The sequence below is a fragment of the Acinetobacter gyllenbergii CIP 110306 = MTCC 11365 genome, assembly GCF_000413855.1.
Lineage (GTDB): Bacteria > Pseudomonadota > Gammaproteobacteria > Pseudomonadales > Moraxellaceae > Acinetobacter > Acinetobacter gyllenbergii.
The window spans coordinates 57,672-165,854 of sequence record NZ_ATGG01000016.1; the positions used below are offsets into that span (position 1 = coordinate 57,672).

Here is a 108,183-nt window from a genome sequence, read left to right on the forward strand (position 1 = left end):
TTGCCATTGTTGGTTTTTCAGGAATCTTCCAAAAACTATTGGCCCATATTCCACAAAGTCTGACCTGTGCCATGCTGGCAGGGATCTTATTAAAATTTGGTATTCAAATTTTTAGCAGCTTAGAAAGCCATCTTGGCTTTATTCTCAGTATGCTTGTGATCTATTTGGTTTCAAAACGCTTATTTCCACGTTATAGCATTGTACTGACGGTGATTTTAGGCGCAGCAATCTGCCCACTATTTATCGACTTTAAACTTCAATCAATCACGTGGTCACTGACCCAACCGGTATGGATGCAACCTTCATTTTCGTGGTCTGCCATCTTAGGCTTAGCTTTACCACTGTTTGTCATCAATATGACTTCACAAAACTTGCCAGGGATTGCCATGATTAAAAGCTATGGCTACCACCCGCATGTGAATCAGTTGGTGGGTTGGACAGGTGTCGCACATACTATTTTTGCGCCTTTCGGCTGTTTCTCAATCAATTTAGCAGCAATTAGTGCAGCGGTAAGCCTAGATGATCAAGTACATCCCGATCCAAGTAAACGCTATATTGCCGGAATCAGCTGTGGTCTGTTCTATATCTTAATGGGGCTCTTTGCAGCGACATTGGTCAGCCTACTGATGTCATTCCCGCAAATCTTTATTGTGGCGCTTGCAGGAATTGCGCTATTTGCAACGATCAGCCACAACATTGCCGTTGCTTTTTCAAATGTAGAAGAACGTGAAGCTGCGCTACTCACCTTTTTATGTAGTGCCTCAGGTGTCCAATTCTGGGGTATTGGCTCAGCGTTTTGGGGTTTGTTATTAGGTATCTTCGTACTAGTGTTATTTAGATTTAAAGCAAAAAATAAGCCCTAGTTGGGCTTATTCAAATCATGCACGGAAAGCATTGCGGATTACTTTTCCTCTAAATCTTTCTGTGCTTCTTCATCATTTAAAATACGTGCTGCTTTTTTAGGACGAATTAATGGCGCTGTTGGACGCGGATGCGTATGGGTATATTGTAAACCTACACCTGCATAGACATCATCCGCAGCGATCTCTGTTTCAAAACGCTCATCATCACGATCACGAATTTCATCCGTAATGCGTTGTACTTCATCTTCATCAACGCCTAATTCTTGCAAGATCACGCCACCAAATTTGATTGCAGATTCGAAGGTTTCGCGAATCATATAATCCACTTTATGCTTCACTAAGTAAAGCGAATGTTCACGGTCATAAGAACGAACCAGCAGCTTAGCCAATGGAAATTCATGCGTGACCAACTCAACAATTCGATTGGTGGTTTCTTTACTGTCGACACAAACCACAATGGCTTGGGCTGAAGATGCACCCGATGCATGCAAAATATCTAAACGGCAGCCATCGCCATAATAGATTTTAAAACCAAACTTTTCCGCGTTTTGAATCATGTCGATGTCATTATCAATAATGGTGACATCTACTCCTCTTGCCAATAACAGTTGACTGGTCACCTGACCGAAACGACCAAAGCCAATCATCAGTACACTGCCACTCAAGCCTTCAGCAATATTGACATTGTCTAAATTGATCTGATCTTTGGTTTCGGTAAAACGTTTAAATACAATGCCTAAAATCGGGGTTAACACCATTGATAACACCACAATCGCAGTCAAATTCGACTTGACTGAATTATCAATGACTTGCGCACTCAATGCAGCGGCAAACAGAACAAAGGCAAATTCACCACCTTGTGCCATCAGCAAAGCTCGGTCAAGCGCCTCGGTATGAGAGCTTTTGGTGACACGTGCAACGATATAAATCATCAAGGCCTTAGCAAACATCATCGCTAAAACACCGCTGACAATCAGTTGCCAATTCTGAGCAACCACCGATAAATCCAGTGACATCCCGACACCGAGGAAGAACAAGCCCAGTAATAAGCCACGGAAAGGTTCAATATCTGCTTCAATCTGATGTCTAAAAGTCGATTCAGATAACAATACCCCTGCCAAAAAAGCCCCCATCGCCATGGATAAACCACTGACTTGCATTAACAAGGCTGCACCCAAAACCACCAGCAGTGCTGCCGCCGTCATCACCTCTCGGGCTTTTGCCGCGGCAAGCAATCTAAATAACGGATTCAGCAACCAATAGCCTGCTGCAATAAGACCTGCAATCGCAATCAAGCCAATTCCGATACTTTCCAAGCGTGTCGAAGTACTTTCCACCACATGGTTTGGCGCCATAAAAGCAACAATTGCCAATAAAGGCACAATCAGCAAATCTTCAAATAATAAAATGGCAACAATCTTTTGCCCTTGAGGTTGAGCGATATCACCGCGATCTCCCAACAACTGCATCACAATGGCCGTGGAAGTCAGGACAAAACCAGCAGCACCGATAAAGGCAACTTGCCAACTAAAACCAAACAATAAACCTACGCCAGTCAATGCCAAAGCACAGGCAACAATTTGCAAGGTACCTAGCCCAAAGATTTCACGCCTTAAACTCCATAAATGTGAGGGCTGCATCTCCAGACCAATCACAAACAGGTACATCACAATCCCAAGTTCTGCAATGTGTAAGATCGAAGCCGAATCATGAAAAAATGCAAAACCAAATGGGCCAATAATCAGGCCTGCAATTAAATAACCAAGGACGGAACCCAAGCCAATACGTTTAAAAATTGGAACGGCAATTACAGCAGCGGCAAGCAAGACCACTGGCGCAATTAAACTGATTGAATGTGCTTCTGAACTCATACTGTTCTCATTGTTATCAAGCTGGCGTCATTTTATGTGAAACAATAGACATTTTATATATCATTTTTGGGACAATCTATCTCAACCACATGATATAGAAACTATTTCTAAGGCTTAATTGATGGTATTTTTATCCCAAAATGCCTGTCGAATTTGCGGCATGGCATTCAGATGATTGGTAATATGCTGTGCTTCTTCTGCATCAATTGAAGTAGCAATTAAAGTGACTTCAATCTCGACCTCTTTTTCACCAAACGGTGTGACTTCAATATCTTTGGCCGGATAATTATGGTGTTGCAAGGTTAAATTCAACTCATCCATCACCACCTTACTCTGACTACGGTCACAAATAATATAGATGACATGTAAAACCTCGGTATCGTCATCAATTGGACGACGATCAATGGCATGAACAATCGGTCTTAACAGCGTATTGGCTGCCAAGATAAAAGCCGTTGCCAGTATTGCTTCAATAATAAGATCTGAACCCGCAGAAGCACCCACGGCGGCTGAGCACCAGAGAGTCGCTGCCGTGTTTAAACCATGAATATTGCCTTCTTGGCGCATAATCACACCCGCACCCAAGAAACCGATCCCTGAAACCACATAGGCAATCACGCGGACTGCACCTTCTGCACCCGTTAAATTGGTCGCAATATCGACAAAAATTGCAGCACCAACAGCCACCAGTACATTGGTTCTCAACCCTGCCGTGCGTTGTCGATACTGACGTTCAAAGCCAATTAATGCACCAAGAATAAAAGCAACGGACAGGCTGACTAAGGTGTCAGCAATATTTGATAAATCAATATTTTGTAAAAACTTTAATTGCATCTTACACCTATATTCTTATCAATGTTTTTAATGACAGATTAACTAGATTTGAAACAATTAGGATGAAGGCGTATAACTTAAACCGAGTCCAAACCAATGTTGTTTTAAACGATGTAGACGATCGCCGAAAGAAGCTTCCAAAGTAAGGACATTGGGAATCAAACTATATTGCAACGCTGTCTGGAAAAATGGCGCTTGGCGATCTTGATTATATGTTTCAAGTGTTACACCGACATGCTCGGTCAGCGTATAAGTTGAAGCAATTCCCCAGCGAACGAGGCGCTCATCAGTCTGTTGATAACCGAGATTGGTATCCAATGCTAAACGTTGATCTAAAAGTTGAAAACTGACAGGAACATTCAAAAACCAGTTTAAATCCCCATGATGAGCAACATCATCACGGGATAGCTGTAAACTACTGGCAACGCCCCAGTCATTCTTCATTGGCTTTAAAATGCTTTTCGCTTGAACCGAAAAGCCATGCATCTGATCTTGATCTTTACTTGAGTGATAGCCCAAAGATACTTCTAAATTTTGATTGAGATTACAGGCAGGTACGACTTGATAAGACCAAGTGCCGTCTTTGTTATAGCTATAAGTACTTTCTAGCTGACACTGCTGTGCCGCTGTAATAGATACATCATCGGTGTTGATGAGTGGACCTGCCTTACTCTTTTGAGTCAGCAACAATCCACATAAAATAAATACGTTAACAATAGCAAGCCATTGAATGGAAGCGTGAAAAAACATAGGCTTCTCCCCATTTTAGGTGAGAAACTAAACAGGATGCAGTCAATACAATAAATTTTGTGGATACAGCAAAATTTTATAGGAGGGTTTAGATAATTTTTAGCAAAGCTATCTCATTGCAAGATAGCCGACCTAAATAGCTCACTTGCTCAGTATTCGCTTTGGCTTAATCCCTTATTAAACCCGAACCTCGAACAACTTCCCATTTAGGATCTCCGTGAATAAACTCAACGGCATTATAGGACATGCGAATTGATTCACAAGCCCTATCGTATGAATTTTTTATTACGTGATAAAATTTCGCGCTAAATTAAAGCTCTCTTACCACTACAGTTTTTGCCATTTTGTCGTGCCAGCCTTGCTTCTTCGCATCAAATGCCACCCAGATTAAACCAATAAAAAATACTAATGTTGCTGGGATATAACCAATATAACGAATGATAGCCTGTCCAACAGTCACATTTTCACCTGTTTTTTCATCCAGCACTTTTAATCGAAGCAGACGCTTACCTGGTGTACCAGCAAATTTAATCCAACAGAAAATATAAAAGACTGCGGCGAGAATTTGCCAAATCCAATCTGCCGTAGACATAAATTGGAATGATGAAAAACCATCAGAGGCAACTGTGGTATTGCCACCACCAAAAATCATGGTTAATGGAATCATGGCAACAATCACAATAATGGAATCAATAATGGCGGCACCCACACGTATCCAGAAGCCTGCATATTCATATTTATGAGACATATTTCCCTCATTTTTTAATTGTAGAAATTTAGTTCAATTGAATAATACGCTGTTTTTCCAATGATTTATATTGTGTTTTGTTTTAATTCTCGCTCAAAAAAATCAAGCGTCCGCTGCCACACGACTTGGGCTTCAGGCAATCCTCGGCTCACGCTACGGAAGCCATGTGGCATATTATAAGTATAGGCTTCCACCCGATCACCCAATTGCTGGATTAATTTATTACGCTTGGTCGCTGGGCAAAATGGATCAACCGTAGACCAATGCCCTTGTAAAATACGAACCTCATCCAGAGATTCTTTTTTCGGTACACCAGCACCTTGAATACCTAAAGAATGATGATAAACCACAGGTGCCAACATATCTTCGCGCTTGGCCATCTGGATTACATAGCCCCCTGTTAAGCACTGCCCTAACATGCCTAAGCGACCATTGGATCGAGGATCTGCCTTTAAAGCATCCAGTAATACATGAATTTCTTGATTAACTTCACTATCCGCAGCATTGATGCGGCCAGCTTTGCTCACCATGGCACGAATACAATATTTAACTGCACCGCCACTAAATAGATTAGGTACATAAACCAAATAGCCCCGATCCGCCAAGTCTTGGGCATCTTCACGATAGACATCGAGAATACCGAATAACTCATGTAACAATAAAATAGCAGGCGTTTTTTCAGAGCTTTGTGTGGGTGCATACACTTCAACTTCAATTTGACGTGTTGGTAATGTGATTGTTTTTATTTCCATTGCAGTCATCCGTTACATTCGAATGATTTCCATACTATTTCTGACAATACTAATTGTCAAATAAAAAAGGATGTCTGACGACATCCTTTTCCTATTGATTCAATCAATCAATTAAATACTGAGTAAACTGTTCAATGTCTCAGCTACATTTTTCGATTTTACTTTAGGTTGCAATGCCTTAAGGGCTTGTTGCACCTGACTACGTTGTGGTTCAGCCAAGGTGTACCAGCGTGACAGCACTTGTAATAAACGCGAACCTAAGATTGGGTTTTTCTCATCCAGATAAGCAGCCAACCCAATGAAATGATCGACACCAAAGCTCCACGTATTGACTGGATTTGCCGCCAAACCGCCACTTACGGCACGGATACGGTTCGGTGTTCCCAAATCATAATCGGCGTGCTTGGTCAGATATTCAATGGTTTCTGCTGTTGCACACGGGTTCGATGCTTGAATACTAAACCATTGATCTAAAGATAAAGCTTCATCTTTAAAACGGTTATAGAAATCTGCAAGTGCCGCTTGTGCTTGGGGCGCGTCATTCCAGACCAAAACACGTAATGCACCTAAACGCTCAGACATATTGCCCGTTTGTTGGTATTGTGCATAAGCCAACTCAAATACAGATTCATCGCCTTGACGCGCCAACATATTCAGAGTGATATTCTTTAATGAACGTACGCCCATCGCCAAAGAAAACTCTTTTTGCTGGTCTGGATCTAAAGCCAAATAAGTCTCTTTCCAGAATGAACCTAAATCACGTGCTAAACGATCCAGCACAGCTTCACGCTTCTCACGAATCAATTCAGGCTCATAGTCTTGATCAATACGACTGCCTAAATAGTTTTCACTTGGTACATCAAATAAGCGCGATGCCAATAACGGATCTTTATTCACTAAGTCTGGCAAGGTATTTTTAATTGCCTGAATATAGGTATCCACTTTATTGTCTTCTAAAAGAATACGTTCCAATAAGGTTTGTGTCGCTTGCCATTGGTTAAAGCCATTGGTTTCGTGCTGAATCAAGAAGGCAAGATCATCATTAGAATAATCAAAGACTAAATTCACAGGTGCCGAGAAATTACGTAATAACGAAGCTACAGGTTGCTCAGTCACCCCTGTAAATTCAATTGTTACTTCATCTTGATCAAATAAATACACGCCATCTTTGACCTCATTCACAAACAGGTCTGTGCCGTGCAAGGTATATTGTTCACCTGTATTGGCATTAAATAATGCCAGAGCCACAGGAATTGGTACTGCTTTAAGGTTTGGATATTTTGGATGTGCTTTCAAGCTTTGTTTGAAGCTTAAACGATACGTCTGTGCAGCAGCATCATATTCACCTTTAGCTTCTAACTTTGGTGTACCAGGTTGGTTATACCACGTCAGGAAATTAGAGAGATCAACACCCGAACCTGCACTTAATGCAGCCACCCAGTCTTCCACTGTGACCGCTTGCCCATCATGGCGTAGGAAATATTCATCTGTGCCTTGACGGTATTTTTCTTTACCTAATAGAGTTGCCATCATGCGGTTGATTTCAGCACCCTTCTCATACACTGTCGCGGTATAGAAGTTGTTGATTTCGACAAAGTGGTCTGGACGAGGTGGATGTGATAATGGACCTGCATCTTCAGGGAATTGATGCGATTTCAATACCGCCACATCATCAATCCGTTGTACGGCTGCTGATTGTAAATCTTCAGAGAAAGACTGATCACGGAAAACCGTTAAGCCTTCTTTTAAACACAACTGGAACCAGTCTCGACAGGTAATTCGGTTGCCGGTCCAGTTATGGAAATATTCATGTGCAATGACAGACTGGACTCGCATAATCGCAGCATCAGTGGTGTATTCCTCATCGGCAAGCACACAAGACGTATTAAAGATATTTAAACCTTTATTTTCCATCGCACCCATGTTGAATTGACTGACAGCGACAATCATGTAGTTATCGAGATCATACGGGCGACCATAGTGTTCTTCGTCCCAACGCATTGAGTGCTTTAGAGCCTCCATCGCGATATGACATTTCGGAATATCTTTTTCAATTGCATAAATTTCTAAGGCAACATCACGACCTTCCGAAGTGGTGTAACGATCCTTCAATACCGCCAAATCACCAATCACACAGGCAAATAAATAGCTTGGCTTTTTGGTTGGGTCTTGCCAAATTGCAAAATGACGGCCTTCCCCAGCCTCTCCAGTTTCCAATAAATTGCCGTTTGCAAGCAGTACTGGATATTTCTTATCCGCTTCTACACGTGTGGTAAATTCGGCCAATACATCAGGACGGTCAGGATAAAAAGTAATTTTACGGAAACCTTCAGGTTCATTTTGAGTGACAAATAAATCACCTGCCTTGTATAAACCTTCTAATTGCGTATTCGATTCAGGATGAATGATCACTTGAGTTTGTAGAATGACCTGATCTGGTGCATCAGCGATCAGCAATTGTTCACTATCTAACAGATATTGCTCTGCACTCAGGAGTTGCCCATTGAGTTGGATCGATTTTAATTCCAGATCACGCCCCAAAAGCACCAAAGCACCAGTCGTTTGGCGTTTCATCACCAGCGTAGAATCAACAAGCGTATGATCATCATAAACTTGGATGTCCAGATTGATCGATTCAACCAAGAAAGAAGGCTTTTGATAGTCTTTTAAATAAATGGTTTGATCTGCTTGTACTGGAGGTTGCGCCGCAATATTCATCAGTATTCCTTATCTTTCATCATGTCGGATGGTCTTGTTGGCAAGACTCTTGATGAGTCGATCATACGCCAACTTACAAAAGCTGTCTTTAGGGTCACACACCCGTTTTAAGAATTTTATTGGGTTTAGTTTTCAGGTTTTCAAATTTATTGAGCAAATCACATGCCGTTTAGACAAAATTACAACATCGTTTTCCATTCTTAAATAAATGCTACACAACCAAATGGGTTTTATCACTCAACTTACATTTTTTTGCTGCGTTTTACATTTTGTGCACGGTTATTGCTTAACCTAATATGCCAATGTAGGTCATACAATAAAACACATGAGGGTAAAGACGATGGAATTAAAAGCACACTTATATCGTTTAGAAAATATCAAGGCGATCCACGATCTTGCTAAAGCTGGCGTGGATCATCATGTAATTTCCGTTTTTTTAACAGCAGAGGGAATTGAACTGACAACTTTAGAAGTGACCAATATCGTGAACACCTATGACGCACTTGGTAAAGAAAAGCTACCAAGTAAAAAAGTACAAGCGCTTATTGCAGCTAAAAAAATCGGTCAGGAGGACGAAAACTTACCATGCCCTGTTTAATCACTTACTTTAACCATAAAAAAAACCTCGAAGCCAATTCGAGGTTTTTTATAAACATCTAATTATGGTGTTGCGTTATCAGTACGTAGCCAAACGACCGTACGGCCCAGTGCTGAAACGCCCATATAACCACGCATACGTAAACGTTTGCCTTCTCCAGTCACTACACCTTTACCTTTATAGACACGGCCTGAAGTCGGTTCCAAAACCCGACCATCAATATATGAATCAGGTTTGTTTGGGTCTTCTTTAAAGCCCGATAAAATCTCTAAGCCTAAAATCGGTTTATTGGTATTCGGTGCTGCACATTTGGTGCAATTGGTAAGGGCAATGCCATGTGAGTTTGGATAACGATAAACAATCTTCCCATGATAACGGCCGTCATTTCCTTTACGGATTTCTACGATTGAGAGTTGTTCACCTGTACGTTCTTCAATGCTTTTCCAGTAGCCTTCAATCGAAGCAGCGAAAGTTGTTGCGCTTGCACAAGCAAGAGTGAGCCCCATGATTCCGTTCATGAGCATACGATTTAGCATATTAACCCCGTCTTAAAAAGTAACCTATTCATCTTTATAGGTTTAATGCACGGAAATTATCACACTTTTACCCAAGTTACACTGTACGCTAGCGTTCATTTGTATAAGAAATAACTGATCTAATGGCTGAATCTGACATCTATATATGCATTCTTTAGTACAAATAAAAAAAGCCTAAACGGGTCGTTTAGGCTGACTAACAAGCAGTTTATAGCGTTAAGGATTCGCACTATCAGTACGAATCCAGACTTGGGTACGACCAAGAGCTGAAATTCCCATATAACCACGCATACGTAAGCGCTTTCCATCTGCACTCAGTTGTGCTTTACCTTTATAAATATTGCCCGTTTTAGGCTCAAGTACCCGACCATCGATATACTGATTTGGATTCTTCGGATCTTCTTTCAATCCCCATGCAATCTGTAATCCCTGAATCGGCTTATTTTTAAAAGGTTCAGGACATTTCACACAATGTGTCAAGACATTGCCACCCCCTGGAACAGGATAACGATACACAATCGTTCCCGTATAGGTATTATCTGGTTTTTTCTTAATTTCTACGATTGAAAGCTGCTCGCCGGTACGATCATCAATACTTTTCCAAAATCCTTCAGGTGTAGAAGCAAAACCGAATGTCGCGAATACAGTCAAAGAAATGCCCATGATTCCTTTCATGAGTGTGTGTTTTTGCATAATAAGCTCCGTAATGCAAAATAAATCCGTCTATCACTTCATTTTTATGCAAATGTACAGAAACAGTCAACACAAGCAAGGGATATTTAATTACTTAAAATCAAACAAAATTTTAAGTAATTCACACAATTAAAAATAAATGATCATGGATTGGCACTGTCGGTTCGAATCCACACTACAGTACGACCTAAAGCCGAAATTCCAACATAGTCTCGCATATGTAATTGTTTAGCATCCGCGGTTAAACGCGCTTTGCTTTTATACACCTTGCCTGTTTTGCTTTTAATAATGCCGCGCCAAGAGCCTTCAATTAGGCTTGCATAGGTTAAAATACTGCTCAAACAAGCCATTAGGCCGAGCATACATTGCATCCATATCTGGTTATTTATGTTTTCCCCTCTGCTTTTGCTTTGTCCAATTGATTTGACGTTATGATTCTCATTGGCGCAGGAATTTAGCATAGTTTAAAAAACTACAAAGCTATAGGCTTATCTTTTATATAAAATTCAGTAGATTAGGTCTCATTTTAGTCATAATTTTTATCTATCTATAAACTTTGCATCACTCTACTGATACAGCATGTATAATCCCCTATTTAATGGTCATAGGTTTAATCTCAATGGATTTACAGATTCTACAAAAACAGTTAGATGAAAGTAGCCATTGCCCGCTGTGCCACGCTTCAATGTTCTGGGTCGAGGCAGAACAATACAGCCAAGAATTTCAATTTCACGAATGCAGCCATTGCCAGCACCGCGTTTTTAGAAGTGACAGCAAACTAAATTGTCACTGTGCTCAGTGTACGGCGCAACGAAAAAAACAAACCCAGCAGACCATTTTACAAGAACAACGTAAATACAAAGTCAAAGATGAAGTGATTTACAGCCTGAATCAACTGAGCTTTTTGCATAAACTATTCTTGCTTAGCCTGCTGGACAGCTATGCGCGGGAAGATGTACAACATGATGAGTTGATTCATTGGCAGAATATTAAATATCGAGAATTTACACCCAACTATTTATTTCAGAATCATTTAGTTCAAGAGTTATTGAAATTAGGGATACTTAAATCACAAGATACAGGCTTAGAAACGGAGCATTATTATCTCAATGTCCGTCTGGATGGTTACTCAGATCCAAGCTTGTTTAGTGTGGCCCAACAATTACGCCATTGGTTTTATGAAAATCTAAGCCAAGGAATTCCGTTTAAAAGTACAGACGAAGTCAAAGACGCATTGTATCTGGTGCTCTATCAGGAAATTGTGCAGTTCATGCAGTTCTATTGTCGAACTTGGGGTATCCAAATTGCAGGTAATCGACCATTCCAAGCTTTTTGCTACCGTTTAATGGAAGGTTTGGCTGTGGGGCAGATTTTTTACCTGATCCAAACCGCTTTAGAATATCTGCATAAGCAGAACGCATTGCAGCAAAAAAATGATAAATTTATCAACACCAGCTTGCTCAAAAAGACTTTAGAACAATATCGCGAACGCGCTTTGACCGAACGTTGGGAAACCACGACATTACCAAGACCTTACATGATTCCATTTAGCAAAATGAGTGAAATCCTGCTGTTTAAATTTTTAGGTTATGACGAGAGTATTTTTATTCAGCCGGTCTGGAAGTCTTGGCGAAAAATAGAACCGCGTTTAAGTTTTTACTCAGTTAAACGTTGCATGTATTGCGGTTCAAATGACTTAATCGTGGATTATGATGCCACAGATTATGTGTCATTAATTTGTCGTCAATGTAAGCATCAAGATCATTATTTCACCCGTTAATAAAGACTTTATTCAGGATATGTCATGTCACACAAACAACAATTGATTGATCAAGTCATTGATGCTTGGCGCGCCTTACAACAACAAACACCTTTAGTGCAATGTATGACCAATAGTGTTGCCAATAATTATGTGGCAAATATTTTACTTGCAGCAGGTGCCTCACCTGCCATGATTGATAATCCCTTCGAAGCCGAAGAGTTCACCAAAATTAGTGCTGCCTTGAGTATTAATATTGGAACACCAACCAGCGAACAAACCGAAGCGATGTTAATTTCGGCCCAAACAGCCCAACAACATCAGGTGCCGTGGGTACTTGATCCAGTTGGTTATGGGGCAGTGTTAAAGTGGCGCAGTGAGATAGTTGATCAACTGTTAAGGTTCCAGCCGAGTATCATTCGTGGTAATGCCTCTGAGATCAGTACTTTAGCAGGCAGCCAGATTCAGTCTAAAGGCGTGGATAGCACTTTAAATAGTCATGAGGTTTATGCACAGGCGAAGAGCCTGTTACAACATACTGAATGTATTGCGATTTCAGGTGAATCTGACTTCATTGTCTCGAAACAGCTTGATGCTGTGATTCAAGTCAATGGTGGTTGTTTTTTACAACCTAAAATTACCGCAACAGGTTGCGCCTTAGGTGCATTAACTGCAGCCTATCATGCTGTCAGCAGTCCAACCATTGCTGCACTTGCCTCACATATTCATTTTGCCATTGCTGGAAAATTGGCTTATGACCATGCACAAACAGTGGGCAGTTTTAATGTGGCCTTTTTGGACTATGTGCATATGTTGGATGACAATTTAATCCAGCAATATGTCGACATTAAAATCGTTTAGGTCGCTTATTAATCAATAAAAGACTTTCCTGCTTGAGTATTACACCTTACTTAGCGGTGCTAAAAACGCAACCTTCAGTTGCGTTTTATCGATTCAATTTTAACTGAACCCATTAACTAACGCCCTAACAATGGACTAAATTGAGCTTTTTTCGCTGAGTAACATTTCCGATCTATTCAAAGCTGTTGCGATCAATCTGATATTGTTTAAAGTACAACAAACGTTCGGCCTCACTCAAACTTTCATCATATTGAATAATTAAATAAATATCTTTCTTGGTTAAGGGTACAGATTTTAATAGGTCTGCCAATTCAGTCACTCTAATCGCTGCGACTTCACTGGGCTGCTTGAGAATATCAGCATCTTGTTCAATAAACTTAAAATCAACGCCTTGTAAATTGAAATACACCATCACTCTTCTATTCAATGCGTCACTATCATCATATAACACGGTCCCTGCAGGTAAAATGGTGTAGTCTGAATAGTTATCAAAACTTGATGCGATGCTTAAAGGTCTTTCCAAAACATGAATTTTAGGTGTCGCAAGGTATTTCCATAAATACAAAATGACGAGAAATTGAATCAACGTTAAAAGAATTAAAAAAGTAATCGCTATATTTTTTTTCATAAATCATCTTCTATGCTCAGCTTAGAGCATCAACATCTCGCCTTGAAAATAAAGTATTTAATCATGGCTTACATTGATCAAGATTTAGCATGATCATCAGTTCAACAATATCGGCCTGTGCTTTAGGTTCTCTTTTCTTTTTGAAATGATAGTCCTTCCAAACGTTCTCCCAATTCTGGTCAATAAAGTTCACCATGCATGCTTTATATGGAACGGGTGTAAGTGTTTCGACCTGCTCTAAAAACCTGTGCTTATACGACATCTTGGCTTGAGAACAGCCCAATATAAAAAGCATTACAATCAAAATAAGACTTCGATTTCTCATGTTTTCTCAAATCACGAAGCTTCTTCTTGCTATACTTTAAGCTACGGATTTCATTCATAACAGGCCTTAAAAGTAATTTTAATCAATGTTCATGGATTTATTTTTGATTAAACGCTTAGGCCATCACTTTATCATAATGTTTTGGATTGAGTCGAAGCATCAATACCGCAACAATCACGACCATCGTTAAATGCCAGATCCATCCTGCAGCATAAGTCCCAGTCATATCATGTAATACCGCAACCCACCAAGGTGCAATTGCAGCCAATAAAAATCCACCACCTTGCATCAAGGCTGAAAGTTGTCCCGCATGTGCAGGATCAGGTAAATGGTCAAGCACCACAATCATCAACAAAGCAAAGCATCCCCCTAAACCTGCTCCTACGGTGATTGCCCAGAAATAAGGCAAAGCATCTGCCCAAAAAGCCAAGCCTGTGAAGCCAATCAGTTGCAAAATTAAAGTTAATCCTACCCAGATTCGACGATCTCGCTGTTTTCGAGATAAATAAGGTAACAGCAATGCTGCCCCTGCTTGACTCAGTGTCAACACAGCCATCAGATTTCCACTGGCCGTTGCGGCCCAACCGTGTGCTTGAAAAGCAGGTGCAAGCCAAGCCACAATCGAACTATAGCCGCCATTGATTAAACCAAAACAGCAGATCAGCAACCATGTTCTTGGCTGCTTGAACAACCGCATCACCGAAGGCATTTGTTTATGCTGCTGTGCTGTCTGAGTCACAACACACGTTGCAAAGATCAACGCCAGCAATGCAGGCAATACAAAAACAGCCAGCCCGATTTTCCAGTCACCACTGCTGTTTGTCGCTACTGGGGCAAGCAATGCCCCAAGCGCCCCCCCCCCCATTAGCGTGGCTGAATAAAGCCCCATCATCGGACTCAAATGTTCATGGAACTCTCTTTTAATCAGACTTGGGAAAGCTGCTTGGATCATAGCAACGCCAAAACCTATTACGGCAGCGGTGAAGATCAAAGCCCAGCCATGTACAGTAAAAAAGCGTAAACCGCAGCCCACGCAAATCATGACCAATGCGCCAACAATCGCGCGACGTTCACCAAACAGGTTTTGCAGAACTGGACCAACGAAGGCGATCAGTCCCATCAATAACATTGGTACCAGGGTTAATAGCGCAATCCCTTGCAGACTCAAACCCGTAGTCGCACGAATCTGATTGGCAACAGGTCCGACACTGGTCATAAATGGCCGAAGATTTAATCCAACCAAAGCAACGGTGATGATCAACAATGATCGATGTTTGATCGCACTCATGGTTTTAACCGTATATCAATCATGAGATAGATTTCCAATAGCCATACAAATTTGGCTTGGCTTCGATTCTTAGAGGAACATAACCAATCATCATAGACTGCTCTGCAAAAGGTTTTGCTAAATCCGCATAAATTGCTGCTGTCGATAAGCCATATGCCTCAGCATCATCATTGGAGTGTGCATAAATCACACGATTAATTCCCGCCATGCGCATGGCTGCCAAACACATGGGGCAAGGCTGCCCACTGGCGAATACAGAACAACCATCCAAACTAGCTGTTCCTAATCGTTGGCTTGCCGCGCGTATCGCCAAAAGTTCTGCGTGTGCTGTTGGATCATTGCTTTTCAGTATTTCATTTACACCTGATGCAATCACTTGGCCATCTTTCACCAAGACTGCAGCAAATGGTCGCCCACCTTGCTCGCAATTTTGATACGCCAGTTCAATCGCCTGACGCAGAAAATCATGATCCTGCTGCATTTTAACGCTCCAATAACGTTGCTTTTGCGCCTGCACGCAATAAAGCTTTTTCGATAGTGCTATAACCACGTGCATGGGCATGCTCAAGCGCTGTAATCCCATCAGCATCAGGAATGTTGACGTTAGCACCAGCAGCAATCAACACATCAACGATCTGTTGATAAGCTTGACTACCATTACCTAAAATGATCGCCTCTAATAAAGCGGTCCAGCCCAAGTTATTGATGTGATCGACATCAACACCTGCCTCAATTAAAGTGCGTACGGTATCGACATGACCTCGTTCAGCCGCAGGAATCAAGGCAGTGCCTCCATAGCGATTGGTACTTTTTAAATCGGCTCCATGCTGTAAGGTCAGCTTTAATATTTTTAAATAGCCACGTGCCCCTGCATAAAGATAAGGGCTGTCCTGAATTTGATCTTTGGCATTGACATCCGCACCTGCATTAATCAAGGCTTGTGCGGCATCGAGATTATTGGCACGTGTTGCAAGCATTAAAGCGGTCGAACCTGACGCATCACGTGCATCAATCTGAATATTTTGAGCGAGCAATTGCTGGATTTGTACCACATTATTCTGTGCAGCCGCCGTATGTAAGGCCTCTTCTTGCATAGCATCTCCCGAAGTTGCGTGGCTACATGCAGTCAATGCAATTGCAAATACAACAGACAAAAATGATTTGTGCATAGAACCCTCCATGGATCAGCCTTGTTTGACAGGTGAGAAATAGAATCTGTGTTTAGCATAATCAGCTTTATTGCTATTTAAAAATTAAATTATTTAATGAAATGCATTAAGATTATGAATACAAAGTTCAATCTCATTTCAAACTTCGGTTTTCTGAGTATTTCGATATGTTTGATCCACGTTTACTCCGCGCCTTTGTCAGTATCTTTGACGCAGGCAGCTTTACCTTAGCTGCCGAGCGCTTGCATATGACCCAATCCACAATCAGCCAACAACTCGCTAGATTGGAAGAGTCTGTGGGTAAGAGCTTGATTGACCGTAATTCGCGCCCCTTACAACTGACCAATTCAGGTGAATATCTGATTAGCTATGCACGGCGGATTTTGGCCTTGCAACACGAAGCACTAACCGTTTTGGGTGATCCTTCAGGTACGATTCCCATTCGGATTGGTTTACCAGAAGATATTATGAATACAGATATGGCTTTGGCTTTAAGTGCTTTTAGCAAACAACACCGTACTGTTCGACTGGATGTGACCGCTGGACTCAGCCGTGATTTGATGGAACGTTATCGCAATGCACAACTTGATATTGTGATCGTTAAAGAAACAGCGGCCAGTTCAGACCATCATGCCAGTTTCCCCGAAGAAATGGCTTGGTTTGAAAGTATCGATCATGGCGGGGATTGGTCTGATCCACTACCCTTGGTGACCTTCCCACAAGGTGGGCTCTATCGTGATGAAATGTTTGAAGCGATTGAACGTAACCGCCTACATGGCTATATCGCCTTTACCAGCAACAGTTTAGCCAGCGTATTGGTCGGGGTTGAAACAGGTCTCGGTTTATCACTTTTGCCCGTTGCCACCACCACAGGTCATCGGGTACGGGAATATTTACCTTTGGGTAAGGCACAAGCCATGACCGTTTCCATCTATGCGTGGGATAAAGAAGGACTGGTCGCAATTCTATTGCAGCAGATGACCACGGTGCTGCAACATCGCTTTGAACAAAGCAAAGCCGAATGATTAAACAGAAATACCCGCTCAATCTTGCAATCAACCGTCTTTAAGTGCCAAGTCATATGCTGCATGTGCCAAAAATATATGCCATGGCACAACAAGTTAAATTCCATCCTCTACTGTCAAGACTATGCCTATAGCGCTGATTACTATCAATTGAAATAGACATCTTTGATAAGTAGGTCAGCATGGCAAAACAGACAGAAAAACGATACAGCCAGTATTGTCGTAATAACCTGATTTTTAATGTGATTGATTCGGGGCCAATCGATGGTAAACCTGTCATTCTATTACATGGTTTTCCTGAAACCGCACACAGTTGGCAAGCCACCAGTACCATTCTCAATCAGCAGAACTTTCGAACCTTTGCCATTGAACAACGTGGCTACAGCTTAGCAGCCTCTCCCAAGGGTCGTTTTCAGTATGCAATTGCGGAACTGGTTGCCGATGTCAAAACTTTCATCGATTTATTAGGGCAACCCGTCTATGTGATAGGTCATGATTGGGGTTCAATTGTGGCCTGTGAATTGGCCCAACAATATCCCAATCTAGTCAAACATTTGACTTTGGTTTCAGTACCACATACAGGTGCGTTTTTAAAATCCATGCTCAGCAGTACGCAAATTTTCACCTCCTACTATATTGGCTTTTTCCAGCTGCCCTTGATTCCTGAATTGCTGTTTAAAAGAGCCAAATCACTGAGCCAGTTATTGCTGAAAAATTCAGGGATGAATACGGAACAAATCAGAGATTTTCAGCAGCATTTCATTCAAGAAAACCGTATCGGCACAGCCATTAACTGGTATCGCAGTATGCCTTTGGCGCCTATTGGCTCCAGCTTTAAAAAGGTAAAAGTCCCCACCCTATTTATTTGGGGCAATAAAGATATTGCGGTTGGCAAAAAAAGTGCACAGCTGAATAAACAGTTTTTTACGGGTCAATATCAAGAAATCTATCTAGATGCCACGCATTGGATTCCTGCCCAGAATGCCGAGCAACTCAGCCATTATTTTATCAATGCCGTGAATGAGGGAGAACACCATGCATCCTAAACAACGACTGGAAAATCACTATCTTGAGCAACGCCGTGTGCAATTCGATTTTAGCCATACGCCCGAGCATTGGATCTATGACAATCCTTTTGCCACTCATTTAATTAATGCAGTTCATTTAATTTTACCTGTGGGTGAACTTTGGATGTGCCGTTCTTTTAATGAAGCCTTGCCTTATGTCCGCGATGAAAAGCTACGTGCCGATGTAAAAGGTTTTGTCCATCAAGAAGCGCACCATGCCTCCGCTCATAAAGTCGCTCAAGACTATTTACGCCACTATGATTATGAGATTGATGAATTTCTTCTCTCTCTAGACAGCATGTTTAAACAAATCAATACAGCACCATTTGGCTTAACCCTTTCCAAAAATCTAGAATATCGTTGGCTAACCATTCGCGTAGGTATTGCTGCTGCGGTTGAGCACTTCACCACCATGTTAGGCACGTGGTGTCTCGATGACCAACCATGGCAAAATAAAACTGCTGATGAAATGATGGCGGATTTAATGACTTGGCATCTGGCTGAAGAAGTTGAACACCGCAGCGTGGCGTTCGATCTATATATGCATTTATGCGGCGAAAATAACAAAGCCTTTGCCTATCTGCAACGCCAAACGATTATGTTGGCTATTGCTCCACTATTCACCTTTGCCATTTATCATTGCTTTAAGAAACTGGCGCAACAAGACCAGCATGCCCATCCTTATCAAAACTACGGACTGATTCGGGCGTTAAGGCACACAGCGATTGAAAACGCCCGTAGCAAACAAGTACCCAGTTTTTTCGCGATGATTTCTAGCTTAAGACATTGGGTTAAACCCAGCTATCACCCATTTTATGAAGGTGATACCAACAAAGCCTTACAGGTGTTAAACCACTCTCCTGCCGTTAAAGCCTTAACCAAACTTCGCGCTAGTTAATATCTAAAATCTTCCTCTTTTAGGCACATGATGTGCCTTTTTTTTATTTTCGAGAAAAACAGACATAAAAAAGCCTTATTTATATAAGGCTTTTAATTACGGTTTTAGCGATAAAAGCGATAACTATAGCTATCGAATTCTGTCATATCTTTTTTCATGTACTGCATCGTCCACGGATAATTCGCCACATTCACTTGCTGAGCATCCAAATAATAACTGGCACAGCCACCTTGATTAAACACAGTTCCATTCAACTTATTTTGCAGTTTTTGATTATATTGATCATCCGCAAAAGTAGAGATTTCAAAACTGCTTAAGTGATTGTCCAAGACAAACCGTATGGCTTTCACTGCATAATCAATCTGGTTTTCAGCTGCACTAATTAAGGAGTTATAACTAATACTATTGGGACCAAGCAACATAAAGGCATTGGGTAGATCTTTCACCACACAGCCTTTATAGGCCTGTACTGTATTTTTTTGCCAGACATCATCTAACAACACACCTGTTTTGGTTAGAATCCGTTTGGCAATCGGCGGTTTTGCCACCTCAAAACCGGTACTCCAAACAATGATGTCCAAAGGAATTTCTTGACCATCTACTAGAATACCTTTTGCGGTGATTTCCTTCACGCCTTGATCGATCAGCTCCACATTTTGGGCAGCGAGTGCAGGATAATAGGTATTTGAAAATAAAATCCGCTTACATCCCAAAGTAAATTTTGGTCTGACTTTCTCTCGTAATGCTGGATCTTGAATCTGATAGTGCATCCAGTGAATCAGCCCCTTACCTAAAGCCTCCAAGGTTTTTGGTTGATTGACACTGGAACTGAACATATCCATAGACACGCTGGTCAATTTGCGTAGAGAGTGCATGGTAAATGGCACTTTTTGCTGAACGTTTTTAGATGCATCATGCAGCACCAGATTCGGTTTTGGAATCACCCATGGCGCGGTGCGTTGAAACACATAAAGTTGTTTCACAATTGGTTGAATCGCAGGAATAATCTGTATCGCCGATGCCCCCGTTCCAATCACGGCGACACGTTTATTACTTAAATCAACCGCATGATTCCATTGCGCGGAATGGAAGACCTCACCTTTAAAACGATTTAACCCTTTTACAGTCGGCATGGTCGGCTCACTCAACGGACCAACCGCAAAAAAGACAAAGCGTGCCTGATAGATGCCTTGATTGGTCTCAATTTGCCAACACTGTTGCTCATGCGACCATGAGGCTTGCTGTAATTCGGTATTAAACAGAATATGCTGATCCAGCTTAAAGCGCTTGCTGACATCTTGAATATACTGCTGGATCTCTTTTTGTTTCGCGAAAATATGACTCCAGTTTGGATTCGGTGCGAATGAATAGGAATAAATCGAAGATGGCACATCACACTCGCAACCTGGATAGGTATTTTCCCGCCAAACACCACCCACTTCATGTGATTTTTCGACCATAATAAAGTTATTGATATTTTGCTGTTTCAGTTTAATCCCAGCGGCAATTCCAGAAAAACCAGCCCCGATAATCACTACATCAAATTGATGATTATTTACTACCACATCCTGCTTTAAATCTGACATTTTCCACTCCAAAATATAAAAATCTTGTCAGTTCAACCCATTCATAAATCAACAAATTTATAAACAGACCTATCTGTGGAAAATAATTTGATTGTCCAATAAAGACTTGACCGTCAATGCCAGATTAAAATAATCAAAGTCAAATGAATGAACTACACTCAAATCATGTCTTATTCTATTGATTATTAATGAGAGATTTTGAGATCAAAGCTCATGATTCTGTCCCTTGATGATACAAAAACTTTGAATTGAATCGGCTAAGATAAAGCGGTAGATCGACAACGTTATCGCCACGATGATTTATCTATAATTGGGTTAAAGGATTTGACTTGAAAACTAGTAGAGCAATTATGACTGAAATTCCAAGTATTCCATCGGTGCTGTTAGAACTCATCGACAAATATCTACAACAACAAAATATTTCGAATCATCAGCTCAATGAACTTGCGCAGCAGTATGCCAATCAGCCAAGAATGCCATTACACAAATGGTGGAATCTGCTCGAAGAAATCTACCAGCAACACCCAACACCTGTTTTGGGACATTATATTGGTGAACTATCGGAACCTCACCATATTCATATTTTAGGTTACTTGGCCTTATCCAGCCCTAATCTACTCAGCTTTTTGAATTGTTTTAAGAATTTCCAACCCCTTTTGCAAAACTCTGCTTCATTTTCGATTGTGCAGAAAGAAGATCGTTTTTGTATGTGCTGGACGCCCGTGGTACATAAAAATTCTCAGCTTTCCAATGAGGTTCTACTTTCAGGCGTATTGAGTACCATCCGAAAAATTTTACATCGACCAAGTATTCAGCCCTTAAAGATTGAGTTCTCGGCTATTGCGCCTGCGGATACTACACCTTACCCACAGGTCTATGGCTGCCCCGTCAGTTTTGATGCTGATGTGTTAAAATTATGGCTACCACTCGAAATTCTTTATCTTCCTGTTCCAAGTCATGATCCGCATCTTAAAAAACTGTTGGATCAACAGGCAGAAGCACTCCTCAAAAGCATTCCAAATCCTGATACTTTCTTAAAAGATTTACAGCGAATGATTGTGAATATGCTCAAGATTGGTGAACCCTCGGCGGAGCATATTGCCAAACAGATGAATCTGTCGTTAAGAAGCTTTTATCGTAAGCTGAGCGGTTATAACCTGCAGTATAGTGATCTCGTAAAAAGCATTCGTTTAGAACTGGCAAAAAGCTATTTGGTCAAATCCGAATTGTCACTCACTGAAATTGCACTGTTACTCGGCTATGCTGAACAAAGTGCCTTTAGCCGTGCCTTTAAACAGTGGGAAAATCAGACCCCGTCAGAATATCGGAAAAACCATCTCAACTAAAAGCCGCTTAAAAGCAAAAGGAGCGAATCATCGACATGACTCCCCCCTTCAAAAAGTCTTGATTTAAAATTTAGAAACTAAAGCCAATATTGAGATTGATACGATATAGCCATTGATCACTATAGGGAGAAACCGTTGAGGTGAACCCCGTTGCATTGGATGCGCCACCAATAATGTTGGCGTTTTTACCCCAGGTATAATCTGCCCAGACCATAAACGGCGAAGCAATAAACATCATCCCTGTCGTGTTCATTTGTGAATCTGACCAATCATCACGTTTCTTGTCCATATAACTATAATCATTATAGAAACGAATGGCTTTAAGTTTGCCCATATCCTGTACAGGTAAGGTATAAGCCAAGTTTAAGCTGGCCACTGTTGCTTCGGAAGCAATGAAATAGGCAGGGGTAAAGCCATTATTGCCCATCAAGATCATGTCATTATTGACCCCATCTGGATTTTTGGCATCATATTGGTAATGAATCACAGAGCTTTGTAAATTAAAACGTTTGTAATTATTGTCGGTGTGCAAACCGACCGCATAATACTGACCATTTTTATCAGTCGTTTTATTATGCAATTGCGCGATTGCCCCTGATAGACCAAATTCTTGCTTGCCAAACTCGGTTTCTAACTTACGTACAATACGCGTATTCAATTGATGGCGTTTTTCATTTTGATAGGCTTTCTGAGTGGGAAATGCATTGTCCGTTAGGTCATCATAGGTGGCACTTTCAGGCGAGTAACGTAGGCTGGTCTCCAACATTTGCGGATAATAGCCAAGTTTTACATCCCAATCCTTGTTGTGAAAATTCCAGTTCAAACCGGGTGCAATGTTATTGCCATAGCCCAAGAAAAATGGAATATGATAAGTCCAGCCATTTTGCGGATAAGGATAGATGGTGAATGGCTTATAGACAAAACCAGCTTCTATACTATTATTTTCATTGAGATTATAGCCAACATAAGCTTTCTCAATCGAGCGTTTCTCTTGATCTTGAAATAAATAACTGGCATTAAAATAGGCATCGTCAAATTTGCCTTTCAGATCGACCCTGAAAATATCAAAATAAAGTTTACCAAAACCACCATTAGGTCCCTCCCAATTTTCATAGCGTTGGTTCAAACGCACCACGCCACCCAATTTTACCGAATCCGTTCCATCTTCACTTTTCCATTCGAGGGCTGAGCTTTGCGCAAAAGCATGGGATGTCATACCCAAATACATTGCAGCAAGCATCGCGACCATTGATGTCTTTTTCATATCTACTTCCTTTGCTTTCATCCCAACGATCCTGTTGGCCTTGTTTTTGTTTTACTTGTAAAACATAGTTTTTATTGTTTTATGGGCAAAAAAATTTGCCCATAAAACGGTCTTCACATCAGCACGAACTGCCAATGCTCAGCGGGATTAATACAATTTTTTCTGTGGTGGGCCGGCAAAGTTCAATGGCCCAATTGAATGCATATCTAGTTCAATCACACTTGGCCCTTGGAAAGCAACGGCTTCTTGAATCACCGTCTTGAATTCCTCAGCACTGCCCACTTTCCAGCTCTTCACGCCCATTGCTTCACCTAGAACCTTATAGTCTGGTGTATGCAACTCATTGAAATACTGGCGACCACCGAAGTAATTCTTCTGGATACCACGCATCACACCATAACCACCATCATTCATGATCATCAGCACCATGTTGGTATTTTCTTGCGCCATGGTTGCAATTTCGCCGATGCCTAGCATCAAACCGCCATCACCGACCAAACCAATCACTTTCTTGTCAGGATTGGCAATCGACGCACCAATCGCAGTGGCCAGCCCCAAACCAATAGCCCCTGCTAAAGAGTGAATGTTCTGATTCGGTGCTTGCACTGGGAATAAACGACTGCCCCAAGTACTGCCTGACATGGTGATGTCTCGTACAAAAATACCGTCTTGTGGTAATGCAGCACGTAAGTGATCACAGATTAACGCGTACTGATCCAGTTGCGTACGTAATGCCTCGATTGCGGTCAGTTTTGCCTTCACCACCGCTGCATCATATTCCACATCGACTTTTGAGATACCTTGCAAGCCCGTCAATACGCGTTGCAACACATCTTTGGCATCGCCACAGATGAAGTTACGAACCTTGTAATTACGCTGTTGTGCGACGGGATTGGCATCAATCTGGATAATATTGTCAGGGAACTGCACGGAATAGGTTTTGGTTTCATTACTACGTAAGCGTGAACCCACCACCACCAATAGATCAGCCTCTTTAAGTAATTGTTCAACCCCAGCCGAGTTATGGAATGCGCCTAAACTACGTGGATGATCATCAGCCAATACGCCACGCGCATGTGTTGATGACACCACAGGAATACCGAGATCAGCGATGGCTTTAACTTCCGCAACACTGTTCAGCGTTCCACCACCAATCCAGAACACGGGGCGTTGGGCTTTTTTCAGTTCTTCAACAATTAAGTCGACTTCAATCTGTTCAGCTTGTGGCAATTCAAGGGCTTTTACTGGCCCTAAGTTCAGCGGCAAATCAATTTCTGTTGCTTGCACATCAATCGGTAACTCAACACTGACTGGCCCCATTGGTACTGTCGTTGCTACACGAATCGCTTCACGAATCACACCCACCGCATTGTCAGGGCTGGTAATACGAAATGCAGCTTTGCTCGATGCACGTAAGAAGGTCAGCTGATCTTTGGTTTCATGAATAAAGCTGGCATCACGATCCAAATATTCACGCTCAACTTGCCCTGTTAAATGCAATACAGGACTGCCTGCATTCATCGCTTCAATCAGTGAACCGACTGCATTACCTGCACCCGCACCCGTACTGGTTAAAGCGACACCGAGTCCTTTAAAGCGTGAGTGACCATCTGCCATCGTGACCGCACCCGCTTCACCACGTGCCGCCACAAAACGAATTTTTTCACGGCGACCGACTGCATCGGCAATCGGTAAGTTATGGATCGAGATCACCCCATAGATACTGTCTACTTGGTGTGCTTCTAAAACACGGGCGATGGCTTCGCCGACATTTACACGTTCTGTCATTGCTATATTCCTCAAAAACTGTTCATTCCATGAATGTATTAATTCGCCCAAGGATTTGGCTGCTCGCTTAATCCCATATAGATGCTTTTTTGTTGCATGTAAGACAAAATGCCTAAACGACCTTTTTCACGCCCGATACCACTTTCTTTAAAGCCGCCAAATGGCGCAGAAATCGAGAATTTCTTATAGGTATTGATCCAGACCGTACCGACTTCTAATGCACGCGCAATTTGCCATGCCTTGCGATAGTTTTCAGTCCAGATGCCTGCGGCAAGACCAAAACAACTGTCATTGGCTTGTGCAAGCAAATCTTGTTCATCGTCATATTTCATCACCACCAGCACAGGGCCAAAAATCTCTTCCTGACAGGTTTGTGCTGAATTACTTAAACCTGTAATGATGGTTGGCAAGTAATAACTACCTTTGGCCAACTCACCTTCGGTTAAGGCATGACCACCCACAAGGACTTCCCCACCTTCTTGTTTCGCGAGCTGTACATAGTCATCGACAGAAGCCAAATGTTTCGGATTAATCAAAGAACCGAGATGTACACCTGCGGTTTCAGGATGCCCAACGCGCAAGCCTTTGGTGATTTCAACCAGACGGCTTAGGAATTGATCATAGATACTGCTGTGTACAAACAAACGTGAACCGGCAATACAGGCTTGTCCTGCTGAACTGAAAATACCGTAAGCCACACCTTTGGCTGCTAGTTCAATATCTGCATCTGGCAGAACAATCGTTGGAGACTTTCCACCAAGCTCCAAAGATGTTGTGATCAGTTTATCGGCTGCTAAATGTGCCAAATGACGACCCGTGGTGGTTCCACCCGTAAATGAAATCTTACGCACCAAAGGATGCTTTACGATTGCATCACCAATCACCGAACCGCGTCCAACCAAGACACTAAGCAAACCTTTCGGTAAACCCGCTTCTTCAAAGATTTTGGCGAGTTCCAATGCGATCAAAGAAGTGACTTCCGCAGGTTTTAGAATCACGGCATTGCCGCCAGCAAGCGCTGGTGCCAATTTCTGTACTTCACTGGCAATCGGTGAATTCCACGGGGTAATTGCAGCGACTACCCCCACGGGTTCATGCACGCTCATGGTCATGAAATCTGCGGCACGTTGCGTGGTCAACTCATCATTCAAGGTTTCGCAGGCTGCTGCTACATAACGCGCTGTTGCTGCCGCACTCATGGTCAAGGCACGGGTTTCAGCCAAGGGCTTGCCATTATCACGAGTTTGCAACTTTGAAAGCTCATCGACACGCGCTTCAATAATGTCTGCCACTTTATATAAAATACGGGCACGTTCATGCGGCATGCTGTTGCGCCACTCGGCTTTACGCCAAGCCGCATCTGCCTTTTCAATCGCTTCATTGACATCTTCCAGACTCGCCGTTGAAATTTCAGCATTCACCGATTGATCTGCTGGAAATAAACTTTGAATCATCCCGCCTTTACCTAATCGCCATTCACCAGCGATATAAATTTCCTTTACCATGATCAAATCCTTTTAAATCTGAATTGCTTCAACACTATTGCGGCAAGCGCGAATCACACTTAATGCAGCCAAGGTTGAGGTTTTTGGATTACTCGCCAATGGCACACCGACCAGTTCAATGGTCATTTCACCGAATACACCTTCTGCCACAATGGTGTGCTTGTTTTTGTTGATGCTCGGATCAACCGTCAGTTCCACCATGGTGTCATCCATGCCCAGCCCAGCCAGTGCAATCGTGGCTGCCACATTGGCATTGGCTGGAAACTTCAAGGCTGCTTCTCTGGCTGTACCACGGAAAAAAACTGTTGCTTCGCTGACCTGATCGAGGTCAACCAATTGTTCCGCATAGCTACCACGCCAGCTTTTTGGACTCTTACAGCCCTTATAGGTGACCTTTTCTAAACCACCTTCTTTGGCCGCAGAGATCCCATCGATCCCAGCAATGGCACCTGCCAATAAATGCAGATGCGCATCGTTTTGTTCTGCCGTTTTTTTCAGTTGAATTAAAAATTCGTTATCCGCCAAAGTCCCCACTGAAATCAGGCCAATGGTCCAGCCTTTTTCCAAGACTTTTTGCGCGTGTTCTTTCACCGCAGCCTGTCCTGCCACTTCAATCACATAATCAGGTGTTCCCTGACATTGTTCGATTGAACTAATCACTTGCACATCAGCCGCAACCTGCGCCTGTACTTTTTCTACACTGCGTGCAGGGACCACAATCCATTTAAGTTGCAGGTCTTGTGGCATGTGGGCATACACTTCTGCCGCCATCGCGCCAAAACCAATCATCATCAACTGTTTCATGTGAACACCTTATAAATGTTTGTTAAATCCACCAGAGACATCGAGTGTCGAACCTGTGGTATACGATGCCAAAGGCGATGCTAAAAACACCAAGGCTCGCGCGGGTTCTTCTGGCTTACCTAAACGTTGCATTGGAATGCCACGGTTTTTGGCAATATTGCCTGTCCACTGTTCCCATGTTGCATTTGGGTCTGAACGGGTTTCAAAACGGCGTTTCCACTGTGCTGATTCCACCATGCCCAACAGGATCGAATTGACCCGAACACCGTATTGGGTAAATTCATGTGCCAGTGAATGGGTTAGATTCAGCAATGCTGCACGTGCAGATGACGTTGCAATCATGTGCGGTTCAGGTTGCAGTGCCAGCAAAGAGTTCACATTGGTAATCGAGCCACAGGCCGAATGTTTTAAATCATTTAAAAAGGCACGTACTGGATGTAATACACTGAAATACTTCAGTTCAATTTCTTTCATCCAGTCTTCATCTTGGGTGTTTTCAAAATTAGATACACGCCCCTGACCTGCGTTGTTGATCAGCATGTCGACATTGCCCAGATTATGATTGACCTGTTGTGCAAAACGTTTTACATCTTCTTTATCCAAAACATTGCAAATACTGGTGAAGATATTGGCATGCGGATATTTGTCTAAAATATACAGTTTTGATGAAGCTAGACGCTGCTCATCTCGACCACACCACGCCACCTTGGCACCCTCTGCAACTAAAATTTCGACGGCAGCCAAACCAATACCTGACGAGCCACCTGTGACAACTGCTACTTTTCCTTCAACTTGGAAGCTCATATCCATATCTCTCGTTTAAGTCTTAATGTGCCGATAAAACAATGTCGTTAAACTGTTCAGCTTGATCGACATAACTTAGATGACCGGCATCTGTAATGAGATGACATCGGCTCAATTGCATTTCTACCGCTAATTCCTCGATTGCTTGCGCAGGCGTAATGCCATCCTTGTCACCTGCAATCACCACACAAGGAACACTAAGTTCTGTTAAATAATTTCGAATTTCGTCATAGGCCAACAAATAAGATGCTCGGGTAAAACCGTCTAATGTCAGTTGCCCCATCACCTCACTGACCAAAGCCAGTGCCTGAGCGTCTTGTTTATAAATCAAATGCGGTCCACGGCTGGCAGCCATGCCAGCATTGCCTAAGCTTTTCAACATATTCGGGCGCTTTTGATAGACCTGTGCTTTGGTTTCTTCATCTGATCGTTGATAGCCTTGTGCTGCATTGGCAATGATTAAGGTCTGTACCCGTTCAGGATAAAGATGAGCAAACGCACTGGCTTTTAAGGCACCCAATGAATGACCAATCAATATGGCTTTTGAAATGTTCAACGCATCCATCAAGCCCAATACACGTTCTGCATAATCAGTTGCATTCGGCTGTTCGGTATCTAGGTTGCCAGATAAGCCATAGCCGGGTGCATCCCAAGCAATGACATGAAAGTGCTGACTGAGTGTCTCTAGCTGATTGATCCAAGAAGCTGAACCCGAACTAATCCCATGCAATAAAATCAACGGCTGACCTTGGCCTGCCTCACGATAGGCTTGCACCTGTCCATGCACTGCAATGGTTTTCACTGGATATTTGACTAAAGATTCGATCAGCGTCATCATGTCCTTCCTTGTATTTGCTCTAATCTGTCGAATTAACGTTTGATTTGCGACAACGGATGCTCAGGTGGATAGTTCGGAATAGTCGGTTTACCTGCACCTAACATCACACACATCAAGGCATCTTCCTGACCCGGATTGAACAGACCGCGATAAATACCTGGTGGAATTGAAATCAGATCACGCTCTTTCAGTCGGGTCTCGAACTTTTCACCGTTATGTTCAATAAACAGATCAATCTCACCACGCAACATGAAAAATACTTCTTCAACATCGTGATGAATATGCAAAGGCCCTTCGCACTGCGCAGGTAATACCATGGTTGAGAAGGTAAAGTTTTCAGCTGGAACTGTATTGCCATCATTGACCACACCTGTTGCACCAGTCCCCATATAACGCATTTGTGCACGGCGATATTTCGGGTCGTAGTCCGCTTGGAATTTCAAAGCATCAAAATCATATTTACGTGTTTCGAAACGTGCGATTCGGGTATTCAACCAATCTTGTAAATTTGTCCCTTCAGGTTGTGTCCATGATTCGAATTGTTGAGTAGTCATGTTTTAACTCCTAGGTTTTCGATAAATCTTTTGATTAATAACGTTTTAATAAAGGAACTAAGAAGAACGATCCAATCACAGCGACGGCTGCCAAGAAGGTAATTCCTAAATTAAAACTGTGGGTTTGCATCACGATGTAACCGATCAGAACAGGCGCAATTGCGCTGGCAAAATTACCCATTCCATTGAAAATTCCACCCGCAGTTGCACCTACATCGGCAGTTGTGACACGGGCAAGTAAAGCGAATACTGCGGCGACCCCAAAGCCCCAAGCCATGGCGCTTAAAGACATTGCTGCAATCACCAGAATTGGATCAGTCATAATCACCATGACATACATAAAGATGCCTGCCACCAACAGACCACTGAAGACCTGAACAGCGCGGCGGCCTAACTTGTCCGAAAGGAATGCACCAATCACTTCGCCAATCAGCATGGCAATGAATGGAAAGCTTGAATAAACCCCAAACTCTTTCAGGTTAAAGCCCTTGTCCTGAATCAGATAAGAAGGCACCCAGCTGTTTAAACCCCAGAGATAGGTCATGAGTGCAATATTGAAAATACACACCAACCAAAACGCACGGTTCTGTAAGAGCACTTTGGTGTTATGAATATGGCCTTTGAAATTGACACGTTTGCTGGTCGATTCCAGTTCAATGGTTTTCTTGAGTTGTAAATTACGCAAGCCGAATGCAATCGCAAGCAATGCGATCACCGTTAAACCCGCCATTACAAAGAAGGTGGTGTGCCAATCATGCTTTGCTAAGACCGCAGCGGTAATTGGAAAACCGAGGAATGCACCAATCGGGGTTCCTAATAAGAACATGGTCGAAGCACGTGCTTGCTGGCGATCTGTATAGGTTTGCTTCACAATGGCGTAGGCCAGTGCAAACAAGGGTCCTTCAGCCAGACCAAGTAATACTCGTAAAATCAACATGCCTGTATAGTTGGTGGTAAAACCCATACAAAACATGAGCAAACCCCATGATGCGACGCTCCAAAACAGCATTTTCTTCGGATTGAAAATATCACCAAGGAAACTCAAAAACACCGAAGAGAAGCCATAAGCCAGCAAGAAGCTGGTCATCAACCATCCGAGTTTTGCCTTGTCTTCTGCAATCCCCATCGCACCCTGAAAGTGCGGGTCAGCAAATAACACTGCGATACTAATTTTGTCGAAGAATGCCAGTACGACACATACCATCAGGACAAAAGCAGGAACCCAATGCTTTAATCCACTTTTCTCTTCATTACTCATACTTCATTCCTTCGATTGAGTCATGAACCGGATCAAGGAGCTGTTGGTCTTTCACAGATAGTTGAAATATCAACAGCTCCTATGGTTTACGGTTTTAATTTCATCACATTAAATTCTGGGTCTGCTAATAAGTTTGGGTCTAACACGGTATTCGACTGCATCCAGCGCTTTGCCAGTTTGACCAGTTTAGAATCATTGATGGCGATCATATTGAGAAAATGGTTTTGATTATCCAGATACAAATAACTGCATTGATCATCCGCGCTTTTCCGAACCACGATCTGGGCAGTTTTTTCAGCTTGATAGGTGCCTAAGATCTGAATATTGAAGTGATATTGGTCTGACCATAACCATGGAATATCGCTATATTCGGTTTCAATACCCAACATCGATTTTGCAGCAGCAATCGCCTGATTCTGCGCATTGGCCCAAGACTGAATGCAATAGCCCAAGCTTGGATGAATCGCAACATCACCTGCGGCATAAATGTCCTGATCTGAGGTTTGACCAAAACCATTCACCACAATGCCATCTTTAACGTCCAAACCCGCATTGACGCCCAATTCTTTGGCAATATCCGCACCAGCTCCTACAACCACACAATCAAACAGCTCACTTGCATTCGGATGATTCACCACTTCAACTTTTTGCTGACCGGCTTCAATCAAATGCAAATTTTTACTGTCTAAATGAATCTGAGTACCCTGCTGCTCATGCATTTGTTTTAAGAAATCTGAAACATCAGGACTGACACTACGTGCACACAGACGATCGCCATATTCAAAAATATGTACCTCTTTACCTTGTTTACGTGCCGTCGCCGCAATTTCCAGCCCGATCCAGCCACCGCCAATCACCGCTAACTTTTGCGAATGCTGCAAGATTTCAGATAAACGCTCACAATCCTGAACATTACGTAAAGTCACCACATTGGGAATAAACTGCCACGTATTCACAGGAACACGGGCTCGACTACCCGTTGCGATCAACAATTTGTCATAGGCTAAAACCTGACCACTTTCCAGAACCACCTGCTTGCGCTGGCGATCCACTTGGGTTGCTAGCTCAGGTTTATGCCACTGAATATTGAAGTCCTGCACTTGCTCTGAAGAAAACAGATGCAAACTTTCATAGCTAGCCTCTTTGGACAATACTTGTTTGGATAAAGGTGGACGTTCGTAAAATACTCGATCCTCATTGGAGACCACATGAATTTCACCCGAATATCCATTTTGGCGTAAGGTACTCACCGCCCAACCCGCGGCTTGCCCAGCACCCACAATTACGATTCTTTCCATAGCGTGTTCTCCCTGCTCTCTATTGCGTTACGCAGGTTTGACTTGACGACGGGTATGATCATCCAGACCACCTTCAATCGCCCACTCTGTAAAGAGTTCCAGACGATGTTCTTCGATACGTGGCTGCCATTCTTCGGTCAGGTAATCATCATTGGTGTAATACTCAAACGCACCACCGAGCGGTGAATTGACATACCAGAAATAAGCCGAAGAAATCGGATGACGTCCAGGACCAATAAAGGTTGACCAATCAGAACGGTTCATGTGCAATCCACCACCAATCACCTCGTGAATATCACGCACAACGAATGCCACATGATTGAGTCCTGCAGGTTTATTTGGCACTGAAAGCAAGAACAGGTCGTGGTGGAAACCTTTACCGCGACAGCGTAAGAATGCACCACGATTGCGATAAGCATCTGATAAGAAGAAACCAAGTTTCTCACGATAGAAATTTTCAGTCTTTGCTAAATCTGGGGTGAAAAACACCACATGCCCAATCGCAACCGGTTGCCCTTTTTCATACACAGGACTTGCTGCATTGACACGTTGTACATTGCCGTATTGGTTAATGCCTTCTGTCTGTAAAGCAGGTAACTCTTGGGTAAAGCTCTTTTGAAAACGAATGGTCATCCCATTCGGATCAATGCATTGCACTAAATCAACACTGGCTTGATAGCCATCAACATCATTTAGTGTTAATGCTAAATTTGCCAAATCCTGTGCTGCATCATCTAAACCCCAAGTCACTTCACGTAACGTTGAGCCTGACTCAATGGCTTTAGGTAAACGCTGATCATCGCAATCAAATAAATAGATCTTGCTGCCATTTTGGGTTTGATAAAGATCCGCCCCTTCGATATCTGACTGACTTTGCTTAAGACCGAAATCTGCCAAAAACTTATTCGAAGCAGCTCTGTCTTCAACGCCAAACTTTAAAATCTCAATCCCTGTAATCATGAGATGACTCCTTAATTAAAGACAAAACCGCCATTTACTGGAATATTTTGTCCAGTCACGAATGAGGACAACTCTGACAGTAAATAAAGGGCTGTTCCGTTCAAATCCTGCGGTAATTGCTGACGTTGAATCGCACGCCCATTCACGTATAAATCATGACGTTCCTGCGGCACATATTCTGTTGCTTCAACGAGGGTTAAACCCGGTGATAGCGTGTTAATACAGATATTGAATGGCCCAAGCTCTCTGGCCATGGAACGCGTCATCGCAGTCAATGCCCCTTTACTCGCCACATAAGCCATCAAATTCGGTGCGCCCCATAAAGCGGTATCCGAAGCGACATTAATGATCTTGCCAGCCTGAGACAGCTTTAGATAAGGCACACATGCCTTGGTCACCAACCACGTGCCTTTGACATTGATGTTCATGACCCGATCCCAAAGGTCAGCGTCATAATCCATCATGCTTTTACCGCCAACATTGGTTGCCAGTGCCGCACAATTCACCAAACCATCCATGCCGCCCATGCGTTCAGCTGCTTGCTGTACTGCCTGCTGGATTGATTCTGCATTGGCCAGATCAATGCTTACCGCATTAACCTTTAAGCCTTGTGCTTGCAAAGCAACAGCTTCTTGTTGCACCAGATCAGTCAAGATATCAGCCATCACCACATGCGCACCTGCTTCCGCAATCGCCTGTGCAAAGTCTCGACCCAAGCCTCTTGCCGCACCTGTGACAAGGACTTTTTTGTCCTGCAACAATGCGACATTAACCATGAACTTGTTCCTGCATTTCAATACGATTTGAGGTATTCAATGCTGCAATTTTCTTTAACTGTTTTTCCGCTTCTTTTTTCATTAAACGGCGTAAACGAGAAAGACCAACATCATGCTGATAAAGAAATTCATGTTGACGGGCATTCGGTGCAAGATTTTCTAAAATAATGCGATCTTGCTCCAACACATCCCAGTGCAATTTTTCTAAATGGTTACGGTAAAGGAAACGCCAAACATTGCGTTGCCAGCCGCTGACTTTACGGCAGCGCCAGAAAAATACACGGGTATTGTTAGCATCAATTGGCGTTGCATAACCCACAATCCAGAACTCACCACCTGGGCCAAAATCCTTACGATACGGAATTGAGAGACGTAACCAGCTTGCACCGGTATTGGCATATTCAACCCAGTCAAAATTCACACCGACCTGGCCTTCTTTTTCAAAAATAAAACCATTTGACGTCGAACGGTGTTTCATTTCTGCAGTACGGTCACCTTCCGCCATTGAGTGTGAGGTGCAATGCAAATAGCTGCCATGCATTGGATCCATCACATTATCAATCGCGTACTGATGGTTTACTTTCCAGTCCGCCTGACACAAGAACGAACTCCACTCTTCACTTGCCAGTTGTTCAGGAAAATCCAGTGACTTCGGTGCTTCATTGGCATCAATGCCGAACCACATAAAAATGGCACCATGCTGCTCAATCACTGGATAGCTTTTGACACATGAAGTGCCTTTCATTGGACAATCATGCACCGCAGGCACATCTTCTACCACGCCATCATGGCGAACTTCGACACCGTGATACCAACACGCCACACGATTACCCAGATTCCAACCCAAAGAGAGACGTGCGCCACGATGCGGACAGCGATCTTCTAAGGCATGAACCTGACCTTCTGCATCACGCCAAACCACAATATTTTCGCCTAAACGAGTAATCCCGACAGGATTGGCTGCCACTTCCCAACTTGCCAGCACGGGATGCCATTGGTCACGTAAACCCAAATCCAAATATTCTTCTACACTCGGTGTCACTGATACTGCTGCGTTCATCACTATTCTTCCTTGAATTAATAACCTAAACGTTGCATTTCTTCTGAGAAGGTTTCAGAAGTCCACAGCTCACCCGATTCGCAACGAAAACCTTGCTGATTTAAAGACTGCACTAAATCTGTAAGTTCTGTGATGCCTGTAGAAAAGGCTTTGATGAGATATTGAACAAAATCCTGTTCATAGGCCGTTGGCACTTTATAACGTGTTTGCCAGACCAGAAGCTCTGCTTGACCTGGTATCTGAATATTGTTCATCCCTGCTTCAGTCGCTGGCGTGGCATGAATCCAGTTCGCTAGCTTCTTATTAAATGTTTCCATGAGATTCCATCCTTATAAATAAGACTTATAGTTGAATTTGAACGTCCTGCCCTTCAACACGTACTGGATAAGTACATAGATCACGGCATCCTGGTCCACTTTTCAACGCACCGGTTTGAATATCAAAAATGGCCTCATGTAATGGGCATTCCACGGTCTGATCTTCAATAAAGCCCTCTGTAAGTAAGGCAAAAGCATGTGGGCAAACGTTCTCAATGGCAAAATAATTGTCATCAATGAAAAATACGCCAATTTTCTTACCGTCGACTTCGATAGCTTTCGGCTCATCTTCGGTAACGTCGTCTTGCTGACAAACTGAGATCCAACTCATCCTTGCATCCTCATTTGTTTTATATATAAAACAATATTTGATATAACAAACTTTAATAAAGAATACTCCTATGCTGTTTTTTATGTCAAACAATATAAATCGTTAAAAATCATAAATTTGATATTTATTACACATTATCTTACGTTTTGCTTGAGAAATTTTGTTTTATATATAAAACTATCTTTTCTTTATGCTTTGCAGTTAGAATAGGAATCCTAAGAAAATTAAATTTTTATGATTTGCGTTTTTTGTAGGAAAATTAAACTGATGAATTCAAGCATTGAAACAGACTCTCAAGAATCTGAACTCACAAAAAATGATGATCGCTATTTAGTCCCTGGCTTAGTGCGTGGCTTGGCAATTCTGCAAGCCTTTAATCAACAAACCCAAGAAATGACCATTACTGAAATTGCCGAAGTTCTGGATGTCAACCGTTCCAGTGCCTTTCGACTGATCTATACACTGGAATCATGCGGCTTTTTACGCAAAGCCTCACAAAAAACCTATGCACTCGATTCAAAGGTGATGGAACTTGGCTTTAATAGTTTGGCCAAACAATCCTTATTGGATTTAGCCACACCCTTGATGAAAGAGCTGCGTGATCAAACTCAACTGGCTGTGCATTTATCCATTTTGGAAGGCACCCATATTGTTTTCATTAACAACATTCAATCCAATGGTACCTTTACCAGTAACATTGGTCTTGGTACGCGTTGGCCTGCGCATGCCACCGTGATTGGGCAAATGATGCTGGCAGATCTTAGTGAAACAGAAATACGTGATCGCTATAAAAACTTTAATCAATGGGAGACATTCTCAGAACTCACACCCAAAAATCTTAAAGAACTGTTACAACGCCTCAGTTTTGTCAAAACTCAACGCTCTATGGTCAGTTGGGGGCATTACAATCACGATATGGCGGCTTGTGCTGCACCAATTTTCAAACAGTCCACCCAAAAAATGGCGGCAGTGTTATCAGTGAGTTGCCCTTTAGGCAGTTATGATGAACATTATTTTAGAAATGAAATTGCCGAAACGGTGATTCAGAGTGCAGATAAAATCTCAAAATTTATTTATTAAATCTAGAGCATAAAAAAGCAGCCAAAGCTGCTTTTTTATAGCCAGCATTCATTTTAATCTGACTTCATGAAGATGGCTGATCGGTCTTTAATTTATTCTTTAAGCGCTTATCCATCGCATCAAATAAAGGACGTGACAGATTCATCATCCATGTCGGTGCTGTATTTAATAACGCATTGGCAACCAGACCTGATTTACTGCTAACACGATAGGATTTTTCTTGAATCGCTTTCACAATCCAGCCTGCAGCGGCAGGTGTATCCAACATTTTCATATGTTTGTAAATTGCTGTCTTAGATGACATCGGTGTTCTGACCATTGGAAAATATACAATACTGACATCAATGCCTTTGCCTTTCAGTTCCATCGACAAGGAACGCGAGAAAGATTCTAATGCAGATTTACTGGCCAAATAAGCCGAGAATAAGGGAATCGGCACTTGTGTAGACATGGTCGAAATATTGACAATATGCCCAGAACCGTTAGCCAAGAAATGAGGTAATAGGTGTAGTGTCATATTCACTGCGGCAAAATAATTAATCTGCATGGTACGGGTATAGTCATGCAGACGATCAAGTGATTCAAGAATCGGGCGTCGAATCGAACGCGCTGCGTTATTGACTAAAACATCAATTTTTTGATGTTCAGCTAAAATCTGAGCAATACAGCTTTGCGCTTGTTCTACATCCGTCAGATCTGCTGGGTAAATGGAGACTTGTCCACCTTGTGCCTGAATATTGCTTTGAATGCGTTGCAACTCATCTAAACGACGTGCAATCAGGCAAACCGTTGCTCCCGCTTGCGCCAGTTGCATTGCAGCCTCTTCTCCGATTCCACTTGAAGCCCCCGTAATAATGATCGTCTTACCCATTACATCCATTGCTTTCTCCTTGAACACAATAGCACTCCACATCTGTTGATTTTCTGATCCTACCGTGACTGTAGCCTATCCTGATCAAACTTATGTTGTATTCTATTTTTATTAGATGCTCACTTCACTATAAGGCTTTAATTTGAAACTGGTTAATTTTAGCTGCAATTTTCTTTAGCCCATGGTTTGCCGATGTCTTCAACTTCATCAAGGTTATTTCTGTAAGCAATGGGACTTTGCTCTCTAACCAGATGGTATAGGTCAAATGTGTACGCCCATCTAATTCTTCAAACTCCAACCGACCCAAATGATAACTGAATAAGCAATTTTTTAGCATTTGATATTCAATCATCTGATTGGGCAAACTTTTCATGATTTGTTCTTGAATCGGTTTAAATACACCGAAGCCCATCTTTCGTATTGAACCCACACCATCTGTATTATGATCATCCGTAGCGGTTTTAATCACAACTGATTGCAAGGGCCATAAAACCGTATTAAAGGTTTGGTGTTTAGAAAAAAGATGAAAAATAAGATCTACTGGTGCATTAAAGCTTTGTTTCATTACAACAAATTTTGGCATTCACATCATCCTTCTCATCGTCTCACCCGAAAACTAGGTGATATAAAAGCCAACTTCGCTCAGATTTAAATCAAAACCTGAATAGCACGCTATGAGCAGCTTATTCATATAATTTTCGGGACCGCTTTCCTGATCATTATATAGATGACCTATGATTTATCTTGACGTTGCATCTTTATTTTGACTTTTTGTGCCAATTTCTATCAATATAAACAGCATAATTTTAACTAAAATAAAGCAAATAACCTGCTTAACATTCGCAAGTGCCAAACATGTTATAAACAAAATATACAGGTGCATCTTCCGGATAGACATCGCTGTCTTTAATCATGAATAAAACGCCTTCACTCAGTATGATCAAAACATCTTGATTACGGCTAACAACTGTCCCTTTACTTATTATTTTATTTGGCTTACCGATATTATCAGCGTCATGTATAAAAAAAACTTTTCGTCCTGACTTAATACTACTTGGAATAACTTTCTTATATAAACCACAGTTCTTACATACCCATTTCTTCACTATCAATTCTCTAGAGCAAAAGGAAGATCATATTAAAAATTACCCCAAGGAAGTGGACATAAAAAACCTAATAAATTAACAAAACAGTCTTTTCTTTATATAATAAAACCCTCTAAGTGCCGATCTAACAAATTAAACGCAAAATAAAAACAGATTAGGACAAAATTATAAATTTATTTTAAGATTGAATATAAAACTCAAAATCCATTCAATAAAACATAAATAGACCACATATACATATTGATCATAATGCTAGAATATCCAATCCAAACTGCTATTCAGTTCACAATCAGATTGTGATAACCGATAAATCGTTTTTGTACACATTATGAATGTATACAATCCGCCGTCATTGTTTCTGCTCTGTCAGTAAATGCATTCTCCCCCTCCATATGGGTGAGAGGGAAATAGTTCTATTTTCTTTATTTTTTATACAGTTTAGGCCATTTATTTATAATTTTTTTTCGCTATTTATAGAATAAATGCTGTTTTTATGCGCGCCCAAACTCCCAGCAACTCATTCATATCTTTATTCATTTTATTTATTATTGCACTTTAAATATGTAATCTAAGCAGCATTTAAACCTTGAGATTTCAAATAAACTGATAGCTCCTTTATTTAACATTCAAAATATCTGAACTAATATCAGATCAATGAAATCTGATATGACGTTTAAGCAAATGAAAAATCATATATATAAAATGCCCGCTGAATGGATGCCACAACAATGTGTTTGGATGATTTGGCCTTATCGTACTGATAACTGGAGACTAGGTGCATTACCTGCACAGCAAGCTTTTGCCAAAGTTGCTGAAGCTATATCTCAAAGCACACCTGTGTTTATGGCTGTTCCCCATGCTGAAATGGATAAAGCAAAAGCGACGATTCCCGCACATGTCACCTTAGTTGAAATGGAGAGTGATGATGCATGGATGCGTGATACAGGCCCAACCATTGTTCAAGATCACACAGGAAACAATGTCGCTGTCGATTGGGTTTTTAATGCATGGGGGGGCGAAAATGGCGGCTTATATTCCAATTGGGATAAAGATCTTGAGGTCACCAACCAAGTTGCTCAATTTCATTCCATCCCATTACATCAATCAGGCATGGTTTTAGAAGGTGGTGCGATTCATGTAGATGGTGAAGGGACATTACTAACAACAGCCGAGTGTTTGCTCCATCCCAATCGGAATCCAGAAATGACGCAGGCTCAGATTGAATATGAACTCTCCACCTTGCTCGGCGTTGAAAAATTTATTTGGTTACCATTGGGCGTGTATAACGATGAAACCGATGGGCATATCGACAACATGTGTTGTTTCGTCCGTCCAGGCGAAGTCGCCTTACATTGGACAGATGATCCTAATGATCCACAATATGAAAGTTCAAGGCAAGCATTAGACATCCTTGAGTCCGTTACCGATGCAAAAGACAGAAAACTGAAAGTGTGGAAATTACCCGCGCCAGGGCCTTTGTATGCCAGTGAAAATGAAACCATTGACGTTGAAAAAGGCAATGCCATTGAGCGCTTTGAGGGCAATCGTTTAGCGGGCTCCTATGTGAATTATCTGATCAGCAATCAACAGATTATCTTTCCTTTATTAGATGAAAGAACCGATGATCAAGCCTATATTTTGTTCCACAAGATGTATCCCGATTATCAAATTACTGGCGTACCTGCGAGAGAAATCTTATTAGGTGGCGGAAATATTCATTGTATTACCCAACAAATTCCCAAATAGCATCTATCTAGATTGCTTATTTGTTCATTAATCTACTTACGGTGAGTTTTTATGGCTTGGTTATATTTATTCATTGCGAGTTCATTCGAAATACTTTGGGCCATTGGTCTGAAGTATTCTCGAAACTTATTTGAATGGTCATTTACGATTTTCTTTATTGTCGGAAGTTTCCTGTTTTTACTGTTAGCAGCAAAAAGAATGAAGCCCTCTTATGCTTATGTTTTTTTTGTGGTGCTCGGCACCTTAGGCACCTTTGTTTTTGACACCTATGTTATAGAAAACCCAGTGAATTTTATTTCAGTGCTGGCAATTGTGATGATCATCATTGGCGTTGTTAAATTAAAGCAAATTGGAGACTAGTTCATGGGTTGGTTGCTGTTAATTGCTGCAGGGCTGTTAGAGATTTTTGTAGTCAAAAGTATTCGTGATCTGATTCATAAAAAATACAGAACGGCGATCCCACTCTATCTTCTGTCTCTTTCTTCTTCGCTTTTTTTATTACATCTCGCAATGGAAACTATTGATGTCTCGATTTCCTATGCTGTTTATACAGGTATCGGTGTGATCGGCACCATTTTAATGGGTATTTTCTTTTGGGGTGAACGGAAAAGCATTGAAAAGTTTTTTTATGTCGGTGTCATTGTCACGGGTGTGATTACCTTAAAACTTGCCAGTTAAGCCCAATTGAATAGAGACTTAGATTGTTCTAGACAGCTATACAAATAGATAGCTGTCTAGAATGCATTTATGCTGGGATCTGCTGGGTAATACAGTGAATATTACCACCGCCTAATAAAATCTCACGTGCAGGAACACCCGTAATTAAATAATCAGGATACATTTGCTGGAACCATGCTTTAGCTTCCTCATCCGTTCTTTCATCTAATAAAGGAAAGATGATCTGTCGATTACTGATCAGATAATTCACATAGGAGCCCGCTAAACGATTACCTTCAAAACGTTCAATCGCATTGCCCTTTTCAACATCAATCGTTTCATTTTCACTGGCATATAAAGGCCCCGGTGAAGGCAACTTCCACACTTTTAAATTTCGCCCTTGTGCATCTGGGGTACTTTCAAGCACCTTTAATGCAGCAACAGATCGCTTATATTGTGGGTCATTAGGATCATCGGTCCAATGCAGTGCCACTTCACCCGGACGGACGAAACAGCACATATTATCGACATGTCCATCGGTTTCATCATTAAATACACCTTCCGGTAACCAGATAAAATGGCTTACACCCAGACATTCTTTAAGGGTATTTTCAATTTCAGTCTGAGTCAGATCTGGATTTCGGTTTGGATTAAGCAAACACTCTGAGGTCGTCAACAACGTCCCTTCGCCATCGACATGAATGGCACCACCTTCCAAAATGAGAGAAGTCGAATAGGTTTCAAGCTCATGTCGTGCTGAAATCTTTTGGGCAATTAATTGATCTTGATCCCATGGAAAATACAGACCACCGTTCTCTCCACCCCACGCATTAAACACCCAATTAATCCCTTTTCGCTCTCCTGCAGCATTTTTGACAATACTTGGCCCCGTATCACGTGTCCACGCATCATCACTTTCCATTTCAACCAATGTCACCTGTTCTGGCATCGTTTGACGTGCTTTATCCATTTCAGCGGATGGAACTGCCATAAATACAGGTGTGGTTTGAGCAATTGCCGCAGCAACTTGAGCGAAAGCCTGTTGAGCAGGTTGAGCATTGGCGCGCCAGTTATCAGTACGGTAAGGCCAAATCATCCATACAGCTTCTTGAGGTGACCATTCACCCGGCATTTGAAAACCATCTTGGTTCGGTGTGTTCATTTTCTGTTGCATATCCTGTTTTTCCACAACTTTTAAATCCTTAGCAATAAATTTTTAACTCAGCAAATCTTCGATTTGATTAGGTGGTTGCACCAAAGGAGATCGGCTGCTTTCTCATTTTTTTATAGAGTAGTAGCAAGATACCTGTGACGAGCCATATTCCACCAAACTGCAATGCTGATTTTTCGAGGTGTAACCACAACCCTAACAAACACAGCACTGAGGCCAGTGGCAGCAATAAATTAAAGAAAATATTTTTAAATCCAGTTCGTTCTTTGCGGATCACGAAAAATTTCATAAAGACCGAAAAGTTCACCATGGTAAAGGCGATCAAGGCACCAAAACTCACCAAACTCACCACTGTTGCTAAATCTACGACAATCGCCAACAAAGAAATCATGCCGACAAAAAAGATCGAATATAAAGGTGTACCTAATCTAGCATTCACAGAACCAAAAACTTTTTGGTTGAATACCCCATCGCGTCCCATGATATAAAGCAGCCGAGATGCACTGGCATGTGAGGCCAAACCTGATGCAAATGCATTCATAATTTGTACCGTCAACAATGCAGATTGGAAGAATACCCCACCGACATACAATGCAATTTCAGGTAAAGCTTCATCTGGATTTTTAAACTGTTCCAGAGATGGGAAAGACAATTGCACAAACCAAGAGACGGTAATAAAAATAATCCCGCCCAATACCGTGGTGAGTATGATTGCGCGCGGAATGGTCTTGGTTGGATTCTTGCTTTCATGGGCCAAGGTAGAAACAGCATCAAAGCCTAAATATGAGAAACAAACCAGTGAGACGCCTGTGAGTAAAGTCAGATATTCAGGATTACCATTAAACAGTGGTGTGAGCGTCATCACGCTGCCATAGCCGTGAGAATTACCAATGCCCGTGACCACCAAAAAGATAAACACCAACATCATTGCAATCGTGGCAGCAATAAATACGAAACTAAAATTGGCGAGAATATTGATGCGGAAACTGTTAATCAGGGTTAGCAGCCCCACCATGATAAGCACCCATCCGGTATAGGAAATATCTGGCATTAATGCATTCAGGTAAAACGATGCCAATAGCACATTGACCAATGGAATCAGCAGATAATCAATCAGAGAACACCAGCCCACAAAAAAGCCAGCGGTCTTGCCACAGGTCTCCGTGGTATAGGTATAGGCAGAACCTGATTTTGGCGATAATTTACTAAAACGAGCATAACTGAAAGCCGTTAACAGCATGGCGATTAACGCCAAAACATAGGCCAGTGGGACACGTCCTTCTGTCACTCTGGAAATAATACCAAAGGTATCAAATACCGTTGCGGGTGCCATATAGGCCACACCAATGACAACGACTTGCCAAAGTGAAAGTCCTTTCCGATTATTCTCGCTTTCCATGCATATTTCTCCTACATCAATGCAAACTCTTATTTAGTGCATTGTTTTTCACCGAATCGGCGTTGTATTGAAAAGAGAAGTCCCTTTCTCGATCCAATAACCTGTTTAAAATGGGTTAAATCGTAATGACGTTTTCCTCTAAATAACTTTGAATGCCAGACTCACCGAGTTCACGACCAATGCCACTCTTTTTGAAACCACCCCATAATGAACCGGGGTGAATCATTTGATGTGAATTGATCCAGATATGACCAGAACGCAAGCGTTTAGCAATTTTTTTACCGTGCTCCACAGAACCCGTGATGATGGTTGCAGCCAAGCCAAACTCAGAATCATTGGCGAGACGCACTGCTTCATCTTCGGTTGCAAAACTACGGCAACACATCACAGGACCAAAAATTTCTTCTTTCCACAATCGACTGTCAGTAGGCACATCAATAAAGACATGCGGCTTGATAAAGAAACCTTTGTTTGGAAGAGCAATTTGATTCAAATCAATCAAGGATTGAAGTTTCTCTTGTTGTGCAATATTTAAATATTCATGCACTTTCTTGAATTGCTTTTCTGTGGTCATCGGCCCCATCGCCAAGGGTCCTATAAGGTCCGTGCCAAGCTGCATCGACTCCACAGCTAATTTCAATTTTTGATAGAAAGCCTTAGCAATAGATTGATGCACGAATAAGCGTGAGGTCGCAGAACACATTTGACCGCTGTTATAGAACATTCCACCTAAAGCTTTATCGACTGCTTCATCTAAATCGGCATCTTCGAGAATTAAAATCGGTGATTTTCCACCCAGTTCCAAAGTCACACGTTTGACAGAAGGCGCGGCAGCCTGCATCACATGAATTCCAACTTCAGTGCTGCCCGTAAATGAGACTTTTTGTACATCCGCATGCACCACTAAATGTTGCGCTGCAACAGCATCCCCAAGAATCAGGTTAAACACCCCTGGAGGAAACTGAATTTGATCTAAAATTTCAGTAAAGGCATATTCAGGTAATGGCACCAGTTCAGACGGTTTAAAAACAATGCTACAACCCGCTGCTAGCGCAGGTGCAATTTTCCATGCACTGGTGATTAACGGAAAATTCCACGGCGTAATCAGTGCAACCACACCCACAGGGTTCTGTTGATGGGTCAGTTCAGTCCCATCTTCACATTGTGTGGTTTGACTAAACGCCATGTTTTGTACTAAATCTGCATAATAGCGATAGCATTTGATACTATTTTCAACATCCACCCGCGCCTGCTCAGATGACTTGCCATTGTTTTGATGCGAAAGTTCAATCAGTCGAGTTTTCTCAGTTTCTAGCTGGTCAGCGATTTTGTTTAGCCATGCTGCTCGTTGTTGAGGCGTGGTCGTACTCCACGCATCGAGCGCCTGATTGGCAGCATTGACCGCCGCATCAACATCGTGTGTAGAAGCAGCAGTATAATGAAGGATCTGCTCTTCATTATTCGGGTTGATCAGCACAATCTGCGCTGTACCTGTGGTTGCCAGCCACTGTCCATTGATATAATTCTTCATCTGCTTGCTCGCCTTCAGCTCATCCATCCATTTAAAGTGCTCTGACAGCAATTACTTCAGAACGACTCCACAACGGTCTAAACCTTTATGACTTAGTCATCTCGGTCCATGTCTTTTATTTCACCTCACCCTATTTTTAGGTTGAGACTTTCAACTCACCCCTAAGGGCAAGTTGAAGCGATAGGAAATAAACAATGATCTTTCAGTTTATAAATGCCCTTCGGCTTTAAGCTCTTGAATGGTGTTTTGAATTGCATGACGTAAAGTCTTCACGGCAAAATCAACTTGCTCACGGGTCAAGATCAGTGGTGGAGACAATACATTCATGTGACCAACCGGACGCACGATCAGTCCTAATTTTTGACAATGATTGGCAATACGTTTTCCAACACCCACTGAGCGATCAAATAGCTCTTTGGTTTGTTTATTACGTAAGTTTTCAATACACATCATGAATTTTTTGCCGCGCACTTCACCGACAATTTCAAGATCAGCCAAGGTTTTTAACTGTTCTTCGAAATAAGCGCCCATGTCTTGCACATGCTCGCAAATATTTTCTTTTTCAATGATTTCAATATTTTTAAGTGCTGCAACACAGCTCACAGGATGACCTGAATAAGTAAAACCATGGGTTAACAGACCACCTTCGTGGTGTGGCTTACTAATCGCATCATAAATTTCATCAGAAATAATGGTTGCACCTAATGGCAAGTAACCTGAAGAGAGACCTTTGGCACAGGTAATGATGTCTGGAACGATGCCAAATACCGCCTCTGAAGCAAACATATGCCCCAAACGACCAAATGCAGTCACCACTTCATCAGACACATACAACACGTTGTACTTCTTACACACGGCTAAGGTCTTTGCATGGTAACCTTCAGGTGGAACAATCACACCGCCTGCACCCATAATCGGCTCAGCAAAGAATGCTGCAACGTTATCTGGGCCTAACTCCAAAATCGTATCTTCCAGTTCCTGCACTTTTTCATTACAGAAATCTTCCATCGATTGAGATTCAGGCTTACGGTATGGGTTCGGGCATGACACATGATGAACCAGTTGATTGTGGATTTCGAACCCCACATGATCCGCTTCAATCCCAGTCAACGTCATACTGATATAAGTACTGCCGTGATACGCATCTTTACGTGCAATCAGCTTTTTCTTAGATGGCTTGCCAATTTGATAAAAATAATGATGAATCAAACGCACAGCGGTATCATTGGCAACCGAACCACCACAACCATAGAACACATGGTTTAAGTTACCCGGTGCTAACTCTGCCAGTTTGGCCGCCAACTTTGCTGCTGGTGCAGTGGTTTGATGTCCAAATGGAGAGTAATAAGGCAATTGCATAATTTGCTCAGCAACCGCATCTGCAATTTCTTTACGTCCATAGCCGACATTGACACACCATAAGCCGCCGATACCATCTAGGTATTTATTGCCATGTGCATCATAAACATAGACATTTTCACCTTTAGACATAATTAAAGAACCTTCGTCTTTAAATGTCGAAAAATCGGTCCATGGGTGAATTACATGGTCTTTATCTTTTTGCCAGATATCTTGAATATCAATTTCTACTGGTAATTTAGAGTTCATTGTTGTCCGTCCTCAATATTCGCAGTACTTCTGTTAGAAGTCTGCATTTCCTACATTTTGCTCTTGGCTATAATCGTTAAATAGTTGCTGCATGCGCTGATGAATCTTGCGCAGCATGTTGTTTGTCGTAATTTAGAATGGCATTCAGCAATACATCGGCACCTTGTGCAGCGTCATTCGCATAAATGTCTTCTGCTTCGTTATGGCTCAGCCCATTGATACATGGAATAAAAATCATGGTGGTTGGGCAGTGTTTAGCAATGTTGATTGCATCATGGCCTGCACCGCTGACGATGGTCTGATTGCTATATCCCAAGCTGTCCACCGCATCTTGTACGGTTGCAACACAAGTGCGATCAAAATAAGTCGCTGGGCTTAACCAATGTTGTGAAATGTTAATCTCTAAATCTCGTTGTGCTGCGAGTGAATGCAATAGTTTGTGCGTTGCTTGTTCCATCGCTTTGAGCTGGGCATCATCAGGATTGCGTAAGTCAATGGTCCACTGAATCTGACCAGGAATGGTATTACGTGATGAATTCGCCACTTGCATTTCACCAAAAGTCACCAGACCTTCATGGAATTGCTCCAAAATACATTGCTCTAAAGCCACAATCATTTCAGCCGTACCGACCATGGTGTCTTTACGCAGATTCATTGGCGTGGTGCCTGCGTGTGCTGCTCGACCTTTGGTTTCAACATCTAACCAGAGAATCGCTTGTCCACCCGTCACCACACCAATCGAAATCTCATTTTTTTCCAGTACTGGGCCTTGCTCGATATGGGCTTCGTAATAGGCTTGGAATGGACGAGCCAGTGGGTAATTACCAAGTTGACCTGTACGCACCAATTCCGCAAAAACTGAAACGCCTTGCTTATCTGTGCTGTCATAAATGTGTTGTTTAGGAATGACTCCTGCAAAAGCCGCAGAACCCATCATCGCTGGGGTAAAACGAGCACCTTCTTCATTCATCCAAACCACAAGTTCGAGTGGATGAGTGGTGGTGATTTTCTCTTCGGCTAAACGTTGTAAAACTTCCATACCCGCCAGCACGCCATAAATTCCATCAAAGCGACCACCCTTAGGTTGAGTATCTAAATGACTTCCCATCACAATCGGCAAGGCAGTATCATTTAGGCCAGAACGACGTAAGATTAAATTTCCGACTTCATCGTAATGTACAGAAAGATCAATTTTGTCCGCCCACTCCAACAATAAAGCTCGACCCGCAATATCCTCATCGCTGAGTGCTAAGCGGGTATTGCCACCCTGATCCGTCGCACCAATTTTTGCCATTTCCATGAGCATTTGCCATAATCGCTCTGCATTCACTCTCATTGTCTTGCACATCCCTTTTTAAATATCTTTAGAGTCGCCTTAGCATCCACTTTGATAAATAATTCAAAAAAAGACGAGTACCAATTTCACCACTCTTTTAGGAACCAATTTCAAAGACTTCGTATAGACCCCAAAAAAACTTTAATTTTCAATAAAATAAGCAATGAAATAATGAAGCAATTTATGTTTTTCAAAGTGTTTAAATGCTTATTATTAAGCCACTTCAAGTCGTGCAAAACGAGGATTGGTTTATACAATTATTGTTCTGTTTTATAGGTAAAACATGTTGGTCTTATTGGGCGAAAATATGATCAGCTTTTTTAAACAATTAAAACCGTATCAAATGTTTAATTACACAATAAAACAATTCTTTTAAAAGCCTATTTTTATACAAACATCAAAAACTTGAATAAAATTATGATAAACAATCTAAATATCGAAGATTAGAATCAGATAAAATCATATGCTAGTTTCAAATTTCAAAATAATTATAGTGAGATAACAATGAGATTTAAGTACAAGGAATTGAGATTTAATAAACGATTAAGCAGCCTCTTGATTATCTTTATGTCCACCCATACACTTGCAGCAGATAATATTGCAAAACCAGTAATGAATGTCGCAGAGACCTTAGCGTTTGATGCAAAACATTATGCAGCCTCTTATGGCGTCACCTTAGATGAGGCGATGCGAAGATTATTAATTATGCATGATACAAATAATCAAGTCGCCAGTTTAAATGATCAATATAAAAATGTTCTTTCAGGCATCTATTTTGATAATGGTTCAGACTTTGGTTTAAAAATAAATGTTGTAGGTAACAACCATCCTCAACAGATTTTTAAATTAGAAAAAAGCCTGATAGCAGCATCAAACTTTTAAAAAATGAAAATGTTCAAGAGCGTATCCAAGTTAGGAAACTCGCCAATTTAACTGAAACTGAAGTTGAGTCGGCATATAGAGCCATTGAACGTGGTGTAAGTGCACCGATTAGCTTGATTCAAGGAGCTACAAATACCAAGCAACAACGCGTCAATCAACTTAAACAATCATTTTCAGCCATTAAACAAGCCTATCCAACCGTCGAAATGATTGTGGATGATGAGCAAAATGCAAAAGCCTTAATCTATGTAAAATCCTTAAAACAAATCGGTCAACTGGCCCTAGAAAAATTACTTAATATGCAAGTGGAATTATCTGAAATTCCAACAGGGATTCAACCGACTAAAACCCGTGGTGGTTCTTGGTTAGTCAATAATTCTGGCAGCAATCATTGTATGACAGGCTTTACAGCAAAAAGAAACTCAACAGGTAAACTCGGTGTAATTACAGCTGGTCACTGTATTAATTCATCAACTCCTTTAAATTATAAAGACAAAGATGGAACTCAATATGCAATTTCACCAGTTACAGGTATGTATCGTAATGATACAGCAATGGATCTTGCCTTTATGAAAGCAGGTTCAACCACAGCCCAACAGGCTGTACCAGAATTTTACGCCGATACAACATCCCCTGCCCGTGCTTTAACAGGCAAACGCAATAGAACCAGTACAGTAGTAAAAAGTGGAACAGTAAAGGGATCTTATGTTTGTCACCTTGGACAAACTTCACCAACAAATTCAGCATTGATACAAAGGTGAGGTAATATCAATTACAGGAGCAAATCATAACGGTGGTAACACCTATATAGTCGTTAGCAATACTCAAAGTGGAGCAGGCACTAACCATACCTCAGGCTTAGGTACTTTGCGTTGCGTACGTGGAGATAGTGGTGGTCCATGGTTTGCATTAAATACAGCTTTTGGTATTCAGTCCTAATGCTCATGGAAAGATAGCGGTGAAACCATCACAAATACCGTTGTTTATACCAGTGTGGATTATCTGAACGATCTAGGAGCACAACTTGTCTATCAATAAAACACTGTTCATACTTGCCACTGTCGGGCTACTTGTCGCATGTCAACGGCAACTACCCTCTGAGCAGGAAAAAAATGAATCCTTAAATGCTGTAAAAATACCGAGTTATTCATCCAATGGACTCTCTGCCTCTGCACGGTTAAAAGGACCTTTACAACTCAAAGGTAACTGTCTCTATGTGAATGATACGCTCATTATATTTCCCGATCAGTCTGCACAGTGGGATGATCAAAATCACACTTTAACTTATAAAGGTAAAAAAATTACCTTAGGTGAAGAGTTAGATATTGCTGGTGGCTTTGGCCAACTTGGAGCAGAGACCCGACCAGTTAAAAACTTGAGCTCTTTATGTGATCAACAATCTCTTTGGTTTGCTGGTTAATATGATCCAGAACTAGAAATTTAAACTATCTTACTAAGTTAGATTCTACTTCCTTGTTCCAAATTCAAAAAAGCCCTCATCGAAATGATGGGGGCTTTTTCTTTGCCATAAGTTCATTATATAAAATAAACATGCAATATTTGGCTTTCAACAAGCTCAATCAATTGCAGACTGTGCATGTCTTAACCATTTTTATAAAATGGCTAGCTTGGAATCAATGATAAGACTGATTGCAATAATTAGAATATTCTGGTCAAGCTAAACACCACAGTTGAATCGGCATTTTTCAAGGCCTTATTCACATTGGCATCGGCATAATACAGATCAAAAATAAAATCTTGATAATTAAAATCGACACCTACTTTATAATCATAAAAATGTTTCTTTTCATCAGTCGCCCACAGCAGCTCATAGGCCTGATTACTTGCAAATCGGTTATAGGCGGCTTGTGCATAAGCATTCCATTTGTCAGCAACAGGATAGCGGTAGCCGACTTCATAACGCAGCATCTTCCCTGTTTCAAAGGTATAGTCTGGCGAATAATAAAAGGAAAGATTCAGTTCATCTTGTTGATTTAACAGCCCTGATGTAAATAGCCCAATTGAATATTCTTCAAAATCGACCTGTGGCAAAGCTTTGTCTGCACCAGGGTAATTGACATCCAAATATTGTAGATTCAACTTTAACTGCTCATTGAGTTGGTAATCATAGCCAAGGTAATAGTCGAACTCGATGCTACTCCCGATATCAAGTTGTATATTTGAAGCAAAAAGTTGTGCGTATAAACCTGAATCATGATCTGCTCTTAAGGTCCCCTGAACGGCAGGCTTACCCTGCGTCTGAGTTGTGCCACGCCAGTAGTATTCCGTTAAAAATGCCATTGAACCACTGACCGCAAATTGATCTTTAAATGCCTTCTGTTCTGCGGCTTGCAGATTGATTGTTGAGAATATTGCCGATGTCGAAATCGCTAACATCACTGTATTTTTTATCATTCACTTATTCCATTAGTACATGATTATTCTTGAATTTTTATTGTCTTTAATTTTGAAATAAAACCGAGAACCAATTTAAATAAAAATATAGGAACCATTTACTTTTTAAGCAAAATGCATTTAGCCATGATTTAAAATCAAGTCGCTAAAAATAAAAAAAAGCCCACAGGCTTTTTTTTATTTCACTCAATTTATTATTTACTGTTCAGCTTACCGTCATAAACTTTTTCACCTGCAAACCAAGTCTGAGACACTTTCCAGTCCTTAATGTCTTTATTTAATGGCGTTTGCAAAGCCCCCTGTAAAACCACAAAATCAGCCCATTTCCCTACGCTAATACTACCGATTTCATTGCCCCAGCCTGCGACATTGGCGGGTGCTTGGGTATAGGCATATAAGGCTTCATCCAGACTCAAGGCATTATCGCTATAACGGGTTTTGCCGTTATATTCGCGGAACACGACATCACTTAACTGTAGCATTGGATTTTCAGGGGCAGTTGGCCAGTCGCTGCCCAACACCATCGATGCACCACTACTCAATAAAGACTGCCACGCATAGCTATACGGCATTCGTGCTTCACCGAGACGTGACTCTTGATAATTGCCAGCAATGGCATGATCTGGCTGCATAGAAGCAACAACGCCTAATTGAGCAAAGCGAGGGATTGCCGTTTTAGTGGTAACTTCAATATGTTCAATCCGATTGAGCAGTTGACGGTGTTTAGGACTATGTTCAATCGCATTCAACGCCATATCGACACTTTTATCCCCAATGGCATGGATCGCCACAGGAAAGCCCACGTCATTGGCATTTTTCACGATGTCATTCAATTTTGGCTGTGAAGTAATTGGCTCGATGTTGAAATGGTGTCGATCTGCATAAGGTTCATTCAGTGCAGCGGTATAGCTCATCAGCGTACCGTCAACAAAATACTTCATATAACCAAAACGGAACTGCGGTCCTTTCTGCCACTGCTGCTCTTTTTGGATAAAACGTTGATTCAACTGATCGCGTTGTTTGGCATAGCTTTGCAGTTGTGCCAGCGTTGCCTGATCTTCCCCAGCCATTAATCCAAAACGAATCCGCATCGGCAACTGTTTCGGTGACTCAAGCAAAGCTGGATATACTGTAGCGAGTTCAGCCCACATATCATGCACGGAGGTGATTCCCAAGCTGTTAAAATGGGCAACGATTTTTTCAACCACTGGAAGTGCCGCTTTGCCTGAGAGTAATGCTTTTGTATATTGCGGGCTTGCTAAGATCAGTTGATTGGCTGCCGTTTCCTTAAAAATTCCTGTCGGCTCACCTGTTTGGGAATCTTTGACAATTTCACCACCTTCTGGTGCTTTGGTATTTTTATCAATCCCCAGCAATTGCATCGCCTTTGTATTGACCCACACAGTATGATAATCAATATCTTGCAACACCACAGGTCGATCAGGAACAATAGCATCCAGCTCCTGACGTGTTGGCATGCGATTGTCCTTCATCGCGCTGACATCCCAACGTCCACCGACCAACCACGCATCTTTGGCCAGTTCTTTATCTCGTTTGGCAATCAATTTAAACCATTCTTGTCGATCCGTGATCCCAAACAAATCCACACCTTCCCACAGTTCTAAACCACCCAGTAGATGGGTATGTGCATCGGTCAAACCAGGAAGGACTGTTTTACCCTGTGCATCAATCACCTGCGTCTTTGGGCTTGCCAAATTTTGGATAAATGCATTATTGCCAACGGCCAAAAACTTACCATCTTTTACGGCAAAGGCCTGTGCTGTAGGCTTTGCTGGGTTTGAAGTGCGAATATCTGCATTCACCACAATCACATCTGCTTGCGGCATTTGTGCATGCACACTGAAAGCAATCATCGAAGCACTCACACACAACAACAGTTTCTTTTTCATAAGTCCTTTATTCCATTATCCATGATCATTTTTGTATTTTTATTGTCCGTACTTTTGCAATAAAACCGAGAACCAATTTGGTTGAAAACATAGGTACCATTTAAATCAGCGTAAAGATCGAGATGCAATGGATCTTTCCCGAATTAGTTAAAATTTTCCATGTAAAAAGCACCTCATCTCTGAAGTGCTTTATGGATAAAAAGGTCTGAAGAAAGGAGTACGCTCGTTCAGACCATCAACCGTTGATGTTAAGAAATATCGACACACATATATTTCAGTTCCAGATATTCCTCAATCCCAAATTGTGAACCTTCACGACCTAAGCCGGACTGTTTAATTCCACCAAAAGGTGCGACTTCATTAGAAATCAGTCCTGTATTTACACCGACCATTCCATATTGCAGTGCTTCGCCTACGCGCCATTGGCGTGCCATGTCTTTGGTAAAAATATAACTCGCCAAGCCAAATTCGGTGTCATTGGCCATCGCAACGGCTTCAGCTTCATCATTGAAACGGAACAACGGTGCTAATGGGCCAAAAGTTTCTTCTTTGGCAACTTTCATCTGCTGAGTGACGTCTCTCAAGATGGTCGGTTCAAAGAAGGTTTTCCCCAATGCATGCAGTTGCCCCCCGACTACAATCGAAGCACCTTGACTCACCGCATCAGCAATATGTGATTGCACTTTCTCAACTGCATCTTGGTCAATCAATGGGCCTTGGGTTACACCTTCTTCACGCCCGTCACCAACACGGAGTTGCTGTTCAACTGCTATTTTTAAGCGCTCACAAATCGCATCATAAATCCCAGCCTGAACATAGATCCGATTGGCACAGACACAGGTTTGTCCGCTGTTACGGAACTTGCTGACCATAATGCCCTGCACTGCGCGCTCAACATCGGCATCATCAAAAATAATCACAGGTGCATTGCCACCCAGCTCTAAAGAAAGCTTTTTGATGGTAGGCGCACATTGTTTCATCAGAATACGACCGACATCGGTTGAACCTGTAAAGCTGAGTTTACGCACCGTATCACTTGCACATAAAGTTTGCCCAACAGCCACCGCATCACCACTGATCAAAATAAATAAATCAGCGGGTAAGCCTGCCTGCTCTGCCAGTACCGCCAAAGCATAGGCAGTTAACGGAGTCTGTTCCGCAGGTTTGACCAACATCGAACACCCCGCAGCCAAAGCAGGTGCAATTTTTCGGGTGATCATCGCGGCTGGGAAATTCCACGGCGTAATCGCTGCGGTCACTCCAATCGCTTGCTTAAGCACAATTAAACGCTGCTGTGATTGAACAGGCGTCAACACGGAACCGTCGACACGACGCGCCTGCTCTGCAAACCAACGAATGAACGAGGCTGCATAAGCAATTTCTCCACGTGCTTCTGTCAGTGATTTTCCTTGTTCTGCGGTTAAGATTTGTGCCAAAGCTTCACGCTGTTGCAAAATCAGCTGATACCACGCCAGTAGAATATCGGCACGTACCAAAGCAGTCTGCTGCTGCCATTGAGCTTGAGCGATGGCTGAACGCGTAATCGCTGCTTCAACGTCGGCTTGGTCAGAGGCTTTGACCCAAGCCAAAGCTTGTCCTGTCGCCGCATCATCCACTACAAAATAATCTTCAGTTGGCGCCGCATCAAAACGAATATCTGGATGCTTTAATAGAGCCTGCAAGTTGAGATCAATCATGCTTCAGCTCCTGCGAGCTTTTGTAATGCAGGTTGTTGCGCTGCAATTGCATCCTGGATAATCACCAGCGCTTGATTGAACTGAACCACAGGAATCGTCAATGGATACAAGAAACGAATCACATTGCCATGCTTGCCACAGGTTAAAAGCAATAAGCCCTGATCCATCGCATATTGCTGAATGGCTTTCGCCACTTCTGGTTTCGGTTGACCCGTGACATGATCACCAAACTCAACCGCCACCATCGAACCCAATGCACGAATATCAATAATATCGTTTGAATATTTTTGTGCCGCTTTTAGCATGGTCACGAGTTCTTCACCCAAGCTATTGGCGCGCTGACACAATTGTTCCTCTTCAATCACATCAATCACGGCATTGGCTGCGGCAATGGCAAGCGGGTTACCTGCATAAGTACCGCCTAAACCACCTGGATTCGGTGCATCCATTACTTCGGCACGACCAACCACACCTGAAAGTGGGAAACCACCGCCTAAGCTCTTCGCCATGGTAATTAAATCGGCTTTAACTGGGTAATGTTGCATAGCAAACAATTGGCCAGTCCGGGCAAAACCGGTTTGCACTTCATCCGCAATTAAAAGAATACCGTGTTCATCACAAATCTTGCGCAGTTGTTGCATAAATTCAACTGGTGCAACGTTGAATCCGCCCTCACCTTGGACAGGCTCGAGCACAATAGCTGCCACATCATGCGCCGCAATATCTTCACTAAAAATTTCTTCTAAGCTAATCAGTGCATCTTCAACGCTGATTCCTTTAGACGCAACTGGATAACGCGCATGGAATACACCTGCTGTCATGACACCAAAGTCACGTTTATAAGGAGCTGTTTTGCCTGTCATGGCCATAGTCATAAACGTACGGCCGTGGAAACCGCCACCAAAAGTGATAATGCCATGACGGCCTGTTGCTGCTCGTGCAATCTTCACAGCATTTTCAACCGCTTCTGCGCCTGTGGTAAAGAATGCTGTTTTCGCAGGACCTTCAATCGGTGCACGGGCATTGATTCGCTCAGCCAAAGACACATAACTTTCATACGGTACAATTTGATACGCCGTATGGGTAAATTTATTCAGTTGTTCAGCCACCGCTGCGATGACTTTTGGATGGCGATGCCCCGTATTTAAAACGGCAATTCCACCGGCAAAATCAATATATTCGTTTCCTTCCGTATCCCACAAAGTCGCATTGCTCGCACGTTCAGCATACCATTGGCACATCACGCCAACACCACGTGGCGTTGCTTGCTGTTTACGAGCATTTATTGCAATATGCTTTGCATCCATTTTGTTACCTCTATACGACAAAACAATCATCTTTTTGGGCATTTAAATTGCTTCATGGCAATGTATTGCTGAAACAAGGCTAAAATGCGCTATGGGTACTTAATGTGTACCTTTTATAAGGAATAGACGAGAGCCACTTTTGGACTAAAGGAGAGAGCCAATTGCGTACCCTGTTAGGAGACTACCTGTTGCAGCATTTACAACAGGCCAGTGAAGGGACTTTACCCGCTCGGGTTTTTCATTGTTTAAGAGCTGCCATTTTGGAAGGCATTCTTGCGCCGAATACTCGTCTTCCTGCATCACGTGATTTGGCCAATGAGCTGCATGTTTCACGGAATACCGTACTCAATGCCTATGAACAATTACGTGCCGAAGGTTATATTCAAGCACATACGGGTCGAGGTACTTGGGTATCCGAAACACTCCCTGAGAGCTATATTCAGGTCAGCACAACACCCACTTATGCTGCTGCAGCCAAAGAGGAGACTACACGGACACTTTCTCATCGTGGCGCAAGTTTGCTTCAGCACGCAGCCGCATCCCCTTATCAGTGGGGTGCCTTTGTACCCGGTGCGCCTGATGTAACTGAGTTTCCACATGCCGAATTTAATCGGATCAAATCACGCTTAAGTCGCCAGCCTGAAATTGCCAATTTGATCTACAGCAATGCGGGAGGATGTGCGGAATTACGTCATGCTTTGGCCGATTATTTACGAATTGCGCGTTCCGTCAATTGTGAAACCGACCAGATTATTATTACAGAAGGCATCCATCAGGCAGTTGATCTGGTGTCACGGGCTTTATGTGATTTAAATGATCATGTCTGGATTGAAAATCCGGGCTATTGGGGTGCCAAGAATATTCTGCGTATTAATGGTTTAAATATTATTCCGATGCCTGTCGATGCCGAAGGCATTATTCCAGAAGAACATCCGTCTACCCCACCTCGCCTGATTTTCGTCACCCCCTCTCATCAATATCCTTTAGGTTCACATCTCAGTTTACCGCGACGGAGAAAATTGCTGGATTTGGCTAAACAGCATGGCAGCTGGATTATTGAAGATGACTATGACAGTGAGTTCCGTTTTTCAGGTCAGCCTTATCCGTCCTTACAAGGTTTGGAAGAAAATCCACCCGTCATTTATATTGGAACCTTTAGTAAAACCATTTACCCCGCCTTGCGCATTGGCTATATGGTGGTTCCAAAACAATTGGTACAGCCCTTACGAACGATTTCGGCTGAACTGTATCGAGGCGGTCACTTACTTACTCAACGCGCCTTAGCCGAATTTATTCGTGAAGGACATTATGCAGCGCATATCCGACGGATGCGCCTACTGTATAGTAAAAGACGTAAATTTCTGATTGAACTGATTCACCGTTATCTGGGCGATGTGTTTGTCCATGAATTTAATCATGATGCGGGGCTGCATCTGGTACTCAAATTACCTGATCACGCCAATGATGTTGAAATATCTGCACTCGCACTTTCGCGCGGGGTCAATGTTCGCCCATTGTCACAATATTATTCAGGGGTCGATACCCCAATTCAATCGGGCCTATTGCTTGGATTTGCCTGTGTTCAGGAACAGGATATGACTTTTGCTTTTAGTATTTTACGTCAATGTCTGATTGAAAATGGTCTTGAGCTGTTCCCCCAGAGCCGTTGATTAGAGCAGAATAACACTTGGTTTAGGGCGTACGTCTTTTCTTGACCCATCGCTAAACCAAGTGAAGCTTATTCATTGATATATTCCAAACTAAAAGCAAAGATCTAAACTGACTTTGACCCGATCTAAAACGATTAAAGTCCGATAGGTTTTGACATCTTGATTATCTGCAAAATGCTTTCTCACCAAAGCTTCAAAATGCGATAAATTATTTGAAATCATAATGATGATAAAAGATACCCCACCATTGACGAAATAACATTGCTGAACTTCATCCACCGATGCAAAGTATTGTTTGGCTCGATCCATCACCACAGAGCGATCTTCAGCAAGACGCACTTCAATAATCGAAGTCACCTTTTCTCCAAATCGCTTTGGATTTAGTACTGCACAATTTTTTTCAATGATTGCTTCCTGTTCCATTCGAACAATACGCCGTTGTATCGATGCTTGAGACAGCCCGATCTGCTCCGAAATCTGCCGATGTGAGCTTTTATTGTCCTGCTGTAACAATCGTAAAATTGCATAATCAAAATGATCAAGTGATAGCTCAGCCATGAATTAATTCCTCATATTTTTCCAATAATAGAGTGAATCACTCCTTCAGCTCAATCAATTAGCACGATTTAATCATCGTTCTAGAATTAAAATCTCATGATCACTCTATGGATCATCGATATGCATGCTTCTGCTCAAAATAAACAAGAACTGGCCTTGGCTGCAGCATGTCTATCACTTGCATCAGTACAAATTGGGGCTGCGATTGCGAAAACCCTATTTCCGATCTTTGGTGCTGAAGGGGTTGCCCTGATTCGTTTAAGTTTTTCAGCGCTGTTGCTTTGGATGATCTTCAAACCTTGGCGTACCTTTCCTCACCAAATGGAATGGAAGAATCTGATCATTTATGGACTGATTCTGAGTCTCATGAATCTTTTGATCTATAAGGCTTTTTCACATCTATCGATTGGCATTGCCATTTCAATTGAAGTCTTGGGCCCACTCACTGTTGCCATTGTCATGTCAAAACAGAAACAGGATTTGCTCTGGGGTATCTTGTCATTTATCGGTCTGATGTTATTACCTTTGGGCAGTGGCAATCAGCATTTTAGTTATATCGGCATGTTTTATGCGCTTGCCGCAGCATTATGTTGGGGCTTATATATCATTTTCGGTACGAAAGTCGCAAAAGGCGGCAGCAATACAGTAGCGATTGGCATGTTGGTGGCAACTCTATTTGCACTACCCTTTGGTATTTCTGATCTGAATCGGCTGTTTCATTCTTATTGGATTTTACTGCTCTGTGTTTTGGTATCGCTACTTTCCAGTACTATTCCGTTCTTGCTGGATATCTTTGCCATGAAAAAACTCGAACCGAAAGTATTTGGAATTTTACTGAGCGCCTCTCCTGCGGTCAGTGCCCTTGCAGGTTGGTTGATCTTAAAAGAACACCTCAATCTATATCAAATCACGGGCATTGCCATCATCATGCTCTCATGCGCGGGCTGCTCCTATTTTTCCTATAAAAGTAATAAGGCCTAAACTTCAACGCATAGGCCTTATGATGTTGTTTGATCAGTCTAGATGTAGTGCGACTGTTCGATTACTTTTCTTCTTTCGGGTCACGATCAGTCCACAGATCACGACAATGAAGGTGACACTTAAAGATAAAGTGGTTTCATAGCTATATTGAGGTGACAGGAACATATAACCCAGCACGCTCATGATCACCACAATCACAAACCAAGTCAGCCACGGAAATAACCACATTTTAAAAGGCACAGCAGCCCCCACTTTGTCTAATTGGGTGCGCAAACGGAGTTGTGATACTGCAATCACCAAGTAAACCACCAATGCAATCGAACCTGTAGTCGAGAGTAGAAATCCAAATACTTGTCCAGGAAATAAGTAATTCACTGCACAACAAATTGATCCAATCAATGTCGATGCAAATACTGCGATGGTTGGCACACCTGCGGCATTAATTTTCGTGACCATTTTTGGTGCTTCTTGACGGGCACCTAAAGCAAATAGCATGCGTGAAGAGGTATAAACAGCCGCATTCATACAACTCGCCACTGCAATAAATACCACAGTGTCCATAATTAACTTGGTTTGAGGAATATTCAGACTGACCAAGACATACTGAAATGTCCCTAATTTTTGTAAATCGGGTGAACGCCAATCCACCAAGGCAACCGCCAGAAAAATTGAAACTACGAAAAATAGAATGATTCGATACAGGACTAAATTGGTCGCGCGTTTGATTTTCTCTTCAGGATTTTTAGACTCTGCCGCAGCAATCGAAAGAATTTCAATACCAAAGAAGGAAAATGCAGAGATTAAAATCGCAGATAGAACACCGCCCATGCCATAAGGCATAAAGCCGCCATTGGAAAAGAGATGACCCACACCGCTGACATCTTTGGCTAAAGGCCACAGTCCAAACACGGCGGATGCACCAATCACAATAAATACGAGAATGGCAATCACTTTAATCAGTGCAAACCAAAACTCAAACTCGCCAAAACTTTTGGTGCTAAAGAAGTTGGCCAAACTGAGTAAGATAATAAATGCGAAAGCGTAAATGGCACTGGATACCTGTGGAAACCAAGCATGTAAAATTTCGGCGCCTGCAATGGCTTCAATTGGAATCACCAACACCCAAAACCACCAATACAGCCAACCCACACTAAACCCTGCCCAAGGACCGATCGCTTTACGCGCATAAGTCGAAAATGAACCTGTGTCAGGCTGTGCAACGGCCATTTCACCGAGCATACGCATGACTAAAAAAACCAGAATACTGGTAATAATATAAGCCAATACCGCAGCGGGACCTGCTTTGGCAATTGCAGCAGATGAACCGACAAATAAACCTGCACCAATAACACCACCAATACTAATCATCGTGACATGGCGGTTAGAAAGTCCTTCACCTAATTTTGTTGTTTTATCACTATTCATATTTTATTCCTTAAAAATACTTATAAAACCGTTGATTACATGTTTCAATTCCTACAAAAATAAAAAGGGAAAACCAACGGTCTTCCCTGCAACAAAAATTAATTTAAAGTTGGCATAGCAAATTGTTTCGCCTCACGAATCTGTGCAGATGGCCAACGTTGCGTGATGGTTTTACGGCGGGTATAAAAACGCACGCCATCTGGCCCATAGGCATACAGATCACCAAACAGTGAACGTTTCCAGCCACCAAAACTGTGATAAGCAACAGGCACGGGTAATGGTACATTCACCCCAACCATGCCCACTTGAATATTATTGCTAAAATAACGCGCCGCCTCACCATCTCGGGTATAAATACAGGTGCCATTGCCATATTCATGATCATTAATCAACTGCATGGCTTCTTGCATGGTTTCGACACGAATCATCTGTAATACAGGCCCAAAAATTTCTTGTTGATAGCTGGTCATCTCTGCTGAAATTTGATCAATCAAGGTCGGCCCGACAAAGAATCCATGTTCATAACCGACGGCTTTGGCGTCACGTCCATCCACCACAATTTTAGCACCTTGTTGCTCGGCACTTTGGATATAAGCTTGTACCTTCTGTTTATGTGCTTGCGAAATGAGCGGTCCGAAGTCATTACTGGCATCGGCATAATGTCCAAACTTCAATTGCTGCATCTCTTGTTTAAGCTTGGCAATCACCACATCGGCCACTTCATCACCAATGGCCACCGCAACGGACAAGGCCATACAACGTTCACCCGATGAACCAAAGGCGGCACCCAGTAAAGAGGTCACCACATTATCAATATCGGCATCGGGCATAATGATGGCATGGTTTTTTGCACCGCCTAAGGCCTGACAGCGTTTTCCTGTCGAGGTCGCTGTTCGATAAATATAATCCGCAATTGGGGTTGAACCGACGAAACTGATGGCTTGGATCTTAGGATGATGTAGTAAGGCATCGACGGCTTCTTTGTCGCCATTGACCACATTAAACACCCCATCGGGCAAACCCGCCTGTTTAAGTAATTCAGCCAAATAGAGTGCGGCTGAAGGCGCCTTCTCAGAGGGTTTTAAAATAAAGCAATTACCACACACAATCGCCATTGGGAACATCCACAACGGCACCATTGCAGGGAAATTAAAAGGGGTAATCCCTGCAACCACACCTAAAGGTTGAAACTCACTCCAAGAATCAATATCTGGGCCAACATTTTTAGAATACTCGCCTTTTAAAAACTCAGGTGCGCCACAGGCATATTCCACATTTTCAATGCCACGTTGTAATTCACCTTTGGCATCATGGCAAATCTTGCCATGCTCCTGCCCAATCAATTCACATAATGTTTCAGCATTCTCTTCAAGCAATTGTTTGAACTTAAACATCACCCGCGCACGTTTGATCACCGGCGTATCCCGCCATGCAGGGAATGCCTGCTCTGCAATCTCCACTACCTGATTGACCAACTGTGTATCCGCCAAGGCTACTTCTTTACTAATCTCACCCGTTGCTGGATTATAAACCGCTTGTTTTCGGTTGGATTTGGTGACCAAACCACCTTGGATAAAATGCCCAATCAAATGAGTGGCTGGTGTTTGAGCTGAATCGGTATCGCTGAACGTATTGGCATTAAAATGTTCTAAATTATTCATTTGTATTCCTTGTCTCTGTGTCTTATTTTCCATTTGCTTTTGGCAAGTCCCCACCCAAGCTTTATTTCACTTGATAAAGGGTTTCACCCACAGCATTGATCAAGCGTGATAATTGCGCTTCGGTGCTGTTGAACATTGGGCCAAACTGAATGGTGTCTCCGCCAAAACGCACATAGAAACCGGCTTTCCACAACTTCATCCCCATTTCAAATCCACGAATGGTGGCATCGCCATCTCGTGGTGCCAGTTGTAACGCACCAATCAAACCGCAATTGCGAATATCAATCACATTCGGCGCACCTTTTAATTCATGTATCAGTTTTTCAAGACTTGGGGCTAAGGCCGCAGATTGAGTGATCAAGTTCTGTTGTTCCAGTACATCTAATGTGGCTAAAGCAGCGGCACAGGCAACGGGATGCCCTGAATAGGTATAACCGTGAGTAAACTCAACCGCATGTTCAGGCAAGTCTTGTTGCATAAAGGCATCATAGATTTCGTGGCTTGCGACAACGCCCCCTAATGGAATGGCACCATTGGTAATTTGTTTGGCAAAGGTCAGAAGATCAGGCGTTACATCGAAATATTCAGCTGCGGTCCATGCACCCATTCGGCCAAAGCCCGTAATTACTTCATCAAAAATCAGCAGGATATTGTGTTGATCACAGATTTCTCTGAGACGTTTTAAATAACCTGTCGGTGGTACAATACAACCTGCCGAACCCGAAACAGGTTCAACGATCACGGCGGCAATATTGGATGCATCATGTAGCTCAATCAGTTTGAGCATTTCATCAGCCAGCTCAACTCCACCCGTTTCGGCACAGCCTTTGCTAAAGCTCAGATGTGCTTGCAAGGTATGCGGTAAATGATCGACATCCATCAATTGACCAAACATTTTACGATTGCCACCAATCCCGCCTAGGCTTGTGCCAGCCACGTTGACACCATGGTAGCCACGTGCCCGCCCAATCAGCTTGGTTTTGCTTGGTTGGCCTTTAATCCGCCAATACGCCCGCGCCATTTTGATCGCAGTATCTGCTGACTCAGAACCCGAATCGGTAAAGAAAACATGCTGGAGTTTTTCAGGCATGTGCTGCACAATTTTTTCAGCCAATTGAAAAGATAATGGATGTCCGAATTGGAAGGCTGGTGAATAATCCAGTTTTGCCAATTGGCGCGTTACCGCTTGCTGGATTTCAGGCAGGCTATGCCCTGCACCGCAGGTCCATAAACCTGAGAGAGAGTCATAAATCTCACGTCCTGTACTATCAATTAAAGATGAGCCTTTGGCCGCCACGATGATGCGTGGATCTTGATGAAAATTACGGTTGGCAGTAAACGGCATCCAATGTGCTTGGTAATTTAAGCGCATTGAAACTTTTGACGGACTGGTTTCCAATGCATCATCACGGTCATTTGTGGTGTCGATATCAAACATAATCACTCTTCTTGTTTTGGGGTTATGGTTGGAGTGTACAGCGCGATATAGTTTTGATAAATTCAAATGATCTTGAGTTTAGATATAAAAAAGCAAAACTAAATGAAACCGAAAAAATTAAATCAAGTGACTGATTTTGATATAAAACTTCTTAAAATTTTTAAAACGGTGTGTGACTGCCACAGCTTTAGCGCTGCGGAAAGTCTACTTGGCATCAGTCGTTCAGCAATTAGTCTGCACATGAGTGATCTGGAAAATCGGCTCGGAATTCGGTTATGCCAACGAGGTCGAGCTGGCTTTGCTCTGACCGATGAAGGCCGAGAAATTCTGGAATATATTGAAGTGTTGAATGCTTCGATTGAAGACTTTCGTGCCAAGATCAATCAAATGCATAATCAACTCAAAGGTGAGTTTAATATTGGGATTATTAATAACTTGGTCACCATGCCCAGTGCCTATATCACCAATACGCTTGCTGTGCTGGCCGAAGAAAATAGCGAAGTGCTGATCAATATCAGTATGAGCACCTTGTCGGATATTGAATGTCGTGTCTTAGATAATCGCTTACATGCAGGTGCCATTCCCCTCGTCACCCCATTGTCTGGCTTAGATTATTTTGATTTATATCGCGAAAAGTCTTTGCTCTACTGCGGTAAAAATCACCCGCTGTTTCAACATTTAGGTGATATTCGCACTGCGGATTTAAAAAACTGGCAAGCAGTATTGCCCAATTATGCAACACCTGCAGAAGCGGCGAAATTGCACCAACTGCTTGATTGTTCGGCCACCGCCAGTGACCGTGAAGGCATCGCCTTTCTGATCTTAACAGGAAAGTTTCTGGGTTTTTTACCCGATCATTATGCGAGAAAATGGGTGGAAGATGGTTTTATGCAGCCTATTTTGCAGGACGTGATGCATTACAGTACCCCGATCTGCCTGATCACCCATAAAGGCAAAAACTACAATATGATTTTGAAAACCTTTATGGAGATCCTAAAAACCCGAATCATGCCGTTGACTTAACTCAGACTAGAATACAAAAGTCGATGCGTTGGGCTCATCGACTTTGTTTTATCAAAAATGATGCACTGCTATGCTTCACCAGTTTCAGCAATATTTGTCGCAGGATTGACCGTACTTTTACTCCCACTGTCTGACTCATGCCGTTTCAGCACCAACACCGCAAAAATCGCAATAATCGCTGGAATAGCAATCATCACAAAGTTCAGCTTATGTGGTAGACCTAAGGTCAGCAGCATTCCTGTTAGAATCGGCCCAACGATGGCACCGATTCGACCAACCGCAGATGCACAGCCAATTCCTGTCGAGCGTACACTCAATGGATAGTATTGTGCTACATAACTATACAGCAGGATTGAAGTCCCAATGGTTGCAGCTCCTGCAATCGTCACCAAACCATATAAAATATAGGCTGGCGAGTTATAGCCCAAACCAACCAGTGCAAATACCCCTGCTACAAACATAGTTAAAATTACGGGTTTTAAATGGAATTTATCTGAGAGGATTCCACCCAAAATTGCTCCGATCATGGCACCCACATTCAGTGCTAACAGGAATAAAATACTTTTGCCCAATGAATAACCTGCTGCCAGCATCAGTTTCGGCAACCAACTACTTAATGCATAGACCATCAGCAAACACATAAAGAATAACAGCCAGAACATCAAAGTACTTAAAGCACGACCCTGTTGAAATAAGGCTTTGGCAGAACTGCCTGTCCCTAAATTATCGTCATTCAAACATAAGCGTGTCTCAGGGCTTAGTGCCTGCTCTGGTGCAATTTTTTGGATAATGGCATGGGCTTGCGCGGTCTTGCCACTTTTTACTAAGAAGGTCAGTGACTCAGGTAAGAACTTCCATAAAATCGGTAATAACAACAATGGAATGCCTGCAATCAAGAACATGATTTGCCAACCTTGGTTTTCCACCAGATAGCTTCCTAATAACGCGGAAATAATCCCGCCAATGGCATAGCCACTAAACATACTCCCCACCAAGGTACTGCGCATCCGCTTTGGGGCATATTCAGAGGTTAACGCCACCAGATTTGGCATCACACCACCAATCCCCAAACCTGCTAAAAAGCGTAACACCCCAAATTCAAACGGAGTCGATGCAAAAGCTCCCCAGAAAGTAAAACCACTGAAAAAGGTCACACAAATCAAGATAACATTTTTGCGACCAATTTTATCTGCCAAAGCCCCAAATAACATGGCACCAAACATCATGCCACATAAGGCGGTGCTGGCCAGCATACCCGCCTGTACTGCTGTGAGTGACCACTCTTGCATCAATACAGGCAAAACCACGCCGTAAATAACCAGATCATAACCGTCAAAAATAATAATCAGTAAGCACCAAAGCAAAATGCTCCAGTGAAAAGGGGTAAATTTTGCTTGGTCAATAATTGCATTGACATTCAACGTCGATGTTGCCATTTAATCATCTCCTCTATGAGATAAATTCTTGTTCATTTTTAAAACGACATACTGCACCCTAAAGAAAAAACTGATGATTCAAGCTCTTGATTAAAAATCGTAACTCGCCATCATATTGAAGCGGTTATCAATCCCTTTCCGCCCCTCAAAAGTTTCACGCTCGCCATAGACATACTCCACCCCTAAAGTAATTGGTTTATAGGGGTTGTACATGGCATTGATCCAGCCCTGCCAAAGTTCTTTGTTTTGAGTCAGGTTGGTTTTCTGGATTTGGGCAAAGGTGTTGTCATCCTTGGCTTTCATATAGCCGTATCCCAAGGTAGAACGAAGCTGTGAATTAAATTGATGAGTTAAACCTGCTGAAATAGTATCGAATTCATTGCTCTGAATATGATTTTTGTCATCAATCACATAGCTGTTATTGGTCCAAAGCAGGAAACGGCCATCACCTTTGACATGGTAATAATCGGCTTTTAAGAAGGTTTGTGGCGTTAACTGGTATTTGCCCCCGAGCCCCACACCCCATGCCCATTCCTCATCATTACTGGTTTTTTTCTCAGCCATAAAAGTTCGGCCAGACAACAAGGAACCATTCTCAAATTTATGATTCAATCGCCCCACCAAAGCAGGCAAACGCATTTCATTATCAGGGTCAGAAGTTGCCGTGTATTTGGGATCTTCAATCGCAACAGCAAAACTGGTATTGGCTGATAAGTTATCGCTATAGCGTACCAAAGGTGAGCGTTGTAATGCCCCACCGACATAGGTTCCTGCATCAATGGTTTCTGGATAATATTCAGGTGCAATAAAGGTGGACCAAGTCTGACCAATCAACCATTTATCAAAGGTTAAATAGGCATGGCGAATACGAAATTGATCACGTGTGCTGCCACCAAAGAAATCCATTTCCAGCTTGCCACCAACATCGCCAGCGGCTGTCGGTGTTTTAAAATTCAAACCTAAACGGGTGACGTTGACGGTCGAATGCAAACGATCTTTTTGTTGAGCTTCCTCGGCAGTATGTTCTAGTGGTACGCCACTGATATTGTTATACATGGTGGATGCACCTTTGGCCTGATAAGAAGCATCGGCACGGAGATAACCATATAAATTGACTTCAGCCCCACCTTTGCTGATATTCAGTTTTGGTACCTGTGTTTCAGTCGCCTGTGGTGCAGCTGCAACCGCGACTTGAGGCGTCGACTGGGTCGGAACAGGCTGTTTTACATACTGTTGCAGCATGGCGCGCAACTCTTGAACTTCTTGTCTGAGTTGTGCAATTTCGGCACTCTCAGTTCCCGAATAAGCAGAGTTCATGGCCGTTAAAACACCCACTGCTAACATGCTTTTTTGTACCGTTAAAATAAACTTTTTCATTAAAATCAATTTCCTTTTCGACTGATCTTAAATACCCTTTTAAGATCATTCTTTGTTTGTGTTTTATCCTTTGTCGTACAGATGTACCACACCACATTTTTTATTTTTAAAACTTCAAACCATTGATTTATTTAATTTTCACCTCCTATTTAAATAAATAGCCACTTTTTTAAAAGACAGCAGAACCGAGCAGTGGCAATTGCAGCCACTGTTAAAAACTTCCGTTAAAAGCTAAAAATTAAGTTGCTGTTTTAATGTTGAATTGCTTGTTGAGTGAAAACAGCTTTGCCAGAATGTTCCAAGGTCAAGATATCCTCCTGTTTTTTCTGGGCAATCAGTCCCTGATACGTTAAAACTTGGCTAAAGCAATGCACCTGTTCAAAACCTGTCCGCTGAAGCAGTTGCTGATAATCCTCATAAGAAACAGTAAAAAAGTCTTGTTCCAAACGTTCCATCATTGCCTCACTCTGCTCAATACTCAGACCATTACTCTGACATAACAAAGGCAAGGCTTTAAATTGTTGAGGATTGTCACAAGCCATCAGGTCGTAGGTCATGAGCAATCCATCCGCTTTTAAGCGCTGTGATATTTCAGCAAAAAAATCTGATTTCAGCGCATGCGGTACAAAATGCGCAACTAGAATAGACAGTGCTGCATCAAATTTTGGCTGTGTAGGCAATGCTGCTGTTTCGCCATGAATGAATTGCACACGCTCTGACTGTCCAAGCTGCTGAATCAGTGCTTGGGCTTTCTGCAACATAGTTAAAGAAGGATCAACTGCCGTAAATCTCCAAGTTGGATGCCTATTCAGTAAATATTCAAGCTCATAGCCTGTGCCACAACCGACAATTAAAATCTCTGCGTCTGCACTTAAAGCGGACTGTAAAATCGCATCGACTTGTTGATGCATCAGCGCATAACCTGGAATCAGACGACGGATATGATCATCATAGCGTTCCACCACTTTCTGACTGTTAAAATCTTTTGCCATTTGATCCTCTACTTTTAAAAAGCTTTAAATGGTTAGCATCGCATCAACTGATAACTGCTTTATAGAAGGTTTGCTTGCTTCTATTTTTAAGCCTAGTTTTTGAAATAAAGCTTGGTCACGACTTTCACCGGCATTGGCAGTGGTTAACAGTTTTTCACCGGAGAAGATAGAATTAGCACCGGCCATAAATGCCAAGGCTTGATCGGAATCGGTTAATGCTTCGCGCCCAGCCGAAAGTCGAATGTAACTTTGTGGCATAAGCAATCGTGCTACAGCAACCGTCCGAATCCATTCAGTTACATCCAGTTTTTCTACTTGAGCCAATGGTGTCCCTTCGATCGGGACCAGCATATTAATCGGTACAGACTCTGGATGTAGCGGCAAAGTCGCTAACTCATGTAAAAGACCAATCCGATCTTCTCGACTTTCACCTAAACCGACAATACCACCGCTACAGACTTTCAACCCTGCCTGAAGAACATGGTCTAGTGTATCCAGCCGATCATCAAAAGTTCTAGTGCTGATAATGTGGGAATAATATTCCCGCGAAGTATCCAGATTATGGTTGTAATAATCCAGACCAGCCTCTTTTAAACGCTCCGCCTGAGAAGCATTCAGCATGCCCAAGGTCATACAGGTTTCCAGTCCTAAAGCTTTGACCTCACGTACCATGTCCAATACATAAGGCATATCGCGCTCATGCGGATTGCGCCATGCGGCACCCATACAAAAACGAGATGCGCCTGAAGCCTTGGATTTTTGTGCCTCTTGAATGACTTTCTCCACTGCAACGCGTTTTTCTGCTTCCAGTTTTGAATCATAACGCGCTGATTGCGAACAATACTTGCAATCTTCGGGGCATTTGCCTGTTTTAATTGAGAGCAAAGTACTGACCTGAATCGTATTCGCAGCAAAATATTGTCGGTGTAACTGTTGCGCCTGAAACAGCAAATCTAAAAAAGGCTGCTCATACACAGCCTGTATTTCCGCACGTGACCAATCATTTCTAATCTTCATTTCTTGATCCTGACATCCTATGTTTAGATAACAACCACGACATCAAAGCTCCTCCTCAATCTCAATGTACAAAGGAGGAATACGTTTTTAATCAAAAATTTCAGCAGTCAAATTTAGCTCTGCCCGCATGATTTCCTGCAATTTAAATTTCTGTGCTTTGCCTGATGCGGTCATCGGGAACTCAGCAAAAAATTTAACGTAACGTGGCACTTTATTATGTGAAATATGCTCTTTGCAGAAACTGCGGATACTGTCTTCATTGCTTTGATGATGCTCGTGTAAAATGATGCAGGCACAGAGCTCCTCCCCATAACGCATATCGGGCAAACCAATCACTTGCACATCGCAGACATCGGGATGGGTATATAAAAAGTCTTCGATTTCTTTTGGAAATAGATTTTCTCCGCCGCGAATGACCACATCTTTAATTCGGCCTTTGATTTTGACAAAGCCTTCAGCGTCCATTTCAGCAATATCACCCGTGTGCATCCAGCCTGCTGCGTCGATGACTTCTTTGGTTTTTTCAGGCTCATCCCAATACCCCGCCATGACCGAATAACCACGGACACAAAGTTCACCGAGTGTCCCTAGCGGAACGATTTCACCCTCTAAATCAACAATTTTAACTTCCAAATGTGGATGAACATGCCCCACCGTGCTGACTCGTTTATCAATTGAATCATCAATATAACTTTGCACACTAACTGGAGAGGTTTCTGTCATGCCATAACAGATGGTAATTTCTGACATATGCATGCGGTCAATCACACGCTGCATGATTTCTCTCGGACATGGACTGCCTGCCATGATACCGGTACGCAAACTGCTCAAATCAAATTCGGCAAATTGCTCATGTTCCAAAATGGCAATAAACATGGTCGGCACACCATAAGCCGCCGTACATTTTTCCTGCTCAATGGTTTTTAAGCTTTCCAACGGATTAAACACGGACGCAGGATAAACCATGGTAGCACCATGGGTAATACAGGCCAGATTGCCCATTACCATACCGAAACAATGGAATAAAGGCACTGAGATACAGACGCGATCTTGGGGCGTTAAGCCAATCCCTTCACCTACAAAATAACCATTATTCAAAATATTATGGTGGGTCAACATGGTTCCTTTCGGATTGCCTGTTGTGCCTGAGGTAAATTGGATATTGATGGTTTCATCAAACTGCAACTGTTTGGCTAAGCGCTGTAACTCATCGAGCTGAGATTGATTCGGCGTTTCAAGCAAATCACGAAAACGATGGATGCCGGTATACTGCTGCTCATCAATTTTGATCACATATTTTAAATGTGGTAAACGAGCTGAATGAAGCACTTTATCGGAGCTAGATGTCAGCTCAGGTGCAATCTTAGTGAGTAATTCTTGATAATCTGTAGTCTTGAACTGTGAGGCAATAATCAAGCCTTTGCAGGAGACTTTATTGAGTACATATTCCAGTTCATGACTTTTATAGGCGGTATTCAGATTCACCAAAATAATGCCAGCTTTAAACGCGGCAAATTGGGTCACGGTCCATTCCACACAATTCGGCGACCAGATCGCCAAGCGATCCCCTTTTTTCAAACCCAGCTTGAGCAGACTACAGGCAAATGCATTCACTTCATGCTGTAGTTCTTTGTAGCTTAAGCGTCGGTTCTGATGTGAACTGACAATCGCCTCTTGCTCAGCATATTGCTGGCAGACTTGATCAAATTTATCTCCAATCGTCATCCCCAACAGGGGCTGCGAGCTGGTTCCAGAGGCATAGCTTAACCGTACATGTTGCATTGAATCATTCTCCTTGATTCTTTTTTAATTCTGTTCTTACCTGATCTAATTGTTGTGACTGCAACTACTCTTCAAACTGCCTATTGATGTGATGTTAAACCGTTCTGTCTGCCCTACTTTTTCTGTACTGCATCCACACAAAAGTCAGCAATCTGTTTAGAAAAATAGTCTTTGTGCGTCTGATCAAACTTGGTATTTTGAGCAGGGTCTAGAGGTTCAACCACCACATAGGTCATCGCTCCGACCACACACATGGCGGTTGTGTTTAAGTCATCCAAAACAAACTCGCCACTTGCATTTCCATCTGCAAGGATTTTTTTAATACTTTGTTTCATCAGCTGCTTTACCCGAAAACGCTCATGTTCCACACTTGAATCCACAGGTTCAAACATCAGTGAATAGGCCAACTGCGGGCTGTTGAGTGCCCGTTTGACAAAGGTTGCAACTGCTTTATGCAACTTCTGTTGCGCGGTCAGATCACTTTCTGTAATGGCATCAATCACCAACAACTCGGTGTTGATGGCTTCTGACAAGACTTCAATCAGTACCTGACTTTTATTGTCAAAGTAGCGATAAACCAAACCACTTGAGACTCCTGCTTGCTCAGCAATGGTTTGTATCTGTGCGTCTTTGAATCCTCCTTCTGAAATTAATTTTCTGGCTGAACTCAAAATCGATTTGCGATTTTGTTCCATCCGCTCCTGCATTAAAGTTGATCGTTTATAGCTCATAAATTTTATTCTCTAACAAATAAAGTGAATTGTAAATCATTTTATGAATCTCTATTCACTTTTTTAAAAATTCATTGTAAGGTAGTTCCTAAGCACACACAACAACGCTTAATGGAACAACAAATATAATCACTGGGATGACAACATAATGAACCTACGTAGCTTGAACTTTGGACTAGATGAAACACTGATTGCCTTACAAGATTCGGTTGCTGCATTTTGTGCCAAGGAAATTGCACCAATTGCCCAACAAGTCGACCAAGACAATGTCTTCCCTGCCCATCTTTGGAAGAAATTTGGCGATATGGGATTGATGGGCTTAACCGTTTCTGAAGAATATGGCGGCACCAATCTAGGCTATCTAGCACATATCATCGTGTTGCAAGAAATTTCGCGCGCATCTGCCTCTATTGGTCTTTCTTACGGCGCACATTCTAACTTGTGTATTAACCAGATTAACCGCAATGGTAGCGAGCAACAAAAGCAAAAGTATTTACCCAAGCTGATTTCAGGTGACTTTGTTGGTGCTTTAGCCATGTCTGAACCGAATGCAGGTTCGGATGTGGTCAGTATGAAACTGCGTGCTGAACAAAAAGGCGATCACTTTGTTCTCAATGGTTCAAAAATGTGGATCACCAATGGCGGTGATGCGGATGTATTGGTGGTGTATGCCAAAACGGATCCGCATGCAGGTGCCAAAGGCATGACTGCCTTCCTGATCGAAAAAAACATGCCTGGCTTTAGCCATGGTAAGCACCTAGATAAGCTGGGTATGCGCGGTTCTAATACCTATCCACTATTTTTTGACAATGTTGAAGTCCCTGCTGAAAACGTACTCGGTGGTGTTGGCAACGGGGCCAAAGTACTGATGAGTGGTCTGGACTATGAACGTGCGGTTTTAAGTGCTGGCCCGTTAGGCATTATGGACGCCTGTTTGGATGTAGTGATTCCCTACCTACATGAACGTGAACAATTTGGTCAGGCCTTGGGTGAATTTCAATTGATGCAAGGCAAACTGGCCGATATGTATTCCACTTGGCTGGCTTGTAAAGCCTTGGTTTATGCGGTTGGTGCAGCCTGTGACAAAGCCGACCATGACCGTAGCTTACGTAAAGATGCTGCCAGTGCAATCCTATATGCAGCAGAAAAAGCCACATGGATGGCAGGTGAAACCATTCAAACCCTCGGTGGGAATGGTTATATCAATGAATTCTCAGCAGGTCGCTTATGGCGTGATGCCAAACTTTATGAAATTGGTGCAGGAACTTCAGAAATTCGCCGCATGCTGATTGGCCGCGAACTGTTTAATGAAACCAAATAATAACCATAAATCAGGATACAGCTTATGAACCAATTACACAGCAAAATTAATGTTCGAAGTGAAGACTTCAAAACCAATCAACATGCCATGCAAACATTGGTCAGCGATCTGAAACAAGTGGCACAAAAAGTCGCACTTGGTGGTGGCGAAAATGCCCGTCAAAAACATTTGGCCAGAGGCAAACTTTTACCACGTGACCGTATTGACCAACTGATTGATGTCGGCACGGCTTTTTTAGAAATTGGTCAGTTGGCTGCTTATAAGGTGTATGAAGATGACATTCCTGCTGCGGGTGTGATTGCAGGTATTGGCCAGATCAATGGTGTGACCTGCATGATCGTTGCCAACGATGCAACCGTCAAAGGTGGTACCTATTATCCATTGACAGTAAAAAAGCATTTACGTGCACAGGAAATTGCCGAACAGAACCACTTGCCGTGTATTTATCTGGTGGATTCAGGGGGGGCTTTTTTACCGATGCAAGATGAGGTATTCCCTGATCGAGATCATTTCGGACGTATTTTCTATAATCAAGCACGTATGTCGAGCCAAGGTATCGCCCAAATTGCGGTAGTGATGGGCAGTTGTACCGCTGGTGGTGCTTATGTGCCAGCCATGTCGGATGAAACCATTATTGTGCGTAATCAGGGTACGATTTTCCTCGGTGGGCCCCCTTTGGTGAAAGCCGCGACAGGTGAAGTGGTCAGCAGTGAAGATTTGGGTGGTGGTGATGTACATACCCGCCTGTCAGGGGTTGCCGATCATTTGGCGGAAAATGATGAACACGCGCTTGCGATTGCCCGTAACATCGTCGCCAATCTAAATAAAAAGCCCAATGAATTAAACAAACAGATAGATGAACCCCTGTTTGATGCCAACGAACTCTATGGTGTTGTACCCAGTGATGCACGTAAACCTTTTGATGTCCGTGAAGTGATTGCGCGCATCGTTGATGGTTCACGTTTTGATGAATTTAAAGCTCGCTTTGGTTCCACTTTAATTACAGGTTTTGCCTCTTTGTACGGTATGCCAGTTGGCATCATTGCCAATAACGGTATTCTCTTTTCCGAGTCTGCGCAAAAAGGCGCACACTTTATCGAGCTGTGTACTCAACGTAATATCCCATTGTTATTTATCCAAAACATCACTGGCTTTATGGTCGGTCGCCAATATGAAAATGAAGGCATTGCCAAAAATGGTGCCAAGTTGGTGATGGCCGTTGCCACAGCCAATGTACCAAAGTTGACCCTGATTATTGGAGGTTCGTTTGGTGCAGGTAACTATGGTATGTGTGGACGTGCCTATTCTCCACGCTTTTTATGGACATGGCCAAACTCGCGTATTTCTGTGATGGGTGGTGAACAGGCTGCCAGTGTACTCTCAACCTTGAAACGTGATCAGATTGAGCAAAAAGGTGCACAGTGGTCAGCACAGGAAGAAGATGAGTTTAAACAACCGATTCGTGAACAATATGAACACCAAGGCCATCCGTATTATGCCTCTTCCCGTCTTTGGGATGACGGCGTGATTGATCCTGCTCAAACCCGTCATGTACTGGGTCTAAGCCTTGCTGCCGCATTAAATGCACCAATTCAGCCAACCAAATTTGGCGTGTTCCGCATGTAAGAGGTGTCTATGAGCTATCAATTTTTACAACTGGAACAACACGGTCAAGTGGCCTATGTTTGGCTGAACCGCCCTGAATTGCACAATGCTTTTAATACTACGGTGATTGAAGAATTACATGACTGCTTTAACAGTCTCAACACCCGAGATGATGTGCGTGTGGTGGTCTTGGCAGGACGGGGTAAAAGCTTTTCAGCAGGTGCTGACTTAAACTGGATGAAACAGGCAGGTCAAGCTTCGTCAGCAGAAAATGAAGCCGATGCTTTAAAACTTGCACAAATGCTGAATGCACTCGCGACCTTAAAGCAACCGACACTTGCGCGTGTGCATGGCATTGCCTTTGGTGGTGGCATGGGGTTAGCCTCGGCTTGTGATATTTGTATTGCCAGCACTGACGCCAAATTTGCCACCTCAGAAGTTCGACTTGGCCTTGCGCCCTCTACCATTAGTCCCTATGTAATTCGTGCGATTGGAGCACGACAGGCTTCGCGTTATTTCTTAACTGCGGAACGCATTTCAGCACGGGAAGCTAAACAGATTGGCTTGGCTCATGAAGTCGCTGATGCAGAAGACTTAGACCAGAAAGTTCAAGAAATTATTGATGCACTGTTACTCGGTGGCCCGCAGGCTCAGTCTGCATCAAAACAACTGATTCAAATGGTGAGCAACCAGACCATGAACAATGACTTGCTGCAAAAGACTGCACAACATATTGCTCAAGTTCGTCAAGGCAGCGAAGCCAAAGAAGGTTTGAATGCCTTTTTAAATAAACAACAGCCTGCATGGGTTTCACACTCGAATAACAACAATTAAGGACGATCATCATGTTTGAAAAGATTTTAATTGCGAACCGTGGCGAGATTGCCTGCCGTGTGATTCGTACCGCAAAAAAACTTGGTATTGCAACGGTTGCGGTCTATTCAGATGCAGATGCCAATGCACAACATGTCAAAATGGCGGATGAAGCGATTTATATTGGGCAATCCCCTGCCACACAAAGTTATTTACAGGTAGATCGTATTATTCAGGCGGCGATTGATACAGGCAGCCAAGCAATTCACCCAGGTTATGGTTTCCTGTCTGAAAATGACCAGTTTGCACTCGCTTGCCAGCAACATAATATTTGCTTTATTGGCCCACCTGTCGATGCGATTTTAGCCATGGGTCTCAAAGCCACTTCCAAAGCCTTAATGGAAAAAGCAGGTGTGCCATTAACCCCCGGCTATCACGGTAGCAATCAAGAGGCCGAGTTTTTAAAACAGCAAGCCGATGCAATTGGCTATCCTGTGCTGATCAAAGCCAGTGCTGGCGGTGGTGGCAAAGGCATGAGCTTGGTTGAGCGTAGTGAAGATTTCTTGCAGTCCTTAGCCTCGTGTAAACGTGAAGCCAAATCCAGCTTTGGCAATGACGATGTGCTGATTGAACGCTATGTGATTCAACCACGCCATATTGAAGTACAAGTGTTTGGCGATACGCACGGGAACTATGTACATTTATTTGAACGTGATTGTTCGGTACAACGTCGTCATCAAAAAGTACTTGAAGAAGCTCCTGCACCGCAAATGCCAGCTGAAAAACTGGATGCCATGCGTCAGGCTGCGATTGATGCTGCCCGTGCAGTGGATTACGTCGGTGCGGGTACAGTCGAGTTTATTGTGGAACAGGATGGTACCGCCTATTTCATGGAAATGAACACTCGCCTGCAAGTCGAACATCCTGTCACCGAAATGATTACCGGTGAAGATCTGGTGGAGTGGCAACTGCGTGTCGCTCATGGTGAACCGCTACCAAAACTGCAACATCAATTACAGATTCATGGTCATGCACTTGAAGCGCGTATTTATGCCGAAGAACCCGAAAAAGGCTTCTTACCTGCCATTGGCAAAATTGACTATTTACATTACCCAACGCAAAACCAGTTTGTGCGGGTCGACAGTGGCATTGTAGAAGGTGATGAAATCACCACCTATTACGATCCAATGATTGCCAAATTGATCGTTTGGGGTAAAAACCGTGAAGCAGCTTTGATCCAAATGCAACATGCACTCAGTCAATTCCACGTTGATGGTCTAGGGAACAACATTGCCTTTCTGCAAAAGATTGTTCGTTCTGATTCATTTAAACAGGCCAAACTGGATACCAATCTGATTCAGCGTGAACATGATTTCTTGTTCCATCCAGAGCAAATTAAGCCTGAGTTGGTGGTCAGCACCGTCTTTATCGAATTCCTGAGTAAACTCGACAACAATCGCGCTAGCCAAAAACAATTATGGCAAGCACAAGCGTTATGGCGTTTAAATATTGCGTTCCAGCAAAAAATTAAACTGAACTATTTAGACCAAAACATTCACATCAAGCTGAGTTCGGCTGAGCATGGTTTTAATGCTGAATATAACGGCGAAAGTTATCAGATTTCTGGACAATTGCTCGATGCACATACAGCAGTAATTCATCTGAATGGTACCCAACAGAAATTGTCTTTTAACCAGAGTCCGCAAGGCATCACCCTCTTCCATAACGGACAAAGCCATAAATTTGGCTATATTCACCAAAATTATCATCAGGACGATAGCCAAGCAGACCAAGGACACCTCAAAGCACCCATGCCAGGTGTGGTGACTCAGGTTCTGGTTGGTGCCAATCATAACGTGAAAAAAGACGATATTTTAATGACGCTTGAAGCCATGAAAATGGAATACACCATTCGCGCACCGCAAGATGGCGTAATTGTGGATGCCTATTTTCAAGTGGGTGATCAGGTCAAAGCTGGCGATGAACTGGTGGAATTTCAGCCTGTACAGGAGGAAGTTGCATGAGTGAATTTGTCAAAATCGTGGAGGTCGGCCCGCGTGATGGCCTGCAAAACGAAAAACAGACGTTAAGCGTCGAACAACGCCTAAACTTCATTCATGATCTGATCAATGCTGGACTAAAATCAATTGAAGTAGGTTCCTGTGTGTCAGCCAAATGGGTGCCGCAAATGGCGCAGAGTGATGAGCTATTTAAGCAATTACCCCAAACAACCGATGTGCAATTTAGTCTGCTCACACCAAACATCAAAGGTTTTGAAACTGCTCAAGCGGTAGGATGCAAAGAAGTTGCGGTGTTTACCGCAGCTTCTGAAAGCTTTACCCGTAAAAATATTAATTGCTCGATTGATGAAAGCTTTGAAAAGTTTGCCGATGTCATGCGTGCAGCCAAAGCACAAAATATTCGTGTCCGTGGATATGTCTCTTGTATCGTTGATTGTCCCTATGAAGGTGCGATTGCGCCTGAGCAAGTGGCGAATGTGGTGAAACGACTATATGACATGGGCTGCTATGAAGTCTCATTGGGCGAAACCATTGGGACCGCCACACCAGATCGTGTCGCAAAAGTCTGGCAAGCTTGTCTGGCTGAACTCGACAGCCAAGTTTTGGCAGGACATTTTCATAATACTTATGGCATGGCGATTGCCAATATTTATCAGTCCTTACAACAAGGCATTCGTGTGTTTGATTCTTCACTGGCTGGGCTGGGTGGTTGCCCTTATGCCAAAGGTGCTTCAGGCAATGTCGCCACCGAAGATCTGTTCTATTTACTCTCGCATATGGGCTTTGAAACAGGTATTGATTTAGAAAAGCTGATGCAAGCCAGCCAGAATATTAGTCATGTACTCAACCGAAAAAGCTTATCGAATTATGCCAATGCCTATTGGCAGACAAAATGTGCTTAGCAATATATAGATTAGTATTTTCTCATCAACTAGCAACACGCTTAATCAATTAAGCTTGCTCAGCTCATCAGGTCGCAGCTTTATCTCGTTCTATTTAGGAATTGAGATTAAACTCCTCATGCGATTGATTTAAAAATATATTATTCATCTCTGTAGAAAATGCCTCTTTATAAAGAAGCATTTTTTTAATTTTAATCCTTATTATTCTTTTTCTAACGCTCTCTCAAATTACTTATAAAAAATAATCCGTATCTTGCTGTATTTTTGGTGAAATATGCTGCTCGACCCACTCCAGCCATGCCCGTGTTTTTGCATCTACAAAATGACGAGATGGCAATAAGGTATACACCCCGATATCAGGTGATCGCCAAGCAGGTAAAATACGACGGAGTCGCCCTGCCCGAATCGCATCAATGGATGAAAAGGTTGGCAATAAAGCAATCCCCATATCCTGCTGTACCACATCCAGCAGCAATTCAGGTGTATCCGCAATTAACGGCCCAGTGATATCAATCTGATAAGAACAGCTGTTTTCACTGACCAAATGCCATTGTGGGGTAATTGACGGATTGACCAAACGTAAACAGGCATGCTTTTGCAAATCATCCAAGGATTGAGGTTCACCATACTTTTCCAGATAAGCAGGTGATGCACATAACACCGAAAAGATGGTACCAATTCGACGCGCGACAAATCTTGAATCAGCTAATGACTCGGTGAGATACAAACTGACATCAATCCCTTTGCCTAATAGATCAGGTACATTTTGCGAAGTGCGATATTCAACGGTCAGTTCAGGATAACTTTGACAAAATTCCGCCATCATCGGTGCTAAATAATGATGCCCAAAACTGGCCATACTCAGTACACGTAACCGCCCTTGTGGTCTGGCGGCCATGCCCATGGCTTGGGCTTCAGATTCCTCCACCATTGCCAATACCTGACGGCACTGTTCGGCATAGTTTGCACCAATTTCGGTCAAGGCATGCTGGCGGGTCGAGCGTTGTAGGAGTTTTGTACCTAAACGCCCTTCTAATTCACTAATTAATCGAGAAACCTGCGCTGTTGTGAGATCCATCTGCTCCGCGGCAGCCGTAAAACTCCCGCTATCAATCACTTTCAGGAAGGCATGCATGGCATGTAGCAATCCACCATCAAGATTTTTGCGCATAACGTAAATATCTTTTTCTAAATTACGCATTGTTGCACCAGTCTGGATCAACCACAATGACAAATATGTACATTGATTGAGCAGCTTTTTTTAATTACGCAGCCACTTAATCTTTTGCTTCAGATGTACTTACTCCAAATATTCAACCGGATGTTGAAAAAAGAAAGTAGTCAAAACTACACACAATTCTAAGGAGACATAAATGAATATAGCGACAAAAGTTACTCCAAAAATGATCGCTACCAAAGATGTATCACTGGATGATAAATATATCAGTGATCACGGTTCAGCCTATATGACAGGCATACAAGCACTGGTTCGGTTACCTCTGGCACAGACTCGCCGTGATGAATTGAACGGCTTACACACTGCCGGCTTCATTTCAGGTTATCGCGGTTCACCTGTCGGGAATTATGATAATTTCCTTTGGCAAATTGGAGGCTTACTTAAAGATCACCATGTCGTCTTTCAACCCGGTATCAATGAAGACCTCGCGGCGACTGCCATTTGGGGCACACAACAAGCCAACCTCGCAGGTCAGGGCAAATATGATGGTGTTACTGCATGGTGGTATGGCAAAGGCCCAGGTGTAGACCGTTCAGGCGATGTACTTCGCCATGCCAACCTCGCAGGAACCGCCGAACATAGTGGCGTGGTTGCCCTGTTTGGGGATGATCATTCCTGTAAATCGTCGACCGTTCCTCATCAATCCGAACATGTGATGATGGGATGTGGTATTCCAATTTTCTATCCAACTTCGGTGCAACATATTCTCGATTTGGGCGTCCACGCGGTGGCCATGTCACGTTTTGCTGGGGTCTGGACCTCAATGAAACTGGTCAGTGAAATTGTTGAAACCTCGGCTTCGGTCATTGTCGACCTCGATCGTGTCACCCCTGTTTTACCTGAAATCGAGCTGCCTGCCGACGGCATCCATATTCGCTGGCCAGATCATGGCATCCAACAAGAACAACGGCTTTATCAATATCGCTTACCCGCGGTATTGGATTATGCGCGCGCCAATCAACTCAATCAGATCACATGGCCATGTGAGCATGCCCGTATCGGCATTGCTGCCAGTGGTAAGGGTTATCTCGATACCATTGAAGCCTTGCGCATCCTCGGCATTGAAAATGAAACCGCGCAACAACTGGGATTACGGGTTTATCAGGTTGCACTGATTTGGCCATTAGAACCCCAAGGTCTGCGTCAGTTTGCCGAAGGTTTACAAGAACTGATTGTAGTCGAAGAAAAACGTCCGATTCTGGAAGTACAAATTAAAGACGAATTGTATTCCCTACCTGATGAACAGCGTCCGCATGTGATTGGCAAAGCACCTCATGGTAAAGGTGAATGGAGTACCTCATTTGAGGAAGCACCGCTAATTGGTCATTACGAGTTCCAACCAGAGCCGATTGCCAAAATGTTGGCAGCACGGTTTTTAAAATTAGATTTGCCTGAAAGTTTAAGACAGCAAATCCAGAGTCGTGTCGATTTACTGCATAAAGCTGAGCAAGAATCACGCCGTGTACTAGATTTGGCCGAGCGTAAACCCTATTTCTGCAGCGGTTGTCCACATAATACCTCGACAGTCGTACCAGAAGGTAGCCGTGCACTGGGTGGCATCGGTTGTCACTATATTGCGGTGTCACTAGATCGCGGCACTGAAACCTTTTCGCAAATGGGTGGCGAAGGTGTCAGTTGGGCGGGTGCATCACATTTCACCAATGAAAAGCATATTTTTGCCAATCTCGGTGATGGTACCTACTTCCATTCAGGCTATCTCGCGATTCGACAAGCCATCGCTGCAAACATTAATATTACTTATAAAATTCTCTATAACGATGCGGTTGCCATGACGGGCGGTCAGCATGTTGATGGACATCTCAGTGTCGCGCAATTGACTCGCCAGCTCGATGCAGAAGGTATTAAAAAACAAGTCATTGTCACGGATGAACCTGAGCTGATCCATGCTGAAGAGCACCTTGCGCCACATGTCGAAATCCGCCATCGCAATGATCTTGATGCAGTACAACGTGAGTTACGTGATATTTCGGGGGTCACCGCTTTAATCTATGTGCAAACCTGCGCCAGTGAAAAGCGTCGTCGCCGTAAACGTGATGCTTACCCAGACCCAGCTGAACGCCTTTATATCAATAGTGACATTTGTGAAGGCTGCGGTGATTGTTCTAAAAAATCCAATTGCTTGTCGATTGAACCTGTCGAAACCACTTTAGGCACCAAACGTCAGATTAATCAAAGCAGCTGTAATAAAGATTTCACCTGTGTAGAAGGTTTCTGCCCAAGCTTTGTGACCGTGCATACACGAGATATGAAACGCCCCGCCAAGTTTGAAGGTTTTGCGACAGGTTGGCCTGAACGCCCCATCATTCCTCAACTTGTTGATACGCCGAATCGTATTATGGTCGGTGGTGTTGGCGGTACAGGTGTGGTCACCGTTGGAGCTTTACTGGGTATGGCAGCCCATCTGGAAGGCAAAGCCACCCGTGTCATGGACATGGCTGGGCTGGCGCAAAAAGGCGGTACGGTGTATTCCTATATCCAAATTGCCGCAGATGATGCGCAAATATCATCGACTAAAATTCCAGAACATCAATGTGATCTATTGATTGGTGCAGATGCTATTGTCGCAGGCAGTAATGCCGCGCTATCCCGTTTAAAACAAGATGCGATGGTAATCGTCAATGAAGATGGTTCACCGACCTCTGACTTTATTAACAAACGTGACTGGTATGCACCGATTAACGATTTAATTGATCGTCTGCGTGGCCGTGTCCACAAAGAAAATCTGCTCTCCTTACCTGCTGCACGAATCGCAACACAAGTTTTAGGCGATGCGATCTATGCCAATCAACTGCTCTTGGGGATAGCTTGGCAATCAGGACAAATTCCTCTGTTACGTGAAAGTATTGAAAAAGCCATCCAACTGAATGGCACGGCGATTGACAAAAATCTTGAAGCCTTCCGTATTGGTTGCCATCTCGCCAGCGATCCAGACTTAGTCACTGCTTTACTCGCCAGCCTGCCAAGAACCAATGCGCCACAAACACTCACAGAACTCATCAACGATCGCACGATACGTCTGCAAGACTATTGGAATGAGGCTTATGCAGATCGCTACAGAATGCTGTTAGAAGAAGTGGCTAAATTGCTTCCTGAAGCATTGGCAAGCACCATCGCAACCCAACTGTATCGTGTCATGGCCTATAAAGATGAATACGAGGTTGCCCGCTTGTTAACAGGTGCAAGCTTTAAAAAATCAATCGAATCACAATTCGGAAGTGGTGTCCGTCTTTCCTATCATCTTGCACCACCGACCTTGGGTACCGATCAAAATATCCGTAAACGTATCTTTGGCTATTGGATGCGCTTTCCAATGATGTTGCTGGCACGTTTACAATGGCTGCGCGAAAGCTTCTTTGATCCATTTACTCGTCAGCAAGAGCGCCAACATGAACAGGCATGGCGAGAACGTTATATCGCCTTTGTTGAAACCCTGATTTCATCACCAAACAGCTATAATCTAGTTGTTGCAGAACAGATTGCCGAACTACCTGCTGAAGTGCGTGGCTTTGGGCATATCAAGATGCAGGCTATGCAAGTCGCAAACCAACGCTGGGATGAGCTATCAAAAGAACTCAGCAATAAAGGCTAATGCCTTAAAATAAATCACTGACTGGGCATGTCAAATAACAAATGATAGGCTCCGTCAGTCGATTCACAATTAAAAGTTGGTAGGACTGACTGATGATTTGAACTGAGAATATTTATCCATTAATACCCCTTCAAAGTGTCCACCTGATTTAATAATGCTTGCCCTTGAATAACACGCTGATCATTTTCTAAAATTTGATTCACCACAACCGACCAAGGTGCATGTGAAGCAACATGTGGCGTGATCACCACTTTTTCATGTTGCCAAAGTGGATGATTTTCAACTAAGGGTTCTTTTGCAAAGACATCCAAAATTGCACCACGTAAACGTCCAGAATCCAGATAATTTAATAAATCCTGCTCAACCAGATGCTGACCACGACCACAATTGATGATACAGGCCTGTTCAGGAAGCAAATCAAATAAATATTTTGATAAAATACCCTGATTATTTTCCGTAAGTGGTAATAAATTAATCAGAATTTCAGCCTGTCCCAAGAACGTGTCAAAATCTTCATCACCTGCATAACAGCTCACATGTGCAATATTTTTCGGGCTACGAGACCAACCAGACACTTGATAACCGAGCGCAGCAAATTGCTTGGCCATATATCCGCCCATTTGCCCCAAGCCCATAATTCCAATTTTCAATTCAGCATGTTCTCGTTGTGGATACTGCCGCCATTGTTGTTGTTTCTTCTGTCTAAAAGCCTGATCAAAAAATCGTTGATAATATAAAATGCCCCACTGCAAATAATCGAACATACCTTTTTGATGTAACTGATCGACCACCCGACAGACTTTATACTGCGTGCCAATTCGCTGCAGATTCAGATGCTCAACACCAGCAGCCATTGAATGAATCAGTTTTAATTCAGGCAATTTTTCTAAATGATCCAGATTCGGAAACCACGAAACTGCTGTGGTCGCAGATTGAGCCTGTTCACTGTCCGCTAAACAATAGGAATCATGAGGTGCGTATTGCCGAAATGCATCTTCAAGCCATTTTTGAACTTTGGGTACAGTCGTGGCAATCACAATCATGTGCAGTATTCCTCACGTTGCAGTTCAATTAAAGACAAGGCTGCATTCCAGGCATTTAGAATAATTTTTTCAACACCTGCGGATTCGAATTGCTGGGTGGTATGTTCACACACCGCTTCTAAGGGAAAATGGAGTTCTGTTCCCCCTGCCAGTGCCTTGATTTGTGCCTGACATGCACGCTCTAGAAAGTAAATTTCATGAAATGCACGCTGCACACTATCGCCAGTTGCCAACAATCCATGATTTCTTAAAATCATCACACGATTGTCTCCTAAATCATCGACCAATCGCGCTCTTTCTTCCGTCAGTAAAGCAACTCCTTCATACTCGTGATAACTGACTTTTTTATAAAATTTCAGTGCGTGTTGCGAGATGGGTAACAAGCCATGCTTCTGTGCTGAAACTGCAATTCCATCTGCGGTATGGGTATGGATTACACAGTGAATATCTTCACGCGCTGTATGCAAGGCTGAATGAATGACAAAACCAGCCACATTCACCGTTTTACCAGCATCATAATGTTCTACGATATTGCCTTCATTATCTATTTTAACCAAATCAGAGGCTTTCATTCTTTCAAATGGAATACCATAATGATTAATCAGAAAATGCCCTTTCTCATCTGCTACACGTAGGCTGATATGGGTATCAATAAGATCTGTCATACGATAATAGGCAATCAATCGATATAGAGCAGCTAACTGACAACGTGCTTCCCATTCGGTTGTCGAAACCATTTCTTTTAGACTCATGTTATCTCCTTATTTAAGTGCTTACGATATCAAGTACTATTTTTCATTTTTTGGATGTAAATGTCATGCACAGTCAATGTATCTAGCTAAAGTCAGGTTTCCTCTTTTGCATAAATGCTGCCACACCCTCTTTATAGTTATCTGATTGTCCTGCAATACGTTGAAATTCACGCTCCAGCTGCAATTGCTCAGCAAGGGTGTTGTGTGTAGCACGGTTTAAAGCTTGTTTAATCAATGCAATCGAACTACTGGGTTGCTCCGCTAACTGTTCAGCCAATGCGGTGACATTTGCATCGAAAAGCTCATCTTCATAAACCTCCCAGATCAACCCCCAAATCAAGGCTTTCTGGGCAGAAAGCTTGTCTCCCAACATGGTCAGCCCTTTTGCTCGCGCCAAACCGATCAACTGCGGTAAATTCCATGTGCCGCCTGCATCAGGAATTAAACCGACTTTGCAAAAAGACTGTATGAATGAAGCAGACTGTTTGGCCACCACCAGATCACAGGTCAAAGCCAGATTGGCACCTGCACCAGCAGCTACACCATTCACTGCAGCGATTACAGGTTTGGTCATGTCTGTAATTTTAAGCACTAGAGGATTATAGAATTTTTCTAAAGCAGCTCCTGCATCATAATCTGGGGCAGCAATGACAGTATGACTTCTTGATCTTAAATCCTGTCCAGCACAAAAACCTTTACCTGCGCCAGAGATCACAATCACTTTTATTTCCCTCGAAACTGCCCAAAGGTCTAAAACTGCTGCAATTTCACAGTGCATGTGTTCATTGAAACTATTCAGTACTTCTGGGCGATTAAGCGTTAAATAACCAACACGGTTGTGTTGACGAATCAAAATATGTTCAAAATCCATTTGTCACTACTCTCTGAAAAAATTTACAACCCGTGGATCGGACTCAGAATGAAAAAGCGTCCTCATCAAGTTCCATCACGGACTCTGCTCCAGACGCAATAGAAGCTGCATGTGCTTGTGTACGATGTAATAGCTTCTGAAAGAAGAACTTCGCTGTACTGAGTTTAGCCTGATAGAATTTTTGCTCTTGCGTGCCTTCGTCCAGTTTTTCATGGGCAACTTGTGCCATACGTGCCCAGAGGTAAGCGAATACCACATAGCTGGAAAAATAGAGATAATCGACTGAAGCAGCACCAATTTCTTCAGGATTTTGCTTGGCTTTCTCTGCAATCGTCTTAGTCAGTGTCAACCACTGTTGTTTAAGCTCAGCTAATCTTTCTAAATAAGGTTTCAAGACTTCATTGGATTGCTGTTCACTAACAAACTGCTCAATTAAATCCGTCATGTTTTTTAACAGTTTTCCTTCAGACTTCAGTACTTTTCGCGCCAGTAAATCTAAAGACTGGATTTCAGTGGTACCTTCATACAAGGTGGATATTCTTGCATCGCGTACAATTTGCTCCATTCCATGCTCAACAATAAAGCCATGACCGCCAAATACTTGAACACCATGCTTGGCAGACTCATTGCCTGATTCTGTTAAAAATGCTTTGGCTATCGGAGTTAAAAAGGCCAGTAATTCATCCGACATTTTGCGTTGCTCGGGATCATCTGAAGTTTCAACAATATCGACATGCTGAGCTAGAAAATAGGCCAAGGCACGCCCACCCTCTGAAAATGCTTTTTGCGTCATTAACATGGCGCGTACAGCAGGATGAACAATAATGGGGTCCGCATTTTTATCAGGGCACTTTGCTCCAGTTAAAGAGCGCATCGCCAAGCGATCTTTGGCATAAGCTAAAGCTCCTTGAAATGAAATCTCAGAGGCAGCCAGACCTTGTACAGCAGTGCCAATCCGGGCGGTATTCATAAAGGTGAACATACAATTGAGCCCACGGTTTTCAGGACCAATTAGATAACCTTTTGCAGCATCAAAATTTAAAACACAGGTTGCGTTACCATGAATCCCCATCTTATGTTCAATCGCACTACACAGCACATTGTTTCGATCTTGCACATTGCCCTGAGTATCGACATTAAATTTCGGCACAATAAACAGAGAAATCCCTTTAGTGCCTGTCGGCGCATCTGGTAAACGAGCCAACACAATGTGGATAATATTTTCTGAAAGATCATGTTCCCCTGCGGAAATAAAAATCTTTTCTCCTGTGATGGCATAACTTCCATCTGAATTCAGCTCAGCCTTAGTACGAATCAAACCTAAGTCTGAACCTGCATGAGATTCCGTTAAACACATGGTTCCTGTCCAAACACCACGGATCAGCTTGCTTAAAAATACCTGTTTTTGCTGTTCAGTGCCGTGATGCTCAATGGTTCGCATCGCACCGTGCGATAGACCAGGATACATTGCCCATGCCCAATTAGAACCACATAACATCTCAGAAATGGCAATTCGCAATAAGGTCGGTAAGCCTTGCCCACCATGTTCCGGATCGGCAGTGAGAGAGGTAAATCCAAGCTCCACATATTTATCATAAGCTTCTTTAAACCCCTTCGGGGTGGTCACAATACCTTGATCTAAATGGCAACCTTCTTGATCACCATTTTGATTGATTGGAGCCAGTTCATTTTCACAAAAATCTGCTGCTGCTTCCAAATATTGATCTACTAGTTCACGACTGACGATATCCTGATATTTAGATAATTTTTGGTAGTTTTGTTCGGTTTGAAGCAATTCATGTAGTACAAATTGCATATCGCGTTGAGGAGCTTTGTATAAAGGCATGATTTTTTCCCTTGTCTTTCTTCCCTGAAGAGACAGCACTGCTCCTGAGGGAACTTTTATTTTTCCTAACCTCAAAAATATCAAATAAATTTCTTATTGCAAAATTTATTTTCATTTTAATAATGTTTATTTTGTGAAAAACACCAACAGACTTCTATCACAAAACATAATTTATTGTATATTAACAGCTATTTTAATTAATCATGATTGATAGCAAAAATTAAAGAGAATTTAAAAATTCTGTTTTGCGAAATAATATTCCGTAAAAATTTAATTTATAGTATTGTGATGAGATTGCTTAAACATCCAAGGACGATTTATGGATAACCCGAAATATACTGGTCTTGAATTTTTAACGGCTTTAAAAAATGGTGAGGTGTCTCCTTCTCCTATGGCCCACACGCTACCTATGGAACTCATTGAGGTTTCAAAAGGAAAAGCAACCTATAAAGTTACTCCTGGACAGGAACATCGAAATATACAAGGCGGTGTACATGGCGGTTTTTGTGCAACAGCTCTGGATACCGTTACAGGGAGTGCAGCGCATACCTTACTGGAACATGGGGTTGGTTATGGCACCATCGACCTAAATGTAAAAATGATTCGCCCCATGCAGATTGATACGTCTTACTATGCGACAGCCGAGTTAATTAATGCGGGCCGAAATATTATTAGTACCGAAGGTAAAATCGTAGATGAAAACGGTAAAGTGTATGCCTTTGCCTCGGCAACCTTAATGATCATTCGCAAAACATAGCAAGAGCAATATCAAACTCCTCTTTATAGTGCTTTTTTCTGCGCCTCTGCGTTATTCATTGCATGAAAATCTAGGCGATCAATCATAAAACTGATGATTGCCATCATTACTCCAAGTATCACACATGCCGTCCACCCCCAATGTTTCCAAGCATATACGGCAATAAAGGAACCTAGAGCCGCTCCGCCAAAATATAAGGTCATATAAATCGAATTAATACGAGAACGCGCTTCTGCCGAAATTCGATAGACTAGATTTTGATTTAAAACATGAAATGCCGACAAACCGAAATAAGCCATAACAACCCCAACAGCGTAAGCAACTAGAGACTGCTGTGCAAAAAATAGCGGTATCCATGCACTTATTAATAGCCCCATACAAATCATCGCAATTTTATTTTCAAGCCCTGCCGCAATTTTCTTACCTGCCCAAGGGGTCGCAAATACGCCAGCCAAACCAACAATTCCAAATAAACCAATCTGAAAATCGTTAAAGTGATAAGGCTCATTCGCCAAAATAAAAGTCATCGTGGTAAAAATCAGAGCCAAAATTCCAAAGCCAATTCCTCCGGCAAAACCACGGCGCAGTAAATGAGGCTGATGAGCTGCTAATGAAAATAATGAACCATAAATCTGTAGAATATTGAGTTGGTGAGACTTACGTGCAACTGGCAACTTCATCCACATCACCCAAGCAAACCCCAAAATGACAATTCCGCTAATCAAATAAACCGCGTGCCAAGACCAAATTGTAGAAAGTAAGCCTGCAATAGAACGTGCCAATAATATTCCCAAAAACAAACCACTCATGAGAGTGCCTACAACTTGAGGACTTTTTTGTGGGCTGGCTAAACCTGCGGCGAAAGGAACTAAAACTTGAGTTGCAATAGAAAAGAATGTCGCTAAAAAGGTAAAGCCATATAAAACTGGCAAGGTTTGACTCAAGGATAGCCCTACTTGTGCAAGGCCTGTACAGCACATAAGCAAGCAAATATAACTTCGCTTTTCAAAAAAGTCACCTAAGGGAACCAGAATAAAAAGGCCAACTGCATATGACAGTTGGCTAATTACAATGGTTAAAGCAACTTGATCGGCATTGACTTTTAATGCATCTGCTATTGAATAAATCAACGGCTGGTTATAATAGTTTGAACCCGCACAAATTCCACATGTCATCGCCATGATAAAAATAAAGCTTTTTGACAATATCGCGTCTGTATCGAGCCGAGCTATTTTATCCATGTTCCCTTGCCTTATTTTTAAAACTTATACATCGACACAAAGTTAAGGCGTGACACATCCGCCGTTCTGCCATCAAATACCTCACGTTTTCCTTGATGATATTCCATCCCAATATCAATTTGCTCGGCAGGTGAATAGAAGACATTGACGGCGTAATCGGTTAAGCGTTTATTGGCATCCTGATTCAGTTTGGCATATTCAGTGTTGTCATCATATTCAAATAGCGAAGCCGATACATTGGTACGCCATTGATCATTGAATTTATACGAATAACCGAGATTAAAACTGTTTAGCTTATTCATCATTAAATCGGTTTTATCCTGATCTAAAGAGAAATCCCCTGCTGCATTCAATGCCGTAGCATTCACCAACCCACTTTGCGTGGTATAAGGCATGAACTTTTGATCACCTACAATATATTGATAGTTCGCCTGAACAGATTGCTGTGGATCAAGTTGATATTTGAGTCCCGCACCCGCCCCCCAACTGACTTTCTTAACCGTCTCTTTTGCCACGTCCACAGATTTCTCATTCACAAAGCCTTGAGCCAATGCCATTAACGGTCCTTGCTTGACGGTATATCGCCCCGTCAATGTTGGAAAAGCTGATACACGTGAACCCGTATATTCAAATGCCACTTTCAAATCATGATTCTGATCAATTTTCCAGTCATAACGCACCTGAGGTGTGCGTGTATAAGATGTACCGATAAACTGGGTGTAATCGACCGATTCCGTTCGGGTTTCCATATTAGACATTAATGACCATGTTTGGCCAAAGGTCCAGTCTTTATAGGTAAAAAATGCATGGCGAATACGGAATTTACCATCACCAGTTCCCATATTGGAACTATCAAAGAAATCAGCCTCCACATTTCCTTTGATCGCCTTGTCTGGACTGTTGAAATAGACACCGAGTCGGCTGGCATTTATGCTTGCATCCGAACGGGAATGGTTTGAGCGTTGCGCGCTTTCAAATGGAGTTCGATAGATACTGCTTGTGGTTCTGCCGCCTGAATCTGGAGAAGACTTAAAATCAACTGCTGCATCTAGTCGGGCAATACCGTAAACCTTCACATTATCCGTCCAAGTGACCCATGAAGGAGCAACGGGCTTCTCTGTTACCGTTGCTTTAGTTTTTTCGATGTTCTCTTCGATCTTTACTTGTTTGACCTGTAAATTATTTTGAGTTTGTTTTTGAGCAGCAAGTTCTGCTTTTAATTTTTGCAGCTCGGTTTCTAGCAAATTAATTCTTTGTTCTGTGGTGTCAGAAGAATTTGCAAAAATAGTCCCTGAAGCCGCAGCGCAAGCTGCAGCTAAAATTAATTTTTTCATCTTTTAGTCCTTTAAGAAGCCTTTCCCGTGGGTGTAAGGCTAAACCACTGTCGCGTCAATCAATGGACAGGCTGTCAGCGCCTGTAATTCATCAAAACTTAAACCCGCTACCATTTCCGTGACATAGGCTTGTTGATCTTTGAGCTCAATAATGCATAAATCGGTATAAATACGATCTACGCACTGTTCCCCAGTTATTGGATATGTGAGTGCATCAACAATTTTTGCTTCACCTTTTTTAGTCACGTGTTCCATATAGACATAAATACTTTTTGCACCCACAGCCAGATCCATTGCACCACCGACAGCAGGTACATCATCGGGCTTACCTGTATGCCAGTTGGCTAAATCTCCATTGACAGCCACCTGAAAAGCGCCAATAACACAAATGTCCAAGTGCCCACCACGCATGATGTCAAAAGAATCACCATGATGCATAAAGCAGCCACCGTCCAGCAAAGTCACCAACTCCTTGCCTGCATTGACCAAATCTTCGTCTTCTTGGCCAGGTTTTGGAGGTGGTCCAAAAGCCAAAACACCATTTTCAGAATGCAGAAATATCTCTTTATCCTTAGGTAGATACTTGGCCACATTGGTCGGCAAGCCAATTCCTAAATTCACATAAGAACCTTCAGGAATATCTTGTGCAATCAACATGGCAATCTCTTCTCGAGAACGTTTTTGAACTGACATTAAATATCTCCTACTTTCACAACATGCTGCACAAAAATTCCAGGCGTAATAATGCATTCAGGATCAAGTGTTCCAATTTCAACGGTATCGTTGACCTGAACAATGGTTGTTTTTGCTGCTTTGGCCATAATCGGACCAAAGTTTCGTGCAGCCTTCCGATAGGTCAAATTTCCCCAGCGATCAGCTTTATCAGCATAAATCAGGGCAAAATCAGCATCAATCGGATATTCAAGTACATAGTTTTTACCGTTAATGGTGCGGGTTTCTTTGCCTTCAGCAATTTTGGTTCCATAACCTGTCGGGGTAAAAACTGCCCCTAAACCAGCGCCTGTGGCTTGAATGCGACAGGCTAGGTTGCCTTGCGGCACGAGTTCTAACTCAATTTTTCCTGCACGGTACAAGTCTTGAAATACAGTTGAGCCTGCCGACTTTGGAAATGAGCTAATCATTTTTTTCACACAACCTGCGATGATCAATTTTGTTAATCCCCGATCACCGGAAGCGGCATTGTTATTCACAATGGTCAGCTCTTTTTTCCCCAGATCAATTAAAGCTTCAATGAGCTCAGCAGGTTGGCCTGTGACCCCAAAGCCACTTGTCATGATAGTTGCACCATCTGGAATTGCTTTTAAAATCGGTTCAATATTCTGGGTGATTTTATTTATCATCTCACGTATCCCTTTTCATCATTCAATTGAAGTAACAGCTCAAGCCATCACTCTGCTTTTTGCGGGTTAAATAGTCGGTCTTTAATAAATAACAATGGAATTACACCGCAGATAAAATAAGCACCCGCCATCACTAATAGACCTAAACCAATCGAGCCATTTTGAGATAGAAAACCAATTGTTAATGGAGAGAAAATAGAAAGTACTTTACCAATGTTATAAGCGCCACCCACTGCCGAACCCCGAATAGAAGTCGGGAAACTTTCTGTCATATAGGTGGCATTAATGGCGTAAGGAATACCGTAAAGGAAACCGAAGAACAGCATCATCCATAAAATATTCGTTGGTGTATTTAAGTAGACAATGACTGGAATAAATAAGGCTGTACCAATGGTTCCGAAAGCAAATACAGCGCGACGTCCTAATTTATCGGCAATAATTCCTGCAATCACTTTGGCGAACATCATAATCAGGAAAGTACCGACCATATACATAGCCATTTCTTTAAATTTGATGCCAAGATCAGACTCTAAATAAGCTGGTAACCAGTTACTCACCCCGTAATAACCAAACTGCAATGCACCTGTACTAATAATCCAAAGTACAAACATGGTGCCGTGTTTCTTATCTCTTAAAATTTCAATATATGGGTTTTGACGTTTTTTAGGTTGGTTACTTTGAGCGACTTCTAGCGCTTTTAATTGACGTGCTTTTTTCCAAGACTCAGGTTCAGGTACACAAAAGTGCATTAAAATTGACAACACCACAGGCGTGATTGCAATCCAATAAAGGAAACGCCAGCCATGTTCAGGAATAATATGACCTGCTAATAAAGTCGCTAACAAAGAACCTAAGGTATAACCCGTCATAAGAGTAGCCAAAACAGTCGAGCGATGTTTTGTTGGCACCATTTCTGACATTAAAATATTACAAGCAATATAGAGCGCACCTAAGCCCATCGCTCCAAAAGTTCTTAAAACTGCAAATTGCATATAAGAATCAGTAAAACCCAGCGCACTGGTTAAAACTGAAGAATAAGCAATAAAAAACACAATAATGCGCACCCGTCCAAAACGGTCACAAGCCCAACCACCAATCAGGCCACCAATTGCTGAACCTAAAAGTGTTAAACTGCCTAATGTTCCAGCTTGTACACCCGTTAAATGAAATTCTGTTTTAAGACTGGTCAGGCTCAATGCCAAAAAACCTAAATCTGCCCCATCACACAACAATGTTAAAAAAGCGAATATAAATGCGGTAATCCAAATCTTTTTAGGTGTTTGAATCGCTTCCCCGCGATCCCTTTCTTGTATAGCTGTTTCTGTCGTCATGTCCATATCCTCAGCAAGAATATGAGGCATCCCCTGCCTCATGGCACTTGATTTTTTATTAGGCTGTTGCTTCCCGAATCATATTTTTTGCAATAATAATTTGTTGAACTTGCGTAGTGCCTTCATATAAACGGAACAAACGCACATCGCGATAAAAACGCTCAATGGCATATTCACTGATATAGCCTGCACCACCGTGAATCTGTACACAGCGATCAGCAACACGGCCACACATTTCAGTTGCAAACATTTTTGCGCAAGATGCTTCTGTACTGATGTTTTCGCCATTATCTCTGCGGCGAGCTGCATCTAGGACCATACATTTAGCCGCATAAATCTCGGCTTTTGAGTCAGCAAGCATGGCTTGAATCAACTGGAAGTTCGCAATAGGCTGACCAAACTGTTTGCGCTCAATTGCATAGTGCAGTGCGTCATTTAACATACGCTCAGAAACGCCCACACTATATGCACCAATATGCAAACGCCCTTTATCAAGCACTTTCATTGCTGTTTTAAAACCGACACCTTCTACCCCACCAATCAATGCAGAAGCAGGTACACGGCAATTTTCAAAAATGACATCACAGGTATGAGAGCCTTTCTGCCCCATTTTTTGGTCAATTTTGCCCAATGTAATGCCTGGTGTGTTGGCCTCAACTAAAAAAGCTGAAATACCAGCTGACCCTTTAATTTCAGGATTGGTTCGTGCCATTACCGTGAAAGTTGCAGCGTGGGGTGCATTGGTAATAAATCGTTTGGTGCCATTTAGAATATAAAAGTCACCGTCTTTGACTGCACTGGTTTTTAAAGATGCCGCATCAGAACCAGATTCAGGTTCAGTTAAACAAAATGAACCAATAATTTCGCCGCTTGCGTAACGCGGTAAATATTTTTGCTTTTGCTCTTCTGTACCATCAATCAAAATCGCACTAGAACCAATACCGTTATTAGTACCAATTAAAGAGCGAAAAGCTGGTGAAGTTTGTCCAAGTTCAAATGCTACTCTGACTTCTTCTTCCATGGTGATGCCTAGGCCCCCATATTCTTCGGGAATTGTGAGGCCGAACAAACCAAGCTCACGCATTTGCTGCACTATGTCATCTGGAATTTTGTCTTTCTCTACCACTTCGTTTTCACGAGGGATCAATTCATTTTTTACAAAATCTCGAATAGTTGAAAGTAATTGTTCCAACATCCCTTCATCACGGATCATCTGTGATCTCCCTTTTTATGTATTTCCATCGTACCCACCAGCTATCTCCAGCTTGTCTGGATACCATGTTTTAAATCTTGTTTACTGCGGATGTGTTTCATAGTACGAGAACAAAAACACAAATTTCAAGCTTTTTTTGAAAATTAATTTCGTTAAACGAAATTTAAAAAATTACCAATACACAATATCAATCACTTATCTTATTTGACCAATCATAATTACTCTAAGAGACTAAATAAAACTTGAAATAAATTCCAAAATAAGCATCATAAAAGGAATATAGTTTTGATATGCGAAACAAGGAATTCAAAATGAGTGTATTAACAGGGAATAATTTCGTAGAAGTTGACTTTTCTATTCAAAAAATAGCGATTGTAAAAATAAACCGACCTGAAGCAAAAAATGCACTGAATACAGAGCTTCGCAAACAACTAGCACAAGCTTTTACCGAATTGACTTTTAATGATGAGATCAATGCGGTTGTACTCACAGGTGGTGAAGAAGTTTTTGCTGCAGGTGCAGATTTAAAGGAAATGGCAACCGCAACTTCCACAGAAATGTTATTACGTCATACCGAACGTTATTGGAACGCAATTGCCCAGTGCCCTAAACCTGTGATTGCTGCTGTCAATGGTTATGCATTAGGAGGTGGCTGTGAACTTGCAATGCATGCTGACATTATTATTGCTGGTAAAGGCGCAATCTTTGGTCAGCCGGAAATTAAAGTCGGGTTAATGCCGGGTGCTGGTGGTACACAACGTTTGTTCCGTGCTGTGGGTAAATTCCATGCCATGCGCATGATTATGACGGGTGCTATGGTGAAAGCCGAAGAAGCTTATATGATTGGTCTTGTTTCACAAGTCACAGAAGACGACCAGACGATCCCAACTGCGATTCAAATGGCACAGAGCCTCGCAAAAATGCCTCCTATTGCCTTGCAACAAATTAAAGAAGTTGCGCTGATGAGCGAAGACGTTCCATTAAATGCTGGCTTAACCCTAGAGCGAAAATCATTCCAGTTACTATTTTCTACCGAAGATAAAAATGAAGGCGTTCAAGCTTTTATTGAAAAGCGTAAACCGTTTTATCAAGGTAAGTAATTCAAAACGATAATAACTAAGGACTGAACATGAGCAGAAAAGTATTGATTAGTGCAGGTGGTTCTGGGATTGGTCGATGCATTGCCGAGGCATTTTTAACCAGCCATGATGAAGTTTTTGTTTGTGATATTAGCGCTAAAAGCCTTGAACAGTTTCAGAAAGACTATCCAAAGCTGCATATACATACCTGTAATTTGGCTGATCATGAGCAAATTAAACTCATGTTTAATGAAGCAGTTCAGAAACTTGGCGGTATCGATATTTTAGTTAATAACACAGGCATCTCAGGCCCGACCGTTGCAGCAAATGAACTAAGTTTTGATGATTGGAACACGGTGATTAATTTAAACCTGAATAGCACTTTTTTAATGACCCAGTTAGCCATTCCCTATTTAAAGCAAGCAAAAGCAGGCGTAATTATTAATATGTCATCTATTGCCGGACGCTTAGGCTATCCATACCGTTTAGCCTATTCCACTTCCAAATGGGGCCTGATTGGTTTTACCAAAACGCTTTCTATGGAACTTGGTGCAGACAATATTCGAGTTAACGCGATCCTTCCAGGTGCGGTAGATGGTGATCGAGTTCAACGTGTATTACAGGCCCGTGCCAATGTAGCCCATACCTCACTTGAAGAAGTCACTCAAAACGCACTAAAAAATCAGTCGCTCAAATATTTTGTCAATCCAAAGCATATTGCAGATTTATGCCTATTTATAGCTTCAGACAGCGGACGCTCTATTTCTGGTCAAATCTTACCGATTGATGGTGATAAACAATGCTTAAGCTAAATCAAAAAACCCTATTTTTCCGTTTAATTTCAAATATAGATTAATCATCAGGATGATCGACATGACTTATGATATTAAAAGCATGGCTGTGATTGGTGTCGGTATTATGGGCAGTGGTATTGCTCAAATTGCTGCACAGTCAGGTCATACCACTTATTTATATGATGCCAAAGCAGGTGCAGCAGAACAGGCCAAAGAAAAACTAGCTGCCACATTTCAAAAGTTAGTCGACAAAAATAAAATTACACTTGAGCAAGCAGCTCAGGCAAATAGCCATTTAGTTGTTGCTCAGCAAATTGAAGATTTAAAAAATTGCGATCTGATTGTAGAAGCAATTGTTGAACGCCTCGATATCAAACAGAGCTTGATGCAGCAGCTTGAAGATATTGTTTCCGACAATACCATTTTAGCCTCAAACACTTCTTCTCTGTCTATTACAGCGATTGCTGCAAATTGTAAAAAACCTGAACGTGTTGTGGGTTATCACTTTTTTAACCCAGTTCCACTCATGAAAGTGGTCGAAGTCATTCGTGGTTTAAAAACTGACCCTCTTATTATTAATGCCTTAAATGATCTGTCTCGTGCCTTTGGCCATCGCCCTGTTGTTGCGAAGGATACCCCTGGATTTATTATTAATCATGCAGGTCGCGCTTATGGAACTGAAGCACTTAAAATTTTAAACGAGAATGTCTGTGACATCAGTGAAATTGACCGAATTTTACGTGACGGCGTAGGATTTAGAATGGGTCCTTTTGAATTAATGGATTTAACTGGCCTTGATGTTTCTCACCCTGTGATGGAGTCGATTTATCATCAGTATTATGAAGAAGCCCGTTACAAACCAAGCCCGCTCACCAAGCAAATGCTAGATGCCAAGCAACTTGGACGTAAAGTCAATCAAGGTTTTTATAACTATGAGACGGGTTCAAAAACTGGGGAACAACCTGCCAAGTTTGTAGAGCGTTTAGCCCGATATCCAAAAGTTTGGATTGCGACAGATTTCCCTGAAGATAAAAAACAGATCGAAGATTATTTAACTCAGCAAAATATTGCTCTAGACACCAACACCGAGCCACAAACAGATAGCTTATGTTTACTCGCTTGTTATGGTGAAGACACAACTCAAGCAGCTACTCGCCTAGGCGTTAACCCAGAACAAACTGTTGCGATAGACATGCTTTATGGCATTGCAAAGCATCGAACCTTAATGCCATCACTTATTATCAAACCTGAATACCGTCAGGCAGCTCACTCTATTTTCAATCTAGATGGAAATCTGGTGAGTATGATTAATGAAAGTATTGGCTTTGTTGCACAGCGTGTTTTAGCCATGGTGATTAATTTAGGCTGTGATATTGCACAGCAAAATGTTGCAACTGTAGATGATATCAATGCCGCTGTCCGCTTAGGCCTGGGTTATCCATTTGGCCCAATTGAATGGGGCGATCATGTCGGTAGCCAAAAAATCTTACTCATTCTGAACCGTATAACAGCGCTTACGCATGACCCACGTTACCGCCCTAGCCCGTGGTTACAACGTCGTGTCGCACTACATTTACCTCTTACTTTTACTCATGAGTCTTGAAAAGGAATTTCTCAATGTTAAATGCATATATTTATGATGGTTTACGTAGCCCATTTGGCCGTCATGCAGGTGAACTTGCCTCAATTCGCCCTGATGATTTAGCTGCAACTGTCATTCAAAAACTATTAGAAAAAACTGGTGTTCCAGGTGCTGATATTGAAGATGTAATTTTAGGCGATACCAACCAAGCAGGTGAAGACAGTCGTAATGTGGCTCGCAACGCGCTGTTACTAGCTGGATTACCAGTCACTGTGCCGGGCCAGACAGTAAACCGTCTATGCGCTAGTGGTTTAGGTGCTGTGATTGACTCTGCCCGAGCCATCACCTGTGGCGAAGGTGATTTGTATATCGCAGGTGGTGTAGAAAGTATGTCACGTGCACCTTTTGTCATGGGTAAAGCAGAAAGTGCTTATAGCCGTGATGCAAAAATTTATGACACCACAATTGGCTCTCGTTTTCCAAATAAAAAAATTATTGCTCAGTACGGCGGTCATTCAATGCCTGAAACAGGTGATAACGTCGCAGCCGATTTTGGTATTAGCCGTGAGCAAGCCGATTTATTTGCAGCTCAATCACAAGCCAAATATCAAAAAGCCAAAGAAGAAGGTTTCTTTGCTGGTGAAATCACCCCAATTGAAGTATTTCAAGGCAAAAAATTACCACCTAAATCAGTGAGCGAAGATGAACACCCTCGCCCAAGCTCAACTGTTGAAGCACTCACCAAATTAAAACCGCTGTTTGAAGGTGGTGTGGTCACTGCTGGTAATGCCTCAGGTATTAATGATGGTGCAGCGGCGCTCTTAATTGGTTCAGAAGCAGCAGGTCAAAAATATGGCTTAAGACCCATGGCAAAAATCTTATCAGCGGCAGCAGCTGGTATTGAACCACGTATTATGGGTGCAGGCCCTATTGAAGCCATTAAGAAAGCAGTTGCGCGGGCAGGCCTTACTTTAGATGACATGGATATTATTGAAATTAATGAAGCCTTTGCTTCACAGGTCTTATCGTGTTTAAAAGGCTTGAACGTTGATTTTAATGACCCACGTGTAAACCCGAACGGTGGTGCGATTGCAGTGGGTCATCCACTTGGCGCATCTGGCGCTCGTCTTAGCTTAACAGTGGCACGCGAACTTATACGCCGTAAAAAGAAATATGCAGTGGTGAGCCTCTGTATTGGTGTAGGCCAAGGTCTTGCGATGGTGATTGAAAACGTTTCATAACCATTGATTCTGATATCCATTCATCACAACAGCGCAGTGATGAATGGATTTATTTTGCAGAGCGAAATATAATAGCAAAACTATTGCTTTAATTATATTTGAGGATCGAATGTCTCAAAACATGGAAACTGAAAAACCAATAAATTTTGATGAGATACGTTTAGATCCTATTTCGCATATACATCGAGAAAATAATCCGCAGTTTATTGCTTCTTTAGCACGCGGTTTAGAACTTTTAAGGTGTTTTTCTGCAAATAATCAGGTGCTTGGCAACCAAGAATTAGCAAAAATGATAGGTTTACCTAAACCGACCATTGCACGTATTACCAATACCCTTGTGTCATTAGGTTATTTAAAACAATTGCCTAACTCAACCAAATACACATTAGACATTGGTGTTTTATCTTTAGGATATGCAGCATTATCTAATATCTCGATTCGTAATATTGCTCATCAATATATGGAAGAGTTGAGTCAGTATGTTCAGGCCCCTGTGGCGATGGCAACGCGTGACCGATTAAATATGGTGTATATCGATGTTGTACAAATTGAAACTGCATTAAATATGCGTCGTCCAATTGGTTCTACTTTGCCAATTCATAGTAGTTCAATGGGCCGAGCATGCTTAGCTGCGACCCCTGAACGTGAACGTAACTTTCTACTTGATGCGTTGAAACAAAAGAATCCCGAAAACTGGCCAGCCATAAAACGTTCTTTAGAACGAGCTTTCCGTGATTACCAAGATTATGGATATTGTTTGTCTTTAGGCGAGTGGCATAAAGAAGTGAACTCGGTGGCTGTACCTTTGGTCAGCTCCAAACATGGTCTTTATGTTTTTAACTGTGGTGCGCCAAGTTTTCATTTAAATCCGGAAAAACTTGAAGGTGAAATTGGACCACGTTTAATCCATATGGTGCACAACATTCAAGATGCCTTGAATGAAACGCACTAACAATCGTGCTTAAAACAATCATGGTTGAGTTGATTAAAGTTCCACTTTCATTATGACTAAGGCATGATGAAAAACGCACTCTATACCCCAACCATTATTTTAATGGCGATTGCCGCAGGCATTTGTACAGGTGGAAATTATTTTAGTCAGCCACTCATTCATTCAATTAGTGTAAGCCTAAATTTAACCGAAACAACTACAGCGTGGGTGCCGACTCTAGCCCAAATCACCTACGCATGTGGCTTGCTTTTCTTAATGCCATTAGGGGACATAATAGAAAAGCGCAAGCTACTCTTTATCTTTATGCTATTGGCTTCAAGTGGATTAATTATTAGCGGTTTTTCGCACAACATCTATCTTTTACTGCTTGGTACCGTCATTACTGGTCTTTTTTCCAGTTCAGCCCAATTGTTATTACCCCTTGCTGCAAGTCTGGTTCCGATTCAACAAAGCGGCCGTGTGGTTGGCTTTTTACTGAGCGGACTAATGATGGGGGTTTTACTCGCTCGTTCGCTTTCTGGACTGATGTCTACGCTTTTCGCTTGGAATATTATTTATTTGGTCAGTGGTTTTCTATTACTTGTTATTGCCTTTATTTTGCATCGTAATATCGGGTTATTTCCACCCACCAAATCTGAAAACTATGTAAAAACCATTCGTTCTTTACCACAGATTTTTATTCAAAATCGACGTTTAAGGACTAGAACTTATATTGGTGGTTTTACATTTGCTTGTGTTAGCCTAACCTTTACCACCATGTCGTTGCTACTGGCTCCAGCGCCCTACTTTTTTAGTGACTTTACCATTGGTCTTTTTGGTTTTGTTGGCGTGTTAGGGACTTTCATTGCTAATTTCTCAGGCAAATTTATTGATCAAGGCTATATTCATAAAATTTCGATCTATTGCGGCATTGGGCTAATTTTAAGTTGGATACTTTTTTCACTTTTACCCTATCATTTTACCTTTTACATTATTGCTTTACTCATTCTCTACGCCTCTCTTTCTGCGGTACATGTCACCAACCAAAGTATTGTATTTAAACTTAATCAAGAATTACGCTCACGGTTTAACGCGATTTATATGACAGGTTACTTTGCTGGCGGTGCATTAGGTACAACAGCGGGAAGCTATGCTTGGAAACACTTCGGATGGGTAGGTGTCTGTATGCTAGGCTTAATTTTTGCCGTTTTATGTCTTTATTATTGTGTGCGTGATATAAAAAACCAGCATAAATATGATGCTGGTTTTTTAAAATGAAGAACGCGCTTAACTAATTTCGGTACGAATATTATTCACCATATGTAAAAGACGTGGAGCAATATCCTCTTCAAGTTTTTCTCGATTCATAATAAAGCTCGGCCCACCACAGTTAAACACCAGTAAACCATGCTGTTCATGAATTAATGGAACCGCAACCGAGTTGACATCTTTATGCCATTCACCAATCGAAAAACAATAGCCAAAATCCTGATAGTCTTTAAAGGCTTTATCCAGATCACGGTTAATCTTGATCCAGTCTTCTTTATGCTTACTGCGAATCGCATCAAGTAAAAATTCTCGTTCATCTTCAGGCATGGCAGCTAAACATGCACGCCCCATCGAACTTAAATGAATCGGTAAATAGGTTCCAACTTGACGGCGCATGGTCATATTGCCTTTACCTTGTACCACATCCAGATAAATCATATTCAGTCGATCACGTGTTGCCATTGCAACAGCAGCGCCCGCATAGTCAGCTAAATTCTTCATATAGGGATGCGCAATAGAACGAATCGATACATTTGAAAGCATGGAGTAGCCAAAAGCCAAGACACCCACAGAGAGCTGGAATTTGCTCGAATTCGGGACTTGCTTGATATATCCCAAACGAGACAAAGTATGCGTGAGACGAGTAATCGTTGGCTTCGGCAAACCTGTCATTTGCGCTAATTCCTGATTTCCCAAATGCTGATGTTTTGGAGTGAAGCAGCGTAGCAGCTCTAAACCACGAGCTAAAGCCGTAATAAATTGGCGGTCATTTTCATCTTGCATGTCTTCAATCGGATGTAACAACTCATGCCTTAAAGGCGCTAGTAATTTTTCTGTTTGTTCTGCATCTACGGCATCATTCATGATTTTACCAATCTAAATATTAGTTTCGCACTGCGAAAATTATAATCTATTTTTTCTATAATAAACAGTTAAAGCTCATCCATGAATATCTAAACAACCTAGTTAAGTACAATCAAAAAGCAAAGTCAAAATACAGATGCATTTTGACTTTGGTACATTTGTTATCCAACAATCCCTTTCAGCTTTAATTCATCCAGTTTTTCCTGAGAAAGAACCCGAGTTAAAATCTTATCAGTATGCTCACCCAATAAAGGTGGCGCAGTTTTATACTCAACTGGCGTTCTTGAAAGTTTGATCGGCGACCCAATCACGGTTAGCTTCTCGCGTTGCGGATGCGGCATATCAACCAGCATTTTTCTTGCAATCACTTGCGGCTCTTGAAAAGCCTGTGCCAGATTATTGATCACTCCAACAGGAACTTTAGCTGCATAAATAGCAACAACCCATTCATCTGCTGTCTTTGTTAAAAAATGCGCTGATAGAATCCCAATAATTTCATCTCGATGCTGAATACGGTCTGCGTTGCGACTAAATCGAGAATCATTCGGTAAATCAGGTAAGCCAATACTTCTGCACAACTGAATAAACTGAGTATCATTGCCACATGCAATAATAAACTCCCGATCAGTAGCTTTAAACACCTGATATGGCACAATATTGGCGTGTGCATTGCCATACCGTTCAGGCACTTTTCCAGAAGACAGATAATTCATTCCCTGATTGGCCATTGTTGCAATTTGCACATCTAATAAAGCCATATCGATATATTGGCCCAAACCCGTCACATGACGATTGAGTAGCGCGGCTTGAATTGCAATCGTAGAATATAATCCTGTCGCCAAATCAGAAAATGCCACGCCTACTTTTTGTGGACCTCCTCCAGGCAAATCATCCTTTTCTCCTGTGACGGACATTAGCCCACCCATTCCCTGAATAATAAAATCATAGCCAGGCTCTTCTGCACGTGGACCATCTTGTCCAAAACCCGTGATCGAACAATAGACCAGACCCGGATTGATTGCGGACAATGCAGCATAATCCAGCCCATATTTTTTCAGCGAACCAGCCTTATAATTTTCAATGACAACATCTGTATCCTGAATTAAAGCTTTGATCAGTTCCTGTCCTTCAGGAGTGGCAATATCAATTGCAACCGAGAGCTTATTACGATTTGTCGACTGATAGTAAGCTGCTTCTCGCGTGTCTGATCCAGCATCATCCTTCATCCAAGGTGGCCCCCAAGATCGGGTATCATCTCCGACCTTTGGTCGTTCCACCTTAATCACTTCTGCACCCAGATCAGCAAGTATCTGTCCACACCACGGTCCAGCTAGTACCCGACTCAAATCAAGTACACGAATTCCATTTAAAGCGCCCATGTTTATCCTACTCACTTGTGCTTAATTTCCTATAGGAAAACTTACCTCACATAAGTTTCGCATAGCGATATATATTTTTAATATACAAACAAGATTTTAAAAAATCAAACCTTAATTTCCCATCAAAAAATATGATTTTTATTCAATAAATATAGATTAATTAAATCAACAGATTAGAAACCACTAACAACAAACATTATACCGCATTGCGAAATTTATTTTCAAAATATATTGTTTTGTGAGATTCCTTTGATTACTATCGCATCAATATTGATGATTTTACGAACATCGTATTTTTGTTTTTAGCTGCTTGTACAAAGGATATGACTATGATTCGAGATCAGGAAACACTGAACCAACTGGTCGATATGATTCGACAATTTGTTGAAGGTGTATTAATTCCTCATGAGAATGAAGTCGCTGAAACAGATGAAATTCCAAAAGATATTATTGAGCAAATGAAATCACTTGGCCTGTTTGGACTCACCATTCCAGAACAGTACGATGGTCTTGGGCTGACGATGGAAGAAGAGGTTTATATTGCTTTCGAGCTTGGCCGTACTTCCCCAGCCTTTCGCTCTCTGATCGGTACCAACAATGGGATCGGCTCTAGCGGTCTAATTATTGATGGGACAGAAGCACAAAAATCTTTTTTCCTGCCTCTTTTAGCCCGTGGTGAAATAATTAGTTCGTTCTGTCTTACTGAACCAGATGCAGGTTCTGACGCTGCTGCGCTCAAAACCAGTGCGGTAAAAGATGGTGATTTTTATGTATTAAACGGGACCAAGCGTTTTATTACCAATGCCCCACATGCTGGTGTATTTACAGTGATGGCACGTACCAACCCTGAAATTAAAGGGGCTGCTGGTATTTCTGCATTTATTGTCGATAGTCAAACTTCGGGGATTTTTCTTGGCAAACGAGATAAAAAAATGGGACAGAAAGGCGCACATACCTGTGATGTGATTTTTGAAAATTGTCGTGTTCCTGCGTCTGCATTAATTGGCGGCGTAGAAGGGATGGGCTTTAAAACAGCCATGAAAGTTCTGGATAAAGGTCGTTTGCATATTGCTGCCCTGAGTGTAGGGGCAGCCACACGCATGTTGGATGATTCTTTAAAGTATGCGATTGAGCGTAAACAGTTTGGTCAACCGATTGCTAGTTTTCAGTTAATCCAAGCCATGTTGGCTGATTCCAAAGCAGAAATTTATGCGGCTAAATGTATGGTTCTAGATGCAGCCCGCTGCCGTGATCATGGTGAAAATATTAGTACAGAAGCATCCTGCGCAAAAATGTTCGCCACTGAAATGTGTGGCCGCGTAGCTGACCGCTGCGTACAGATTCATGGTGGAGCGGGTTATATCAGTGAATATGCCATTGAGCGCTTTTACCGTGATGTACGCTTGTTCCGCTTATATGAAGGCACCACGCAGGTTCAACAATTGATTATTGCAAAAAATATGATTCGCGCTGCGTCTTAAACATTTTTTCAGCACTTTCAAACGATTTGAAGTGCGATCAGTCAAATGTAGGTAATGGATTATGGCTACAAATTACAATGCACCCTCCTCTGCAATAAAAGCTCATACTTGGAAAATTGCTTTTATTTTTGCATTTCTGGCTTTATTGGTAGATGGCGCAGACTTAATGCTACTGTCCTATAGCTTAAATAGTATTAAGGCAGATTTTGGCTTAAGCTCGGTTCAAGCTGGTATGCTCGGTAGTTTTACTTTGGCGGGTATGGCCATTGGTGGGATTTTTGGTGGTTGGGCATGTGATAAATTCGGGCGTGTCCGCATCGTTGTTATTTCGATTCTCACTTTTTCGCTATTAACTTGCGGACTTGGTTTTACTCAAAGTTTTCTTCAATTCGGTATTTTAAGATTTTTTGCTTCATTAGGCTTAGGTTCACTTTATATAGCCTGCAACACCTTGATGGCTGAATATGTACCTACACGGTATCGTACCACAGTACTCGGAACTTTACAGGCGGGCTGGACCGTCGGATATATTGTAGCAACATTGCTTGCAGGTTGGATTATCCCGGATCATGGTTGGCGTATGCTATTTTATGTTGCCATTATTCCTGTCATTCTTGCGATCTTCATGCATATTTTGGTTCCAGAGCCACTCGCATGGCAAGAATCCCGTTTACAGCAGCCTAATTTAAGTGAGAACGCTGAAAAACCGTCAGCTTTGAAACTTATTTTTCAGGATAAACGCAATCGTAATATGTTTATACTCTGGGCTTTAACTGCTGGTTTCTTACAATTTGGTTATTACGGTGTGAATAACTGGATGCCTTCATATCTGGAAAGCGAACTCGGAATGAAGTTCAAGGAAATGACAGCCTATATGGTAGGTACCTATACAGCCATGATTCTCGGTAAAGTACTTGCAGGGATGATGGCAGATAAACTTGGACGCCGTTTTACTTATGCTTTTGGTGCAATTGGCACTGCAATTTTTCTGCCACTAATCGTTTTCTATAATACCCCCGAAAATATTTTATTTTTACTGGTTGTCTTCGGCTTTTTATACGGTATTCCATATGGTGTAAATGCCACCTATATGACTGAAAGCTTTCCAACAGCGATTCGTGGTACGGCTATTGGCGGCGCATACAATGTAGGTCGTTTAGGTGCTGCAATAGCACCTGCAACGATTGGTTTTTTAGCTTCTGGTGGATCTATTGGTTTAGGTTTTGTTGTCATGGGAGCAGCTTACCTGATTTGTGGTGTGATTCCTGCCCTGTTTATTAAGGAAAAACTCTACGACCCACAAAATTCTTAAAAGTAGATCTTCCAATAAAAAGGCCAACTTGATCAAGTTGGCCTTTTTATGCCTCCCCTAAATCTCTCTGTTAGGCAATTTTTTGCTATTTTTATTTGATATTTTCATTTTATTAACATAAAGTATCGCTAAGCGAAATAATATTTCTTAAAATGAAGGATCAAAGCCGAGAGTCAATGGAGTTTGACGTAGTGATCGTTGGCGCAGGACCTTCGGGTTTATCTGCTGCGATTAAAATTCGTCAATTAGCGATTGAAAACAACCTGCCTGATCTTTCTGTTTGTGTTGTTGAAAAAGGCTCTGAAGTAGGTGCG

General features: G+C 42.3%; 98 protein-coding genes (1 of these 98 cut by a window edge). 34 read left to right on the top strand and 64 right to left on the bottom strand.

Annotation, left to right across the window (positions count from 1 at the left end):
* Window positions 1–863: the 3' portion of a benzoate/H(+) symporter BenE family transporter gene (locus F957_RS10085; protein WP_016541105.1), read on the top strand. It extends 316 nt beyond the left edge of the window; 863 of the gene's 1,179 nt are visible here — the last part of the coding sequence; its start codon lies beyond the left edge, outside the window; its stop codon occupies window positions 861–863.
* A 38-nt stretch (window positions 864–901) separates the two neighbouring features.
* Here the strand turns inward: F957_RS10085 and F957_RS10080 are convergent, their stop codons facing one another.
* The 6 genes from F957_RS10080 to pepN form a co-directional block, all read right to left on the bottom strand.
* Window positions 902–2,734, bottom strand: coding sequence for a monovalent cation:proton antiporter-2 (CPA2) family protein (locus F957_RS10080; protein ID WP_016541104.1), 1,833 nt, complete (start codon window positions 2,732–2,734; stop codon window positions 902–904).
* Between the two features lie 114 nt (window positions 2,735–2,848).
* Entirely contained in the window at window positions 2,849–3,568 is a 720-nt protein-coding gene (locus F957_RS10075; protein ID WP_016541103.1) for an MgtC/SapB family protein, read from the bottom strand.
* 57 nt (window positions 3,569–3,625) lie between these two features.
* Window positions 3,626–4,318 (bottom strand): hypothetical protein, encoded by a 693-nt coding sequence (locus F957_RS10070; RefSeq protein WP_016541102.1) that lies wholly within the window; start codon window positions 4,316–4,318, stop codon window positions 3,626–3,628.
* A gap of 310 nt (window positions 4,319–4,628) precedes the next feature.
* A complete protein-coding gene (locus tag F957_RS10065) occupies window positions 4,629–5,066 on the bottom strand; it encodes an RDD family protein (protein ID WP_016541101.1) in 438 nt (145 codons plus the stop codon).
* Between the two features lie 65 nt (window positions 5,067–5,131).
* Complete coding sequence (locus F957_RS10060) at window positions 5,132–5,818, bottom strand: dienelactone hydrolase family protein (RefSeq protein WP_016660357.1); 687 nt, start codon at window positions 5,816–5,818, stop codon at window positions 5,132–5,134.
* Window positions 5,819–5,929: 111 nt separating this feature from the next.
* Window positions 5,930–8,536, bottom strand: a complete 2,607-nt coding sequence (gene pepN / locus F957_RS10055) for an aminopeptidase N (protein ID WP_016541099.1) — start codon at window positions 8,534–8,536, stop codon at window positions 5,930–5,932.
* Between the two features lie 340 nt (window positions 8,537–8,876).
* Between pepN and F957_RS10050 the strand changes: the two genes are divergently transcribed.
* Entirely contained in the window at window positions 8,877–9,134 is a 258-nt protein-coding gene (locus F957_RS10050; protein WP_004652954.1) for a hypothetical protein, read from the top strand.
* 62 nt (window positions 9,135–9,196) lie between these two features.
* Here the strand turns inward: F957_RS10050 and F957_RS10045 are convergent, their stop codons facing one another.
* The 3 genes from F957_RS10045 to F957_RS10035 form a co-directional block, all read right to left on the bottom strand.
* A complete protein-coding gene (locus tag F957_RS10045; protein ID WP_005189664.1) occupies window positions 9,197–9,670 on the bottom strand; it encodes a DUF2147 domain-containing protein in 474 nt (157 codons plus the stop codon).
* 216 nt (window positions 9,671–9,886) lie between these two features.
* Window positions 9,887–10,363: a DUF2147 domain-containing protein gene (locus F957_RS10040; protein WP_016541098.1), complete on the bottom strand. Its 477-nt coding sequence runs from the start codon at window positions 10,361–10,363 to the stop codon at window positions 9,887–9,889.
* Between the two features lie 143 nt (window positions 10,364–10,506).
* The gene (locus tag F957_RS10035) at window positions 10,507–10,713 is read right to left on the bottom strand and encodes a DUF2147 domain-containing protein (RefSeq protein ID WP_265596988.1); all 207 of its coding nucleotides are present in this window, start codon (window positions 10,711–10,713) and stop codon (window positions 10,507–10,509) included.
* 269 nt (window positions 10,714–10,982) lie between these two features.
* Between F957_RS10035 and F957_RS10030 the strand changes: the two genes are divergently transcribed.
* Window positions 10,983–12,143: a hypothetical protein gene (locus F957_RS10030; protein WP_016541096.1), complete on the top strand. Its 1,161-nt coding sequence runs from the start codon at window positions 10,983–10,985 to the stop codon at window positions 12,141–12,143.
* A 24-nt stretch (window positions 12,144–12,167) separates the two neighbouring features.
* On the top strand, window positions 12,168–12,983 hold the full coding sequence (gene thiM / locus F957_RS10025) for a hydroxyethylthiazole kinase (RefSeq protein WP_016541095.1): 816 nt from the start codon (window positions 12,168–12,170) through the stop codon (window positions 12,981–12,983).
* Window positions 12,984–13,155: 172 nt separating this feature from the next.
* Here thiM and F957_RS10020 read toward each other — a convergent pair whose 3' ends face one another.
* From F957_RS10020 to F957_RS10000, 5 genes are all read right to left on the bottom strand, one after another.
* Window positions 13,156–13,611: a hypothetical protein gene (locus F957_RS10020; RefSeq protein WP_016541094.1), complete on the bottom strand. Its 456-nt coding sequence runs from the start codon at window positions 13,609–13,611 to the stop codon at window positions 13,156–13,158.
* Window positions 13,612–13,672: 61 nt separating this feature from the next.
* Window positions 13,673–13,936 (bottom strand): hypothetical protein, encoded by a 264-nt coding sequence (locus tag F957_RS10015; protein ID WP_016660358.1) that lies wholly within the window; start codon window positions 13,934–13,936, stop codon window positions 13,673–13,675.
* 115 nt (window positions 13,937–14,051) lie between these two features.
* Window positions 14,052–15,224, bottom strand: coding sequence for a cyanate transporter (locus F957_RS10010; protein ID WP_016541091.1), 1,173 nt, complete (start codon window positions 15,222–15,224; stop codon window positions 14,052–14,054).
* 19 nt (window positions 15,225–15,243) lie between these two features.
* Window positions 15,244–15,705 (bottom strand): nucleoside deaminase, encoded by a 462-nt coding sequence (locus F957_RS10005; protein ID WP_016541090.1) that lies wholly within the window; start codon window positions 15,703–15,705, stop codon window positions 15,244–15,246.
* Window position 15,706: 1 nt separating this feature from the next.
* Window positions 15,707–16,393 carry an ankyrin repeat domain-containing protein gene (locus tag F957_RS10000; protein WP_016541089.1) on the bottom strand — a complete coding sequence of 229 codons (687 nt, stop codon included), beginning with the start codon at window positions 16,391–16,393 and terminating at the stop codon, window positions 15,707–15,709.
* Window positions 16,394–16,560: 167 nt separating this feature from the next.
* On the opposite strand from F957_RS10000, the gene F957_RS09995 reads away from it, so the two are divergent.
* From F957_RS09995 to F957_RS09985, 3 genes are all read left to right on the top strand, one after another.
* Window positions 16,561–17,418, top strand: coding sequence for a LysR family transcriptional regulator (locus F957_RS09995; RefSeq protein ID WP_016541088.1), 858 nt, complete (start codon window positions 16,561–16,563; stop codon window positions 17,416–17,418).
* A gap of 182 nt (window positions 17,419–17,600) precedes the next feature.
* Entirely contained in the window at window positions 17,601–18,464 is an 864-nt protein-coding gene (locus F957_RS09990; protein WP_016541087.1) for an alpha/beta fold hydrolase, read from the top strand.
* The gene (locus tag F957_RS09985; RefSeq protein WP_016541086.1) at window positions 18,454–19,383 is read left to right on the top strand and encodes a metal-dependent hydrolase; all 930 of its coding nucleotides are present in this window, start codon (window positions 18,454–18,456) and stop codon (window positions 19,381–19,383) included. The genes F957_RS09990 and F957_RS09985 overlap by 11 nt, the downstream gene beginning before the upstream one ends.
* 104 nt (window positions 19,384–19,487) lie before the next feature.
* On the opposite strand, the gene F957_RS09980 is transcribed toward F957_RS09985, so the two are convergent.
* A complete protein-coding gene (locus tag F957_RS09980; RefSeq protein WP_016541085.1) occupies window positions 19,488–20,969 on the bottom strand; it encodes a flavin-containing monooxygenase in 1,482 nt (493 codons plus the stop codon).
* Between the two features lie 350 nt (window positions 20,970–21,319).
* Between F957_RS09980 and F957_RS09975 the strand changes: the two genes are divergently transcribed.
* Window positions 21,320–22,315 (top strand): AraC family transcriptional regulator, encoded by a 996-nt coding sequence (locus tag F957_RS09975; protein ID WP_016541084.1) that lies wholly within the window; start codon window positions 21,320–21,322, stop codon window positions 22,313–22,315.
* Between the two features lie 70 nt (window positions 22,316–22,385).
* On the opposite strand, the gene F957_RS09970 is transcribed toward F957_RS09975, so the two are convergent.
* The 14 genes from F957_RS09970 to F957_RS09905 all read right to left on the bottom strand — a co-directional run bounded on the left by F957_RS09970 (window position 22,386) and on the right by F957_RS09905 (window position 35,872).
* Window positions 22,386–23,579: a hypothetical protein gene (locus F957_RS09970; protein ID WP_032860695.1), complete on the bottom strand. Its 1,194-nt coding sequence runs from the start codon at window positions 23,577–23,579 to the stop codon at window positions 22,386–22,388.
* Between the two features lie 147 nt (window positions 23,580–23,726).
* Window positions 23,727–25,367: a thiamine pyrophosphate-binding protein gene (locus tag F957_RS09965; RefSeq protein ID WP_016541082.1), complete on the bottom strand. Its 1,641-nt coding sequence runs from the start codon at window positions 25,365–25,367 to the stop codon at window positions 23,727–23,729.
* A 38-nt stretch (window positions 25,368–25,405) separates the two neighbouring features.
* Complete coding sequence (locus F957_RS09960; protein WP_016541081.1) at window positions 25,406–26,872, bottom strand: aldehyde dehydrogenase; 1,467 nt, start codon at window positions 26,870–26,872, stop codon at window positions 25,406–25,408.
* Between the two features lie 12 nt (window positions 26,873–26,884).
* Window positions 26,885–27,676: an aspartate dehydrogenase gene (locus tag F957_RS09955; protein ID WP_005187293.1), complete on the bottom strand. Its 792-nt coding sequence runs from the start codon at window positions 27,674–27,676 to the stop codon at window positions 26,885–26,887.
* A 9-nt stretch (window positions 27,677–27,685) separates the two neighbouring features.
* A complete protein-coding gene (locus F957_RS09950) occupies window positions 27,686–28,480 on the bottom strand; it encodes an SDR family oxidoreductase (protein WP_016541080.1) in 795 nt (264 codons plus the stop codon).
* A 22-nt stretch (window positions 28,481–28,502) separates the two neighbouring features.
* Entirely contained in the window at window positions 28,503–29,318 is an 816-nt protein-coding gene (locus tag F957_RS09945; RefSeq protein ID WP_016541079.1) for an alpha/beta fold hydrolase, read from the bottom strand.
* Between the two features lie 32 nt (window positions 29,319–29,350).
* Window positions 29,351–29,872, bottom strand: a complete 522-nt coding sequence (locus F957_RS09940) for a cupin domain-containing protein (protein WP_004652930.1) — start codon at window positions 29,870–29,872, stop codon at window positions 29,351–29,353.
* Between the two features lie 34 nt (window positions 29,873–29,906).
* Entirely contained in the window at window positions 29,907–31,130 is a 1,224-nt protein-coding gene (locus tag F957_RS09935) for an MFS transporter (RefSeq protein ID WP_016541078.1), read from the bottom strand.
* 86 nt (window positions 31,131–31,216) lie between these two features.
* The gene (locus F957_RS09930; protein WP_016541077.1) at window positions 31,217–32,428 is read right to left on the bottom strand and encodes an NAD(P)/FAD-dependent oxidoreductase; all 1,212 of its coding nucleotides are present in this window, start codon (window positions 32,426–32,428) and stop codon (window positions 31,217–31,219) included.
* A 27-nt stretch (window positions 32,429–32,455) separates the two neighbouring features.
* The gene (locus F957_RS09925; RefSeq protein ID WP_016541076.1) at window positions 32,456–33,388 is read right to left on the bottom strand and encodes a VOC family protein; all 933 of its coding nucleotides are present in this window, start codon (window positions 33,386–33,388) and stop codon (window positions 32,456–32,458) included.
* Window positions 33,389–33,399: 11 nt separating this feature from the next.
* Window positions 33,400–34,164 carry an SDR family oxidoreductase gene (locus tag F957_RS09920; RefSeq protein WP_016541075.1) on the bottom strand — a complete coding sequence of 255 codons (765 nt, stop codon included), beginning with the start codon at window positions 34,162–34,164 and terminating at the stop codon, window positions 33,400–33,402.
* The gene (locus tag F957_RS09915; protein ID WP_016541074.1) at window positions 34,157–35,224 is read right to left on the bottom strand and encodes an aromatic ring-hydroxylating oxygenase subunit alpha; all 1,068 of its coding nucleotides are present in this window, start codon (window positions 35,222–35,224) and stop codon (window positions 34,157–34,159) included. The genes F957_RS09920 and F957_RS09915 overlap by 8 nt, the downstream gene beginning before the upstream one ends.
* 17 nt (window positions 35,225–35,241) lie before the next feature.
* Entirely contained in the window at window positions 35,242–35,541 is a 300-nt protein-coding gene (locus tag F957_RS09910) for a recombinase-like helix-turn-helix domain-containing protein (protein ID WP_016541073.1), read from the bottom strand.
* A 25-nt stretch (window positions 35,542–35,566) separates the two neighbouring features.
* Window positions 35,567–35,872: a non-heme iron oxygenase ferredoxin subunit gene (locus tag F957_RS09905; RefSeq protein WP_004652920.1), complete on the bottom strand. Its 306-nt coding sequence runs from the start codon at window positions 35,870–35,872 to the stop codon at window positions 35,567–35,569.
* 267 nt (window positions 35,873–36,139) lie between these two features.
* Here F957_RS09905 and F957_RS09900 point away from each other — a divergent pair, with 267 nt between their 5' ends.
* Window positions 36,140–36,952, top strand: a complete 813-nt coding sequence (locus tag F957_RS09900) for an IclR family transcriptional regulator (RefSeq protein ID WP_016541072.1) — start codon at window positions 36,140–36,142, stop codon at window positions 36,950–36,952.
* Between the two features lie 64 nt (window positions 36,953–37,016).
* Here the strand turns inward: F957_RS09900 and F957_RS09895 are convergent, their stop codons facing one another.
* From F957_RS09895 to F957_RS09885, 3 genes are all read right to left on the bottom strand, one after another.
* Window positions 37,017–37,832, bottom strand: a complete 816-nt coding sequence (locus tag F957_RS09895; RefSeq protein WP_016541071.1) for an SDR family NAD(P)-dependent oxidoreductase — start codon at window positions 37,830–37,832, stop codon at window positions 37,017–37,019.
* A gap of 118 nt (window positions 37,833–37,950) precedes the next feature.
* Window positions 37,951–38,406 (bottom strand): SRPBCC family protein, encoded by a 456-nt coding sequence (locus tag F957_RS09890; protein WP_016541070.1) that lies wholly within the window; start codon window positions 38,404–38,406, stop codon window positions 37,951–37,953.
* Between the two features lie 250 nt (window positions 38,407–38,656).
* Window positions 38,657–38,929, bottom strand: coding sequence for a hypothetical protein (locus F957_RS09885; RefSeq protein WP_016660359.1), 273 nt, complete (start codon window positions 38,927–38,929; stop codon window positions 38,657–38,659).
* A gap of 654 nt (window positions 38,930–39,583) precedes the next feature.
* On the opposite strand from F957_RS09885, the gene aguA (F957_RS09880) reads away from it, so the two are divergent.
* From aguA (F957_RS09880) to F957_RS09870, 3 genes are read left to right on the top strand one after another with little or no spacing between them, the layout of a single operon-like run.
* Window positions 39,584–40,675: an agmatine deiminase gene (aguA, locus tag F957_RS09880; RefSeq protein ID WP_016660360.1), complete on the top strand. Its 1,092-nt coding sequence runs from the start codon at window positions 39,584–39,586 to the stop codon at window positions 40,673–40,675.
* Window positions 40,676–40,726: 51 nt separating this feature from the next.
* The gene (locus tag F957_RS09875) at window positions 40,727–41,035 is read left to right on the top strand and encodes a DMT family transporter (RefSeq protein ID WP_016541068.1); all 309 of its coding nucleotides are present in this window, start codon (window positions 40,727–40,729) and stop codon (window positions 41,033–41,035) included.
* 3 nt (window positions 41,036–41,038) lie between these two features.
* Window positions 41,039–41,353, top strand: coding sequence for a DMT family transporter (locus tag F957_RS09870; protein ID WP_016541067.1), 315 nt, complete (start codon window positions 41,039–41,041; stop codon window positions 41,351–41,353).
* 67 nt (window positions 41,354–41,420) lie between these two features.
* On the opposite strand, the gene aguA (F957_RS09865) is transcribed toward F957_RS09870, so the two are convergent.
* The 5 genes from aguA (F957_RS09865) to F957_RS09845 form a co-directional block, all read right to left on the bottom strand.
* Complete coding sequence (gene aguA, locus F957_RS09865; protein ID WP_016660361.1) at window positions 41,421–42,506, bottom strand: agmatine deiminase; 1,086 nt, start codon at window positions 42,504–42,506, stop codon at window positions 41,421–41,423.
* A 67-nt stretch (window positions 42,507–42,573) separates the two neighbouring features.
* Window positions 42,574–43,902 carry an APC family permease gene (locus F957_RS09860; protein WP_016541065.1) on the bottom strand — a complete coding sequence of 443 codons (1,329 nt, stop codon included), beginning with the start codon at window positions 43,900–43,902 and terminating at the stop codon, window positions 42,574–42,576.
* A 115-nt stretch (window positions 43,903–44,017) separates the two neighbouring features.
* A complete protein-coding gene (locus tag F957_RS09855) occupies window positions 44,018–45,433 on the bottom strand; it encodes an aldehyde dehydrogenase family protein (protein ID WP_016541064.1) in 1,416 nt (471 codons plus the stop codon).
* Window positions 45,434–45,640: 207 nt separating this feature from the next.
* Complete coding sequence (locus tag F957_RS09850) at window positions 45,641–47,041, bottom strand: aminotransferase (protein WP_004808078.1); 1,401 nt, start codon at window positions 47,039–47,041, stop codon at window positions 45,641–45,643.
* 76 nt (window positions 47,042–47,117) lie between these two features.
* A complete protein-coding gene (locus F957_RS09845) occupies window positions 47,118–48,377 on the bottom strand; it encodes a Zn-dependent hydrolase (RefSeq protein ID WP_016541063.1) in 1,260 nt (419 codons plus the stop codon).
* A 567-nt stretch (window positions 48,378–48,944) separates the two neighbouring features.
* On the opposite strand from F957_RS09845, the gene F957_RS21890 reads away from it, so the two are divergent.
* From F957_RS21890 to F957_RS09830, 3 genes are all read left to right on the top strand, one after another.
* The gene (locus F957_RS21890) at window positions 48,945–49,259 is read left to right on the top strand and encodes a hypothetical protein (protein WP_016541062.1); all 315 of its coding nucleotides are present in this window, start codon (window positions 48,945–48,947) and stop codon (window positions 49,257–49,259) included.
* Window positions 49,260–49,372: 113 nt separating this feature from the next.
* The gene (locus tag F957_RS21895) at window positions 49,373–50,020 is read left to right on the top strand and encodes a chymotrypsin family serine protease (RefSeq protein ID WP_016541061.1); all 648 of its coding nucleotides are present in this window, start codon (window positions 49,373–49,375) and stop codon (window positions 50,018–50,020) included.
* Between the two features lie 263 nt (window positions 50,021–50,283).
* Window positions 50,284–50,679 (top strand): hypothetical protein, encoded by a 396-nt coding sequence (locus F957_RS09830; protein ID WP_016660364.1) that lies wholly within the window; start codon window positions 50,284–50,286, stop codon window positions 50,677–50,679.
* Window positions 50,680–50,918: 239 nt separating this feature from the next.
* Here the strand turns inward: F957_RS09830 and F957_RS09825 are convergent, their stop codons facing one another.
* The 4 genes from F957_RS09825 to F957_RS09810 all read right to left on the bottom strand — a co-directional run bounded on the left by F957_RS09825 (window position 50,919) and on the right by F957_RS09810 (window position 56,588).
* Window positions 50,919–51,674: a TorF family putative porin gene (locus F957_RS09825; RefSeq protein WP_016541059.1), complete on the bottom strand. Its 756-nt coding sequence runs from the start codon at window positions 51,672–51,674 to the stop codon at window positions 50,919–50,921.
* Between the two features lie 194 nt (window positions 51,675–51,868).
* Window positions 51,869–53,584, bottom strand: coding sequence for an amidohydrolase (locus F957_RS09820; RefSeq protein WP_016660365.1), 1,716 nt, complete (start codon window positions 53,582–53,584; stop codon window positions 51,869–51,871).
* 248 nt (window positions 53,585–53,832) lie between these two features.
* The gene (locus F957_RS09815) at window positions 53,833–55,281 is read right to left on the bottom strand and encodes an NAD-dependent succinate-semialdehyde dehydrogenase (protein WP_016541057.1); all 1,449 of its coding nucleotides are present in this window, start codon (window positions 55,279–55,281) and stop codon (window positions 53,833–53,835) included.
* Window positions 55,278–56,588 (bottom strand): 4-aminobutyrate--2-oxoglutarate transaminase, encoded by a 1,311-nt coding sequence (locus F957_RS09810; RefSeq protein ID WP_016541056.1) that lies wholly within the window; start codon window positions 56,586–56,588, stop codon window positions 55,278–55,280. Before F957_RS09810 ends, F957_RS09815 begins: the two co-directional genes overlap by 4 nt.
* Before the next feature lie 161 nt (window positions 56,589–56,749).
* Between F957_RS09810 and pdxR the strand changes: the two genes are divergently transcribed.
* Entirely contained in the window at window positions 56,750–58,258 is a 1,509-nt protein-coding gene (pdxR, locus tag F957_RS09805; RefSeq protein WP_016660366.1) for a MocR-like pyridoxine biosynthesis transcription factor PdxR, read from the top strand.
* A gap of 90 nt (window positions 58,259–58,348) precedes the next feature.
* Here pdxR and F957_RS09800 read toward each other — a convergent pair whose 3' ends face one another.
* Entirely contained in the window at window positions 58,349–58,816 is a 468-nt protein-coding gene (locus F957_RS09800) for an Lrp/AsnC family transcriptional regulator (RefSeq protein ID WP_016541054.1), read from the bottom strand.
* Between the two features lie 120 nt (window positions 58,817–58,936).
* Here F957_RS09800 and F957_RS09795 point away from each other — a divergent pair, with 120 nt between their 5' ends.
* A complete protein-coding gene (locus F957_RS09795) occupies window positions 58,937–59,797 on the top strand; it encodes an EamA family transporter (RefSeq protein WP_016541053.1) in 861 nt (286 codons plus the stop codon).
* 33 nt (window positions 59,798–59,830) lie between these two features.
* Here F957_RS09795 and F957_RS09790 read toward each other — a convergent pair whose 3' ends face one another.
* The 3 genes from F957_RS09790 to aptA form a co-directional block, all read right to left on the bottom strand.
* Window positions 59,831–61,222 (bottom strand): amino acid permease, encoded by a 1,392-nt coding sequence (locus F957_RS09790; RefSeq protein WP_016541052.1) that lies wholly within the window; start codon window positions 61,220–61,222, stop codon window positions 59,831–59,833.
* A 98-nt stretch (window positions 61,223–61,320) separates the two neighbouring features.
* Window positions 61,321–62,883, bottom strand: a complete 1,563-nt coding sequence (locus F957_RS09785; RefSeq protein ID WP_016541051.1) for a CoA-acylating methylmalonate-semialdehyde dehydrogenase — start codon at window positions 62,881–62,883, stop codon at window positions 61,321–61,323.
* Window positions 62,884–62,944: 61 nt separating this feature from the next.
* On the bottom strand, window positions 62,945–64,327 hold the full coding sequence (aptA, locus tag F957_RS09780; RefSeq protein ID WP_171068290.1) for an omega-aminotransferase AptA: 1,383 nt from the start codon (window positions 64,325–64,327) through the stop codon (window positions 62,945–62,947).
* A 96-nt stretch (window positions 64,328–64,423) separates the two neighbouring features.
* Between aptA and F957_RS09775 the strand changes: the two genes are divergently transcribed.
* Window positions 64,424–65,344 (top strand): LysR family transcriptional regulator, encoded by a 921-nt coding sequence (locus F957_RS09775; protein WP_016541049.1) that lies wholly within the window; start codon window positions 64,424–64,426, stop codon window positions 65,342–65,344.
* 68 nt (window positions 65,345–65,412) lie between these two features.
* Here the strand turns inward: F957_RS09775 and F957_RS09770 are convergent, their stop codons facing one another.
* The 6 genes from F957_RS09770 to F957_RS09745 all read right to left on the bottom strand — a co-directional run bounded on the left by F957_RS09770 (window position 65,413) and on the right by F957_RS09745 (window position 72,679).
* Entirely contained in the window at window positions 65,413–66,780 is a 1,368-nt protein-coding gene (locus F957_RS09770; protein ID WP_016541048.1) for an MFS transporter, read from the bottom strand.
* A 90-nt stretch (window positions 66,781–66,870) separates the two neighbouring features.
* On the bottom strand, window positions 66,871–68,157 hold the full coding sequence (locus F957_RS09765; protein ID WP_016541047.1) for a DcaP family trimeric outer membrane transporter: 1,287 nt from the start codon (window positions 68,155–68,157) through the stop codon (window positions 66,871–66,873).
* A gap of 251 nt (window positions 68,158–68,408) precedes the next feature.
* Entirely contained in the window at window positions 68,409–69,149 is a 741-nt protein-coding gene (locus F957_RS09760) for a class I SAM-dependent methyltransferase (RefSeq protein ID WP_016541046.1), read from the bottom strand.
* Window positions 69,150–69,173: 24 nt separating this feature from the next.
* Window positions 69,174–70,166: a biotin synthase BioB gene (gene bioB / locus F957_RS09755; protein WP_016541045.1), complete on the bottom strand. Its 993-nt coding sequence runs from the start codon at window positions 70,164–70,166 to the stop codon at window positions 69,174–69,176.
* Between the two features lie 87 nt (window positions 70,167–70,253).
* A complete protein-coding gene (locus F957_RS09750; protein WP_016541044.1) occupies window positions 70,254–71,948 on the bottom strand; it encodes an AMP-binding protein in 1,695 nt (564 codons plus the stop codon).
* 113 nt (window positions 71,949–72,061) lie between these two features.
* Complete coding sequence (locus tag F957_RS09745; protein WP_016541043.1) at window positions 72,062–72,679, bottom strand: TetR/AcrR family transcriptional regulator; 618 nt, start codon at window positions 72,677–72,679, stop codon at window positions 72,062–72,064.
* Between the two features lie 148 nt (window positions 72,680–72,827).
* On the opposite strand from F957_RS09745, the gene F957_RS09740 reads away from it, so the two are divergent.
* The 5 genes from F957_RS09740 to F957_RS09720 are packed head-to-tail and all read left to right on the top strand — an operon-like array spanning window position 72,828 to window position 79,341.
* Window positions 72,828–74,000 carry an isovaleryl-CoA dehydrogenase gene (locus F957_RS09740; protein ID WP_016541042.1) on the top strand — a complete coding sequence of 391 codons (1,173 nt, stop codon included), beginning with the start codon at window positions 72,828–72,830 and terminating at the stop codon, window positions 73,998–74,000.
* Window positions 74,001–74,024: 24 nt separating this feature from the next.
* Window positions 74,025–75,626, top strand: a complete 1,602-nt coding sequence (locus F957_RS09735; protein ID WP_016541041.1) for a carboxyl transferase domain-containing protein — start codon at window positions 74,025–74,027, stop codon at window positions 75,624–75,626.
* A gap of 9 nt (window positions 75,627–75,635) precedes the next feature.
* Window positions 75,636–76,439: an enoyl-CoA hydratase/isomerase family protein gene (locus F957_RS09730; RefSeq protein WP_016541040.1), complete on the top strand. Its 804-nt coding sequence runs from the start codon at window positions 75,636–75,638 to the stop codon at window positions 76,437–76,439.
* Window positions 76,440–76,450: 11 nt separating this feature from the next.
* Window positions 76,451–78,442 carry an acetyl/propionyl/methylcrotonyl-CoA carboxylase subunit alpha gene (locus F957_RS09725; RefSeq protein ID WP_016541039.1) on the top strand — a complete coding sequence of 664 codons (1,992 nt, stop codon included), beginning with the start codon at window positions 76,451–76,453 and terminating at the stop codon, window positions 78,440–78,442.
* Entirely contained in the window at window positions 78,439–79,341 is a 903-nt protein-coding gene (locus tag F957_RS09720) for a hydroxymethylglutaryl-CoA lyase (protein WP_016541038.1), read from the top strand. The genes F957_RS09725 and F957_RS09720 overlap by 4 nt, the downstream gene beginning before the upstream one ends.
* Window positions 79,342–79,573: 232 nt before the next feature.
* Here the strand turns inward: F957_RS09720 and F957_RS09715 are convergent, their stop codons facing one another.
* Window positions 79,574–80,512: a LysR family transcriptional regulator gene (locus F957_RS09715; protein WP_032860687.1), complete on the bottom strand. Its 939-nt coding sequence runs from the start codon at window positions 80,510–80,512 to the stop codon at window positions 79,574–79,576.
* 202 nt (window positions 80,513–80,714) lie between these two features.
* Between F957_RS09715 and F957_RS09710 the strand changes: the two genes are divergently transcribed.
* Window positions 80,715–84,188: an indolepyruvate ferredoxin oxidoreductase family protein gene (locus F957_RS09710; RefSeq protein ID WP_016541037.1), complete on the top strand. Its 3,474-nt coding sequence runs from the start codon at window positions 80,715–80,717 to the stop codon at window positions 84,186–84,188.
* A 119-nt stretch (window positions 84,189–84,307) separates the two neighbouring features.
* Here the strand turns inward: F957_RS09710 and F957_RS09705 are convergent, their stop codons facing one another.
* The 4 genes from F957_RS09705 to F957_RS09690 all read right to left on the bottom strand — a co-directional run bounded on the left by F957_RS09705 (window position 84,308) and on the right by F957_RS09690 (window position 88,700).
* Complete coding sequence (locus F957_RS09705; protein ID WP_016541036.1) at window positions 84,308–85,231, bottom strand: 2-hydroxyacid dehydrogenase; 924 nt, start codon at window positions 85,229–85,231, stop codon at window positions 84,308–84,310.
* Window positions 85,228–85,983 (bottom strand): class II aldolase/adducin family protein, encoded by a 756-nt coding sequence (locus tag F957_RS09700; protein WP_016541035.1) that lies wholly within the window; start codon window positions 85,981–85,983, stop codon window positions 85,228–85,230. The genes F957_RS09705 and F957_RS09700 overlap by 4 nt, the downstream gene beginning before the upstream one ends.
* Before the next feature lie 82 nt (window positions 85,984–86,065).
* Entirely contained in the window at window positions 86,066–86,854 is a 789-nt protein-coding gene (gene paaG, locus F957_RS09695; RefSeq protein WP_016541034.1) for a 2-(1,2-epoxy-1,2-dihydrophenyl)acetyl-CoA isomerase PaaG, read from the bottom strand.
* Window positions 86,855–86,897: 43 nt separating this feature from the next.
* Window positions 86,898–88,700: an acyl-CoA dehydrogenase C-terminal domain-containing protein gene (locus tag F957_RS09690; RefSeq protein ID WP_016541033.1), complete on the bottom strand. Its 1,803-nt coding sequence runs from the start codon at window positions 88,698–88,700 to the stop codon at window positions 86,898–86,900.
* 304 nt (window positions 88,701–89,004) lie between these two features.
* On the opposite strand from F957_RS09690, the gene F957_RS09685 reads away from it, so the two are divergent.
* Complete coding sequence (locus F957_RS09685; protein ID WP_141669887.1) at window positions 89,005–89,457, top strand: PaaI family thioesterase; 453 nt, start codon at window positions 89,005–89,007, stop codon at window positions 89,455–89,457.
* Window positions 89,458–89,480: 23 nt separating this feature from the next.
* Here the strand turns inward: F957_RS09685 and F957_RS09680 are convergent, their stop codons facing one another.
* The 6 genes from F957_RS09680 to F957_RS09655 are packed head-to-tail and all read right to left on the bottom strand — an operon-like array spanning window position 89,481 to window position 95,937.
* Window positions 89,481–90,698: an MFS transporter gene (locus F957_RS09680; protein ID WP_016541031.1), complete on the bottom strand. Its 1,218-nt coding sequence runs from the start codon at window positions 90,696–90,698 to the stop codon at window positions 89,481–89,483.
* A gap of 17 nt (window positions 90,699–90,715) precedes the next feature.
* A complete protein-coding gene (gene dcaP / locus F957_RS09675) occupies window positions 90,716–92,032 on the bottom strand; it encodes an outer membrane trimeric porin-like protein DcaP (protein ID WP_016541030.1) in 1,317 nt (438 codons plus the stop codon).
* 39 nt (window positions 92,033–92,071) lie between these two features.
* Window positions 92,072–92,725 carry a 3-oxoacid CoA-transferase subunit B gene (locus F957_RS09670; protein ID WP_005316634.1) on the bottom strand — a complete coding sequence of 218 codons (654 nt, stop codon included), beginning with the start codon at window positions 92,723–92,725 and terminating at the stop codon, window positions 92,072–92,074.
* Window positions 92,725–93,393, bottom strand: a complete 669-nt coding sequence (locus F957_RS09665) for a 3-oxoacid CoA-transferase subunit A (protein ID WP_016541029.1) — start codon at window positions 93,391–93,393, stop codon at window positions 92,725–92,727. Before F957_RS09665 ends, F957_RS09670 begins: the two co-directional genes overlap by 1 nt.
* Before the next feature lie 47 nt (window positions 93,394–93,440).
* Entirely contained in the window at window positions 93,441–94,724 is a 1,284-nt protein-coding gene (locus tag F957_RS09660; RefSeq protein WP_212749887.1) for an MFS transporter, read from the bottom strand.
* 58 nt (window positions 94,725–94,782) lie between these two features.
* Window positions 94,783–95,937 carry an acyl-CoA dehydrogenase family protein gene (locus F957_RS09655; RefSeq protein WP_016541027.1) on the bottom strand — a complete coding sequence of 385 codons (1,155 nt, stop codon included), beginning with the start codon at window positions 95,935–95,937 and terminating at the stop codon, window positions 94,783–94,785.
* Between the two features lie 311 nt (window positions 95,938–96,248).
* Here F957_RS09655 and F957_RS09650 point away from each other — a divergent pair, with 311 nt between their 5' ends.
* The 6 genes from F957_RS09650 (at window position 96,249) to F957_RS09625 (ending at window position 102,842) form a co-directional block, all read left to right on the top strand.
* Window positions 96,249–97,037 carry an enoyl-CoA hydratase gene (locus F957_RS09650; RefSeq protein WP_016541026.1) on the top strand — a complete coding sequence of 263 codons (789 nt, stop codon included), beginning with the start codon at window positions 96,249–96,251 and terminating at the stop codon, window positions 97,035–97,037.
* Window positions 97,038–97,066: 29 nt separating this feature from the next.
* Window positions 97,067–97,828 carry an SDR family oxidoreductase gene (locus F957_RS09645; protein ID WP_016541025.1) on the top strand — a complete coding sequence of 254 codons (762 nt, stop codon included), beginning with the start codon at window positions 97,067–97,069 and terminating at the stop codon, window positions 97,826–97,828.
* A 61-nt stretch (window positions 97,829–97,889) separates the two neighbouring features.
* A complete protein-coding gene (locus tag F957_RS09640) occupies window positions 97,890–99,413 on the top strand; it encodes a 3-hydroxyacyl-CoA dehydrogenase (protein WP_016541024.1) in 1,524 nt (507 codons plus the stop codon).
* Window positions 99,414–99,427: 14 nt separating this feature from the next.
* Window positions 99,428–100,633, top strand: coding sequence for a 3-oxoadipyl-CoA thiolase (locus F957_RS09635; RefSeq protein ID WP_016541023.1), 1,206 nt, complete (start codon window positions 99,428–99,430; stop codon window positions 100,631–100,633).
* 109 nt (window positions 100,634–100,742) lie between these two features.
* Window positions 100,743–101,585, top strand: coding sequence for an IclR family transcriptional regulator (locus F957_RS09630; protein ID WP_016541022.1), 843 nt, complete (start codon window positions 100,743–100,745; stop codon window positions 101,583–101,585).
* A 63-nt stretch (window positions 101,586–101,648) separates the two neighbouring features.
* Complete coding sequence (locus F957_RS09625; RefSeq protein WP_016541021.1) at window positions 101,649–102,842, top strand: MFS transporter; 1,194 nt, start codon at window positions 101,649–101,651, stop codon at window positions 102,840–102,842.
* 9 nt (window positions 102,843–102,851) lie between these two features.
* Here F957_RS09625 and F957_RS09620 read toward each other — a convergent pair whose 3' ends face one another.
* Both F957_RS09620 and F957_RS09615 read right to left on the bottom strand, forming a co-directional pair.
* A complete protein-coding gene (locus tag F957_RS09620) occupies window positions 102,852–103,697 on the bottom strand; it encodes an IclR family transcriptional regulator (protein ID WP_000996082.1) in 846 nt (281 codons plus the stop codon).
* Window positions 103,698–103,858: 161 nt separating this feature from the next.
* Window positions 103,859–105,076 (bottom strand): CaiB/BaiF CoA transferase family protein, encoded by a 1,218-nt coding sequence (locus F957_RS09615; RefSeq protein WP_016541020.1) that lies wholly within the window; start codon window positions 105,074–105,076, stop codon window positions 103,859–103,861.
* Between the two features lie 329 nt (window positions 105,077–105,405).
* Between F957_RS09615 and F957_RS09610 the strand changes: the two genes are divergently transcribed.
* The 3 genes from F957_RS09610 to F957_RS21150 all read left to right on the top strand — a co-directional run.
* On the top strand, window positions 105,406–106,557 hold the full coding sequence (locus F957_RS09610; RefSeq protein WP_016541019.1) for an acyl-CoA dehydrogenase family protein: 1,152 nt from the start codon (window positions 105,406–105,408) through the stop codon (window positions 106,555–106,557).
* A 61-nt stretch (window positions 106,558–106,618) separates the two neighbouring features.
* A complete protein-coding gene (locus tag F957_RS09605) occupies window positions 106,619–107,869 on the top strand; it encodes an MFS transporter (RefSeq protein ID WP_016541018.1) in 1,251 nt (416 codons plus the stop codon).
* Window positions 107,870–108,021: 152 nt separating this feature from the next.
* Window positions 108,022–108,183 (top strand): NAD(P)-binding protein (locus F957_RS21150; protein ID WP_155765488.1); only part of this gene is annotated, 162 nt, incomplete at its 3' end.

What these genes read in the sequence shown, in the direction of transcription:
- F957_RS09900 (WP_016541072.1), top strand. Translation starts at nt 36,140, where the DNA reads ATGAATTCAAGCATTGAAACAGACTCTCAAGAATCTGAACTCACAAAA.
- aguA (WP_016660360.1), top strand. Translation starts at nt 39,584, where the DNA reads ATGAAATCTGATATGACGTTTAAGCAAATGAAAAATCATATATATAAA.
- F957_RS09760 (WP_016541046.1), bottom strand. Translation starts at nt 69,149, where the DNA reads ATGGCAAAAGATTTTAACAGTCAGAAAGTGGTGGAACGCTATGATGAT.
- F957_RS09980 (WP_016541085.1), bottom strand. Translation starts at nt 20,969, where the DNA reads ATGTCAGATTTAAAGCAGGATGTGGTAGTAAATAATCATCAATTTGAT.
- F957_RS09725 (WP_016541039.1), top strand. Translation starts at nt 76,451, where the DNA reads ATGTTTGAAAAGATTTTAATTGCGAACCGTGGCGAGATTGCCTGCCGT.
- F957_RS09925 (WP_016541076.1), bottom strand. Translation starts at nt 33,388, where the DNA reads ATGATTACAGGGATTGAGATTTTAAAGTTTGGCGTTGAAGACAGAGCT.
- F957_RS09730 (WP_016541040.1), top strand. Translation starts at nt 75,636, where the DNA reads ATGAGCTATCAATTTTTACAACTGGAACAACACGGTCAAGTGGCCTAT.
- F957_RS09815 (WP_016541057.1), bottom strand. Translation starts at nt 55,281, where the DNA reads ATGATTGATCTCAACTTGCAGGCTCTATTAAAGCATCCAGATATTCGT.
- F957_RS09955 (WP_005187293.1), bottom strand. Translation starts at nt 27,676, where the DNA reads ATGAAACAGTTGATGATGATTGGTTTTGGCGCGATGGCGGCAGAAGTG.
- F957_RS10050 (WP_004652954.1), top strand. Translation starts at nt 8,877, where the DNA reads ATGGAATTAAAAGCACACTTATATCGTTTAGAAAATATCAAGGCGATC.
- F957_RS09870 (WP_016541067.1), top strand. Translation starts at nt 41,039, where the DNA reads ATGGGTTGGTTGCTGTTAATTGCTGCAGGGCTGTTAGAGATTTTTGTA.
- F957_RS09710 (WP_016541037.1), top strand. Translation starts at nt 80,715, where the DNA reads ATGAATATAGCGACAAAAGTTACTCCAAAAATGATCGCTACCAAAGAT.
- F957_RS09715 (WP_032860687.1), bottom strand. Translation starts at nt 80,512, where the DNA reads ATGCGCAAAAATCTTGATGGTGGATTGCTACATGCCATGCATGCCTTC.
- F957_RS09615 (WP_016541020.1), bottom strand. Translation starts at nt 105,076, where the DNA reads ATGGGCGCTTTAAATGGAATTCGTGTACTTGATTTGAGTCGGGTACTA.
- F957_RS09810 (WP_016541056.1), bottom strand. Translation starts at nt 56,588, where the DNA reads ATGGATGCAAAGCATATTGCAATAAATGCTCGTAAACAGCAAGCAACG.
- F957_RS10020 (WP_016541094.1), bottom strand. Translation starts at nt 13,611, where the DNA reads ATGAAAAAAAATATAGCGATTACTTTTTTAATTCTTTTAACGTTGATT.
- F957_RS09790 (WP_016541052.1), bottom strand. Translation starts at nt 61,222, where the DNA reads ATGAATAGTGATAAAACAACAAAATTAGGTGAAGGACTTTCTAACCGC.
- F957_RS09745 (WP_016541043.1), bottom strand. Translation starts at nt 72,679, where the DNA reads ATGAGCTATAAACGATCAACTTTAATGCAGGAGCGGATGGAACAAAAT.
- F957_RS09995 (WP_016541088.1), top strand. Translation starts at nt 16,561, where the DNA reads ATGTTTGATCCACGTTTACTCCGCGCCTTTGTCAGTATCTTTGACGCA.
- F957_RS09985 (WP_016541086.1), top strand. Translation starts at nt 18,454, where the DNA reads ATGCATCCTAAACAACGACTGGAAAATCACTATCTTGAGCAACGCCGT.
- F957_RS21890 (WP_016541062.1), top strand. Translation starts at nt 48,945, where the DNA reads ATGTCCACCCATACACTTGCAGCAGATAATATTGCAAAACCAGTAATG.
- F957_RS10080 (WP_016541104.1), bottom strand. Translation starts at nt 2,734, where the DNA reads ATGAGTTCAGAAGCACATTCAATCAGTTTAATTGCGCCAGTGGTCTTG.
- F957_RS10015 (WP_016660358.1), bottom strand. Translation starts at nt 13,936, where the DNA reads ATGAGAAATCGAAGTCTTATTTTGATTGTAATGCTTTTTATATTGGGC.
- F957_RS09635 (WP_016541023.1), top strand. Translation starts at nt 99,428, where the DNA reads ATGTTAAATGCATATATTTATGATGGTTTACGTAGCCCATTTGGCCGT.
- F957_RS09890 (WP_016541070.1), bottom strand. Translation starts at nt 38,406, where the DNA reads ATGCCAAAATTTGTTGTAATGAAACAAAGCTTTAATGCACCAGTAGAT.
- F957_RS09820 (WP_016660365.1), bottom strand. Translation starts at nt 53,584, where the DNA reads ATGAAAAAGAAACTGTTGTTGTGTGTGAGTGCTTCGATGATTGCTTTC.
- F957_RS09640 (WP_016541024.1), top strand. Translation starts at nt 97,890, where the DNA reads ATGACTTATGATATTAAAAGCATGGCTGTGATTGGTGTCGGTATTATG.
- F957_RS09850 (WP_004808078.1), bottom strand. Translation starts at nt 47,041, where the DNA reads ATGAACTCTAAATTACCAGTAGAAATTGATATTCAAGATATCTGGCAA.
- F957_RS09935 (WP_016541078.1), bottom strand. Translation starts at nt 31,130, where the DNA reads ATGAGTAATGAAGAGAAAAGTGGATTAAAGCATTGGGTTCCTGCTTTT.
- F957_RS09795 (WP_016541053.1), top strand. Translation starts at nt 58,937, where the DNA reads ATGCATGCTTCTGCTCAAAATAAACAAGAACTGGCCTTGGCTGCAGCA.
- paaG (WP_016541034.1), bottom strand. Translation starts at nt 86,854, where the DNA reads ATGGATTTTGAACATATTTTGATTCGTCAACACAACCGTGTTGGTTAT.
- F957_RS09920 (WP_016541075.1), bottom strand. Translation starts at nt 34,164, where the DNA reads ATGGTTAATGTCGCATTGTTGCAGGACAAAAAAGTCCTTGTCACAGGT.
- F957_RS09705 (WP_016541036.1), bottom strand. Translation starts at nt 85,231, where the DNA reads ATGATTGTGATTGCCACGACTGTACCCAAAGTTCAAAAATGGCTTGAA.
- F957_RS09660 (WP_212749887.1), bottom strand. Translation starts at nt 94,724, where the DNA reads ATGACGACAGAAACAGCTATACAAGAAAGGGATCGCGGGGAAGCGATT.
- F957_RS09965 (WP_016541082.1), bottom strand. Translation starts at nt 25,367, where the DNA reads ATGACAGAACGTGTAAATGTCGGCGAAGCCATCGCCCGTGTTTTAGAA.
- F957_RS10045 (WP_005189664.1), bottom strand. Translation starts at nt 9,670, where the DNA reads ATGCTAAATCGTATGCTCATGAACGGAATCATGGGGCTCACTCTTGCT.
- F957_RS09975 (WP_016541084.1), top strand. Translation starts at nt 21,320, where the DNA reads ATGACTGAAATTCCAAGTATTCCATCGGTGCTGTTAGAACTCATCGAC.
- aguA (WP_016660361.1), bottom strand. Translation starts at nt 42,506, where the DNA reads ATGCAACAGAAAATGAACACACCGAACCAAGATGGTTTTCAAATGCCG.
- F957_RS09845 (WP_016541063.1), bottom strand. Translation starts at nt 48,377, where the DNA reads ATGAGAGTGAATGCAGAGCGATTATGGCAAATGCTCATGGAAATGGCA.
- F957_RS09750 (WP_016541044.1), bottom strand. Translation starts at nt 71,948, where the DNA reads ATGCAACATGTACGGTTAAGCTATGCCTCTGGAACCAGCTCGCAGCCC.
- F957_RS09620 (WP_000996082.1), bottom strand. Translation starts at nt 103,697, where the DNA reads ATGAATGATGCCGTAGATGCAGAACAAACAGAAAAATTACTAGCGCCT.
- F957_RS10000 (WP_016541089.1), bottom strand. Translation starts at nt 16,393, where the DNA reads ATGCACAAATCATTTTTGTCTGTTGTATTTGCAATTGCATTGACTGCA.
- F957_RS10040 (WP_016541098.1), bottom strand. Translation starts at nt 10,363, where the DNA reads ATGCAAAAACACACACTCATGAAAGGAATCATGGGCATTTCTTTGACT.
- F957_RS09720 (WP_016541038.1), top strand. Translation starts at nt 78,439, where the DNA reads ATGAGTGAATTTGTCAAAATCGTGGAGGTCGGCCCGCGTGATGGCCTG.
- F957_RS09630 (WP_016541022.1), top strand. Translation starts at nt 100,743, where the DNA reads ATGTCTCAAAACATGGAAACTGAAAAACCAATAAATTTTGATGAGATA.
- F957_RS09930 (WP_016541077.1), bottom strand. Translation starts at nt 32,428, where the DNA reads ATGGAAAGAATCGTAATTGTGGGTGCTGGGCAAGCCGCGGGTTGGGCG.
- F957_RS09665 (WP_016541029.1), bottom strand. Translation starts at nt 93,393, where the DNA reads ATGATAAATAAAATCACCCAGAATATTGAACCGATTTTAAAAGCAATT.
- F957_RS09700 (WP_016541035.1), bottom strand. Translation starts at nt 85,983, where the DNA reads ATGAGTCTAAAAGAAATGGTTTCGACAACCGAATGGGAAGCACGTTGT.
- F957_RS09735 (WP_016541041.1), top strand. Translation starts at nt 74,025, where the DNA reads ATGAACCAATTACACAGCAAAATTAATGTTCGAAGTGAAGACTTCAAA.
- F957_RS09650 (WP_016541026.1), top strand. Translation starts at nt 96,249, where the DNA reads ATGAGTGTATTAACAGGGAATAATTTCGTAGAAGTTGACTTTTCTATT.
- bioB (WP_016541045.1), bottom strand. Translation starts at nt 70,166, where the DNA reads ATGAAGATTAGAAATGATTGGTCACGTGCGGAAATACAGGCTGTGTAT.
- F957_RS09860 (WP_016541065.1), bottom strand. Translation starts at nt 43,902, where the DNA reads ATGGAAAGCGAGAATAATCGGAAAGGACTTTCACTTTGGCAAGTCGTT.
- F957_RS09990 (WP_016541087.1), top strand. Translation starts at nt 17,601, where the DNA reads ATGGCAAAACAGACAGAAAAACGATACAGCCAGTATTGTCGTAATAAC.
- F957_RS09945 (WP_016541079.1), bottom strand. Translation starts at nt 29,318, where the DNA reads ATGATGACGCTGATCGAATCTTTAGTCAAATATCCAGTGAAAACCATT.
- F957_RS09690 (WP_016541033.1), bottom strand. Translation starts at nt 88,700, where the DNA reads ATGCCTTTATACAAAGCTCCTCAACGCGATATGCAATTTGTACTACAT.
- F957_RS09645 (WP_016541025.1), top strand. Translation starts at nt 97,067, where the DNA reads ATGAGCAGAAAAGTATTGATTAGTGCAGGTGGTTCTGGGATTGGTCGA.
- F957_RS09680 (WP_016541031.1), bottom strand. Translation starts at nt 90,698, where the DNA reads ATGGATAAAATAGCTCGGCTCGATACAGACGCGATATTGTCAAAAAGC.
- dcaP (WP_016541030.1), bottom strand. Translation starts at nt 92,032, where the DNA reads ATGAAAAAATTAATTTTAGCTGCAGCTTGCGCTGCGGCTTCAGGGACT.
- F957_RS09775 (WP_016541049.1), top strand. Translation starts at nt 64,424, where the DNA reads ATGAAACCGAAAAAATTAAATCAAGTGACTGATTTTGATATAAAACTT.
- F957_RS10075 (WP_016541103.1), bottom strand. Translation starts at nt 3,568, where the DNA reads ATGCAATTAAAGTTTTTACAAAATATTGATTTATCAAATATTGCTGAC.
- F957_RS09940 (WP_004652930.1), bottom strand. Translation starts at nt 29,872, where the DNA reads ATGACTACTCAACAATTCGAATCATGGACACAACCTGAAGGGACAAAT.
- F957_RS10005 (WP_016541090.1), bottom strand. Translation starts at nt 15,705, where the DNA reads ATGCAGCAGGATCATGATTTTCTGCGTCAGGCGATTGAACTGGCGTAT.
- F957_RS09910 (WP_016541073.1), bottom strand. Translation starts at nt 35,541, where the DNA reads ATGGAAACATTTAATAAGAAGCTAGCGAACTGGATTCATGCCACGCCA.
- F957_RS09800 (WP_016541054.1), bottom strand. Translation starts at nt 58,816, where the DNA reads ATGGCTGAGCTATCACTTGATCATTTTGATTATGCAATTTTACGATTG.
- F957_RS09970 (WP_032860695.1), bottom strand. Translation starts at nt 23,579, where the DNA reads ATGAAAAAGACATCAATGGTCGCGATGCTTGCTGCAATGTATTTGGGT.
- F957_RS10010 (WP_016541091.1), bottom strand. Translation starts at nt 15,224, where the DNA reads ATGAGTGCGATCAAACATCGATCATTGTTGATCATCACCGTTGCTTTG.
- F957_RS10065 (WP_016541101.1), bottom strand. Translation starts at nt 5,066, where the DNA reads ATGTCTCATAAATATGAATATGCAGGCTTCTGGATACGTGTGGGTGCC.
- F957_RS10035 (WP_265596988.1), bottom strand. Translation starts at nt 10,713, where the DNA reads ATGGCTTGTTTGAGCAGTATTTTAACCTATGCAAGCCTAATTGAAGGC.
- F957_RS10070 (WP_016541102.1), bottom strand. Translation starts at nt 4,318, where the DNA reads ATGTTTTTTCACGCTTCCATTCAATGGCTTGCTATTGTTAACGTATTT.
- F957_RS09625 (WP_016541021.1), top strand. Translation starts at nt 101,649, where the DNA reads ATGATGAAAAACGCACTCTATACCCCAACCATTATTTTAATGGCGATT.
- F957_RS09905 (WP_004652920.1), bottom strand. Translation starts at nt 35,872, where the DNA reads ATGAGTTGGATCTCAGTTTGTCAGCAAGACGACGTTACCGAAGATGAG.
- F957_RS09875 (WP_016541068.1), top strand. Translation starts at nt 40,727, where the DNA reads ATGGCTTGGTTATATTTATTCATTGCGAGTTCATTCGAAATACTTTGG.
- F957_RS09740 (WP_016541042.1), top strand. Translation starts at nt 72,828, where the DNA reads ATGAACCTACGTAGCTTGAACTTTGGACTAGATGAAACACTGATTGCC.
- F957_RS09770 (WP_016541048.1), bottom strand. Translation starts at nt 66,780, where the DNA reads ATGGCAACATCGACGTTGAATGTCAATGCAATTATTGACCAAGCAAAA.
- F957_RS09895 (WP_016541071.1), bottom strand. Translation starts at nt 37,832, where the DNA reads ATGGATGTAATGGGTAAGACGATCATTATTACGGGGGCTTCAAGTGGA.
- F957_RS10030 (WP_016541096.1), top strand. Translation starts at nt 10,983, where the DNA reads ATGGATTTACAGATTCTACAAAAACAGTTAGATGAAAGTAGCCATTGC.
- F957_RS09825 (WP_016541059.1), bottom strand. Translation starts at nt 51,674, where the DNA reads ATGATAAAAAATACAGTGATGTTAGCGATTTCGACATCGGCAATATTC.
- pepN (WP_016541099.1), bottom strand. Translation starts at nt 8,536, where the DNA reads ATGAATATTGCGGCGCAACCTCCAGTACAAGCAGATCAAACCATTTAT.
- F957_RS09670 (WP_005316634.1), bottom strand. Translation starts at nt 92,725, where the DNA reads ATGTCAGTTCAAAAACGTTCTCGAGAAGAGATTGCCATGTTGATTGCA.
- F957_RS09610 (WP_016541019.1), top strand. Translation starts at nt 105,406, where the DNA reads ATGATTCGAGATCAGGAAACACTGAACCAACTGGTCGATATGATTCGA.
- F957_RS09960 (WP_016541081.1), bottom strand. Translation starts at nt 26,872, where the DNA reads ATGGTAAAGGAAATTTATATCGCTGGTGAATGGCGATTAGGTAAAGGC.
- F957_RS09950 (WP_016541080.1), bottom strand. Translation starts at nt 28,480, where the DNA reads ATGAGCTTCCAAGTTGAAGGAAAAGTAGCAGTTGTCACAGGTGGCTCG.
- F957_RS09605 (WP_016541018.1), top strand. Translation starts at nt 106,619, where the DNA reads ATGGCTACAAATTACAATGCACCCTCCTCTGCAATAAAAGCTCATACT.
- F957_RS09785 (WP_016541051.1), bottom strand. Translation starts at nt 62,883, where the DNA reads ATGAATAATTTAGAACATTTTAATGCCAATACGTTCAGCGATACCGAT.
- F957_RS09915 (WP_016541074.1), bottom strand. Translation starts at nt 35,224, where the DNA reads ATGAACGCAGCAGTATCAGTGACACCGAGTGTAGAAGAATATTTGGAT.
- thiM (WP_016541095.1), top strand. Translation starts at nt 12,168, where the DNA reads ATGTCACACAAACAACAATTGATTGATCAAGTCATTGATGCTTGGCGC.
- F957_RS10060 (WP_016660357.1), bottom strand. Translation starts at nt 5,818, where the DNA reads ATGGAAATAAAAACAATCACATTACCAACACGTCAAATTGAAGTTGAA.
- F957_RS09765 (WP_016541047.1), bottom strand. Translation starts at nt 68,157, where the DNA reads ATGAAAAAGTTTATTTTAACGGTACAAAAAAGCATGTTAGCAGTGGGT.
- F957_RS09855 (WP_016541064.1), bottom strand. Translation starts at nt 45,433, where the DNA reads ATGAAGAATTATATCAATGGACAGTGGCTGGCAACCACAGGTACAGCG.
- F957_RS09655 (WP_016541027.1), bottom strand. Translation starts at nt 95,937, where the DNA reads ATGATCCGTGATGAAGGGATGTTGGAACAATTACTTTCAACTATTCGA.